Genomic DNA, 114,103 nt, shown 5'->3' with positions numbered 1-114,103 from the left:
GACCACGCGCGAGTCGTTGTCCCGACGTCAGCCGGACATCCGTGTTGGAACTCATGGGCACCTCTTTCGCAGGCGGGCGGGAAACGCGTGTCCAGCCTGCCACCAACCGCGGCGGTGCGGTATGGGATGTCTTGGCGGGGCCCTGAAATGGCGCGGACGCGCGGGTGGCAGACTGCAACTCGTGACGAGCCCCATTCAGACAGCCACCGCGACGCTGCACACCAACCGCGGCGACGTAAAGATTGCCCTGTTCGGTAACCACGCCCCCAAGACGGTCGCCAACTTCGTCGGCCTGGCGCAAGGCACCAAGGACTACAGCACCGAGAACGCCTCCGGCGGCACCTCCGGCCCCTTCTACGACGGCGCCGTGTTCCACCGCGTCATCGACGGATTCATGATCCAGGGCGGCGACCCGACCGGCACCGGTCGTGGCGGACCGGGTTACAAGTTCGCCGACGAGTTCCATCCGGAACTGCAGTTCGACAAGCCCTACCTGCTGGCCATGGCCAATGCGGGCCCCGGCACCAACGGCTCGCAGTTCTTCATCACCGTGGGTCAGACCCCGCACCTCAACCGCAAGCACACCATCTTCGGTGAGGTCGTCGACGAGGAGTCGCAGAAGGTCGTCGACGCCATCGCCACGACGGCCGTGGACCGCAGCGACCGCCCGAACGAGGCCGTCGTCATCGAGTCGATCACCGTTTCCTAACCGCACGCAGCTTTCTTCCTCAGCGCATGCCCGCCACCGCGGGCATGCGCTGAGCTGCGTTACGGGCCCGCGTACCCGGCGTCGGTCAGTGCGTCGAGCACGTCGAGCGGGTTGGTGCCCAGATCCCAGCGGGTGAACACGTAGAGCCGATCGTCGGCGGTGTCGACCTCGAGGAGGCGCACCTTGCGGGCCAGTCGGCGGAACTCGGTGATCCGGATGAGCGCGATGTCCTCGCGCCGCAACACCCGGGTCCGCCACCAACCGCGGACCACGACGCCCTCACCGGAGATTGCCAGCTTCGGCCGTGTGACCCAGGACATAGTTGCAAACATCAGCAAACCCAGCGCGGCAACGCCGCCCAGAACACGCCCCGGACCGTCTGTGACCATGGTCACAACGCCGACTGCCATGACCAATCCGGCAAAACCGATTCCGGCGACACCGACGGGCTTGGGGCCCCAACTTGTTTGCTGCATGGTCTCAATACCCGGTCTCACCGTGGGCTTTGCAGTTATCCACAGGCGCTATCCCCAATGGGGATGAATAACAACGTTGTGATTGGATGACGACGCGGTTGCGAGATGGGTAACACTCCGAAGCCAAAATGAATTCATTCCGGCGCGGGCGAGTCTCAGCGCCACCGCATCGTGAGCAACAACCCTGTGATCATGAAGGCAAAGGCGATCGCGTAGTTCCACGGGCCGAGATCGGCCATCCAATTCAGCCAGGTCGGAGCGTTCAGCCCGGTGGCTCCCAGCTGGAACACCAGCAGCCAGAGCAGACCGACCAGCATCAGGCCGACGAACAGCACCACGAACCACACGCTCGACGGTCCGGCTTTCACCTTGACCGGGGTCCGGCTCACCGGGTTGATGGTGAAGTCGTTCTTCTTGCGAACTTTGGACTTGGGCATGGTTACCTTTGGAGACGATGGAAGACGGCGGCCAAACTTGAACCCCGAGCCTAACGCAGCGCCGGCCCGGGCCGAGAATTCTGCGCGACCACGTTCGGCCTGGCGGTTCGGGGTCCCGGTGGTCTGTCTGCTCGCCGGGCTCTTGCTCGCCACGACGCACGGGGTCTCGGGCGGCAGCGAGATCCGCCGCAGTGACGCCCCCCGGCTGGTCGACCTGGTCCGCGAGGCGCAGAGCGGGGTGGACCGGCTCACCGCACAGCGAGACCAGATGGTGTCGGCGATCGACAACCATCACGGCGGCTCCCCCGGCGCCGACGCCGCATTACGCGCCATCACCCACCGATCCGACCAGCTCGCCGAACAGGCCGGCTTGAACCCCGAGCGCGGGCCCGGCCTGGTCATCACCCTCAACGATGCGCAGCGCGACGCGCAGGGCCGCTTCCCGCGCGACGCCGCCCCCGACGATCTGGTCGTGCACCAGCAGGACATCGTCGCGGTGCTCAACGCGCTGTGGAGTGCGGGTGCCGAAGGAATCCAGGTGCAGGACCAGCGCATCATCGGCACGTCGTCACCCCGCTGCGTCGGCAACACCCTGCTGCTGGGCGGCCGCACCTACAGCCCGCCGTACGTGATCTCGGCGATCGGCAACGTTCCCGCCATGCAGGCCGCGCTGGGTGCGGCACCCAACGTGGCGCTCTACAAGCAATACGCCGTGCGGTTCGGGCTCACCTACACCGAGGTCCCGCGCGGGTCCGTCGAACTCGCCGGGTACACCGCGCCCGTGCGGATGAAGTACGCCAAGCCCGCCGGGCCGCTCGGGTATTAACCCTTTTGCATGCCCAAGTAGCCTGACCGCATGAAGGTTCTGGTCGTCGACAACTACGACAGCTTCGTGTTCAACCTGGTCCAGTATCTCGGCCAGCTCGGCGTGCGGGCCCAGGTCTGGCGCAACGACGATGACCGCCTCGCCGACCCCCGCAGCGTCGCCGAGCAGTTCGACGGCATCCTGCTCTCCCCCGGCCCGGGCACCCCGGAACGGGCCGGCGCGTCCATCCCGCTGGTGCACGCCAGTGCGGCAACCGGCACACCACTACTCGGGGTGTGTCTGGGCCACCAGGCCATCGGGGTGGCCTTCGGCGGCACGGTGGATCGTGCGCCCGAACTGCTGCACGGCAAGACCAGCCTGGTGCATCACGCCGATGTCGGTGTGCTGCAAGGACTTCCGGATCCGTTCACGGCCACCCGGTACCACTCGCTGACCATCCTGCCGGAGACCAAGCCAGACGTCCTGGAGGCCACGGGGCACACCGACTCCGGCGTCATCATGGCGGTACGGCACACCGAGTTGCCGATCCACGGGGTGCAGTTCCACCCCGAGTCGATCCTCACCGAGGGCGGGCACCGGATGCTCGCCAACTGGCTGGGCTTCTGCGGCGAAGCGCCCGACGAGAGCCTGGTGCGCAAGCTCGAGCAGGAAGTCGCGGATACGGTCCAGGCGGCTACGACGCGAAGTTGAGCGTGATCGAGTCGCCGTAACCGAGGCCGCTGCCCGGTGCCGGGCTCTGCGTCACCACCGCGTTGGACCGCTGGCCGCTGTTGTCGACGTTGGCGCCCTTGATCAGCACACCCGTCCACCCCAGCGCCCGCAGATTCGGCTCGGCGTCCACCCAGAACTGGCCCGCCAGGTTCGGCATCAGGAACTGATTGCCCAGCGAGACCTTCAGGGTCACCGGCGCATCGAGCGGCACCACGGTGCCCGCGATCGGGTCGGTGGCCACCACCTCCCCAGCCGGGCGCGGGCTGGACAGCGGCGCGGTCAGGATCGTGGTGAAGCCGAGGATCCGGAGATTGTTCGTCGCCCCGTCGGCGGTCTGATTGGTGACATCGGGGACGGCCTTGGTCTGCGGTCCGGTACCGACGACGACGGTGATCTCGTTGGTGATCGCCGACGTCGAGTTGGCCGGCGGCACCGTGCTGACCACCCGGTCCTTCAGCTCCGGCACCGAGGAGGACGGCGCCTGTTTGAACTTGCCGAAGCCGGAGTCGGTGAGCTTGCGCACGGCGTCGGCGTAACTCAGCCCGGACACGTCGGGCACCTCACGCTGTTCGGGCCCGGTCGAGACGTTGATGGTGATCTCGTCGCCGGCGCTCACGGAGGTGGCGGCGTTCGGGTCGGTGCCGATGACGTGGTCCGGCGGCACCTTCGAGTCGGGGTTGCGCTGGATGTTCGTCTTGAACCCGCGGTTCTGCAGGGTCGCGATGGCATCGGCCGAGGCCTGGCCGGCGACATCGGGAATCTGCACATCGCGGGGCTTGCCACCGATCGCGTTGATCGCGATGGTGACGACCACGGTGAGCACCGCCAGCACCGCGACCGCGATAAGCCACCGTCCCACCGATCCCCCACCGGAGGACTGGTTGTACCCACCGGCCGCCGGAATGTGTTCGGTCGGCAGCGCGCGGGCATGTGGCTGGCTGACGGTCAGGAAGTTCGTGCGCTCGGCGTCGGTGAGCAACTTGGGTGCCTCGGGAGCTTCGCCGCTGTGCACCCGGATCAGGTCGGTGCGCATCTCCGCGGCCGTCTGGTAGCGGTTCTCCGGGTTCTTGGTCAGCGCCTTGAGCACCACGGCGTCGAGTTCCGGGGAGATCGCGGGGTTGCGCTTGGACGGCGGATCGGCGTCCTCACGGACATGCTGGTAGGCCACCGCCACCGGCGAGTCGCCGACGAAAGGTGGCTCCCCCGTGAGGATTTCGTACAGCACGCAGCCCAGCGAGTACACGTCGGAGCGGGCGTCGACCGGTTCGCCGCGGGCCTGCTCGGGAGACAGGTACTGCGCCGTGCCGATCACCGCGGCGGTCTGGGTGACACTGTTGCCGGTGTCGGCCAGCGCGCGGGCGATGCCGAAGTCCATCACCTTCACCGCGCCGCTGTTGCTGATCATGATGTTCGCGGGCTTGACGTCGCGGTGGATGATGCCGTGCTGATGGCTGAAGTTCAGGGCCTGGCAGGCGTCGGCGATGATCTCGAGCGCACGCTTGGGCTCGATCGGCCCGTCGGTGTGCACGATGTCGCGCAGCGTCACGCCGTCGACGTACTCCATGACGATGTAGGGCAGCGGCCCGGTGGGCGTCTCGGCCTCGCCGGTGTCGTAGACGGCGACGATCGCGGGGTGGTTCAGCGCCGCGGCATTCTGTGCCTCACGACGGAAACGCAGATAGAAACTGGGGTCGCGGGCCAGGTCGGCACGCAGCACCTTCACCGCCACATCCCGGTGCAACCGGACGTCCCGGGCGATGTGAACCTCGGACATCCCGCCGAACCCGAGGATCTCCCCCAGCTCGTAGCGGTCCGAAAGGTGCTGTGGCGTGGTCACGGGGTCTCACTGGGAGGTGCACCGGAGGGGGGCACGCCGATGACGGTGGTGCTCGTGGACGTCTCCTGCTGCACCGGACGGTCCTTCTTGTCCTGTGCGTTCAGCACGATCAGCACCGCGATGATGATGGCCAGCGCGCCGAGCACGCCCGCGGCCCACAGCAGCGCCCGCTGACCGGGCGAGAAGGTGCGCCGCGGCGGCGGGGTGCGGTGGCTGCCCGTGGCAGGCCGGGGCCGTGCCGCCGTCGGCGGGGGCCGGTATTCGGCTGCCGCGGCGGCCCGGACCTGGGTGGTCGACGGAATCGCGGCGGGGGTGGCCCGGCCGATGGTGGGTGCGTGGTTGGGGCGCGGGGGCCGGCGACCGGCACGCACCGCGGCCACCGCGTCGGCGAACGGGCCGCCCGAGCGGTACCGGTGGTTGGGCTCCTTGGCCAGCGTGATCTCGATCAGCTCGCGCACATTGGGCGGCAGATCGGCGGGCAGCGGCGCCGGCTGCTCCTTGATGTGCTTCATCGCCACGGTCAGTGCGCCGTCGCCGGTGAACGGCCGCTTGCCCGAAAGTGATTCGTAGCCAACGACACCGAGGGAGTACACGTCGCTGGCGGCGGTCGCGTCGCGGCCCAGCGCCTGCTCGGGGGCGATGTACTGCGCGGTGCCCATCACCATGCCGGTCTGGGTGACCGGGGCGGCGTCGACGGCCTTGGCGATGCCGAAGTCGGTCAGCTTCACCTGCCCGGTGGGGGTGATCAGGATGTTGCCGGGTTTGACGTCGCGGTGTACCAGCCCGGCGGTGTGGGCGACCTGCAGCGCCCGGCCGGTCTGCTCGAGCATGTCCAGCGCGTGCCGCAACGACAGGCGCCCGGTGCGCTTGATGACGGAGTTCAGCGGCTCGCCGTTGACCAGTTCCATCACCAGGTACGCGGTACGGCCCTCGCCGGCCTCGATCTCGGTCTCGCCGTAGTCGTAGACGCTGGCGATGCCGGGGTGGTTGAGCATCGCGACGGTGCGGGCCTCGCCGCGGAACCGGTCGACGAACTCGGAGTCCTCGGAGAACTCCGCCTTGAGCACTTTGATGGCCACCTGGCGGCCGAGCCTGGTGTCCAGTCCCTCCCACACCTGGCCCATGCCGCCGGTCGCGATCAGACGCTGCAGCCGGTAGCGGCCGGACAGCGTCACACCCACCCGGGCCGTCATGATGCCTCCCGCAGAGCAGCGGCGATGGTGGCCCGCCCGATCGGGGCGGCCACCGCACCGCCGGTGGCGGACAATCGGTCGCCCCCATTCTCCACGAGGACGGCGACGGCCACCTTGGGGGCCTGTGCCGGGGCGAATGCGATGTACCACGCATGCGGCGGGGTGTTGCGGGGATCGGTTCCGTGTTCAGCGGTGCCCGTCTTCGATGCGATCTGCACGCCGGCGATGGCTCCCTTCTGCTGCGTCACCTGCTCGGCGCCGACCATCAGATCAGTAAGTGTAGCCGCGACCTGCGGTGACACCGCTCGGCTGCGCTCTTGCGGTGCGGTGGTGGCGATGTTGGAAAGGTCCGGGCCCTTGAGGCCGTCGACGAGATACGGGGTCATGGTGACGCCGTCGTTGGCGATGGTGGCCGCCACCATGGCGTTCTGCAGCGGTGTCACCGCGACGTCCTTCTGTCCGATGCTGGACATACCCAGCGCGGCCCTGTCGTCAATCGGGCCGATGGTCGAGTTGGCCACCTGCAGCGGGATCGGTGACGGCGCCTCGTCCAGCCCGAAGGCCCGCGCGGCGGCCCGTAGCTTGTCCGCGCCGGTGTCGAGACCCAGCTGGACGAAGGCGGTGTTGCAGGATCGGGCGAACGCCTCGCGCAGCGTGGCCGTCGGGCCGTTGCCGCAGGTCGATCCGCCGTAGTTCTCCAGCGTCGCGGTGCTGTCCGGCAACGGGATCCGGGCGGCGGAGGTCAGCGCCGTGTTGGGGGTGGAACCGGCCTGCAGGGCCGCTGCGGTGGTGATCACCTTGAACGTGGATCCCGGCGGATAGGTCTCCGAGATGGCCCGGTTGACCAGGGGGGTGTCCGGGTTGTCGCGCAACCGCTGCCAGGCTGCGGACTGCTCGGTGCCGTCGTGGCTGGCCAGCTCGTTGGGATCGTAGGACGGTGCGGACACCATCGCCAGGATCTTGCCGGTGGTGGGCTCCAGCGCCACCACGGACCCCTTGCAGGGGCCGTCGCAGCCACGCTCCATGGCGTCCCAGGCGGCCTGCTGCACCTGTGGGTTGATCGTGGTAGACACGTTGCCGCCGCGCGGGTCGCGGCCGGTGAAGAAGTCGGCGAGACGCCGGCCGAACAGCCGCTCGTCGGAGCCGTTGAGGATGGTGTCCTCGGCGCGTTCGAGGCCGCTGCTGGAGTACTGCAGCGAGTAGAAGCCGGTGACCGGCGCGTAGGTGAACGGGTTGGGGTACACCCGCAGGAACCGGAACCGGCCGTTGGTGGACACCGAGTAGGCCAGCAGCTGTCCGCCCGCGGAGATCTGGCCACGCTGGCGGGAGTACTCGTCGAGCAGCACGCGCTGGTTGCGCGGGTCGGCGCGGTAGCCGTCGGCGGCGAACACCTGGGTGAAGGTGGCGTTGCCGAGCAGCAGCACGATCAGCACCATGATGCTGACGGAGAGACGGCGCAGGGCGGTGTTCATGCTTTCGCGATCACCTCCGTGCTGGCGGAGGCGATCGGCGTCGGGTTGGGGCCGCGGCTGGCCGTGATCGGCCGCCGGGCCGCATGCGAGATCCGCATCAGGATCGCCAGCAGGATGTAGTTGGCCACCAAAGATGAACCGCCGTAAGACATCCAGGGTGTGGTGAGCCCGGTCAACGGGATCAGCTTGGTCACCCCGCCGACGACGATGAACAGCTGGATACCCAGGGCCGAGGCGAGCCCGGCGGCCAGCAGCTTGCCGAAGCTGTCGCGGACGGCGATCGCGGTGCGCAGTCCGCGGATGATGACGATGGTGTAGAGCATCAGCACGCCGGCCAGGCCGACCAGTCCGAGTTCCTCACCGATGGCCGCGATGATGAAATCCGTTGAGGCAGCGGGGACGGTGCCCGGCTGGCCGTTACCCAGCCCGGTCCCGAAGATGCCGCCGGTGGCGAAACTGAACAGCGACTGCACCATCTGGAAGCCGGCGCCGTCCGGATCGGCGAACGGGTCGATCCAGTTCTGCACCCGGACCCGGACGTGGCCGAAAAGTTGGTATGCCACAACGCTTCCCACGGCGAACAGGGCCAGTCCGATGAGCACCCAGGTCAGCCGGCCGGTGGCCACGTACACGAGCACCAGGAAGGAGGTGTACAGCAGCAGGGAGGTGCCCAGGTCCTTCTCGAAGACCATCACCCCGACCGACGCCGCCCAGGCCACCAGCAGCGGCGCCAGGTCGCGGGGGCGGGGCAGATCCATGCCCAGGACGTGCTTTCCGGCGCTGACGAACAGTTCGCGCTTGTCGACCAGCACGGCGGAGAAGAAGATCAGCAGCAGGATCTTGGAGAACTCCGCGGGCTGGATGGAGAAGCCGGGGAACTGGATCCAGATCTTGGCGCCGTTCTGCTCGGAGTACTTCGACGGCAGCAGCGCCGGAATCAGAAGCAGCACAAGGCCGGTCAGCCCGCACAGGTAGCCGTAGCGGGCCAGCACCCGGTGGTCGGGCACCGCGATGACGATCGCTGAGAAGGCGATGACACCCACCAGCGTCCACAGCATCTGCTGGTTGGCCGTCGGGCTGTCCGGGTTCATGGGCGCGGCGGCCAGGTCGAGGCGGTGAATCATGATCAGCCCCAAGCCATTCAGCAGTGCCACCACCGGTAGCAGCAGCGGATCGGCATAGGGGGCGAAACGCCGCACGGCCAAATGCGCGCCGGCGAACAGGGCCAGGTAGGCCACGGTGTACTGCAGCAGATCCCAGCTCAGGCCCTGCTCCTGGTTGGCCTCCACGATGAGCAGGGCCACGGTGGTGATCACCGCGGCGAAGCCCAGCAGTCCCAGTTCGGCGTTGCGCCGGTTGGGCAGCGGCGGCGTGACGGCGACGGGTGACTGGGGAGCTGTGGTCATGACGCCGTCCGGCACGTGGTGCCCGGCTCCGGCGGTGAGGGGGGGAGTGCCGTGACGGTCGGTGCCTGAGTGGTGGTGGGTGCAGGTGCAGGTGTAGGTGCCGGAGCGGGCGGCAGGGAACCGGTGGTGGTCGGTGTGGGTGCCGGCGCCGCGGTGCTGCTGGTGGTGGGCGCCGGCGCTCCGGAGGTCGCGGGTGCGGGGGCCGGCGGGGTCGCCGGGGCCGGGCTGGGAGCGGGACTCGGCTTCGGGGTGGGCTTGGGCGTCGTGGCCGGCGGGGCGCAGATGGGCAGCACCGAACTGTGCGCGAGTTCGTTGATCTGACTGATCGCGTCGTCGAGGGTGCCCGCGGGCAGCCCCGCGGCGACCTGGGCGCGCTCGGACTCCCGGATGTCGTCGACGCCCAGCAGCTCACAGTCCAGATTGGTCTTGGACTGTCCGAAACTGATCAGCGACAACTCATTTCGCGCATTGAGGCATCCGACCAGGAACGGTTCCTGCAGCGCCAGGCCCAGGAACGAGCCCTGTACGCCGCGCATGATGGAGACGGTGCGGTCCTGCTCACCGACGTAATAGTTGTTGCGGATGATCTCCCGTGCGACCGCCAAGCCGGCCAACACGACCAACAACACCACGACTCCCGCGATCACCAGACGCCGCTTGGAGCGGTGCGCTTTTGGGAGTTCCTCCGGAGGGGTGACGACCCGTTTCGGAGCGGTCCTGCGTGGGTTGAACGCCGATGCCCGTCCCGCTGCGGTGTTCGGGGGAGCGGTGTTGTCGTCTTCCCCGGAGACCGCGCCGGCCAGGATCGGCTGGGTTTGGCCGTAGTCGTAGTCGACCACGTCGGCCACCACCACGGTCACGTTGTCGGGTCCGCCGCCGCGCAGGGCCAACTCGATGAGTCGGTCCGCGCTGTCCACCACGTCGGGTATCTGCAGGGCCTCTTGGATGGTGTCGTGGCTGACCGGGTCGGACAGACCGTCCGAACAGAGCAGGTACCGGTCCCCGACGCGGGCCTCCCGCACGATCAGCGTGGGCTCGACCTCGTGGCCGGTGAGGGCTCGCATGATGAGTGACCGCTGCGGGTGGCTGTGCGCCTCCTCTGCGGTGATGCGGCCCTCGTCCACCAGTGTCTGGACGAAGGTGTCGTCCTTGGTGATCTGGTTCAGCTCGCCGTCGCGCATCAGATAGCCGCGCGAGTCGCCGATGTGCACCAGGCCCAGCCGGCCGCCCGCGAACAGGATGGCGGTGAGCGTGGTGCCCATGCCCTCCAGTTCTGGGTCGGCCTCGACGTGTGCGGCGATGGCCGAGTTGCCTTCGTGCACCGCGTCGTTCAGCTTCTTGAGCAGATCGCCGCCGGGCTCGTCGTCGTCGAGATGAGCCAGCGCCGCGATCACCAGCTGTGAGGCGACCTCGCCCGCGGCGTGACCGCCCATGCCGTCGGCGAGCGCCAGCAGGCGTGCACCGGCGTACACCGAGTCTTCGTTGTTGGCGCGGACGAGTCCGCGGTCGCTGCGCGCTGCATAACGCAATACCAAGGTCATGGCCGCAACTCGATTACCGTCTTGCCGATTCGTACCGGCGTTCCCATCGGAACCCTTACCGCCGTCGTCACCTTCGCCCTGTCAAGGTATGTACCGTTGGTCGATCCTAGGTCCTCGACATACCATTCCGAGCCCCGTGGGGACAGCCTGGCGTGCCGTGTCGACGCGTAATCGTCGGTGAGCACCAGCGTCGAGTCGTCGGCCCGGCCGATCAGTACCGGCTGGCTGCTCAGGGTGATGCGGGTCCCCGCGAGGGCACCCTCGGTGACGATCATGTGCTTGGCGATGTGGCGCCGTTCCCGGTTGGGCAGCAGCGAGCCCCGCAGAGCCAGCCCGCGCCGCACCATCACGGCCCCCGTCGGGGCATAGATATCGGTACGCAGGATGCGTAGCACCGACCAGATGAACAGCCACAGCAACAGCAGGAAACCGACCCTCGTCAGCTGCAGAACTAGCCCCTGCATCCGACGTCCTTCCCCCCACACCTGTCGACCTTCGGCACCGTCACGATACCGGGGCGCTTGCCGGGGCGAGGGCGAAGCGGTGCGCCTCTCCCCAGCTCAGGGCGTTCAGTGGACGCGGACGATGATCTCGGAGTGGCCCAGCCGGATCACGTCACCGTCGGCGAGCTGCCACTCCTGCACCGGGGCGTTGTTCACCGTGGTGCCGTTGGTGGAGTTCAGGTCCGACAGCAGCGCGACCTGGCCGTCCCAGCGGATCTCCAGGTGCCGGCGCGACACGCCGGTGTCCGGCAACCGGAACTGGGCGTCCTGGCCGCGGCCGATGACGTTGGCACCTTCGCGCAGCTGATAGGTGCGGCCACTGCCGTCGTCGAGCTGCAGCGTCACCGTCGCGGCGCCGGCGTACCCGCCGTAGGCACCACCGGCCGGAGCGGCCTGCTCGGCGGCATAACCCTGGCCGTAGTCCTGACCGCTCTGGGCGCCCTGGCCGTAACCCTGCCCGTAGCTGTAGGCCTCGGGCTCGCCGTAACCGCCGTCGGGGTAGCCCGGGGCGGCCGGCTGCTCGTAGCGGCCGTAGTCGGGCGCCTGCGGGGCGGCGGGCGCGGCCGGTGCGGCGTAGTCCTGGCGGCCGTAATCGGCACGACCGTAGCCACCCTGGTCCGGGTAGCCACCCTGATCGGGGTAGGACGGCTGTTCGTAGGACGGTGCCGGGGGCCGTCCGTAGCCCTCATCCGGGCGCGGCGGCGCCGGCGGGCGGCCGTAGTCGTATTCGCCGTAGCCCGGCGGAGGAGAGGCAGGCGGCTGCGGGTAGCCGGCGGGCGGCTGCTGCCGGTAGGCCTGATCGGGGTAGCCCGGGGGAGGAGAGGCGGGCGGCTGGCCGTAACCGGCCGGGGGACGCTGCTCATAGGACGGCGGGGCCGGCGGGGGCGGGTAGCCCTGGTCCGGGTAGCCACCCTGGCGCGGCGGGTAGCCACCCTGGTCGGCGTAGGCGCCCTGCTCGGGACGATCTGACGCATGGCCTCCGCGCGGGTCTTCCTGCTGGCGGTAGCGGTCGTCGTACTGGTCGTCGCCGGGCCGCCCCTGTCCCTGGCCGCGGTAGCTCGGGTTGTCGGTCATCGCTGGTACTCCTGGTTGTGCGGTGGACGGGCGGTCGTGCTGTGGTGGGACGGGCGTGCCGGTGGTCGAGTCGGGGTTGACCGCTCCACGGGCACGAAACTGTCCGGTGTGCAGCGTCGATGCGGCCTCGAACCTGATGACCACATCACCATACGTTTGCCAACCCTGGTCATGAATAAAACCTTGCAGGTGCCGGGCAAATGTCGTCGACGTCCGTTCCGGATCGGCGCTCACCTTCTGATAATCAGTGTCACTGAGCGTAATGATGTAGTCGTTGGGGGCCAAAATGCGGCCTCCACCGGCCTTCACGGTGTGGGCTTCGGCTTCGCGCCGCAACAGTGCTTCGACTTCCTGCGGAACGATCGATCCGCCGAACACCCGGGCGAAAGCGTCGCCGACGGTCGATTCGAGGCGACGTTCGATACGGTCCGCGAGACCCATATCACCGCCCATCTGTCGTCGTCGTGCTGTGCCCTCGCGCGTTGCGTGTCGCTCTGGCCACACTGCTCACACGCATGTTATCGGCCAAGTGCCTCGATGCGTGACCAACAGAACTCTGAGAATCGGGTTGGGGCAGGTCAGCGTGGGTGATCTTGATTCGGATCAAACGGTTTGGGTCCAGAACCGTAGTGGTGATACGGTTTCTCCCGTCATTCGGGCGAGTGGCGGAATGGCAGACGCGCTGGCTTCAGGTGCCAGTGTCCTTCGGGACGTGGGGGTTCAAGTCCCCCTTCGCCCACAAAAGCGGTTCTACGAGCTGCAGGCATCAAGGCCGCGAACTCGAAAGAGTTCGTGGCCTTTTTGTTTCGCGACCCGAACTGAACTCTTTGTAAACCTTCCCACCGGTATCACCGCTACCGCGCATTTCGCCTTACGCACCCGTTAATATCCACGACGCCGCTCTCTGTGTGATCCGTGGCAGTGGCGGCTTCATCCGATCACGTAATGGGGGGTATTCGATGGCTGGTGGACACAGGTTGCCCAAGGGCGCCAAGAGCAAACGGACGGACAAGCGCGGGGGACGGGGTGCACACCGCGCCGCTCCCCGCCATCCCGAGCCGTACGCCTGGCTCGGTGCCGGGGCGGTGGCGCTGGGCATGGGGGCCGCGCTCGCGAGCGGAACGGGCGTCGCCTACGCCGACGACGGAACATCGGGTACATCGCCGGGTACCGCCCAGTCCACGACATCTACGAGCGCCACCGCGGGCCAGGCATCGACCGCGCCCAAGAAGAAAAAGAAGAAGCCCGCCGCGACCACCCAGGCCACCGAGCCGACCAAGGATGACACCAAGGACGACCCCAAGGACACCGCCAGCGCGGATCCTGAACCGGCCAAGGACGCGGCCACGGAAACCACGAACACCGCCGCACCCGCCCGCACTCACGGGGCGAAATCGCCCGTGGCCAAGAAGAATTCGGTCAAGAAGGCCACGGCTGACACCACCGCGAGCATGGATGACGACGCCACCACGGCGACGCCGGCCGCCACCTCGAAGGTCACCGCGGCCGCCGCCACCACCGCCTCGGCAGTGGCGCTGACCACCGCGGCCACGCCGACCGCGGCCGCAACGCCCACCGCCACGACAGCCCCGCCGAGGGCGATCGCGGTGCCCGTCCTCAAAGTCATGAGCGCGGTGCTGAAACTGATGGGGCTCAACACGAATACGCCGTTGCCCCCGCTGGACCTCCAGCAGGCCGCGACGTGGATCTGGTTCCGTCAACTGCAAACCGACTGGCACGTAGCCCCGCCCGTGGCCGGCACCCCCACCGCATCCGGCGCAGCGCCCGGCGACGGCACCGTGACCGGAAACCTCAACGCCAGCAACGAAGCCAAGCTGCCGATGACCTACACGGTGGCGGTGAAACCGCTGCTGGGCACGCTCACCGTCGACGCCAAGACGGGCAATTACACCTACACGCCGTCAGAAGCCGCCCGGATCGGCGCCGTCCTGGTACCCGTCAACGACGTCTTCACCGTCACCATCTCCAATGGTCTGTCGGCCATCTATTCGCTCGTCGCCGTCAAGGTCGACCCCGCCACCAACGGCATGCCGAGTTCGCCGATCTCGATATCGCGGACCGTCGACCCGGTGACCGGCAAGGTGACCGGCACCTTCGGGTCGAGCACCCCGGCCGATACGCCCCTGAAGTACACCGTCCTCACCCCGCCGGTGAGCGGTTCACTGACCTACGACAAGACCACCGGGGCCTATACCTACAAACCGTCCGCGGCCGCTCAGGTGCTGGCCAGCCTGGGCGTGGTGACCTCAGATGTGTTCACGGTGGTGGCCACCAACGGTGGGCTGATCGGCGCACCCGGGCTCATCACGGTGCCCATCACCCCGATGACCGATGTCCCGACCACGCCGGCGAAGACGGCGCAGACGACGGACGCGTACAGCGGTCTGGTGACGGGCACGATCAGCTCGACCGACCCGGCCGACCTGCCGATCACCTACAGGGTGCTGACTCCGACAGTCTTCGGCACGCTGAACTTCGACACGGCCACCGGTGCGTTCACCTACAAGCCGTCGGCGGCGGCCCGGCTCAGTTCCGGGCTCGGGGTGACGACGGCCGATGGCTTCACCGTCGTAGCCACCAACGGCACCTTCGTCAGCTCGATCGCGAGCATCAGCGTGCCGATCGCCATACCGGATACCCCGAGTGCCCCGGTGAAGGCAGGCCAGACGGTCGACCCGGATTCCGGGATCGTCACCGGCACGTTGACCTCGACCGATCCGGCCGGTCACGCGGTGACGTACTCGCTCACCACGCAGGCCGTGGGCGGCAGGGCGACCGTCGGCGCGGACGGGACTTTCAGCTATGACCCGACGGACGGCTCCCGCACGGCGTCGTATCTGGCCGGCGGCTTGTCTGACTTCTTCACGGTGACGGTGTCCAACGGTCTCTACAACGCCATGAACGTCATCACGGTGCCGATCAGCCCGAAGTCGCCGTTCTGACGGTTCGACCGCTGACGGCCAAGGCCGTCAGCGGTCGAACTTGCCGTCCAAATATGCTGCGCGGCAGGCATTTCGGGCCAGCTTGCCGGACGTGGTGCGGGGGATGACCCCGGCGGCGACCATCCGTACGTCGGCCACCCGCACCTGGTGCAGCCGGGACACCGCCGCGCGGATCGCATCCAGGATGGGGCCCGGCTCGGCCTTGCCCCATCGAGCAGCGCGCTCGGCGACGATCACCAGTTCCTCACTGGCGGCGCCGGGAACCGAGAACGCGGCCACGTAGCCGGAGCGCACCGCAGGCGAGGACGCGCTGACGGTGGTCTCGATGTCGGTGGGGTAGTGGTTGCGGCCGTCGACGATGATCATGTCCTTGATCCGGCCGGTGAGGTACAACTCCCCGTCCAGGTAGACACCGAGATCGCCGGTGGCGAGCCACAGCGCGTTCTCGGCCACTTCCTCGGCATGGCTGTCCGCCGGGAGCCGGGTCTGGAGCTTGTTGCCGAACACCCGCAGGGTCTCTTCGGCGCGGCCGAAGTAGCCGCGGCCGACATTGTTGCCGTGCAGCCAGATCTCTCCGATGGAACCGTCGGGAAGCTCGTTGCCGTCGCTGCCGGTGATCACGACCCACTGGTTGGGGATCGGCTGACCGCAGGACACGTGCGCCACCGCGTCCTCGGTGTCGGCTTCCACGACGACGGCGCGCCCGGCGTTGAGCTCGGCGCGGTCCAGATAGATGGCCGTGGCCGATGCGGACGGCGCGATGCTGGCCACAGACAGGGTCGCCTCGGCCATGCCGTAGGACGGTTTGATTGCGCTGAGCGGCAGTCCGTAGGGCGCGAACGCCGCGGTGAACTTCTCGACGGACGACAGCGTCACCGGCTCCGAGCCGTTGAGCAGCGTGACGACATTGGTCAGGTCCAGCGTGTCGCCGCTGGGCGGCAGGCCGCGCTCGGAGGCCAGCTCGAAGGCGAAGTTGGGTGCGGCGGCGAAAGTGCGGCCGTGCGCCGATTCGATGCCGAGTTGCTTGATCCAGCGATACGGGCGGCGCACGAACGCCATGGGGTCCATCAACGTGATCTGGGCACCGCAGAGGGCGGGGAACATGATCATGATCAGGCCCATGTCGTGGTAGAGCGGCAGCCAGCTGACGCTGCGCACGCCCGTGTCCAGATCACCGGCGAGGACCATCTGCAGCACATTGGTACAGACGTTGCGGTGGGTGATCTCGACGCCGGCAGGGGAGCGCGTCGATCCCGAGGTGTACTGCAGGTAGGCGATGTCGTCGGTCTCGAGGGCGACCGGGGTGAAGGTCTGGCCGACCGCGTCGGGGACGGCGTCCACGGCGATCATCCGGGGACGTTCGGCGGCGGGCAGGGTGCGTAGGAAATTACGCACTGCCTCGGAGCCGGCGGTGGTGGTCAGCACGACCGTGGGCTTGGCGTCGGCGAGCACCGCGGCCAACCGCTCGGTGTGCCCGGCCAGTGCAGGCGCGAACAACGGCACCGCGATATTGCCTGCGTGGATCGCCGCGAAGAACGCCGCGACGTACTCCACTCCCTGCGGAGCAAGGATGGCCACCCGATCACCACGCTTGGTGACCTGCTGCAGCCGGGCGCCGACCGCACCCACCTTCGCCCACATTCCGTTCCAGCTCAGCACGATGGCCCTGCCGTCGGAATCCTGCGAGAAGTCCAGGAACCGGTACGCGGGCGCATCGCCCAGGGCGGCCCGGTTCTGGTCGAGGAACGAGGTGAGGGTTATGCCATCAGGTATGACGATGCTGCCGTCGGGGCGAAGGTACTCTTCGATGCCCGGCACGGCAGTTTCAACTCTACTGTCACTCAAAGCTTCCCGACCCATAGCACAAATATACTAGCAGCGCTAACTATTCAGGGAATCGTAGCGCGATGGGAGTTATCACTCCGGAGCCGGTCTGTGACGTGCGCTGCATATCGAGAAATCGTACCGCCGGGACGCGCCGGCGCTGGGCCGGACCTCTTCGTTTGGTGTACATCGCGGCACCGCGCGTCAAGGGCCGGGCACTCGCGGCAAAGCGCATCGCCGCGGGGATACCTGCTCAACGTCGCCGGCGCGGACTCATCCGCAAACCGAAGACCTTTTGGTATGGATCGCATTGTGTGCGATAGGTCACTATCCTGATTGAAAGTTGAAACAACAGCTTGCTCGAAAGCACCCGCGTGCGGACGGCCGGCTGCTCGACGGCGGGCGCGTCCCCGGAGTTAGGAAGTCGCCGATGACGCAGAGCCCGAACCGGCCAGGAACCCCACAGCGGCGTGCCCCCCGCCGCGCGGACACGGTCCTGTCCGTCACCACCCGGTGGTACGACCCCGCGGTCACGGTGGTGGTCATCGACGGTGTCATCGACGCCGCGAACGTCGACGACCTGATCGACGTCGTGTTGGACCGGGCGATGCTCAGTTGCTCGCTGATCGTCGACCTCGGCGGCGTCCGGTACATGTCGGTGTCCGGGTTCGAGGCGCTGCGGCTCCTGAACGTTCGCTGTGCGCTTGCCGACACCCGGTGGACCGTCATTCCCTCGGCTGCGGTCCGGCGGCTGCTGCGACGGTTCGACGCGGACGGAGAGGTACCTACGACCGCATCCCTCGAGGAGGCGTTCGCCGCCGCGGCCACCCATCTGCCGATCGTGCAGATCGCGCACCCCGGGGACAAGGGCCAGATCGCCTAGGGCCGCGGGCTTGCCCGAGTCTTGTTCGCTGCGTACAGATTCCGGTGAGCAGCTACAGCTCGTTCTCCGGACCCATGACGGCCCACACGGTCTTTCCCGACGCCATCGGCGTCGACCCCCAGGCCCGGCTCAGCGCGGCCACCACGGCCAGCCCGGACACCGGGCTGGCACCACGGCCGGCGTGTTCGGTGCGCTGCGCGGGCACGCGGCTGCCGTCCTCGACCGCCACGGTGATCTTGTCCCCGTCGCATTCGAGGATCAGTGACGGTGCTGATTCGGTATGCAGGAGAGCGTTTTCGACGAGTTCGGACGCGACGGTGGTGGCCAGCGGGATCATGACCGGTCGACACCAGGCCGTCAGCCAGGTGCCGACCAGCTCGCGGGCGAGGGCCGCGCTGGACACCACGAAGGGTAGCCGGGCACACCTGCGGCTTCGACGTCGTTGCGTGCCGCTCTCGCAGGCCGCCCGGGCTTCCGGGACCGCTCGATATACGGGCACGTGGTGGGTGATGCCGTTGCGGCAGAGCATTTTCCGCACATCGTCGTCAGCCGATGCGAGCACCACCGGAACGTCGGGCCAGACGCTGACGTGCCAGCGGGCGCTGGTGAACACCGACCATGCCGATACGGCGGGGACCCGCAACGCGTTGACATCGACGATGACGACGGGCGGCTGCTTGAGAGCCGCGTCGATCACGATGTCGCGCAGAGTGCGGTAGGTCGTCGCATCCAGCGTCCCGGCGCAACGCAGCGTGGAATCGCCCGACGTACCGCGCACGGGTCCGTCGACCGTGATGCTCACGCGCTTCTCCCGTCCGACTCGCGGCCCGTGCCCCCCGTGGTGGGCCGTGTGGCGGTAGGGGCGTACCCGGTGCAGCCCCAGCAAAACAAGGTCCACGGCGGCGGACGGTATGCTGACTGTGGTCCGGCTGAGCAAATGCCGTCCCGGCCCTGTTCGCCTTTGGGGTGAACGGGCCGCTGTCACTGGCCACATTTGTCAGAGCGGACCGTCCGTGAATCTGCATATCCCCATGTACCCCGTCGCTGAGACGCCCCCGTCGGCTGGGCTCAACGGCGCGTTCGTCGCCGCCGATGCCACCGCGGAACAGGTGCCTGCCGATAACCACTACGCCGAGTCGCTGCACGTCGAAGGAATCGGTCCCGGCAATGAAGTGACGCACCGGCGCAGCGTCGCCGCCGGCTTCGCCGTGGACGAGATCGGCATCCGAGCGCGGGGCCGGGTCGCTGCGCGGCCGGAGTCCGGGCTGTTGATCGTCACGGTCCTCGACGGCACGGTGCGCACCAACGGCGGCGACGAGATCCGGCGCGGCGACTCCGTACTCGCCGATGAGCGACGGGCCTGGTCGGCCGTCGTCGAGACGGGAACCATCGCGGTCGTCACCGTCGACACCTGGCTGCTCCGCAGGGCCGCGGACGAGCGCCTGAGTGCCTCCGCCGATCCGCTACGAGCGCTGGATTCCCAGCCGGCCACACCCGAACTGGCCGCGGCCTGGAAGCGCACCGTCGAGTACGCCACGGCAGCGCTGGTCACGGGGGCGCCGCGCGCCCTGATCGAGGCGTGTGGACAGTTGCTCGCGGTGGCGGCGCTGTCCTGTTTCACCGCGGTGGGCGCTGATTCGGTGCCGGCCCGATACGACGCCGACATTCCCGTATCGCTGCGCCGGGCCATCGCGTTCATCGCCGCGCGGGCGCGCGAGGAGATCGGCGTGCAGGAGATCGCATCAGCCGTACACCTGTCGCCGCGGGCGGTGCAGTACCTCTTCCGCAAGCACCTCGACGAGACGCCCACCGAACATCTCCGGCGGGTGCGGCTGCAGCGCGCCCACCTGGACCTGGTGGCGGCCCATCAGAGCAGCACCACGGTGGCCGAGGTGGCGCGGCGCTGGGGATTCGGCCATACCGGACGCTTTGCGGTGCTCTATCGCCAGACTTATGGTGTCAGCCCGCATATGGCATTGCGAAGTTAGTGAGAGGGTGTGCTGATGACGCGGAGAAAGACGGCGCGGTGACGCATAGCTACGACGACGCCCTCGCGGCGGCGATGGAGGACCTGGCCAGCACCGCCGTGGACGGGCGGCAGCCGATCGAGCGCACCCTGTCCGAGCTCACCGAGGCCGCGGTGGCACTCATCGACGGCGTCGACTGCGCCGGTGTGCTGCTGATCAAGGACGGTGACTTCACCTCTCTCGCAGGGACATCGGAGGTGGCCAGGACGCTCGACCATGCGCAGCGGGACACCGGGGAGGGTCCTTGCGTGGACGCCGCGGAGCGCGACGTCATCGTGCGGTGCAACGACCTGCGCACCGACAGCCGCTGGCCGCGGTTCAGCAAGGTCGCCATCTCTGAAGGCGTGCTCAGCGTGATGTCCTTTCGGCTCTACACCAAGGGAGTCGACAGCGGCGCGCTGAACCTGTTCGGCTTCGGAACAGGGTCCTTCACTGCCGAACCGGAGGCGCTGGGGGCCATGCTGGCCACCCACGCGGCCATCTCGCTGGTGACCGCCAACCGGCAGTTGCAGTTCGAGTCCGCGCTGGCCAGCCGCGACCTGATCGGGCAGGCCAAGGGCATCATCATGGAGCGCTTCAACGTGGACTCGGTCCGGGCCTTCGAGCTGTTGCGGCGGGTGTCGCAGGAGTCCAACACCCCGGTGAAGGTCATCGCCGCCCGGCTCGCCGACCGCGCAGCGACGAACACGGACGGTTCGGTCGTCGATTTGGTTTGAACGCCGTCCGCAGCGGGCATTTCCGTTGTGCGCGTCACTGGGGCGCACGTCTACGGACAGGAGTACGACCATGATCGGGACCATCATCAGCGCCCTCGTCGTCGGGTTGATCATCGGTGTGCTGGCTCGGCTGGTCATGCCGGGCAAGCAGGACATCGGCGTCCTCATGACGATCGTGCTCGGCGCCCTCGGCTCGCTGATCGGCAGTTGGGCGACCTATCAACTCGGCTACCAGAACGCCAACGGCGGCTGGCAGATCATCCCGTTCGTCGTCGGCATCGCCGTCGCGGCCGGACTGATCGCCATCTACGTCGCCGTCCGGGGCGGCTCGTCGCACCGTATGACGCACTGACCTCGTTTGCCCGAGAGCCCCGGCCGATGGTCGGGGCTTTCGCATGTCCGGATGTCACCTGAAGCTCGCCAACCTTTTTCTTGACTAATTCCAGTTAAGGGGTGAGACTCGTCTGCGTGGGTACGGCAGAGGAGTTCGCGCAGATGCTGCGGGATGCCTCTCTGCGCGTCACCCGTCCCCGGGTCGCGGTGCTGGGCGCCGTGCACGGTCATCCGCATTCCGACACCGACACGGTCATCCGTTCGGTGCGGGCGGAACTGCCGGAAGTCTCGCACCAGACGGTGTACGACGCGCTCAACGCGCTGACTGCGGCCGGCCTGGTGCGGCGAATCCAGCCTTCGGGCTCGGTGGCTCGTTACGAGTCCCGGGTCGGGGACAACCACCACCATGTGGTGTGCCGAAAGTGCGGTGTGATCGCCGACGTCGACTGTGCGGTCGGCGAGGCACCGTGTCTGACGGCATCCGACGATCTCGGTTTCGCGATCGATGAGGCCGAGGTCATCTATTGGGGTGTATGCCCCGATTGTGCTCTGGCACAAAGTGTTTGATCACCTGTAATCCGTCAGCCCCGGAAAGGTTTCCCATGCCCGAAACGTCCCCGCCCATCGGTGAAGCCCAGACAGAGCCCGCCGAGAGCGCTTGCCCGATGCGGATCAAGCCGCCCGTCGAGGGTGGCAGCAACCGCGACTGGTGGCCCAACGCGGTCAACCTGAAGATCCTGCAGAAGGATCCCGACGTCATCAATCCGCTGGACCCCGGCTTCGACTACAGCGCGGCCGTGCAGACGCTGGACTTCGATCAGCTGGCCGCCGATGTCGACGCCGTGATGACCGACTCGCAGGACTGGTGGCCTGCCGACTTCGGGCACTACGGCCCGTTCTTCATCCGGATGTCGTGGCACGCCGCGGGCACCTACCGCGTCGAGGACGGCCGCGGTGGTGGCGGTAAGGGCATGCAGCGCTTCGCGCCGCTGAACAGCTGGCCCGACAACGTCAGCCTGGACAAGGCCCGCCGCCTGCTGTGGCCGGTCAAGAAGAAGTACGGCCAGAAGCTGTCCTGGTCGGATCTGCTGGTCTACGCAGGCAACCGCGCCCTGGAGAACATGGGCTTCAAGACTGCGGGCTTCGCGTTCGGCCGCCCGGATTACTGGGAGCCCGAAGAGGACATCTACTGGGGCGCCGAGCACGAGTGGCTGGGCAGCCAGGAGCGCTACGCCGGCTCCGGCACCGACCGGACCAAGTTGGAGAACCCGCTGGGCGCCAGCCACATGGGGCTGATCTACGTGAATCCCGAAGGCCCCGAGGGTAATCCGGATCCGGTGGCCGCGGCCATCGACATCCGCGAGACCTTCGGCCGGATGGCGATGAACGACGAGGAGACCGCGGCGCTGATCGTCGGCGGCCACACGTTCGGCAAGACGCACGGCGCCACCGAGGTGGAGAACGGCGTCGAGCCCGAAGCGGCACCGCTCGAGTTGCAGGGCCTGGGCTGGGACAACTCGGGCCTCGGCAACGAGACCGTCAGCAGTGGCCTCGAGGTGACTTGGACCCACACCCCGACCAAGTGGGACAACTCCTTCCTGGAGATCCTCTACGGCAACGAGTGGGAACTGTTCAAGAGCCCCGCGGGCGCCAACCAGTGGAAGCCCAAGGACGGCGGCTGGGCCAACTCGGTGCCGATGGCGCAGGGCGACGGCAAGACGCACCCGGCGATGCTGACCACCGACCTGTCGATGCGGCTGGACCCCATCTACGGCGCGATCACCCGGCGCTGGCTGGATCACCCGGAGGAGTTGGCCGAGGCCTTCGCCAACGCGTGGTTCAAGCTGCTGCACCGTGACCTGGGCCCCGTCTCGCGCTACCTCGGGCCGCTGGTTCCCCAGCAGACCTGGCTCTGGCAGGACATCACCCCCGCCGGCACGAAGCTCAGTGACGCCGACGTCGCGACCCTGAAGACGGCCATCGCGGGCTCGGGCCTGACTGTGCCGCAGCTGGTTTCGACCGCATGGAAGGCCGCTGCGTCCTACCGGCACAGCGACATGCGCGGCGGCGCCAACGGCGGGCGGCTGCGGCTGCAGCCCCAGCTGGGCTGGGAAGCCAACGAGACCGACGAGCTGGTCCCGATCATCGCCAAGCTGGAGGACATCGCGGCCTCGGCCGGGGTCACGGTGTCGTTCGCCGATCTGGTCGTGCTGGCCGGCAATGTCGGTGTCGAAACCGCCGCCAAGGCAGCCGGATTCGACATCACGGTGCCGTTCACCTCGGGCCGCGGCGATGCCACCCAGGAGCAGACCGACGTCGAGTCGTTCGCCTACCTGGAGCCCAAGGCCGACGGCTTCCGCAACTATGCGGGCAAGGGCCTGCCGCTGCCGTCGGAGTACGTGCTCATCGACCGGGCCAACCAGCTGAACCTGTCCGGTCCCGAGCTGACCGTGCTGGTCGGTGGCCTGCGTGTGCTGGGTGCCAACTACCAGGGCAGCGACCTCGGTGTGCTCACCGACAAGCCGGGCCAGCTGACGACGGACTTCTTCGTCAACCTGCTGGACATGAGCACCAAGTGGGCGCCGTCACCGGCTGATGACGGCACGTACGTCGGCACCGACCGCAGCAGCGGTGCACCGAAGTGGACCGCCAGCCGCGTCGACCTGCTGTTCGGGTCGAACTCGCAGCTGCGCGCGCTCGTCGAGGTGTACGCCGAGGACGGTGCGAAGGAGAAGTTCGTCAAGGACTTCGTCGCGGCGTGGACCAAGGTCACCGACGCGGATCTGTTCTAACTGCAGCCCCCGATCCAGGCCGGTCCCCGATGGGGACCGGCCTGGACTTTTTCCCCCTAGAAGTAGTGACCCTGCGCCAGGTCGTCCAGCAGGCCGATCTCGATGGGGTTCCAGCCCAACGCTTTACGGGTCTGCTCGCTGGACGCGGCCATGTCCAGGGCGAAGAACGCGCCCAGCCAGCCGAGGTGTTCGGGCTCGGCCGCGCGCACCGGCAGCCCCAGTCCGGAGCCGATGGCCGCGGCGATGTCGCGGGTGGCGATGCCCTCCTCGGCGACCGCGTGCACGATGCTGCCGGCCGGGATGTCGCCCTCGATCACCAGCCGGAATGCGCGTGCCGCGTCCAGGCGGTGGACGGCGGGCCAGCGATGGGACCCGTCGCCCGGATAGCCCGCAACGCCGGTCTCGCGGGCGATCTCGATGAGCCGCGGAACGAAGCCGTGGTCACCGACACCGTGCACGGACGGCGGCAGCCGCAGCCCGACGACCCGGACCCCGCGTTCGGCGAAGGGCAGGCCCGCGGCCTCGGAGGTCCGGGGCACGCCGGGTGACGCGGCATCCGATTCGGTGATCAGTCCACCGGATCCGAGCGCGGCCATCCCGGATGTGACCACCAGCGCACGGTCCGAGCCGGCGAGCGCCTCGCCCAGGGCGGTGATGGCGCTGCGGTCCAGGTCGTTGGCATTCGCGTAGTCGGTGAAGTCGTGGTGGAACGCCAGATGCGCGACGGCGTCGGCCTTTTCGGCCGCCGCACGCAGGCTGTCCAGATCGGCGAGGTCGCCGTGCTGTGGGGTGGCGCCGGCGGCCTCGATCGCCCGGGCCGATTCGGGTGAGCGGGCCAGCCCGGTGACCTGATGGCCGGCGCCGGCCAGTTCGGCGACGACTGCCGATCCGATGAAGCCGGACGCTCCGGTGACGAAGATGCGCATGAGAACCTCCCAGTGATGTCAGTACCTGTCATCGGAGACAACACCGATGACAGTCGCTGTCATTCCCGACGGCTAGGATTTCCGTATGAGCAGGTGGCAGCCCAACGCCCGTGGCCGCCTCGAGGAGGCGGCCCTCGAGCTCTATGCGGTGCAGGGTTTCGACGCGACGACGGTCGCGCAGATCGCCGAGCGCGCCGGGCTCACCGAACGCACCTTCTTCCGGCACTTCGCCGACAAGCGCGAGGTTCTGTTCTCGGGGCAGACCGCGCTGACCGACTCGATGGTCGCGGCGGTGGCCGGTATGCCCGCGGGCACCGCACCGCTGGATGCGGTCGGCGCCGGATTGCGGGCAGCGGGGGAGATTATCGGTGGCCGCCTGGGCAGTGCCCGGCGCCGCCAGGCGGTGATCGACGCCGACCCCGGGCTGCAGGAACGGGAGCTGAGCAAGCTGGCGACCCTCGGTGCCGCGCTGACCGAGGCGTTGCGCGGACGCGGTGTCCCGGAGCTGACGGCGCGGGTCACCGCCGAGGCCGGCATCGCGATCTTCAAGGTGGGCTTCGAACGATGGATCGGTGCCGGTGACGGTGCGCTGACCGCGGTGCTCGACGAGTCACTCCAGGAGCTCAAAGCGCTGGGCGGCGGCGGCTAAAACCGTTCCCTTACAGCAGGAATGGGCCTACCATCAGAGGGTGTCATTCCCGGTATGGGCCGGCGAATGGGGTGCCGCTCCGCGCCACGCGGGCGGGCGCCCGCAGACGCTGAGCAGGCGGCAGGCACGACACTGGAGTCGACGCTTCTCCGGTGTCGGCGTCATCATCACCGCGCCCCGGCTACGGGATCTGGTCGGGGGGACCCGCGCCACCGATGCCGAGGTGACCGACGTCCGCTTTGCGCTCACGGTTCTGGACATCGAGGAGCAGCGGCACCACGCCGCCATGCGGCACGCGCGGAGCAACGCGTGGCAGTTGCTGATCTTCGTCGGCGTGACATTGGTGGCGCTGAACGCGCTGCTGTGCCTGGCCTACCTGATGCTCAGTGCGGTACCGCACTGAGCAGCGCCGCGCGGATCACCTCGAAATCGGGTGCCTCGATGGGGAACAGCCCGAAGCGGAACCGGTAACCCCAGCGCGCGTTGTCCACGATGAACTCCAGCTGGTCGACCAGCGGGCGGATGGGCGTCTCGGTACACGGCACGAACTCGACCCGGCGCCGCCAGAACTCGTTCTCGGCCTGATACGGCTGGTCGTCGGTGACCCGGCCCAGCGCGGTGAACGCTTGCAGCGGAGCACCTTCCGGGTAGTCGGTCTTGGGTGAATAGAAGGCGATCCAGTCATCACGGGACATCTTGCGGAGCCCGTGCGGCTTGCCGTGGTTGGCCTGGGTGAAGCCGCCTGCGACGCCGCGTTCGACATGACCGCGGCTCACGGTGTTGATCCAGTACGTCATGCCCGCACGTTACGGCCGGGGTGTGACAGGTTCAGTCGTGTTTCTTGCCGAACGGCAGGATGTGGATGACGCCGACCACGATGGAGCCGACGACCAGGCCGATGACCGCGGAGGCGGCGGTGTTCGTCAGCCAGGCCAGCAGCCCGCCCACGCCCTGGGCGGCGTGGTGCACGAACTCCTCGGCGTGGTGCACCAATCCGTAGGGGGCATGCCAGCCCAGCGTGTCGGTCCCGGTGAGCAGAATGTGCCCGCCCACCCAGAGCATCGCGACGGTGCCGATGGTGGACAGCGCTGCCAGCACCTTCGGCATACCGGCCACCAGGCCGCGGCCGATCTTCTGCACGAAGCTGGACTGCCGCTGCGCCAGGCTGAGCCCGACGTCGTCCATCTTGACCAGCACGCCGACGACGCCGTACACGGCGGCGGTGATCACCAGCGCCACGATCACCAGGATGATCAACCGGGGCACGAACGGCTGGTGGGCCACCTCGTTGAGGGCGATCACCATGATCTCGGCGGACAGGATGAAGTCCGTGCGGATGGCCCCGGCGGTCATCGACTTCTCGTCGACAGCGCCGACCGGCTTTCCGTGCGCTTCGGCGGAGTCGTGATGCAGGAACCGGCCCAGCACCTTCTCGGCGCCCTCGAAGCACAGGTAGGTCGCGCCGATCATCAGAATCGGCGTCAGCAGCCACGGCGCGAACTGGCTCAGCAGCAGGGCCGCCGGAAGGATGAACACCAGCTTGTTGCGCAGCGATCCGATGGCGATGCGCTTGATCATCGGCAGTTCACGGTCGGCGGTGATGCCGTGTACGTACTGCGGGGTCACGGCGGTGTCGTCGATGACGACGCCCGCGGCCTTGGCCGTCGCCTTACCGGTGGCGGCCCCGATGTCGTCGATCGATGCGGCAGCCAGTCGCGCCAGTGCGGCGACGTCGTCGAAAAGTCCGAACAGCCCGGCGCTCATGCCCGAAGGGTACCCGGTGAAAGTTGCTGCTGTGAGTTCGGTGTGAATAACAGAGCAAGCGCTCTGTTATGGTGACGTCATGCCCCGCCCGCGTGTGCACGACCCGGACGCCGTGCTGGACGCCGTCGAGGCACTGGCCGTCGAGCACGGCCCGGCCGCCGTCACCGTGCGCGCCGTCGCCGGGGCCGCCGGCATCTCGAACGGGGCGCTGTACCACAACTTTTCGTCGAGGTCGGAGCTGCTGGGCAGGGCCTGGTTGCGGGCCGGGAACCGGTTCCTGCAGGTGCAGGACGTCCTCATCGAGCAGGCCCCGGATGCCGCGGCGGCCGTAGTGGCCGCGGCCGGGGCGCCGGGCGTGCTGTCGGACCGGTACCCGACTTCGTGCCGGCTGGTGCTCACCGTGCGCAGGGAGGACATCCTCGATGCCGAGATGCCCGACGCGCTGGCGCGCGAACTGCACGACCTGCAGGCCCGGCTGATCGCGACGATGGTCCGGTTGGCCGACGGACTGTGGCATCGCCGCGACCGGGCCGCCGCGGACACCGTCACCACCTGCATCGTGGACCTGCCGACGGCGATCCTGCTGGCCCGGGACCGACTGGACAACCCCACCGCACGCGTACACCTGAGCGCGGCCGTGCGGGCCGTGCTCGACATCGGACCACCGCCACGAAAAGGAGACCAGAAATGACCGTTAGCCTCACCTACACCGACAACATCGCCGTGCTGAACCTCGGCGATGACGAGAACCGGTTCACCCCAGACTTTCTCGACGTGGTGAACGGGTACCTGGACACCGTGCTCGCCGACGGCGCGGCCGGATTGCTGACCACCGCGACCGGGAAGTTCTACACCAACGGGCTCGACCTGGACTGGCTGATGGCCAACGGGGACCGCACCGCGTGGTACGTCGGGCAGGTGCAGGGCCTGCTGGCGCGGGTGCTGACGCTGCAGATCCCGACCGCGGCCGCCATCGTCGGGCACGCCTTCGGTGCCGGCGCCATGCTCGCGATGGCGCACGACTTCCGGGTGATGCGCGCCGACCGCGGCTACTTCTGTTTCCCCGAGGCCGACATCCGCATCCCGTTCACCGACGGGATGGCGGCCCTGATCCAGGCCAAGCTCACCCCGCAGGCCGCGGTCGCGTCGATGACCACCGGGCGGCGGTTCGGCGGCGCCGACGCGCAGGCTTACGCGATCGTCGATGCCACCGCGGGCGACGGCGCGGTCGACGGCACCGCACTGGACATCCTGCGGCCACTGGCAGGCAAGGATCCCGGCACGCTCGGCGCGATCAAACAGACCATGTTCGGTGCCGCCGCCGAAACCCTGCGGGCGGAAACTCACCACTGAGTTACGTCAAAATCATTTGCCAGAACTAGCCACAGCCGTCGGCGAGGATTCTTTCGAACGCAACAATCGGTGGTTTGCCAGCGGGTTAGCCGCGAACGGACGACGTTCCGGAGATAAAAGTCGTTGACGTTAATTCTTGCTTACTTTGGCGTTCGCAAAGCAAATTGCCAGGGAGCTGTGTAGGAAGATCTGCGCTATGGGCGGAGATCACAAGGGGGACGTCACCCCTCCCCAAGGGCGGGGTGGCATCGCCGACGAGTTGGCGGCGGCGGGATTCCTGCACGCCACCGAAGTCGGCAGGGGCGGTGCAGGCGTCGTTTACCGTTGCCACCAAACCACACTGGCGAGAAACGTGGCCGTCAAGGTGATGGCCTCAGATCTCGACGGCGACAGCCGGGAACGTTTCCTGCGCGAGGGTTTCGCCATGGGCAGGCTGTCCGGCCATCCGAACATCGTGAACATCCTGCAGGTCGGGGTGACGGAGAGCAGTCGCCCGTTCATCGTCATGCCGTACTACGCGGCCAGTTCGCTGCAGGACCGATTGCGCCAGGCCGGACCCGTTCCGTGGCCGGAGGTTCTGAAGATCGGCGTCAAGTTGTGCGGCGCACTGGAAACCGCGCACCGGTCCGGCACCCAGCATCGGGACATCAAGCCGGCCAACGTCCTCCTCAACGATTACGGCGAACCGCAGCTCAGCGATTTCGGCATCGCCCGGTTTGCCGGCGGATTCGAAACCAGGACAGGCTTTTTCACGGGCACCATCGCCTTCACCGCACCCGAGGTACTGGCCGGGAGCCCGCCGACGTTCACCTCCGATGTGTACTCGCTCGGCGCGTCGCTGTACGCGCTCATCGCCGGGGCGGCGGCACACGAGCGAAAGTCCGGCGAGGAACTCGTCGCGCACTACCTGCGTATCGGTTCGACGCACGTGCCGGATCTGCGGCCCGCAGGAATACCGACCGACGTGTGCGCGGTGATCGAGAAGGCCATGTCTATCGACCCGGCGCAGCGACAGGCCTCGGCGGTCGAACTCGGCCGCGACCTGCAAGCAGCGCAACGGCGCAATGGGTTGACCCCGGATTCGATGGCGCTCAATGAGACCACCACCGGCGAACAGGAACACACTCTCGCCGCTGACCGGCCGCGATTGCCGGGGGTCGGCAGCAACTCCGGCGAGCATCCGCCGAAAGTTAGTGGGCCCCTGCCGTTCGTGAGTCCCCAGCTGCCCATGTCCGATGCGCCGACGTCGCACGCCATGAGCCCGTTGAGCGGACCGTGGCCGACTCCGCAGCCCGCCGGGCCCGCCGTGAACCCGGCGAAGAAGTCGGGCAACCGGAAGACATTGCTCATCGCCGGCGCGGCGGCCCTCGTGGCATTGCTGGTGACCGGTGGGGTGTTCGTCATCTCGAAGAAAGGCGACGACGGCGGCGGTCAGGCCGTCACCGCCGGTGCGGGCCAGCCGACCACAGCGCAAGCCCAGGCGGGCTGGTCCCCGATCACGAACGCACGGGTTGCCCGTCAGGCCGCGACCACCACGGAGGCCGACGGCACCATCTGGATCTTCGGCGGGGCCGGGGCGGACGGTCAGGTCAGCGGGCGTCACGAGGGCTACGACCCGGCCATCGACAACTGGAAGGGCGGCGACGACCTTCCGGTACCGGTGCAGCACGCCATGTCGGTGACGTGGAAAGGCAACCCGGTCGTGCTCGGCGGCTGGCGAACCGAGGGCAGCGACGCCAAGGTCGCGACCGACCAGGTGTGGCGGGTGGTGAACGGGCGGTGGGTGCAACTGCCACCGCTGCTGCAGCCCCGCGCGGCGGGGGCCGCGGCGGTGGTCGGAGATCGCCTGGTCGTCACCGGTGGGGCGGGGGCCAACGGCAAACTGCTCGACACCACCGAAGTCTTCGACGGGACCTCGTGGACGCTCGGCGCGGAGATGCCGACGCACCGATACATGTTGGGCGCCGCGTCGGACGACAAGCGGGTCTACGCGGTCGGCGGAAACGACGGAGCGGTCGACGTCGCCGCCGTCGAGGCCTACGACCCGGCTGCGGACACCTGGACCTCGTTGCCCTCCCTTCCCCAGCCGCGCAGCGACCTCGGCGTGGCCATGGCCGATGGGCGTCTGGTCGCGGTGGGGGGACTGTCCGCCGGACAGGTGCTCAAAACCGTTGCCGTGCTGGACATCACGGCCAATACGTGGGCCGACCTGCCCGAGATGAGCACCCCGCGGCACGGCATGTCCGTCGCTGCGGTGGACAGGTCGGTGTACGTGATCGGTGGCACCACCGGCACCGACGCCGAGGTGACCTCGACGGCGGAGTCTCTGAAGCTGCTGCCGCGCACGTTGCAGCCGGCAGCTGCCTGGCGAGCGTTGCCGGACGCGCCGAGCGCCAGGCTGATGATGGCGTGGACGGTGCTCGACGACAAGATCTGGGTGGCCGGGGGCATGACCCACGGAGACACGCTTCAGATAGTGCAGAGCTTCGATCCGCAGACGGGGTCATGGCAGCCGCAGCCCCCGCTGCCCGTTCCCCTGCACCACGCGACGGCGGCCACCTACCGCGGTGAGGTGGTCGTCATCGGAGGCTCCAGCGATCAACTCGCGCACGGGTCGAACAAGGTGTACGCACTGCGCGGGAACAGCTGGGTGGAATTGCCCAGCCTCACGCATGCCCGTACGGCGGCGGCCGCAACGGTGGTGGGCGACAAACTCATCGTCGTCGGCGGCCAGAACGAGAAGCAGGTCGTGCCACAGACCGAGGTCTTCGACGGCCAGTCCTGGACGGATGCGGCCGACATCCCGACTCCCCGTGAGCACCTGGCCGCGGTATCGGATGGACAGTATCTGTACGCCGTCGGTGGACGGTTCCTGTCCGCCGACAAGAACTCTGCGGCGTTCGAGCGGTTCGACCCGGCGTCCGGGGAGTGGACAAAGCTGGTGGACATGCCGACGCCCCGCGGCAGCTACGGTGCGACGTTCATCGACGGCCGGATCGTCGCGGTCGGCGGCGAGGAACCCACCCGGGTGCTCACCGCGGTGGAGATGTACGACATCGCCCAGAAGAAGTGGATTCCCTTGTCGCCCATCGCCACTGCGCGACACGGCGAGGTGGTCGCCGCCGTCGCCAAAACCGTGTATGCCATCGGCGGTGCGGACCGCCCGACGCACGAAGGCGCCGTCGGGGCGGTGGAGGCGTTGGACTTCAACTAGGCGACCACGGGTCGCCGGTATCGATCGAAGGGAGTGAATACGGTTTTATACCAACGGAATTCGACGTCCCCGGACGCCCGGCGCCACCCACCCCGTCCACTCATCCGCCCCAGCTGGAGATTCTCATGACCCTTCCACGCCGATCCCGGCGAGTCCTTTCGGCCTGCACCGTGGCGATCATGGCCACGGCGACCTTCTTCGGTGTCGCCGCGCCGACGGCCCACGCGTTCTACGTGCTGAATCACGAGGCGATCACGCGTGCCGCGCTACCTCCTGACCAGGTCGCCCAGGATGCCCTGATCGAGATCCTCGTCGGCCCACCCCCCGGTAGCGGCGCTGCGGGAAGTGATGCGTTCGCCAACGACGACTGGCGCCACCTCGACAATGCGGTCACCCCGGTGGACATCTGCGCGCGGGCGCGCACCGCGTGGGACGCCTTCTCGCCGGTCCTGTTGAGCGGATCTGTCATGGCCGGCGACGTTCTGGTGGACGGGCCTGGCGCGCGCGCCGCATTCGGCGCTCTGCTGCACACCCAACAGGACTTCTATTCGCATACCAACTGGGTGGAATCCGCGGTCGCCGCGAATGACCCGTACCGGATCGCTCCGCCGATCTTCCCCGCCTGCAATCCGGCCGATTTCCCGGTCGATCTGCACACCGGATTCTTCAGCATGGACTTCTCCCAGGAGTTCCCGTTGCAGGGATGTCCGGCGGCCGGTCCACCGCCGCCGTTCCAGGAGTGCCACTTGACCCTGAGCAAGGACGGCCCTGGCGACATTCGCGGTAGCCAACCGGCAGCAGGCACGAACCTCAACCTCTACGACGTCGCGACCCGCTCCGCCACTGCGGCCAGCACGAATCTGTACCACCAGATCCGTGGCCTCGTCGCCGGCACCAATGGCGAACCGGCGGCCAACATGCTGTTCACCACCGGTGGCGGCGATTGGATTTCCCCGCAACTACGCGACGTGTATCAGGGGATCGCGGGGCGGGTCCGGTGATCGGTGGCGCGGTGGCTGGGCCGCAGCACCTCATCGCCTATCGGCCGAGCCGAGGGGCATGCGGGCTGTGGGTGAGCCCGGCAGACACCGACGCGGTGAGATCCGCGAACGCCTGCCGGGTTTTGCGGTTCAGCAGTTCCATCGAGATCTCGGCACCCTCGGCGAGGTGATCGTCGAACGGGATGACCACCACGTCACGCACCCGGGCCTTGAAATGTTGTGTCAGCCTGTTGATGTCAACGGGTACACCGCCGGGTCGGGCGGAGCTCAACACCACGGTGGCCTCCGGCACCAGGTGGGCGTGACCGTGGTGCTGCAGCCAGTCCAAGGTGGCAAGGGCGCTGCGGGCTGAATCGATCGCCGGGGACGCCACCAGCACCAGCGCGTCGGCCATGTCCAGCACTCCGGTCATGGCCGAATGCGTCAAGCCGGTGCCGCAGTCGGTCAGGACGATGTTGTAGTAACGGTCCAGGATGTCGTGCACAGCCCGATAGTCGGCCTCCGAAAAGGCCTCGGACACAGCGGGATCCCGCTCCGAGGCGAGAATCTCCAGCCGGCTGGCGCTCTGTGAGGTATGCCGTCGTACGTCCGAGTAGCGGAAGATCTCTTGATCTGCCAACAGGTCTCGCACGGTGGAGCGGGTGGTGTTGGGGCCGCGTTGGGCCAAGGTACCGAAATCTGGGTTGGCGTCCACCGCTATCACCCGGTCACCACGGGTGGTGGCGAACATCGATCCCATGCACACCGTGGTGGTGGTCTTACCGACGCCACCCTTCAAGGACAGCACTGCGATGCTGTAGGCGCCTCGCGCGGGTTGCGCGGGCCGCAGCGAAACTCCCGAACCCGGTTGTGAACCAGTGGGGTTGACGGTTCCGCCCGTCATCCGGTTCATGGCCTTGCGCCAGCTATTCTGCTGGGCCGGCTTGCGGCGCAACAATCCGAGATCTTCGGCCGTGGTCCGGGCGGCATGCTCGGGGGCGGGGGCGTCAGGGACCGCGTTGGTGAAATTGGTGGCGATCGGGGCGACCCCAGGGGACTGCGGAGCGACGGGAATGAGGATGGGCCCGGTGGGGTCTTCGGAATTCTGCGGATCGCCCGGATGCCGAGGTGTGGTCACGGCGTCACGAACTCAGATTGAGGGTCTGCAGGATGGCGCCCAGAGCGGCCTTCATGTCGACCGCCTCGATGCGCATCAGGGCCTCCTCGTCGAGTTCGGACAGGTCGGTTCCGTGGCTTTCGCTCAGCCGGTACTCGCGCTCCTCTTCGGCGGACTCGATGACGTTACGCACGAACCGGCCGTTGCCGGCGAGGTCGATCACCCTCCGCGGCTTGCCCTCTTGATCTGCCGAGTCCTGGTTGTACAACCGCGTGCACGTGTCGACCAACTCGTTGTAGGCATCCGAGCTGAGCTCGGAATCGCGGGCCCGCGCGGTCAGTCGGCCGATGTCGCCGAGCTCGGCCGGTGTGTAGGAATGGAATCGGATCCGCTTCGTGAAGCGCGACGACAGGCCTTCGTTGGCGGCAAGGAAACGATCGATCTCGGTGTCGTACCCGGCGATGATGACCACCAACCGGTCCCGGTCGTTCTCCATCCGGGCCAGCAGGGTGTCGACTGCCTCCCGCCCGAAGGCGTCGCCGCCGGAAAGGCCGGTCTGGATCAGCGTGTAAGCCTCGTCGATGAACAGCACACCGTCCATCGCGCTGTCGATCAACGCCGAGGTCTTGATCGCGGTGCTGCCCAGATGTTGCCCGACGAAGTCCTGACGCTTGGCCTCGATGACCGCGGGGGTCTTCAGCAAGCCCAGGCCACAGTACGTTTGGGCGACGATCCGGGCGATGGTGGTCTTACCCGTGCCGGGCGGCCCGGTGAATGCCAGGTGCAGGCTGCGCGCCGCGGTGGTCAGGCCCTTGTCCTCGCGGACCTTCGCCAGCCGCGCTGCCGACCTCAACTTCGCCACCTGAAGCTTCACGTCGGCCAACCCGACTTGGCGGTCCAGTTCCTCCTGGGCAGCGCGCAGGTATTCGTTGCCACGTTCGGTGAGGCTCTCGGCGTCGACGTCGGCGGCCGTTCGTGCTGTTGCCGGGTCCCATTTGTCGGTGCGGGAGTCGATGGTTTCCTTCGTCGTCACGATCAACCGGTACTTGGGGTCGTGCAGGGCGGCGTAGTTCGCCTCGAATCCCGGTTCCTCGCTGTAGATCCTTTCGAAGATCTGCCGGGCCTCGGCTTCGTTGCCCATCTCGCGCAGGGTGAGACCTTTGCAGAACTCGGCCGCGCGCTGGGCGGCCGGGATGGGGCCTTCGACAGCCTGGTCCAGCCGGCGCAGTCCCTCACCGAACAGGCCCATCTGCGCACAGGCAGATCCGACCATCAGATGCGCGCCCGCCGAGACGTACTCGTCCCGGAACGAACCCGACGCGGCCAAGGCCGTGAGCACATCGGGCCAGCGCTGGGTGGTGAAGTGCAGGACGCCGCGGACATAAGCGCAGATCTCGTCCGATGCCGAATCGTCGGGCATCTGCGCCCTCAGAGCGCCGAGGCTGTCGAGGGCCTTCTCGGCCTCTGCGTAGTCCTGGCCCTGAATCATGCTGGCCGCGTATGCGAGCCAGACCTCGGTCAGCGAGCTCAGCGTGTAGTCGAGGTAGAGGCCGGTCTGGAATCGACCGCTGAGGACCCGCGGGGCCAACCCGAGGCGGCGTTGCTCACGGCCCAGATTCTTGCTGGTGCGATGCAGGTGGTGGATGACCTCAGGCGTGGACTCGCCGGTGGCGGCCCGGCCCAGCCAGGCATCGCACATGTCCGGGTCGTATTCGGTGGCCCGCCTGAAGGCCAGCGCGGCGTACTGGACATCGCGCTCAGTCTCCAACCCGTCGATCGGGATGCCGAGTGAAAGCACGCCGGCGTCGAAGACCCGCTGCGCGTCCCTGGTGCCACCACTCATGCGTGGAATACCTGTCCTTGACTTCGTTCAGCGGGCGGGTTTCGCGGAATGCCGGCATAGGTTCTCAGCGCCCCGGCGCAGAGATTGCTGCCGTCCGGCCGATCGCCAGTGTACTAAGTTCGAGGTTGGACAGCGCCGGAGGTGGGGAGGTGCATCGCATGGTCGACCGTATCGATCGCCCTGTTCGATCGCCGGGGGGCGGCATCCAGGTACTGACGACGGATCGCGGCCTGCCGATTCGTCTGAAGCTCGAGCAGCGCGAACTCAACCGCGCGCCACAGGACCTCGCGAGCGAGATCTTGGCGCTTTGCCAGCTGTCGGCGAAAAGATCGCAGGTTCAGATCCGGCAGGAGATGGCCGCGCGCGGGACGAGCCCACACATTTTGCGTGAGATGAATCTGGCGACCGAGGACGAATTCAATGCGGCAAAGGCGGCACTGTTCGGTGACCAGGGCGACGACGAGCCGCCCGCCACGTGGATGAGGTCGGTATGACCAGCCTGGCGGAATCGCTCATCGCCCGGGTCATCAAACAGCGTGATCTGCTGCAGGCCATGAACGAGCACCTCAAGTCCATCTCGGTGCGGGTGACCAGCAAGGACCAATCCGTCAGCGTCGAGGTCGACGGAATGGGTGCCATGACCGGGTTGTGGCTGACCGACGGGGCGTACCGGCACGGGGCAGACGGATTGTCCAAGCTGATCGTCGACACCGCCCAGGCGGCAGCGAAACTTGCGATGGACCGGCAAAGTTTCCTAGTCAAAGAATTCAACGAACGAATGGCTGGGTTGCAGAAATCCCCCCTGACCAGGTGGGACGGCAATACGGTCCTACCGTCGTGAGTGGCGAATTTGCTGAACGGAAAATTCTTTTCGGCCCACAGCGCTCCTGCAGGATATGATCGATCTCAATGTGAGGTTGCGACGACGTCGCACTTAGGGGGAGGGGTCCCTTATGACAGGCCAAGATCTCGGAGCCGATTTTCCTGGTATGGAGACGGTGAACACCGTCCAGCAGACGGCCGCGTCCATGATCTCTGCAGCCGGAACCGTCGATTCGGAGGCGATGATGATGGCGGTCGCGCAGGCGATCGGTCCCATCGGTGCAGCTCCGTACTTCGCGCCCTACGGCATGGCGCAGTCCAGCAATCTCGCGGCGACTCTGCTGACCGCGATGGTGCACGCCGGTATCGGCGCTGCCACCGAGGGATCGAAGCTGGGTTACATCGCTGCCGACAGCGTGTAGCAACGGGTCGTCATGCCGATCACTCCGTCTCCGGCTCCGATCAATCCGGGCACGGCCAGCGGGCCAGCGTTCGTGCCGTCGAACCCGACGGGACAGCTCGCCCAGGTCATGCCGGGGTTTGATCCGACTCCGATCATCAACGCGCAGGAACAGGTTCTCTCGGACTATCTGAACCAGCCGGTGCAGGACATCCTGGCCAAGCTCGGTCTGCCCGCGCTTCCCGATGGTGCGCCCCCACCGGGTGCAGCGTCGCCCGAGGGCACGCCCACAGGCGCCAACCCGATGGATCCGAGCTCGCTCATCCAGCCCGTCACCGATGCGCTCGGCACGCTGGGCGACGGCCTCTTCAAGAATCTCGATCCGACCAAGATGTTCGAGGGTATTTCCAAGGCCTTCGAGTCCGCAGGCAGCTCGGTCCAGCAGGCGCTCGGTTCGCTGTCGGACGTCTGGTCGGGGGCGGGTGGTCCGGCTTCTGCCGCCAAGACCGGTGAAGCCCTGGCAAACGGCGCTGAGGTCGGCGCACAGTCGGCAGGCATCGGCGGCAACGTGGCGACGTCGGCGGCCAATGTGCAGCAGGGCCAGGCACGGTTGATCGAGATTATCAACGAGTTCCAAGCCAAGATCGATGCGATAGGCCCGAACATTGTCTTCCCGTGGGGCCAGGCGCAGGCGGTTGAGGCTGCTACGCAAGCCATCTCGATGACCACCGAGGTGATCACCGAACTGCAGAGCACGTTGGGTGCCCAAGGTGCTGCGGTCGCCGCCACCGGCGCACCGGTCGCGGTCACCGCGGCGCCTGAGATGGGCGCCCAGATGATCGGCCCGATGATTCAGGTGGCCACGGGCATGGCGTCCCCGCTGATGCAGATGGCGACTCAGGGTCTGTCTCAGGGCATGCAGGCCGTCACCGGGGCGGTCCAGACCGGTGTCGAGACCGCGACCGGGCTGGCTTCCAGTCTCGGCGGAGCGGCCGGTGGCGCTGCCGGGGGGCCCGCGAGCGGTGCTGGCGGTGCCGCGGCGGCCCTGAGCAAGATGGGCGGCGCTGCGGGTGGTGGTGGCGCCCACGTCGGTGGCGGCGGCGGAGGGGGCGGCATTGCCGCGATGGCGCCGTCGCGGGCGATGACGCCGATGTCGGTACCCGCCTCGGAGGGTGCGGCGGTGCAGAGCGTCGCCAAGGCCGGCGGTGCGAGTGTCGCCGGTGGCGGGATGATGGGCGGCGGTGGCGCCATGGGCGCCGGCGCCGGTCACGGTGGGAAGGCCGGTGTGGACGGTAGTGGTCACAACGCCGCGAGCTTCTTGCACACCTCCGACCAGGGCGGTGAAATCGTCGGCGATCTCGGCAATGTGGCTCCGCCGGTGATCGGCGAGGTCGACCCCAATGACAGCCCAGATATCGAACTGCGAATTTAGGACAGGAGATTCGACATGGCGAACACCAATGATTTCGCGATGGCGCCGGCAGAGGTCGCCGATGCCACCAAGCAACTCGACGAGCTGGCGAGTCGGGTGGAGAAGGTTTTGCAGACCGAGGCGCCGAACCTGACGGTGACGGCGTCCGGTCGCGACGAGGTGTCCCAGCAGGTCGCCACGACGCTCAACCAGGTGCACGACGCGTTCGGCAAATCCTCCGAGCAGGGCATCAACGAGATCCGCGAGATCTCGGCCACCCTGCGGCAGCACTCTGACAATGTCGTGGCAGCCGACCAGGATTTCGTCGTCTGAGAACGCATGGATCATGACGCCGTTCGCGGCATCTGATTTTCGAGGGGGGGTTGGAGCATGGGGTTCACCAACGTGAACTGGGAGTCGCGCAGCACGGAGCAGCTTGCCCGTGATCTGACCGACGGTCCCGGACCGAATTCCGTGGGTCAGGCGGGGGCCGCGTGGGTTCGGGTTGCCAACGAGTTGGCTTCTGTATCAAGTGATTTCGACAAGGTCATCGAGCGGATCAAATCGTCCTTCGCCAGCCAGGGCTCAGACGCGGCCACGCGCAAACTCGAAGAGTTCGGGCAGTGGTTGCAGGCGGTCAGCCTCAGCGCCGCAGCCAACGGCCAGCGTGCCGAGCAGGCCGCCGTGGCCAACACCGTGGCGATCCTCGCGATGCCCAGTGTCTCAGAAGCCATCGAGGCCAAGGCATCTCAGGACATGATGGCCTCGCTGGCGGCGTACAACGGTGCCGTCCTCACGGGCACCTTCGCCGAGTTCGACGAGGCCGCGACGGCCGACCAGGCGAACGCGGCGGCGGTCATGGCGCAGTACGAGGATGCGTGTACCGAACTCGCACAACCGTGGGACCAGCCCCTGCCGCCCGATGTGGCCAAAGGGGACGCGCTCAAGGCGGAACAGGACGCCAAGGCCGGTGAAGGCTCCGGCGGTGGTGGCGGGGGCGGTGGAGCCGGCGTCGCCCCGCCGCCGTTGACCCCGTTTCAGGTCAACAGCGCCGGATCCAGCAGCGAACCGAAGAACCTGCAGAAGGTCGCCGCAACCGGTGCCGGCGGGGCAGGCATGGGCGGTGGCGGATACGGTCCGATGTCGGGTGCCCACGGCCGTGGCGACAACAACCGCGAGCACGAATCATCCATCCCGGCGGCGTCTTTGGATGGTGGCGGTGAGCCTGGTGCCGGGCTGTCCGACAACGGCGGCGCATGGCTGCCCGCGGCGGCGCAGAGCGACGCCCCCTTCTCGGTGGCCAACGTCAGCTGGGGCCCCAACACCTCCGTGTTCGACGAACTCGTGGTGCCCGACGGGCCGGAGGCGCCGAGCTTCGCCGAGGAGCCCGACCGCGCGCTGGAGCAGGTCTCTGACCGCTGGGTGGCGCCGCCGGTGCTCGGTGTGGACAAGGAGCTGTCGATATGACGGCGCCGGTGGCGCCGCAGTTCGCGCTCACCGACGACGAACTGCAGGTCGCTGCGGCGCGAGTCGGGGTGCAGAGCTTCCCGACCGTGCTGGCTGTACGGCCGAGGCACAGCACTCTCGACAAGCTGGATTCCGCGTTCGATCGTGCCACCCAGGCGTTGGCGGCGCGCGAGTTGATCGTCGACGGCGTCGTGGATCGGGACCTGGTTCCCGTGCTGCAGGTGCTGCAACGCCCCGACCGCGAACTGGCCATGCGGTTGGTGACGCCCGAAGGGACCGCACGCATATGTGTGGCCCGCCGCGGAGCCCTGTGCGTACTGGCTCGCCGGATCGGGCACGACCTGGTGCTGAGAGTGGTGGGTCATGGAGTCGAACTGCGTGACGCCGCGGCTGCCCTGATGGCGGAGTTGCCGCGATCCGCGGCGGCGGAGGTCACGCCGGTGGGCGCACCGCTGCGGTCTGTAGCCGAAAAGCTCTCTGGCACACACGATCCGGCCGGTCTGGCGGACCGCATCAGAGCGCTCGGAGCCGAGCCCCGGGCGGCCATGTTGCTTGGGTCAGCGCTCGCGTCCCGGCAGGCGTTCGCCGAGATCGTCTATCACGCGCTGATCGACGACGAAGGCCGCATCGCCCGCTCTCCGGCCGCGGTCGGGGTGTTCTACACCAAGCGTGGTCGCATCGTGGCCGCCCCGAGCGCTTCCCCGGCAGGACAGCTGTGGACGACCCTGAAGGCCGGCTCCGGTCACGCGCTGGGTCAGGCGATCGGCCAGCTGGTGGAGCTTTCCGACGAGGGATGGGGGGACCTTTAACGGGAATGCGTGACGGCCCAGAGGCTCAAAGACCATGGAACACAAAACATTGCGATCACAGAAAGAGAAGTGACACATGACAGTTTCACTCACCCCGGCCGAAGCCGAGGCGAAGATCGAGCAGATCACCGCCGCGCGTGACCAAGCCGTGCAGAAGCTGAACCAGATCGAGGACGCCCAGCAGCAGATGCTGTCGGCCTCCTGGCACGGCGATTCGGCCGGTAGCTACGGCCGCGTGTCGCAGGGACAGCGCGAAGAGTACGACCAGATCATCTCGACTCTGAACAACATCGTCGAAAAGGGCTCCGAGCACATGCGCTCGGTCGCCAACCTGGACCAGGGCTAAGAGAGGGAGACAATCATGGCTGACGGAATTCTCTACAACTTCGGCGCCAACGCCGGACACCTCGAAGACATCACCGGGATGACCAACGCCATCCAGGATGTGCGCGAAGACATCCAGACCATCTTCCAGACGCTGGCCGAGGTGTACGAAGGTGAAGGCGCACTCGCGCTGAACCAGGCGCACCAGCAGGTCAACAACATGCTGGAAGAGGCGCTGAACACCACGGTGAACACGCAGAAGCAGGCGCAGGAGCAGCAGGACGCCATGCAGGCGATGGACCGGGCCAACGCCGCCGCGTTCTGACCGATGACCGTGGAGTCCGGGCCCGGCGTTCGGCTGGGCCCGGACCTCACGGCGCATGACCATCAGTTCGATGCCGTGTGGAGGGCTGGGGAATGGCTGACGACAATCAACTCGGAACGCTCACCGACCAGATGAAGGGTTGGCAGGCGGGCTCCGGCGATGCGGACCTGAAGATCTCGGTGGCCGGCCGGGACCAGTACGTGAAGGCGATCGACGCTTTGCACTCGGATCTGGTGTCCGCGAAGACGCAACTCGCCCAATTGAAGGCCATCGGGAACCCTGGAACCTACGACTCGGCCACCGACACCAAGGCCGGCCTAGAGGGCGACGCCCACACTCTTGAGGAAACGCTGACCGGATACATCGCCTATCTGGAGGCCTACAAACAGACCGTGATCGACGCGTGCAACCGCATGATCCAATCTGGGTAGACAGTTCGGTGACATTGCGGCATCGGGACGGAGGCCATCGTGTGCTGGAGTGATATCGGCGACGGTATCGAGAGCGGCGCCGAGTGGCTCGACAATTGGGGCGAGGAAACGCTGGGCCTGCCGGGCATGTTCACCGACTGGACCAGCTACGACGGTGAATACGACCCGTTGAAGGGCAAGATCGACCTTTCCGACATGCCGGGTGGAAATCCGCTCAAACCGCTTGACGTGGCTCCCGGTTCGTACACGACCGTGAGCTTCGACGATGTGTACAACCACATGAAGGACGCGGGCGAGGACATCACCAACGGGCACGGCGCCATCTGGGAGACCATCGCCAACAAGATGTCGCAATCCGTGCGTGACTACCGGACGTTCCTGGAAGGAATGAAGGGCTCGGAGCACAACTGGGTCGGTTCGGCCGCGGACGCGGCAAAGCAGAACATCGACGCGTCCTTCACTCAACTGAACGGCGCCTCACAAGCCGCGACGGGCATGGTGCATCTCTCGCCGGCGTTTGCCACGACCATCGGCAACGTGGTGCGCGAAGTCGTCCACCGCAAGAGCGACTACGACGACGACATGAATTCGTGGCCGGAGCACCGGAACGAGATCAAGCAGGAGTACGACACCCTCGCGCAGCAGGTGATGACCAACTACGCGTTCAACATCGGCCAGATCGCCTCTCGCAACCCGGATCTGACCGGCGGTGTGCCCACCCCGCAGAATCCGGGACCGGCTGCCCCCACGAACCGGCCGAACATCGGTGGCGGCAGCGGTGGCGGCGGCGGTGGTGGCGGAGGTGTCGGCGCGGGCGGCGCGGGCAAGCCGGATTTCAAGATTCCGGACAAGCTGACTGCCTCGCCGCTCGACCTCGGCAAGTCTGATCAGTCTCAGCCGACCACCCCACAGGGGGGGATGCCCGAATTGCCGACGGACGCGCTGTCGGATGCCGCCGGTGCCGCCCAGGACGCGGTCGGGCAGGCCGGCGACGCCGCCAAGCAGGCCCTCGACCAAGCCCTCGGTGCCATGAATGGCCCGCAGTCCCAAGGTCTTCCGGAGGGAATGCTCGGCCTGGGCCCGAACGGCCTCAAAGGTGAGGCCGCGAAGGGGCTGGGTTCCGGCGGCGGCGCCAAGGGCGGCGGTGGCGGTTCAGGTGTGCGTAGTGCACCGTTGGCGCGCAACATGGGCATGTCCGCCTCGCCGGCGAGTGCAGCAGGTAGCCCCGTGCAGGCATCCAGAGCCGGTCTCTCGGCGGGATCCGGGTCCGGCTCGGCAGGTGGTGCGGGTGCTCCGGCCGCAGGACATCGCGGGGCCGGTTCGGACGGATCGGTCCATAAGGCGAACAAAGCGTTGCGGCGCAGGAAGAACGGCGAAGAGGTGGCCGGTACTGCCGAGGCGGTGGTGGCGGTTGTCGGTGACGATGCGCAGCAACCGGCCGCCGGTCCCGCGGCGGCGTCCGCCGACAAGTGACGGCACTGTCGGCGCTGGCCCTGTTGTTGCCGGCCCCGGTGCCGATTCCGGCCGCGGTGCGCAACACGAGCGGCTGGCACGGGGTCTGCGAGTTGCCGGACCGGTCGCCGGCCGAGATGGCCATCCACGCCGGGCGGGCGGCCGTGCTGGCGTCGGGAGTGGATGCAGGGGACGTCGGGTGGGCGCTACACGCGGGCTCGGGCTACCAGGGTCCGATGGGATGGCCTGCACACCACCACATCAAGCAGGGTGTGCTGGGGCATTCCGGTAACGCCATGGAACTCAAGCAGTATTGCGCGGCAGGCTTGACCTCGTGGTTGGTCGCTGCGGGACTACAAGCCGGCACTGCGGCCGGGGCCGTCGTCTGTACCGGTGCCGACAACTGGTCCTGGGGTGATCGGTTCGCGGCACTTCGTTCGGTCGGAGGCGAACCCTTCTCCGATGTCGCCCACGCCGCGTTGCTCACCACGACGGGAGGTTTCGCCGATATTCTCGGCACGGGAACGGCGAGCCAGCCTGGCACCGTCGATCTGTGGCGAACCAGAGACGGCTTCGCCGAGCACGCGTCCATGGACGACTACCAGGCGTCCTACCGCCGGGCGGTGTCCGCAGTGGACGCGGATTCCGCCCGCAACTGGGTCCGCGTGCTGGCCACCGCTGCGCGCGCCGCGCTGGTCAACGCGGGTGTGAGCCCGCAATACGTCACGCACTTCGTTCCGCATGGCTCCGGAAGCGGTGAACCGTACCGGATGCTGGCGAGGAAGATGGCATTACCGTGGTCGGAGTCGCTGCATGAATATCAGCTCCAACAGGGCTACCTGGCCGCCAGCACCCAGGCGGCCGGATTGGTCCGTTGTTGTGAAACGGGATTGGCGGCAGACTCGATCGTGCTGTTGCTCGCGGCGGAGTACCAGGTGAGCGCGACAGCCGTTGTCCTGCGTATGCGGAGAGCACCGTCGGTACAGACCGATGGCGATCTGAAGGTGGTGGCGTGAGGCGTATTTCGATGAAGCAGGTCGGCTCGATCTCGGTGGTTGACCTCACCGCTGTGAGCACCCACTACGGTCGTGACTTCATCCCTTTTCCTTTCATGCAGACCCGGGCCCCGGCCTTCTCGCCGGAAGCCTTCGCGCTGCACGAGCGGGATGTGGTCGACCGCTTCCAGCGTGGCGACCTGCAGGTGCTGCAGAACTGGGCGGGCACGTACACCCGCGCCGACATCAGGGTGGAGGCACATGTCCAGTTCGTCGCCCGGGACGCCACGAGTATTCGTGTCGTCGCGCATCGCAAGGGCGAACTGGGCTACCTGGCCTGCCAGGACGATGCCGACGTCATCGAGATGTTCTCGCTGTCGCCGTACGATTTGGGTGGGGCGGTGGCCGACGCGATGGGTGACATCGCGCCCGGCTCCCAGTCGGCCATCACGGTCCCTGAATACCAGGGCCGGAGAACAGATGTCGATGCCGAGTTCGAGTTGGCAGTGCGCGCACACAGCGACGTCGCGGGCGCCGTGCGCGTTCCACGGAGTTCTGTCGCGGCGGTCGCCACCGTGCAGAGCCATTGGCGGCCTACGCGGCGGTGGGGAGTGGACCGGGGCAAGAATGCGCTGGTGTGGCTACGTGTGCGTGATGATGGGGACTATCTGTACGCACCGGACTTCGATGTGGCGCAGCCGATATCGAAAGATCGGCTGGCCGATCGCATCGATCGGCTGATCGCCGACGATGTGGCGGTGCTACGCCAATTCCGAAGTGGCGCATAGGTTCTCATCCGGCCGTCAGCGCGGTGACCTCATCCCGGGTTGCCTGGATGAGTCCGGTGCCGACCTGCCAGAGATGCATCGAACCGTCCGGCTGCTCCGGGTCGATCTGCCAGACCGTCTGGCAGGTGCTGGGATCGACCGCGGTCACGGTGCTGGAGGTGAGTCCGCCACCGGTGATGATGATCGAGCCGTCGGACCCGATGTAGTCGTAGCCGAGGTTCAGCGCGCATACCGGACCAGCCGTTCCGCTTGTGAGATCCCACTGCTGCCAGCGGTCCTCGGTGCCTGGCTGGCTGATGAACAGGCGGGTGCCCACGATCTTGAACGTCACGTCGGCGTCGGGTGCGGCTAGGGACTGCACCAGGGCGCCGGACGCGGAGAGGACCAGCCACTTCGCCGGGTCCGAACGAAGCCGTGCCATCGGCATCACGGCGTTGTCCACAGCTGTCAGATCATCCGATTCGTCCTGGTAGCGGCCCACGGGATGGCCGTCGGTGTCGTAGAAGAGCAGCCCGTCGTGGTGACCTGCCTCCTGGAAGCTGTAGGCGAAGCCGCCGTTGTAGACCAACGACTTTCGTATGGCGGTGCCCTCCGGCGGGCTGGGTGTCAGGTCTTTGCCGTCGATGACGGAAAACACCCGATACGGTGCGTCCGGAGTGTCCGGCGACGCGTTCTGGGAAGCGATCGTCGGTGCCGGCACGCCGGTCGGTTCGCGGTAGCCCGGGTCGAAGATCTCACCGCCACCGGGGACGAACCACGTTCGTTCGGCCTTGGGCCCGATCCCGTAGACGCCCTCGCCCTCGCGGGCTGCGACCAACCGCGTTTCGCCCGGGTGGCTGCCGATGGCGAACACCGAGTACTTGTCGGCGCCGCTGTCGCCTTGCAGGTGCAGGTCCGTCTCGCCGGTGAAGGTCACCCGGCCCTGGGCCAGATCCACCACCCACACCGTCTGGGGTGTCCCGCCAGTGGGGTTGGCGTCGGTCAGGCACACCGCAACCCCGGGTCCGTTGCCGTAGCACTCGCCCAGTGGATAGCCGCGAAATCCCGGCAGTTCAACCGGTGGGAACAGGGGTTTGCCGGACTTGGTGTCCACGCCGTAGACCCAACCCGACGACGATGCGCCTGCCGGGTCGGTCCGGTCGGAGAGGAAGTACGCCTTGTCCTCGATACCTGCGAACAGGGTGCCCACCCCGACCCCGTCGGGCAGGCCGATCTCGGCGGCGCTGAGCCGCCAACCGGGTACCGGCTTGCGGCTCAACGGAAACGATACGAGGCTGTCCTGCGGGGATCCGATGACGGCGTCAATGTGCTTGTCCGTCCCGTGAAGTGCTCGCCAGGTCAGCACGCCGCCGGCCACCAGCACCGCGATGAGTGCGAATGCGAGCGCCGCGAACAGGATTCGCCGCCGCCGGCGGTTGGCCGGCGAGGGCGCGGTGTGTGGCGCCTCGACCCATCGAAACCCGTTCTGTGGTGGCCGATTCGGCCCGGGAGTGGTCACGTTCTATTCCTAACTGGTAGCCACGGGCACCGGGCCCATTTCACACACCCGCAGCCGGCCGCCGTCGATGCGCAGGGTGAACATGCCTCCGTGGTCCGGACTCAATCCGTTGATCGTCCAGGACTGACCACCTCGACTGAATCCGGTCAACGCGGTGATGTTCCACGGTTCGAGAGGCACACCGTCTCGGGCGTGGTCCAGCTGGCGGGAAACCCACGACTGCGGGGCGTCGGGACAGGTGAGCTCTCGGAGATTCTCGATGTCGCCGGCGTTGCGTTCCCGCAGCCACGCGAGAACTGTTGTCTCGGCGACGGTGCGTGCCTGGTCGTCGGTCATCGAATCATCTGCCGGGATGGCACTCAGTGTCGGGCCGTCGTCGCGACCTGACATGGCGACGACGAGCAGGACCACCGAGGCCGCGACGAACAGCCACAGCCACAACGGGACTCGCCTGCCGTTACGCACCGTCGCACATCTTCCACGTCCCGGATTCCTCGATCAAAGTGATGGTGCGGTTGGCGAGTCCCGATCCGGTGCGCTGATTCTCGGCGACGGCTTGCTTCTGGAGATCGCTGATGGGTTTCACGCGCAACAACACCTTGGCGACCAAGGTCGGCCCGGCGTCGCGGAAATCGACGATCGCCTCCAGGTGGTCCAAGCTGCCCAGGTAGTCGCCGCGCAACGCGTCGATGTCGTTGCGCACCGAGCCGGCAGGGTTGCGGCAGCTCAGTTGTTGCACTGCGGCCGTATCGCGGGTGTTCAGCGCCTGCAGCCAGTGGTCGATGACATCGAAGGCCTGCTGTTGGTTCGCCGACGGTGTCGGCAGAGGATCGGCATTCGCAGCCGGTGGTGCAGACCAGCGCCATCCGAATGCGAACACGATGGCGGCCGCGGCGCTGCACACCACCGAGACTCCGAGCAGTGAGCGTTTGAGCCAGGCCCCAGACCGAGCCGGGGGCGCCGCTGCTGTCCGGACGGAGAGCCCGCCATCTGCGTGAACATCGACGATGAGCTGCTGGAGGCCGGAACCTGTGACCGCTCGGGTGAGATAGGCGTACAGGTCTGCGGCCGCTTGCGGCGGCACGGGTACCGGTTGCACCGCTGACGGGTCGGCTCCGATCCAGAACGCCTGAACCTCTCCGGACGGTGCGCACTCGACGTGCAGATGCGTCCAGCCGGGCGGTAAAGCGGCCTGTATGAGGGTTGCAGCGCGTTCGACGAGTTCGCGGTCACCGTAGCCGGCTGGATTCAGCGACATGAGAACAGCCTAGGTGGCGGCCGGCGGGCACCCGTAACCCTCCTGGCAAGCACACAGCTCATCTGCCAGAATCGAAAGAGCGTCGTACCTATGGGGGGTGACGACGCCTATTCCGGGGAGGGGTACCTGGTGAGCAACGACGCAGCTCGGCATGAGCTCGCCGACGTGCTGGCCCTTGCCCAGGAACAGATGGACGACCTGGTCGCCATCCAGCGCAAGCGCGCAGCGCTGACCGGAAGTGCGACGGTAGCGGACGGCACCGTCGAGGTGCATGTCAACGCGCAGGGTCTCATTACGCGAACGGTCATCGACGAGTCGTATCTGACGGAATTCGACTTCGCCGATCTCGGCGACCACATCACCCAGGCGGCCCAGGCCGCGGCGCAGGACGTGGGCCGGCGGTCGGCAGCGATGCTGGAGCCGATGAGGGAACGGCGCAAGAAGTTTCCGTCGCTGTCCAGCATCGTCGACGGTGCACCTGATTTTCGTGACTTCCTGCCCGACCTGACGATCAAACCGCCCGCCCCCGATGTGCCAACCGCACCATCGAGACCGGACGAAGGCTGGGACGACGGCCCGTCGTCCTACAGTCCGACTGTGAGGAGATAGCGATGAGCCAGCCACTCGGCGTCACCCCGGATGGCCTACGGTCCACGTCGGACCATTTGGCTGACGTCAGTTCGCGGATGAAGGGCGTGCTCTCGTCGTTGCATGGCAAGCTCTCGGCCGAGGGTGCGGCGTGGGGGGACGACAAGATCGGCACCCAGTTCGCCTCCGGCGGCAGCGGGTACCTCGCCCAACTGGATTGGGTGGACGGCTCGGTGGACGCGAAGACCGACTTGCTCGACGACTATTCGCAGGGTCTTCGTACCGCCGCCGACACGCTCGAAGCGCAGGATCAGGCGTAGCAGCCCGTCGATGTGATCGTTGACCGGCGCGGGTATCGCGCATGACCATCAACATCCCCGGATACCTGCAATGGGTTTCTTACCTTGCCGGATCGGAATGGCCGCAGGGTGACGAGGACGCCATGCGCCGCATGGGTGACTACTGGCGCGACGCCGCGGGTGACCTCGGCGATCTCATTCCCGACCTGAATCGCGTTCGCTCCGAGACGCTTTCGGTACTGATGGGCGAAACTGCGGATGCCGCCGACGAGCAGTTCGCCATGCTCTTCGACGGCGACTATTCGGTGGACAAGCTCGCCGAGGCGATGGCGGCACTCGGCGATCTGTGCGACAACGCCGGCACCGAGACCGAGTACACCAAGCTGCAGGTCATCACCACGTTGGCGATCGCGGCGGCCGAAATCCTCTGGGCACTTGCCGCCGCACCGGAAACGTTCGGCGGCTCGCTGAGCGCCATTCCGATCACCGAGGCCATCACCACGATGACGGTGCGGCAGTTGGTCTCGTATCTGCTGAAACAGTTGGTGGAAAAGCTCGGCGAAGCCCTGACCAAGACCGCCGTGCGCAGGTTGCTCAAAGAGGTCGGCCGGGAGACCGCGATCAGCCTGGTCCAAGAGCTCGGCATCCAGGGCTACCAAGCTGCCGCAGGCCACCGTGACGGCATCGACTGGAACCAGGTCAAGAACACCGGTGTCTCCGCTGCGGTCGGCTCGGCCGCGGCCATGCCGGTGCACTCAGGTGCGTCCCGCGCCCTGGGCAACGCCGAGACTGCCGCGGGCAGTGCGGTGAAGGGTGCGGTCAGCGGGTACACCGCGGGCGTCGCCGGCAATGTGGCCGGCACGCTGGCCACCGGTGGGGAGCTGGACGCCACCGCGATCTTCGGCGGTGCTGCCAGCAGCGCGGCGACCGGCGGCATCAGCGGCGGCCGTGCGCACGGCGGTGACACCGCCACCCCGGCCCGTCCGAACMCCGGCGGTGCCGCCCAGGAGGGCGGCACCGCCCAACACAGCAACGGCGATCAGTCGTCGCACAGCGCCGACGGGCACCAGTCGTCGAATGGCCCCGCCACATCGAACTCCGCTCCCAGCCACCATGACGCACCGGCATCCTCGAACACGCCCGGCAGCACAGGTGCGCATGATGCGAACCACACCGCCGCCTCTGCGGCGCCTCCGGCCAACGGTGAATCGGCACATCAGAGTTCGACGCCTGCGGACCCGAGTGGCCAGAGCGGCCCGACCTCAGAACAGGGCCACCCGGCCGGCCTGCCGGAGAACGGTGCGCACCCGAACGGGTCAGAACCCGTAGGACATGCTGAGGGACAAGACGTTTCCGGTCGTCAGGCGACCGACCACCCGGATGGCGCGGCACCTCACGACAATTCGTCCAGTGAAAGCGGTACTGCCAGGGAACCGGCAGGGCCTGCTTCCGGCCCGGCGCCGAATTCTGATGTGCCGCAGCACACGCCGCCGGCAACCGATCATCCTGCGAGCCCCAACCAGCCCGCCCAGCCGGCCACGGCAGCGCCCGCCGCAGCGGCGACGGCGCCGACGACGCCGACGGCGCCGTCCGCCACGGCAGCCGCGTCTACGGCGCCTGGTACACCTACTTCGCCCCCGCAGCACTCCGGTGCGCCCGCGCCCGCCGCTCGCCCTTCGCTATCCGAACCCCCGGCCGCCAAGCCGTCGGCGACGCCCGCCGGCATCCCGGCCACGCGCACGGCGAAAGCTGCTGTGGCGAAAGAGCATGCACCGCTTGAGGCGAATGCCGCCCCTGCCGCGGCCGCGTCCGGGCCGGACACCGGTGCCCAGCGCAGCGCCCCGCAGCAGTCGTCTGACCACCGAGCCCCAACGGACCGCTCGACCACCACCGATCGGAACTCCCCGACCAGTCGCGGTGGCGATGAGCGTGCCGGCGAGTCGGCCGACCGCACCCACACGCCGGCCGACCATGCAGAGCTGGCGGCCCCGCGGCCGGATCCTGTCGACGCCGTCATGCCGGTGCTCGAGCGGCACGGCGTCACCCTCGACGAGTTCATGGCCATGCAGGATCGCGCGGCGCAGGTCGGCCGTGACGATCTGGTCAACCACTTCAGCACCGCCGAACTGCAGATGATGTACGAGGCCCGGACGGCGCACCCGCATCCGGATGCCGATGCAGTCATCCAGAAGATCGTCAGCGAGCCCGCGGTGCGATCGATCCTGGACCAGGTCAACAATCCCGGCGCGCCCTACGATGCTGCGGGCCGCTTTCATGCCGACGATGTCGGCGGCTGCGTGTCGGTCGCGTCCGACGCGGCACATCTGCGCACCCCGCAGGATCTGCTGCATGCCATGCGGCTCGACTACGGGAATGGTTCGCCCTACGAGACTTTCACCACCACCGATCACGCCTACGTCGTAGAGGGACGGATTGGGGCAGGCGACCATTTCGTGCCCAACGGGCGCGTCACCGATCACCTCGGGATCTCCGACCCCCATGTCCAGGACCTTCCCAGCGGCGCTCCGCCGCATACGGGCACGGGCTATACCGGAGACCGGCACGGGTTGAATCCCGAATACCAACTGGTGGACGGAAAATGGGCGCCGGGAGCGACCCTCTTCCGGGTTGACCCGAATGGGTCACGCCATCCGGTCGCGATGCTGGACGACAGCGGCACGGCGTGGGTCGCAGCCAAGGCTCCCGGCGACACCGTCGCCGATGGCTGGCCGCAGCACAAGGGCGGGGAGTGGATCTTTCCGAATTCGCCTGAGCACGGGCCGCATCCCGACCCTTCGGATCCGGCACATCGTGGTTCGGGGTTCGATCATGCCGACACCGGGCCACCGGATCCAGCCGCCCGGCGGGTCTTCGAAGACTCGGCGATCGACACCGAACCGGGCGCGGCGTTCTTCGATCCGGCGGATTCGGAGATGCGCGATGCGGTCGGAGGTGTCCCGGAGTTCCCGGGTGAGTTCACCGTCGACGTGCACGGTGACGAACACGGCGTCTCCGTATGGGACAGCGCGGGCAACGAGCACCGGATGTCGGCGCGCGATTTCGCGGACGTGCTCCGCAACCACACGCAGTGGGACGGGCATTCGCCGATCCGCTTGCTGTCGTGTGACACCGGTGCCGACCGGCACGGCTTCGCCTCGGAGCTGGCTCGTGAGCTCGGCGTACCGGTCACCGCTCCGGACAGGCCGGTGTGGACCTTCCCCGACGGCCGGCAGCCGGTGGTCGCCAGCGTCGAACTCCGCCCGAACGGTGAAGAGCGGCCCCGTATTCCGCCCGACGGGGGGTGGAACAGGTTCGAGCCGGACGGGTCGATGCACCGCAGCACCGAGCACCCGGCGGCGCAGCACACCGAGGCCGACTCCGAGGCGAGGGCTCGCGGTCGCGACGGCGAGTTGCCTACTCAGCTGCCCGAGGCTCCGGTGCAGCGAGCCCAGGCGCTCGACGAGGCGGCACGCCGCGCCCAGGAGTCGCACGCCGCCCGCGTCGAGGAGGTCAACAGTCGCCGGGCGGATCTCAAGGCCCTGGAATCTGAGCGGCGTGGCGCGGATGAGGCGGCCAAAGCCGTGCTGAAGGCGAAGATCGAGGCCGCCACTGAGGAACTCAGGGATGCGCAGAACCGGGCCGCCGAGTCTCGCGAGCTGCTGCGCGCGGTCAGCAACGCCGAGCACTCGGCGGAAACTGCCCACCATGAAGCCGACCGTGCGGTACCGATCGACGCCGCCGAAGTGGCGGCACAGCGTCATCGGGTCGACGAGATCCGTGCGGAGATCGACGAACAGCAGGACCGACTCCGGCAGCTCGCCCGGGAGGAAGCCGACGTTCGAGCTCGCCTGCAGCAGAACGACGATCCGGCGGTCGCCGACCAGCTGCGCGCCGAGCGACGCGAGCTCCTGTCCGCACTCCGCGAGGCTCGCGACACCCTGCGGGACTCGGACGCGACGCTGCGCGAAGCGGGTGACGCGCTCCGCGACTCCGAGTGGGACCGCCGATCGCCACAGGATCGGCACGAACAATTGTCGAGGGAAGCCGCGGTGGCGCGGCGGCAACTGGCCGACCGGTATGCGGAGTTCGTCTCGGGAGACAATGCCCGGGCCGCCGCGGAGGCCGCCCGCGGAGGCAGCGCCGAGGCGGCCGCGCTCGCCCACGTCCGCGAGGTGCAGCAAGCGTCGGCTCAAGCACGACGCATCGACCTGGATGTCGAGATAAGAGCCCAGATCGACCGCGCCGTCGCGCAATACATGGAGTCCCGAATCCGCACAGACGGGCGGGAACATCCCTGGGTGGCAAGAGAATTGATGAGCAATACAGATCGCCAGGCACATTGGCCCGTGCTCGATCTCCAGCACCTGCGCCAACAGATCGCCATGGAGATGGGCGATGCAGTCGCGTGGCAGTTCGACCGGCAGATGCGCGGCCTGACGCGCTGCACCGCAACTGAGGTGGCACAGGCCCTCGGCATATTCCACGACGACGGGATCCATCCGTCGCGAGGTGGGAACACGCCCGCCCGGGAATCCTTCGAACGCGCCCTGGCGGGCCAACTCCATGACGAGGCGAATCGACTTGTGGCAGAAGGACGTTTTGCGGACGCCGATGCCTTCATCGCAGAACGTGTCGCACATGTCGTCTCACACCTCGCGGCTCTGCACGAACAGGACTGTGCCGGAGCGGGTGCCGATCACATCCAAACCTACATGGGCTGGCCCGTTTTGGCGGACGGCAACATCAATTCGTCGCTGGGGTCGATCTGGAAGCAGATGGTGCTTGATCCCGACGGCAATCCGGCCAGGTTCTACGAGGCGATACGGGCCGTCGCGCAGCGGCAGATCGCCGCGGGACGGGGTGGCGAGCCCCTCGACATCTGGTATCGCAATCTGGATTGAGCGGCGGGACCGCCGTCAGATGGTGCCGACGCGCGGGGTCTGGAGTGCGCGCAGACCACGCAGCTCGTCGCTCGCGTCGGCGAGTGCGGCGAACTCCGCGCGGATGAGGCCGCCGTCCTGGATGCGGGGGGCAAAGGTGTAGACGGTGTGCCGGCCGGTGCTGCCAAGCTGCTCGACGATGCGCGGGAACATGTCCTCTTGGAGATCGTCTCCCTCCTCCGGCGGATCGGCGTCCAGAAGGAAGGAATGGGGAGGTAGCTCCAGGATGGACTGCAGTTGCGTGTCGATCCACTTTTGGCCCGCGACCGGATTGGGCCGGACCGTCGAGATTTTCGACAACACCGGATTGATGATGAGCTTCTGGCCGAGTTCGCGCTTGAAGCAGTAAATTTTTCCATACGCGGTGCGCAGGATCGGGATCTGACCGCCGCGGTACTCCGCGGGCAGTTCCACGCCCTCCAGCCATGCGTCGACGATCGGCTGCCAATAGTGCGGATCGCAGACCCAGAGCAGGCCGTCGCCGAAACCGGCGAAACCGATCTCGCGCCACAGGTCGTGCAGGATTACGGGCAGTTGCTCGCCGTATTCGTCGAAGTAGCTGTCCGGCACGTGAACTGGATCGATGGGTTCGCCCCACCGGGAGACGAAGTTGAGGAACTCCGGTCGCACGGTCGTCCTCCCCGCGAAGTGGTGTTGAGACGCCCTCAGCCTAGCGGTGCCGTCCGACGGGCAAGTAGATTGATGTTGCCGGTGGGGGCGGTTGTGGTCAGGTGCTCGGCAAGGTAAGGGTGGGGTGGTGACGACAGCACTGACGGTGTGGCGGCCGGACCCGGGGAGTCCGTCCGGGATCGCCCCGGATGAGGCGCTGCCGCGATTGTCGGCCGAGGAGGCCGGCCGGGTGGCCGATTATCTGGACGCCGGTGCCGTTGTTGCACGCACGACGGCCCGCAAGTCAGATCCGTGGTCGGGAAGCGATGCGGCTCAGGTTCCGTTGACACAGCGCACCGACGGGGTGTGGCGCTGGGACGACGCGGTGACCTACTACGTGCGGCGGTACGGCCTGAGCCCAGGCGCGGAGTTCGTTGCGTACGTGCGGGACCGCCGGTTCGACGTTCCGGTACTCACCGGCGCTCAGGTCAGCGCGGTGATCGACGAGGTCTTCGGTGTGCCCGGCGAGGCGTTGACCCGTGTGGTGCGGGCGGACGGATCGCAACTGCTGCCGAGCGAATACTTCTGCACCTATCGGGGCCAGAACTTTCGCTTCACGCTGCTCGGGTCGGGCGACAACAAGCAGGTCCGCCTCTCAGTTCGTTCTGGTGAAGCTGTTCCTGACGACTTCGAGCATGCGCCGAGTACTGCGCAGGAGATCGCGTTCAAGCCGGTGCCCCCAGCCGAGACCGAAGGTTTTCTCCGCGTGATCACTTCCTGCCTCTACAAGGGCGCCTGGTTCTCCGTGCGGAGCATCAACGGCCCTGGTCTCGGCGTTCATCTGGGCGGCGGGCGGCAACTGAAAAATGCCGCGCCTCAACAGCCAACTCCGTCGTTCGGTGAATGGCACCTGTTCCCCAACGTCGAAGTGCTTGGGCAGGGGGACATCTGGGCGGACATCGACGTCGTGGAGGCTGCCCGGGTCACGATGGCGGTGATTCCCTACCACCTGGTGGCGGGCCGGCTTGCGCCGGTGCGGGACGTCACCGGGGCCGGCTATGCGGTTCCGGCTGCGGATGAGATCTTCTACTTTCCTTCGCCGTTGGACAGTCCTTATCTGCCACCGGGTGATGCGTTGGCCGTGGTGCGAGCGGCCGACCCGGCCTATCGGGCCGGTGAACCGGAGCGACTGCGGGACGGTTGGCGAGTGCCGTCGGAGGCGGACGCGAATCTCTACTACGTCGCCGATGACGGCGAAATCGTTGCCGCCCCGGCCGAGATGCCAGCTGAACTTGTCAGCAGCAGGCTGTCGGCGGAATTCCGCGGCCGACATCCCGTTGTCGACCCGCCTCCTGCAAACGACAGCGGCACCGATATCTTCGCGTAGGCCTCAGCGCCCGTCGTAGGACACCCGCAGGCGCGAGAACTTCTCCGAGACCGCACCGGCAAGCTCGATGTAGGCCTGCATGGTGGCGGGCTTGAGCAGGCTGAAGTCGATGTCGGCGCCTTCGGCGAGGTGCTGGTCGAAGGGGATCAAATGGATTGACTGGCAACGTGCTTCGAAATGCTCGTACACCTTGTCCATCTTGAGTGCCGCCGAACCGGGGCGCGACGCACTGAGCACCACGTGAGCTTCGCGCACCAGCCCGCCGTGGCCGTGCTGCATCAACCAGTCGAGCGTCGCCGAGGCGCTGCGGGCGGCGTCGATGGCTGGGGAACTCACCAGCACGATCGCGTGCGCCAGGTCGAGCACCCCGGACATCGCCGAGTGCATGATGCCGGTGCCGCAGTCGGTGAGGATGACGTTGTAGTGGTGCCGCAGGATATCCATGGTGTGCCGGTAATCGGTCTCGCCGAATACCTCGGCTACCGCCGGATCTTGCTCGCTGGCAAGCACTTCCAGTCGGCTGGAGGCCATCCGGGTGTGTGCCCTGACGTCGGCATACCGGCGGATGTTCGGATCGCGCAAGAGATCTCGCACCGTAGACTGGGTGGAGTAGTCGCGCACGCGTTCGGCCAACGTGCCACGGTCGGGGTTGGCGTCCACCGCGATCACGCGGTCGGTGCGCACCATGGCCAGGGCCGAGCCCAATCCCAAGGTGGTCGTGGTCTTTCCGACTCCGCCCTTGATGGACAGCACCGCGATGCGGAAATCGCCGGCGATCGGCTGGCGGATCTGCGCGAGCAATTCCTCCATCTCGCGGTTCTTGCGTGAGTCCCCGGGATTGACGCGACCACCGGTCGCCTTATGCAGGGTGCGGCGCCAACCGGACTGGGGTGCGTGCCGTGCCCGGTTGAACACCTCGGCCTCGTCCAGCGACGTCGGGATCCGAAACGCCTGCGGTGGGCGGTAATCCGGCGGCGCGGCATGTCGTGCCGGGCGAACCTCATCGGACTCGTATCCGCCGTTGAACTCGGGTTCGTTGCCGCTGGCATGGGCAGCGGCAGGACGCCAGCCCGGCGGTGGCGGCGGCGCGACCGGCCACGGCGGTGCGCCGACCGGCCAGCCCGGAGGTGGAGGTGGCGGCGGCATCGCTCCCCAGCCGGGCGGGGGCGGTCCCGGCGGTGCCGGCGGCGGCGCCGGATGCCACTCGGCCGGTGGGCGTTCCTGCACCGGCGGTGCCGGCGGAACGAACGGCTCGGGCTCGGGTTCCGGAAGAGGGTCGGGCTGGTCGGCCGGGATGTGCACCGGTGGTTCCTCGACGACCTCGGCCACGATCTCCGGAGCGGGGCTGTCCACCGACTCGGGCACCGGCGTTTCCTGTCGTGTCCGACGGGACTCCATGAGTGCCGCTAACTGTGCGGCCCGGGCATCCACGTCATCCAGATCGGGTGGTCGCTCGGGCTCGGGCTGTGAGACGTCCGGCTCGGGTTCGGGGGTCAAGACCTCGATCGCGGGCGGGAATTCGAACTGCCGCACCGACGGAACCGGCGGCTCGGGCTCGGGCTCGAACTCGGGCGCGGCGGCCGCCTGCACGACCGGCTCAGGCGCCGCCTCAACGGGCGGCTCCGGTTCCTGCTCCTCCGGCGCACGCGACTCCAGCGCCGGAGCGTGATGGTCGCGGGCCACCTCGTTGAACAACGGTGAATCCGTCATCGCGAGCGAGGGAGTCCACGGCGGGGGCGGTGGCGGCTCCCAGCGCGGAACCGGCGGCGGGGGTGTCGCGGTGGACGGCCGAGGGGCCTGCCCGGGCTCGGGTTCGGCGGACTGCCTGCCGCGGCGCGAGCGGCGGCGCTCCTCCCGCGGCTCTTCCGGCGTGGGCATGTGGGTCAGCCAGGGAGGACGCGCGGGCCCGCTACGTTCCGCCTGGGGCGGTTCGTCATCGGCCACAGTTCCTCAATTCCCTCAGGTCAGGACACTCAACCAGCCAATCCTACGGGGATTCCCGGGAAGCGTCCGGGCTGGCTGGCAGGATGGCCGGGAGGGGGATCATGACAACCGCGGACGACTTCACCAGGCCTGTCGAGCTCAGATGTGTCCTGAATGCCGACACCACCATGCCCAGACTGATACCGGTGCTGATCGTGCAGGCTTTTGCCATCTGGCTGGTGGTGGCGCTGGCCCTGGGCCTGCTGTTTCCCGACGTGGCGGCGGTATCGCTGGTCGGGGGCCTGGCAGCGGCCGGGGGGTTCTGCATTCCGCGTTACTTCCGCAAACGGGATGAACTGCGTCACACCTTCGGCGAGCTGCAGCGGCTGGTGCTGGGGCCGGACGGTATGCACAAGGTCGACGGCACCGTCGCCGTCGACATGCCGTGGGCGGCGCTGACCGGATTCCAGCACCGCAACACCGCGCTGCCCGCAGGCCGCACACCGAACTTTCCGGGCAACGCCATGGCGCCCGCGGCGCAGGCGGCCCTTGCCCACGCCAACACCGTCGCGGGGTGGGGAATCGTCGGCGGCGGCACCATCTCGCCGGTGCCCGGCGCGTCCCGCACGCGATTGAAGGTCCACGACCGGCTGAACCATTCGGATCTGCGCCAGGGCCGCCCACACCGGTCACCACGGTGCGTGATCTTCCCGGCCGAGTTCGAACCGGACTGGCAACGCGGCATCGTCGGCGCATGGCTGCGCCACCACCGGCCCGATCTTCCGTTGCCGGGCTAGTCCTTTGCCTTCTTGACGACGGCCAGTGCGATGGCCGCTGCAGCCGCGCACAGTCCCAGCACCGCCAGCACGACATTGCGGGCCAGTACGCGCACCGGGTCCGGTTGAGGAGGGCCCGCGATGGGATGTCCCTGATCGGGGTTCGGCAGGTCGGCGGCGGGCGGCAGCTGGTAGGTCAGCGCCGCGACAGGGTCCACCACGCCATAGCCGGTGGCCAGGTTGGGCCCGGCCTCCGGGGTGTGCGCGGTGCGTTTGATCCGGTCCATCACCTCGCCGGCGGACATCTGCGGGAAGCGCGCCCGCACCAGGGCCACCACGCCGGAGACGAAGGGCGTCGCGAAACTGGTTCCGTTGATCGGGACGAGCCCGCCGTTCGGATCGACGAACGCGTTGATCAACCCGGGTCCGTTCGGGCTCAGCGAGGTGATCTTCTCGCCCGGAGCGGCGAGATCCACCCAGGGCCCGTGCAGGCTGAAGTCGGCGGGTTCGCCCTCAGGGGTCAGTGCGCCGACGGTCAACACGTAATCCTGGAACCATGCGGGACTTGCGATGGTGCGCACCGACTTCCACGCATCGGCCAACGGCAGGTTCGGATCGCTGATCTCGTTCTGCACGCTGCACAAGCCCTGCTTGTTGAAATTGCCCGCGGCAGCCACCACCACGACGTTGCGCTCGAAGGCGAACCGCACGGCCTGGCCCAGTTCGGCGTCGTCCATGCCGGCGCCGACCGGCGCGCAGGCCACCTCCGACAGGTTGATCACCGTCGCGCCCATGTCGACAGCGCGCACGATGGCCCGGGCGAGAGTCTGGGTGCTGCCGTACCCGACGGACACCGCGTTCGGGTCGTTCTGGGCCGAACTCGACCCCTTCATCGAGTACACGCTGCTGTTCTGCCGGATCGACAGGATCGCCGCGTCGGGCGCGACACCGGCGAACGCGTCCTCGGGCACCGGCGATGCCGCAATCAGTCCGGCCACCAACGTGCCGTGAGCGTCGCAGTCGACGAGCCCGTCCGAGGACGAGACGAAATCCCCGCCGCCCTCGAGGACTCGCAGACGGGGATTCGGCGCGACGCCGGTGTCGATGACAGCCACCTTCTGTCCCGCGCCGGTGGAGAACTTCCAGGCATCGGGGAAGTTCAGCATCGCCTCGGCATTGGGGACCAGGCTGAAATCGCTGTCCGGGAACACGCCGCCGGTACCGCAGACGGACTTCTGCTCCGTCGTGTCCGGTGCACCGCCGCCACCGTTCGGGGGCGGGCCGGGCGGCACCACCGGCGGACTGATCGCCTGCGCAGCGGGGGCGGCCTCGAACGCGGCCACCATCAGCGCGGCGGCCACTGCCGCGGCCCAGCGCCGCATCAGAAACCCAGCCGGCTGTATACGCCTGCCACCCACAGCGTCAGCGGGAGCAGGGCCGCCGAAGCGAGGTAATCGAGGTAGGTCAACGCCGTCACCAGGCGCCCGGGGATCGGCCCGGCGGGCACGCGCATACCGATGACCGCAGCCCCGACCGCGGCCACCAACAGCACGGCGAACGCCACCAGCGGCAGCGGCTGCTCTCCCTGCTGCGCGGCCCAGCACGCGTAGCCGGCCAGCGCGACGGCGGGGACCACCAGCGCGGCCCGTTCCAGCACCGCGCTGACCCGGCGTGTGTAGAGCGCGAGGGTGCCGACACAGGTGAGCGCGAAGACCAGGCCCGACCAATGCGGCGGATGCTGGGCGATCAGCACGACGGACGCGCCGACCGCAGCGGCCGATGCGAAGCCGCCGTACAGCGCCGACCGGGTCAACAGCGCTGTGCGAACCCGGTCCCACACGCCTTCGGCGGTCGGTGTCGCAGCGGCGGTGCTCTCGCCCACGGGGGTGGGAGCGGGTGTCGCCGGGCCGGCGAACGGATTCTCGAACATCGACGTTTCGGGTTCGGCTTCGGTGCGGGAGCGCGGCGGCTTGAACCGTCCCATGGGTGCGGTCAGTCGTGGCACCGTCAGGCACGCCAGAGTCGAGATCACGGCCAGCCCTGCGCCGACCAGATCGGCGCGCACCCCGACCTGATGGACCACGAGGGCGAGCCCACCGAGGGCGAAGAAGGTGCCCGCCGTCAGATACCCCCACCGTCCGGTCCCGACAGCCCGGTACAGGACGTAGAACACCACGACGAGCACGGCGCACCCGGCGGCCAGCCCATAGCCGCCGAAGCGGTTCAGCACCGCCCACACCGCACCCGCGGTGACCGGCAGGGCGGCCCAGCCGAGCGTGGCGCCCGCCGCGGCCTGCCCGTAGGACCGGTGCGCCAGCGCACCGACCCCCGTCAACGCCAGGGCCACCACGACCGAGATCCCCACCAGCGCCGCGCGGTGCGATGCAAATGCCTGTCCGACAAGGAAATACAATAACGTGAACGCCGACAGGTGAATTCCGGCAAACGCCATCCAGCGGGCCGCCGCGGCGTCCCAGCCGGCGTGGGCGGCTTTGTTCAGCCGCGCGGCCGCGTCCACGACGTCGTCGTACAGGGTGGGTGCCGACAACGCCCGTTCGGCGGTCAAGCGCAACAGCGACCCGTTGACGACGCCCGCTTCCCGCAGGGTCGAGTCCGGCGTCAGCGGGTCGCCACCGTCGGGGACGAGCACCCAGAAGTTTCGTTTGGTGTCCTTGGAGGTCGACTCCTCGGGTGGCGCGCCGGTCAGCCCGTCGCGCGAACGGACGAGTTTCACCAGCTCCGGAAGCAGGGCCGCGACCGGGGAGTCCAACGGAAGGGACACGTCCAGCTGGGTGCCTGCGGCGACGACGGACAACCGGACATGTTCGGGCGCAGCCGGAATGACCCGGACCTGCACCAGCTCGCGGGCCCCCGTCACAGGTCGGGCATCTTCGACAATTGGACGACGTCACTGCGGACGGTTCTGGACACCAACATGCCGCGGCCGGGCGGCATCTGCTGGGGCTTGTAGCCGAACAGCGCACCCTCGTCCTTGGTGCCGTTCATCACCAGACCGTTGCAGGACAGGTCGCGCATCCGGCCGATGATCGGGTCCATGATGGCGCGCCCGGCGCCGCCGATGCGGCGGGAGATGATGACGCGCAGGCCGATATCGCGGGCCTGCGGCAGATATTCGACCAGTGGTGCCAGCGGGTGGTTGAGCGAACCGCCAGGGATCAGGTCGTAGTCGTCGATCACGACGTACAGGTCGGGTCCGGTCCACCAGGAGCGGTCCTTGAGCTGTTGCTGGGTGACGTCGCTGGGCGGCATCCGGTCCTTGAGGGAGTCGGCCAGCGCCTTCATCAGGTCCGCACACGACTGCGCGGCGGTGGCGTACCCGCCCAGGTAGTCGTTGTCGACCACACCCAGCATGGTGCGCCGGAAGTCGACCAGGATGAGTTTGGCCTCGCTCGGGGTGGCGTTCTCCATGATGCCCGCGGCGATGTTGCGCAGCAGGTTGGTCTTCCCGCATTCGGTGTCACCGAAGATGACCAGGTGCGGCTGGGCGTCGAAATCCAGGACGACGGGCGCGAGTTCGGATTCGCCGATACCGATGACGATCCTGGCCGGGCCCAGGCTGCCTGCGCGGCGGGCGGCTTCGGTGACCTGGTTCCGGTCCAACTCGTGTGGCAGCATCCGCAGCCGCGGCGCCTGCCGTTCGCCGTAGAACTGGCGCAGGGCGTCACATGATCCCGCGACACCGGCGGGCAGCGATTCGACGTCGGAACTGGAGTCCAGCCGGGGCAGGCCGATCAGGATGTGCAGGCGGTCGGCGCTCATGCCGCGTCCCGGCCGGCCCAGCGGGACCAGTTCGGCGAACTTGCGGCCCACGTCGCTGTCGATGGGATCGCCCATCCGCAGCTCGATCCGCGTGCCGAGCATGTCCTTCACCGCAGGACGGATCTCCATCCAGCGAGTTGCGGTGACGGCCAGGTGAATTCCGTAGGAGAGGCCCTGGATCGCGATGGCCTGCAGCGCCGGCTCCAGGATGTCGAAGTCGGCCTTGATGGTGGCCCAGCCGTCCACCACCAGAACCACGTCGCCGAATCGGTCCCGGCTCAGCGGATCCTGTGCGGCCACCTCGGGAGGGAGTTTGGCGAGTTCGGCCTTGCGCTGCCGGAAGTCGCGCATCGATTCGATACCCAGATCGCGGAAGCGCAGTTCGCGTTCCCTCAGCAGGCCGGTCACCTCGGCGACGGTGCGCCGGATGCGGTCGGAATCCATCCGGCCCGCCACGCTGCCGACGTGCGGCAGATTGGTCAGGCTGCCCAGCGTGCCGCCGCCGAAGTCGAGGCAGAAGAACTGCAACTGCTCTGGGGTGTGGGTGGCCGCCGCCGACATGATCATCGTGCGCATCGCGGTCGACTTGCCCGACTGTGGTCCGCCGACGACGGCGATGTTGCCCTGGGCGCCCGACAGGTCGATGGTCAGCACATCACGGCGCTGATCGTAGGGGCGATCCACCACGCCGATCGGAAGAAGCAAGCGGCCGTTGATGTTCCGGGGATCGTTCCACGTGGAATCGGGGAGCAGATCGTTGACCGCGGGGCTTTCCTCCAGCGGCGGCAGCCACACCTCGTGCGCCGGGCGCCCGTGTCCGCGAAGCCTGCTGACCACCATGTCGAGCAAGGTGACCTTGGTGGGTGAGGCCGCAGTCTCGACGGCGTGGTCGGGTTCGAGTGTCTCCACCGGGGCGGCGGGTACCGGATCCTTCTTGACCGGGGTGGCGGTGAACAGTTTCGGCGCCAGCACGCCCAGTTGCGAGGACCGGCCCGACCGCGCCGACACCCGCGGCTTGACATACTCGCCGGACACGTAGCAGGTGTTGAAGCGCAGCGGCTCGTCGGCATCGCATTTGAGGAACGCCGAACCCGGGACGCTGGGCAGGTGATAGGCGTCCGGCACCCCCAGCACGCTGCGGGACTCGCCGGCCGAGAAGGTCTTCAGGCCGATCCGGTAGGACAGGTGCGAGTCCAGGCCGCGCAGCTTGCCCTCTTCCAGGCGCTGCGACGCGAGCAGCAGGTGGATGTGCAGGGACCGGCCCAGTCGGCCGATCATGACGAAGAGCTCGGCGAAATCCGGCTTCTGGGAAAGCAGTTCGGAGAACTCGTCGACCACGATGAACAACGCCGGCAGCGGATCCAGGTCGGCGCCGTTGGCCCGCGCACGCTCGTACTCGGTGACGTTGGGGAAGTTGCCCGCCGAGCGCAGCAACTCCTGGCGGCGGTTCATCTCACCGGCCAGGGCGTCACGCATGCGGTCGACCATCGTCAGCTCGTCTTCGAGGTTGGTGATGATCGCCGCGATGTGTGGCGCGCCGTCCAGTCCGAGGAAGGTGGCGCCACCCTTGAAGTCGACCAGCACCAGGTTCAGTGCCTCCGGCGAATGCGAGGTGATCATGGCCAGTACCAGGGTCCGCAGAAACTCCGACTTACCGGAACCCGTTGCGCCGATGCACAATCCGTGCGGGCCCATGCCGTTCTCGGCCGATTCCTTGATGTCGAGTTCCAGTGGCTGCCCGGACGGGGTATAGCCGATGGGCACCCGCAGACGTTCGCGCGGGGAGCGTTGCCGCCAGACGTCCTCGGGCACGATGTCGGCGGCGTCCGGGATCTTCAGCAGGGCCATCAAGCCGGGATCGGTGGCCCTGCTCTCGGCCTCCAGGCTGACGATGTGGGCGGCGTTGCCGGGGCGGTACCGGCCGAATCGGCGGGCGGTGGCTTGGGCCTCGGCGACGGTCAAACGGTCAGGGGTGGCGAATCTTTCGGTACCTGCCGCGGTCTTGGCGCCGATGTCGTCGTTCTCGACGACCAGCTGCAGACCGCGTCGTGCGGCGGCACCGTCGGGCGGACCGTTGAGGTCCAACACGGTCACGCTGTCCAGGCCGGCGTCGGTGACCAGACGCTCGTCACCGGTGACGTACCCGTCGTCGATAACGATCACCAGTTGCTTCATGCCTTGTGCCAGTTGGGAATTGCGGTTGAACCTACCGCGCTCGGAGAGGTCCGCCGACAGCGAGGTCTCCAGCAGTTCCAGCGAGGGGTACAGCATCCGCATGGTGCCGCAGCCGTCATGAGCGCTGGCGTGCTGAGCCTGAGGCAGCCACTTGACCCAGCTCCAGTTCTCGTTGTCGGGGTTGGCGGTGACAATGGCGACCTGCAGGTGGTCGGGTCCGTGGAAAGCGCAGAGCTCCAGGATCATCGATCGGACGAGTTGTTGGGCGAGCTTGCGGTCGCCCTCGAAGGTGACGGTCGGGAAGGCGCGCAGCGACACCGCCGTCGGCAGCGCATGGACCACCGAATGCGTCTTGACGAACCGGCGCAGCGCCACCGTGGACACCGGCTCCAGATCCTCGGGCGGCCCGGTCTCCGGGGCGAGTAGTCGGGTGGCCAACCGGTGGGTGCCGACGCCGACGCGGACGTGGCAGAAATCCTGGTCATTGGGCCGGCGCTCCCACATCCGGCGGGTTCCCGCGACGTCGATCAGGGTGCGGGGATCGGGATGGCTCCACTCCAGCGCGGTGCGTTGCGAATCACCGGTGTCATCGGCGTCGTCGCGCAGGTTCGCCAGATAGCTGAAGTAGTCCTTGCGCTCCTCGTTCAACTCGGCGGCTGCCTTACCGGTCCGACCGCCGCCACCCATGAACATGCCGGCCATCGACATGATCATCATCATCGGGAAGATCAGGAACATCGGATTGCGGGTCAGGTCGCGGCCGCCGACGGTGACCATCAGGGCCAGCATCCCGACGACGGCGACGATCATCACGAACGGCATCAGCTTCATCAGCAGGTTGCCGGGGATGACGCGAGGCACTTCGGGTGGCGACTGCAGGTTCACCTCACCGCCCGGCATCCGGGGCGGTGACACCCGTAGACGACGGACAAATCCCTGCGTGGCCACGCTGCCTCCCCCCGAACGCTCGCTTTGTCAGGCTAACGAGCGATCGTCGGTATTGTCACACCATCGCGAAGACGAGGTGGGAGGCCCTATCCGATGACGTTGCCACCGTCGCTGTCGGAACTGGATTCGCAGTCGGAGTCAGAGCAGGAGCTCAGCCGGGTGTCGGTGCTCGTCGGTGGGCTGGTGCTCGACATCGGGCTGCCCACCCACGTCAGCATCGGTGCGGTCATCAACGACGTGATCGACCTCGCGGATGATCAGATGCCCGCGGTCAGCGACCTCGAGGACACCCGGTTCGACAACGCCGAGGGCAAGTGGACATTCGCACGACTCGGCGGCACGGCGATCGATCCCAGTAGGTCGCTGGCCGAGGCCGGAATCTACGACGGCGACTTCCTGGTGGTGCAGCAGGTGGGCGTACCGGCAGCGCCACTGCTGTTCGACGACGTCGAAGCGACGATCGCCGACACCGGCACCCCAGGCGCCTGGCTGGCCGAGAATGCCCGACCGGCAGCATGGTTCGGGCTGAGCATCCTGCTGGGCGTGCTGGTGGCGGTTCTGTTGCCCCGCCAGACCCTGGTGTCGCTGGTGCCCTCGGTACCCATCGCGGCCCTCGCCACGCTGAGCGTCGGACTGATGTGCGCGGTCGCCGCGTGCGTGTTGCCCTACCGGTCGCGGGACGCGGGGCGCTCGGCCTGGCTTGCCGGCGCCGCGCTGCCGCTGATCTTCGGCGGGGCCCTGTTCGTGGTTCCGGGTGCGCACGGCGTCAAGGCGCTGCCCATGGCGTTCGCTCTGACCGCATTGGTGGGCCTGCTGATGCTGTTGATCACCGGGCGCGGCAGGTCGCTGTACACGGCGGTGGTCGCGCTGGCGGTGCTGTGCATCCCGGCCGCGGTGGCCGAACTCGTCCTCGACCCTGCGCCGCGGTCCATCGGCGCGATCCTCACGACGGTCGCGGTGATCATCGTCTACCTCGCACCCAGGACCACCATCATGCTGTCCAAGCTGCCGGTGCCCCGCGTTCCCACCGCGGGTGAGCCCTTGGATGACATCGAAACCCAGGGCGGCACAACTGTTGAGGGCGTGAACGCCATCGGAAAGCAGGTCATCCCCACCGAGGAGGGTATGGCCGAGCGGGTGCAGCGGGCCAACGAATACCTCACCGGGATCATCGCCGCGGCGGGGATGGCGGCGGTCATCGGCTGCTATCTGGCCGTGGACGTCAGCAATGGATTCTTCTGGCAGGGGACGGCCTTTTCGATCGCGGTGGCGACCGTGTTGTGCCTGCGCGGACGCAGCCACCACGACCTGGTGCAGTCCGCAACGCTGATCGGTGCCGGTCTGCTGATCGTGCTGGCGATGATCGTCAAGACCGCTGTCAATCTCGATGGTTGGCAGGTGAATTCGGCCCTGATGCTGGTGTCGCTCGGTGTCCTGGTGGTGTGTACCGGTCTGGTGGCGCCGCGCCTGGAGTTCTCGCCGGTGATGCGGCGGCGGGTGGAACTGCTCGAATACCTGGCCATCGCGCTGGTCTTCCCGCTGGCCTGCTGGATCATCCGGCTTTACGCGTTCTTCCGGGAACTGCGAATCTAGCCGACTTACTTCGGCGGAACCACCTTGAAACCGTCGGGATCGGCGGCCATTCCGTCGTGGGCGATCAGTGCGGCCTGCTGGGACAGCTCCGGTCCGGGAGGCAACAGCGAGATGATGGGCCAGGGTGCGTACTGGGGCGTCTCTTTCGGGCTTTCGGGGTCCTTGACACCGAACACGCCGAGCGCGGTCGCGGTGGGCAGATCCTTGATGTGGTACCGCACACCGGTGTCGGCGATGTAGAACAATTGGCCCATCGCCTTGCTGTTCGGCTCGCCACCGGTGGACTGGACGTATTCCCCGGTACCGGGTTTGAGGTAGGCGTAATCCAGGCCCGGACCGTTGCCGTCCGCCGTCGCCAACCGGACGGGCTGCGCGTCCTTGGGCACCGGCAACCGGTGACCGACCAGTAGCCGGTTGGTGGCCTCGGCGGCGGTGTTGGTGCGTTGCCAGGCCAGGCAGATCACGCGATCGGGTTCGACGTTGATGAACTCCGGTGACGCGGTGGGGTAGTGGTCGACGTGCAGGGCATGCACGATGGGGGCGTTGCTGATGACGGCAGGAGAGATGGTGTCCGGGTCCGACACGGTCGGTGACCCGGCGTCGCCGTACCGGATGATGTCGGCGGTGGCTTCCGAAATGGGTTGCAGCCCTTGGCGAAGCACGACGTAGAGCTGGGTGCCGCGCGAGTCGACCGTCTTCACCAGCGAGCCGATCCGGTATTGCGCGTCGAGGTAGTCGGTCGGCTGGCCGACACCGTCGATGGTGACGGGCAGGATGGGGTCGACCAAGGGGAAGGCGTTGAGCAGTCCGGGCGAGACTTCGCGCACCTCTGCGTCACCGAGACGTAAAGCACTGTGCAGCACAGGATCCGTCGGATCGATCGGCGCGCGCACACCGTTGTAGAGCAGAAACGTGGTGTTGCCGCTCTGGGTGAGCAGCATCTGCGCGGGCGAGGCGGCGCGAATGTCGTCGGTGAGTACCGGGTTGTTGCCCAGCACGGTGGTCTCGACGGAGAAACTGCCGACGTTCACGGTGACGTCCGGGGTCTTGGTGGTGTCGCACACCGTCCACGACGACATGTTCATGTCATCGCCTTGGTGAATGGCGGTGGGCCCGCCCACGACTCCGACCATCGGGCCCAGCGGAACGGTGTTGAGGAATTTGTCGTCGACCTGTTTCGGCGGGTCGTTCTTGCCGGCGATCATGCGTGCGGACGCAACGTTCAGCACGGGGTGCAGCTTGTCGCCGATCCGCACGAAGATGGCGCCGTTGGACTTGCTCAGCATGATGGTGGAGTTGCCGAAGTTGGGCATCGGCTTGAAGAAGGCCAGCACGCCGCCTGCACCGGCGATCAGGATCGCGACCACCATGCCGACCAGCAGAGCACGCATCTGGCCACGCATCGGGTCGTGGATCATCCGCGAATCGCCGCGAATCAGTGCATGTTCGAGGCGCCGGATGAGAAAGCGATACCCATTGACCTGAGCACGCGTGGTAACTTGCGCTGGCATGGCTGCTCCCCCAATCAGCGATCAGGGTACAGCCGTTCAACGGATGAGGGACCGGGGGTGTGACAGTTCGTCGTAGGTCCGAGCGAGGCCGGGGGGACACGGCTGCGCCGGGAGATTTCGCGTCGACCGTCGACATCATCCCGCAGCGTGCCGTTCCGCTACGCGATCTGCTCCTGATCGAGTTGTTCATCGCGATCGGTGTCGCCACCGCGTTGCTGCTGCACCAACCCGGTTGGTACGGCGCCGCGGCCGGGCTCGCCGTGGCGCTGCTGTTCGTCGTCCGGGTACGCGGACTCACCCTGCCCCGATGGGTCGGTATGCGGGCGGGATTCGCCCGCGACCGACGCCGGCGGGCCACCCGCGGCGCGCGCCACGAACCATTCGATGCGGAACTGCCGGACGGGGCGCAGATCGGCTTCCACTGGGACGGCAAGACATTGCTGTCGTTGGTGCGGATACAGGAGAACCCGCAGGCGCTGACGGTGCTGGAGCCCGGCGTGACGGTGTCCGGTGAGACGGTATCGGTGCAGATGGTCGCCGACTGCCTGGAGCAGTTCGACATCACGCTGGATTCGATCGACGTGATCAGCCAAGGCGCGCGGTCCCAGGGCCACGGTCAGATCGCGGCGATCTATGACGCGGTGCTGGGGCCGCTGCCCGCCATCGCGCAGCGCACGGTCTGGGTCGCCGTGCGGTTCGACCCCACGCGCTGCCCGGACGCCGTGCGACACCGCGGCGGCGGGCGCGAGGGAATCATCCGGACCGCGGGCACCGCGACCCGTCGGGTGGCCAACCGGCTGGCCGAAGCGGGGCTGCGCCCGCACATCATGACCGCGAGCGAGATCGCACAGGCCACCAACCAGCTGTCCGACGGGGTGGCGCTGAGCAGTGTCGAGGAGACCTGGTTCACCTGCCAGGAGGGGCTCTTCCAGCTGCGCAGTTTCTCGGTGCAGCCGTCGATGCTCGACACCGCGGGTCTCGGGTTGTTGTGGACGGTGCCGAGTTATTCGACCACCGTGTGTGTTTCGTTGCGCCGCGACGAGGCCGGGGGGCCGGTGAAGATTCGGGGATTGGTGCGGTTCAACAGCCACGGCCGGATCCGTGCCGGCCTGCGCGGTCTCAGTCACCTGCGCGGCTACCAGTTCGCGGCGCTGGCCACCAGCCTGCCGATGCCGCCGCCGCGACGGTCGGTCGAACGGTGGGCCTTCGCCACGGGTGACGATGCGCTCAAAGATCTTGCCCTGCCCGCTTCCGGGTGTGGGCAGGTGATCGGCGCCGACGCCCACGGCCGCGCGGTCGCGTTGCCGCTGTTCGGCCCGCAGATCGAGCGGGTGGAGGTGTGCGGGACCCTGCATCTGGCTCAGCAGGCCGTGTTGCGCTCGCTCGCGCTGGGCGCGCGGGTTCGGGTGCACACCCGCAGGCCCGCGGCGTGGCGCGACATGGTCGAGGCGGTGGCCGACCAGAACGTCCTGCGGGTCACCGACTTCAACCGTGGATCGATGCAGGCCGGCGCGGAGCGCAATTACTCGGTGGAGATGTTCGACGGGGTGGCCGAGCAAGGGGTGCGGGTCGGTGTGACGGCGATGGTGGTGAAGCCCCCGCAGGCGGCGCCGTCGCGGGATGTCGATGTGAGTCTGCGGCTGATCGATCCGAAGAACGACGTGGTGGCGGTGCGTACCCGGTCGGGGTCGGCCGAGGTGACCATGGTGGCCACCGACGATGAGATGCGCTACATCAAATCGTCGTTCAGTTCCGCTGACTGACGTAATAGGTTGGATTCCAGGAGGGGGCAGCCATGACGAGTTCACCGGACTACTACGGCGGATACGGGGGTGGCTACGGCGGGTATCAGTTCGCGGCTCCCGAACCGGAGGGCAACACCCAACGTGCGGCGGCGCTGTGGATCGCGACCGCGGTGCTGGGTCTGATCACCTTCGCCGTCAGTTTCGGTTCACCGGTCGCGCTAGGTTGGATCACGTGGTTCAGCGTGCTGGCGGCGGTGATCGCCGGTGTCGGTCTGCTACCACGCCAAGCTGAACATGGTTGGCTGGCAGCGACATTCGCCGTAACAGGATTCCTGGTTGCACTGAGCACCTGGGTCGAGGCCGACGACGCCGGCTGGGCTCTGGTGGTGATCGTGGTGCTCAACCTGCTGCAAGGGGCGGTGGCGGTGGCGGCGCTGCTGCTCGGGGGGGATGAGAGGTCCGCGCAGGCCGGTCCCGACTATGGCGCGTACGCGCAGTACATGCAGGCTTACCAGGCGTACGCGCAGTACCAGCAGGCGCCGCCGGCGCAACAGCGGGCAGCAGGGCAGGGGCAGGCCGACGCGCAGGCGCACAGCACGGCGACCGCGCAGGCGCGTGGTCGGGCCGGTGCCCGGGCCGACTCGGCTCAGGAGTCCTACGAGGCTCTGCAGCAGCGGTATGAGCAGCAGGCGGGGTATCCGCCCGCTCCACCGCAGCGGGGCGCGGCAGCGGCGCCGTCGGCGACCGCCGGCCCGGACCCCGGGATTCCGAGTTATGGCCGCGGCGGACCGACGGCGGCGCAGCAACCGGGCACACGGGCAGAGGAGCCGGGCGAGGCGTCGTCGAACTGAGCGGTTCCCCGGCATCAGAATTCGCATTCAGCTGGTTCACAGGTCGCGGTAGCCTGGTAGCACCGTCCGGCGAGCAAAGGGGGACGAGGTGCCCGAGTTCGGAATCAGTCCCATCGAACTGTCCGATATCAGCCACCAGTGGCGCGAAGGTGGTCGCAGCACCGCCGACCTGAAGTGGGACGCTTTCGGGCACGTGCAAGGCTCAGGCAGCGATGTGCTGGCCGCCATCCGCGATTGTGCAGACCCGGCTGCGGAGGCGACATCGTCGATCGGCGAACGGCTGAAAACCATGGCGGACAAGGTCACGCGGTTCGCCGCGAACACCGTGGAGTTGGACCAGAGCATGGGGGCGGCGATCAACGAGTTGCCTGCGCGCTGATGCGGCCGTCGATCAGCCAACTGCGAGGCTGGAATCTCGATGGGCTGGCTGCGGCGGGGACGCAGGCGCGGGACAACGTGCGGTCACTGGACGAGGCGCTCGACAAGGCGGAGAGAGCGATAGCGAACGCCCCGAACTGGTACGGCCAGACTCATGACGCGGCGACGGCGCGCATCGAGCAGGAGGTCGATCACGGGCGCGAACTGTCGAACGTGTTCGATCAGATTTCCGACAACGCCGAGGATGCCGCCCGCGACCTCGGTAGCCTTCGGTCTTTCATCCTGGGAAAGGTCGACGAAGCCGCATCCCGAGGTTTCACCGTCTCCGATACCGGGGCGGTGACCCATCCCGACGCCGACCGTGCCGACGACGCCGAGCAGTACCAGAGCGCTATCCAGTCCGGGCTCGACGAAGTAGACCGTCTGGACACCAGCTATGGCCAAACGCTGCGGACATCGGCCAAGGATCTGGCGGCCATGGTGCATGGTCAGCCCGACGTGACGTTGCCGTCAGGCGAGCGCATCGACCCGGACGCGCTGGTGGATCGGCTGGCCGGGATGACGCCCGACGAGCGCGCCGCCCTGCTGGCAACGCTCGATCCAGAAACGTTGCACGCGTTGGTGATAGCTGATCCCCTGGAGTTGGGCAACATGGACGGGGTGCCCTTCGACACCCGTATCGCGTCCAACGAGATCAACATCCGTAACGCCCTGACTGATGAACTCCAGAAGATGCCGCCGGACCAGACCCGGGTGGACCAACTCAACGCGATGCTCGGCACCATCGACGACCCGATCACCTCGGAGACCGACCAGGTCGACCGGCAGTTCGTGGGGTTCTCCCCCGAAGGCAACGGCCGGATGATCGAGCTGATCGGCTCGATCCAACCCGGCATCAACGGCGTCGGCGTGGTGGTACCGGGCACGAACACCAACCTCAACGGAAGTTCGTCGAACCATAAATCGGCACTCGCCCTGGCCGATCAGAGCAATTCGCCGATCTTGCTGTATGTCGGCGGCGACTTCCCGCAAGGTCTGGATAAGGCCGCCGACGAAACCTACGCCCGCGACATGGCGCCCAAGCTGGTCGGTTTCGGGCACGAGATCGACCGGGAGGTGGCAGGTTCGGCGGCCGGAACCCCGGTGACCTATATCGGGCATTCCTACGGCGGCGCGATCGTCGGCACTGCCGAACAACTCGGGCTGCGGGCCGACCGGATCGTGCATGCGTCGTCGGCCGGGACGGGCATCTACACCGCACCCTACGAGAACCCCAATCCCGATGTGCAGCGGTTCTCGTTGACCGCGCCGGGGGATCCCATCGGCGCCATCCAGTCGCTGCCCAGAGACACCGGGATCGCCCCGATGGGGCTACCGGAGAACACCGATGGCCAGGTCGGCAACCCACTCGGCGGTCTGCCCGGCGTCACCGATCCGGACAACATCCCCGGCGTCGTCCGCCTCGACACCGGTTACTACGGCAGCGAATTCAACGACCACCGGCCCGGTGAGATCATCGTAGGTACCGACGGGCACGGCCAGTACTGGGACGACCCCAACTCGACGGCATTCCAGAACATGGCAGGTGTGATCGCCGGCGGCGATGTCAGCCTCTATGTCGACCGCGGCATCGAGACCAACGCCGTCGACATCAACGTGGGCGATGCGGGCAATTTCGACGAGGAAGTCTGGGACCAGGCGGACGCCGCCGCGTCGCAGAAGGCTGCCGAGTACATCCCTTTCACGCCCGACGAGTGGGAAGACCCGTGGGGTGGTGCGCGGGTCACCGACAACCCGCAGATCGGCGAACGGTACGACGTGCAATGAAGTTTCTGACGGCGGGTTTCACTCTCGCAGTGCTCTTTTCAGTGGTCACGGGATGCGGGGCCGGTAGTGGCGACAGCGCGGCAACAACGACGGAGGAAACGAGTATGTCAACGCCACCCACAATCACGATCGCTCAGGCCACCGACGAGAACAGCCGGCTCGTCGCGCTCATCGTCGGCGACGAGTTCGACCGGTCCGCGTTCCAGGATGTTGCGCAGATCGGTTGCCGTACCGATCCGGAGTCATTGATGAGCGTGGGCCCGCCGTTCTCGGTGCGCACCACGTGGGTGAAGCACGATCCGTCACCGGAGTTCGTCGCCGCCGCATTGCGTCGGGTGGATTCCCTGCAGGCCGAAGGTTTCCAGCGCACTCCGTGGACCCGGCCGGAACCTGAACCGCCCAACACGCGCGCCTACAAAGACGACCGCGGGTACGGCATCACGGCGTCGGACAAAGTGCGTCCGAGCGGCAAGGCGGTGTTCGAGATCTACGTCAACTCGCCGTGCGCGAATCCATGAACGGCCACTCCCGTCGACAGGGCCGTGCAGATTCGCGTTCGGGTGATCGTGGGTGTTGATATGCGCGCAGAGCTGCCTCCCCCGAAGGGAACCGACGAATGGGACGCGTTGATCGAACAGGCCTACGAGCGTCTCGAAGCGGGTGAATCGCCGGCCCTGATCGCCGAAACACTGAGTGTGGCAGCCGGTTACGCCGTGGACGCAGAATGGCTCGATGGCGTGTTCGGGTCGGCCTCTACGGTAGAGGCGGCATGGCAGTTGCGGGTAGACGCGGATCCACAGCTGGTGCGAAAAGTAGAACCGACGCGGCAGGAAATGGTCGAGATTGTGCAGCGGATCATGCCGACTTCGTCTGCGTGGGACGCGGAGCGCAGTCCCTGGTGGACCGCCCTGCTCAGTGCACATGTCCCGCACCCGGCTCCGACGGACCTCATCTTCTATCCGCCAAGCGGGGTGGATCTGGCGACGTGGGATGCCGCAGCGGTCGTTGCCCATGCGTTGGCGCATCGTCCGATCGCCCTGTAGGCAGCGGTGGTTGCACGTGAAGACGTGCGCGGCGCTGACTCCGAAGTTGTGGAGTACGCCAAACCGGAGCGGACACTGCGTTGCCGCCGTTGCCCGTCACGAAATTGCCACGCAAAGGCGGTTCCGCGAGTACAACCTACGTCGATGCGATAGATCTCTCGTGAACGGTTCGTCGGCCCACTTCTCTGGATTGACGTAAATCCATTCGTAATCGGGGCCGATTGAGTTGATGGCGTCAATGACCTGACCTAAACCGTGGAACACCCGCATCACTGCATTAGGACTCTCTATGGCGATGGGAAGTCGTCGAATATCGCGTAGTGCGTGATGCGGTCGAGCACATCTTGATCGATCCCGCCGAAACCCTCTAGTAATTCCTTGATTACTGATAATTCAAGGTAGTAAGTCCAATCGCCGGCGTCCCCAACGTAATCTGCCGATTCGAGTAGGGGTCTTTGGGTACAAAGATGGATCCATCTGGAATTTCGGCGTACGGGCTGTCGAATATTTGCTCAAGTAGCGTCCGTATTGGTTTCGGGTACTCAGCCCCAAATTGCCATTCCACCGCGTCCTCCCGGATGCATTAATCGCCAGGTGTTCGGTTTGCCACCAGCGCCGACTGGATGATGTATCTCGGGGACAAGTTGTATTCTTCCTGGATCGACATGATGGTGCCATACCCGCCCTAGCTCTGCCGGCGAACGAGGACGCGCCGCACCGCACCGCTAGGGCCTTGGATCGAGTCGCGGATGCCCGGGATTAGGCATTCATCGCTTCGGCGAACTGGGGGCCTCCTGGGTCCACGGACCATCGGTCCACGTCGGCCTGGGGCGCGGTGGAGGCCGGGGTTGTCCAGGGACAGCTCACCGGCGCGCAGCGCCGAAGTGCCTGCAGTGCTGTGAGTTTGGGTTCGCGGGGTGACTGGCCGGGCAGATACGACCAGGAGGGACCTCACCGGCGGTGGTGGTTTGTTCGACCAGTCGGGTGCCGTGCCAGGCGAACAGCACCGATTCGCGGTCGCTGGTCCTGGTGAGTCGGCGTCCGGAGGGGTCGTAGGTGTAGCGGTACGTCTGTCCGTCGGGGGTGACGACGGTGCGCAGCCGATCCCAGGCATCCAACTGGTAGTGCCACACATCGGGTTTGCGGCTCAGGCGTTTGGGGACGGTCTGGAATCGAAAATACTTGGGGCGTGGAACTACGCTGGCGGGGGTGGGAATGGATCGAAGGGGAGCGGCGCGCAGATGGCGAAGCTCGTTCCTGCGAGCACACCGGCGTAGGAAAGTTGAGCGACCAGGTGGTCGCTGAGGTACAGCGTTCCACGGGGGTCATCGACATGGCGGAATGCACCGAGTTCGCGGATTGTGTTGGGTTCTGCGGGGCTGAGGAAGTGATAGGTGCCCAGCCCGGGGTCCTCGAGTCGCTCACGTGAGTCGCCGCGACTGATGACCGCAGAGCTCAGGAAGATGGCGAGATCGGTTCGGCCTGAGACCGTGTCGACGGCTGCCACCCAAACTCCGTAGTCGTCGAGCACGCGCGCGGCCGCAGTGATGTGCTCGGCCCCGGCGACGAGCAACGCGCCGGGGTCCAGGTACGGCATTCGCGCCTCTGTCAGCAGAGGTTGCGCGTCACGTCCTGAGACCATCGAAACTCTGATGGCAGTCTCGTGTGCCCGCCAACTCCCCTCCACGCCGCCTCGGGCGATTACCTGCCCTGACTCCCAATCAGCGACCTGCGCATACTGATAACGCGCCGATGCGGCATCCCGCACAGGCCGGAATGAAACCGGGGGCCACCCACACTGATCACACATGATCGGTCACGGACCGCACGGAGCCAGAGGTGCTTCACTCGCGGCAGTCGACTGAGGGTGCGATCGATGCAGGCCTCTAGGAGCTGGTGGCATCAGTCAATCACTTCGATCGCAGAGGGTCGACGAAACTCAATGGTGTCGAACAACCCCGTCGCGAGCAGCGAATCCCTGGCGCGCTCACTGAAGAAGGTGCCCAATAAGGGCATCGCGGTGAAAACGTAGACCTGCGCATCGACCAATCGACTTGCAACCACAATCATCCGGTCGCCTCGTCGGAAACGAGTTTCTGACTTCATGTGAGACCGCGAGAGATCTATCGCATCGACGTAGGTTGTACTCCGATAGATCCAGACACCACGGCCGTCGAGGTCTGCGGGCAAGAACTCACCGTCACTGCCGATAAAAGGCTCCAAGCGTGTGCGGCAGTCGTCTAGAAGTACGAGAAAATCGGATCCGATCGAATTGACCGCGCTGCGGCGCAGCGGTCGGTTGTACTCGTCGGTCGAGGTGAGGCCCCAGGCGAGCTGCACAGATTCCCAACGGTTCCCGGCCGGACCAGGGCCTAGCGCGCGCAACCGGAAGTACTGATCGCGATCAACAAAGTCCACGGACTGTACAGTCACATCATCCAGTGCTAGGTACACAGCACATACCTTCTCATCACGAGCCGTACCGGTACAGTTCGCCACCCAGCAGTGCTTCTCGTACATCGTGGAGCACGTCGATCACGCCCTCTCGCGTAGATTCACGTCGCAACGCCCTCAACATGTCCTCGAGATGCGCTTTCGAATGCACTCCTCCCCCGTGATGCGGAACTCGCACGTCATCAGGCCCCATCATTCCGCGGTGGTCTGGCAACCACACGCCGTTCGCAGCATCGTTGATACCGATCTCAAAGTGTTTCAAGATCGCTCGCATCTCTGGTGCACCGCCGTAGTTGATGCCGCCCGGAACCATGTGGTGTGCTTGGTCGCCGCGTGCCGGTATTTGTCCGTCCGCGACTAGATTGCGACCCAGTCTAGTCGAGTCGGGTAGTTCTCGGTTGTGATAGTTGTCCGGACACGGGCTCAGCCCGTACGGATCCGCGAACGCCGTCGGGTTCCCCGGGTATCCGTAGGGATTCGGGGCGGGCGCTAACCCGAGTGGGTCGGATGACAGATACCGCCCGGTGTGGGGTTGGTAGTAGCGGTGGTGGTTGTAGTGCAGGCCGGTTTCGGGGTCGTGGTATTGGCCGGGGTAACGCCAGGGGGTGTCGATACCGGTCCAGGTGGTCTGTCCCCACATGCTGGCGTGGGCGTGACCGGCCAGGGTGCCGGTGGCCGGATCCAGCAGGCCGACCGGGGTGTCGATCTGGTCGGTGACCAAGGCGTAGAAGCGGCGGTCGATATCGGCCTGGGGCGCGGTGGAAGCCGGGGTGTCCAGGGACAGCTCACCGACACGCGGCGCCGAAGAGGTTGTGGCGGTGTGGGTTTGGGTGCGTGGGGTGAACTGCCCGGGTAAATAGGACCAGGAGGTGACCTCACCGGCAGTGGTGGTTTGTTCGACCAGTCGGGTGCCGTGCCAGGCGAACACCACCGACTCACGGTCGCTGGTCTTGGTGAGTCGCCGCCCCGACGGGTCGTAGGTGTAGCGGAAGGTCTGCCCGGCGGGGGTGACGACGGTGCGCAGCCGATCCCAGCCATCCCACTGGTAGTGCCACACATCGGGTTTGCGGCTCAACCGTTTGGTGACGGTCTGGATCAGGCGACCAGCGGCGTCATAGTGATAGCGTGACCGGCCATCATCGATCAGGCGGGTGCCCTCATACCGCCAACCCGGGCCGTCAGCGGATCCGTCGATGATGGTGGGGTTCTGCGCGGCGTCGAACACCGTGGTCTCGGCCACTGCGCCGGCAGTCTGCCGGGACGTCAGCCGGCCCAGGATGTCGGTACCGTACGTGGCGGCCGTCCCGAGCGCGGGTGCGGTGGGGTCGGCCACACTGACCTCGGCGAGCGTGTCATCAGCCCGGTAGCTATACGTGGCAGCAGCCAGAAGCTCTGCAGCACTGCCTGATCCGGACCCCAGATTCAGCACCGAAAGATCCCGTAACCCGCCCAGCACCCGGCGTTCGGTCAAGCGTCCGGCGGCATCGAAGGCCGAGTCGATCGCGGTGGTGCCGTACTGCAGACGCGTCGCACGGCCCAGGGCATCAGTGGTGATCTCACACCGTTGCCCCGCGGTGGACAGCATGTCGACCAAGCCGCGCCGGTCATAGGACAACGACGTCCGCACGCCCGACGGGGTGAACGTCTCTATCTCATCGCCAGCGGCGTTGAACACCGACTGCACCGCCCGGCCGTCGGTGGTCTCCGAGATCATCCGCCCGGCCGCGTCGTACCCGTATTCGGTACGCGCCCAGGGCATCACCACGGCCAGCAGCTTCCCGGCGCCGTCGTAGCTGTAGTCGATGCGTTCGCCGCCGAAATCGCCGCCGCTGCTGGCCTCGGAGATCAGGCGACCGGCCGCGTCATACCGGTAGGTCAGCGTCTGCCCCGCCGCATTGGTGCGCGATGCCAACCGCCCGGCGGCGTCGTAGCCATAGCTGATGGTGGCGCCGTTGAAATCGGTTTGCGCGGAGAGCATCCCGTCAGCCGAGTACTGGTAGCTCCACGTCTGCCCGGCTGGGTTGGTGACCGCGATGAGTCTGCGGGCCTTGTCGTAACTGAAGTGGGTGCGCGAACCGTCCGCGTCGATGCGTGTCACGGGCAGGTCGTAGAACCCGTACTCCCAGCGCGTCGTCGCGCCCACCGCGTTGGTGTGCGAGGTGCGGTTACCCTCACCGTCATAGGTCCAGGTCTCCGAGGATCCGTCCGGGCCGACACGCGCGCTCACGCGACCGGCGCGGTCGTAGGTCAGCCGGGTCACCGCGCCGTCAGGACCGACGACTTCGGTGAGATTACCGAAACCATCGTAGGAACAGTGGGTTTCGAATCCAGCAGCGTCGGTGATGGTGATCGGGAGTCCGGCCGGGTTGGTGCGGTAGTGCGTCCGCCGGTCCATCGGGTCGATCCGCTCGGCCACCGCACCCGCGGTGTCGTACACCCATCGCCACACACCGCCGGTGGCATCACGCATCTGTACGCGGTTACCGGCTTCGTCATACCCGAAGACGGTGACCGCCCCGTCGGGCGCGGTGACCTGTACGGGCCGCGGGCCGGCAGCGGTGTCGAGGTAGTTGATGGTGGTGACGTTGCCGAGGGGATCGGTGATCTGCGCGGGCATCCCGTCGGGGGTGTAGCGCAGAGTGGTGGTCGCGCCCGCGGGGTCGGTGATGGCCAGCGGAGCCCGTTCGGCGTTGAAGTCGGTGCGGGTCACCCGACCCAGTGGGTCGGCGATGGCGCGGGGCCGCAGGTCGCTGTCAAACCCGTAGACGGTGGTGTCGCCGACGGCGTCGGTGTGCACCGTGGTGGATCCGCTGCCGTCGGGGTTGGCCTGATACGAGAAGCTGCTGGCCCACACCCCATTGTGGCCGCCCTGGTAGGCGACCCGGCCCAGCGTGTCGTATTCGTTGTCGTAGTGCGCGCCGGTGGAATCGGTCCACCCCGTCATCCGGTGCCGCTCGTCGTACTCGAAAGTCGTGGTGGCTCCGGTGGCGTCGGTCACCGACGTCAGGTCACCGCGGGTGTAGCCGAACCGGCGCAGCACCGTGGACTCGGTGTCGGTGGCCAGCGTGTAACCCCGGATGCGTGACCCGGCGCAGTCGACGCCGATGCGGTACCCGCCGGAATGCACCGCTCCCGACGGCGCGCCGGAATCGTTGTAGGTGAACAGGATTCGATTGTTGTGTGCGTCGGTGATCGCCGAGATGAAGATGATGCCGTCGGCGAGGTCCGCGCCGGCGAGGTGCGGTTTCGGGGCGAAGTGGTAACTCAGACCCGAGTTGGGTGGCTGTAACCGGTAACCGCCGTTGGGTGCATTCCACAGCTGCCAGGCCCGTCCGATGCGGGCCACGCTCGGCTCGTCGGCAACCGGTGGATCGAAGGACAGCATGGTGCCGTCGGCGTCGATTGTGGTGACCGAATCCGCGGTGATGACGACCCTGGTGTCGAAGGTGCACGACCACGAAGGTCCCAGCCACACACCGGCGCGGTAGCTCGACTTGTGGGTGCGGGTCAGGCGCAGCCCGAGCACCGCCGGCAGATCGACATCGACTGCGGGCAGGTAGTACTCGCCGGTGGCGAGATCGACCGGATCGGTTCCGTCGCTGCACTTCTGGTTCGGTTCATGTGAAGCCGACGGATCAGTCTTCGACTGGTCGGCGATGTCGTGCTTGTCAGGTACGCCGCCGTCATCGGGGCCGTCCGGATGGTGATCGTCGGGTTTGTGGCCGTTGCCCGGGCCGTTGCCGTCGTGCCCGCCGGATTTCGTCGGCATGGTCTTGTCGCCCGCGGCCGGGTGCCCCGGTCCGCGGTCCATGACCGCGACCGGGTCGGCGGAGCGGGCAGCCTCGGCCGCGTTCACCGCATCCTTGGCCGTCGCGGCCGCGGGCCGTGGCGCAGTATCGGTTGCCGCGGCCGGGCTGGGTTTGGCTGCCGGCGCATCAGGGGGGCGAGCCACCGGCGCCTCTCGGGCGGCGGGCACCTCACGGGCAGCCTGGGTGGGAGTGTCACGCAGGGGGCTCGGCGCGTCGGCGCGTGCCGGGTTCACCGGGGACTGCGGCGCGGGAGACGTGTTGTGCGGTGTCGTCGACGATGTCGTAGCCGGGGAATCCGAGCGGGGCGGCGGGGGTGACTCGTCGCGGACGGTCGGGGCATCCTGCTTCGGTGCCGGGGTGTCGTGCGGAGCCCGAGCCGGCTCGGTCTTGTCGGTGTGTGGGGTGTCGGCAGGCTTGTCGCCGTCGAGCTTGGGGTTCTCGGTGGGACGTTCGGTCGGGGTGCCGTCGTGCTCGCGCGGGGTGGGCCTTTCGTCGGGAACCCGTTCCTGGCGGGGTTCGGGATCGCGGCCCTCAGGGCCACGCGGGGGCGGTTCGGGATCGTCACCGTGGCGGCCGTTGGGCTCGGAAGACCGTTCGTGCGGCGCCGGGGAGTCGGTGTGCGCATCGGGAGTGCGGTCCGTGCTGGGTGTTTCGTGGCGCGGCTCCGGGTCGGGACCTCGATCATGCACGCCTGCCGAATCCGGGTCGTGGCGTTCCGGCGTCGACGGTGAATGGTCTGCTGGTGGCCGCTCGGCCGGCGGATCGGCGGAGCGGGGCGCGTCCCCGCTAGGTTCGTGCGGTGATTCCGCCCGGGGTTGCGGTGCTTCGCCGTGCGGATGCTGCGCCTGGGGTGCTGGTGCTTCGTGTGTGGTGGCCGCCGGTGTCGCGTCGTGCCCACCGGGGTGCGTCGATACCGAGGCCTCGGGCGGGTTGTGCGGCGTGCTGTGCGACGCCAGACCTTCGGCCGGCCGCGAATGCGAAGCCGCGCCGGCGGCGGTGCGGCCGACGTCGCGGGCTCCGCCTTCGGCCGCGTCCTTGAGTACCGACTTCATGACGCCGCTACCCTTCGGGCCGAATGGGATGAAGTTCGAGGCGAATGTGCCGAATGCCTGGCCTGGATCCGCACCCCAGCCGTCACCGATGAATCCCTTGACCAGCTGATCGGGGTGGGCGGCCATGTTGGTCAGCCCAGCACCGACCGCGGTGGCGTTGCGGGCGTATTCGGCCGGGTGGGCGATGTTGTAGGGATTCGTCGGATCGACGGTGCGGACCATTTTGCCCAGATCGGTGACCGCACCGACCAATCCGACCACCGCGTGGCTGTCGAACATGCCGGCGGTATCAGCGAAGTCCTTGAAATCGGCGGCGACACGCTGTGAGGGCGGCGGTTCGGGTGGTGCTTCGTTGGCTGCGTTGTTGAATGCCGACGCTGCGGAAGACGCACCCTCGTTGCGGGCCTTACGGGCGTCGTTGAGGATCTGGACGGCCTCTGCGCACAGCTTCTCGCCGGGATCCTCGTCGGGCGGTTTGGGCGGAAGGGTGTCCGCGTCGCTGTTCACCGCGGCGTTGTAGTCGTTGCATGCTTGCACCCACTGCGCGTGCTGACGCTTGCCTTCCTTCCACTTCTCGATGGCCTCGGCGGCGCGCTGCTGGGCGGCTTCGACGATGGGGGCGAAGGTGTTCAGTGCCGCGGCAGCGCTCTTGCAGGCGCCGGCGGCGTCGCGCCACTTGGGGATCTCCTGGCTGATCTTCTGGTGGTAGGCGTCGGCGGCCTCGCCCTGGAATTCGCCGACATTGATGCCAGCCAAGCCGTCGGCGGCATTGCCGAAATTGGTGGCCAGCCCGTCGAGCTTGCCGGCACGGTCCCGCATCACCGCGGGTTCGCCGTGGATCAGTTCCTTGGGATCGTCGCTTTCGTTGAGGTTCTTCTCGCCGGGGGTGGCGCCGAGTTCGTCGGCGATGTGATCGCCCCAGTCGCGGATGTTGTCGGCCACCCCGTGCGCACCCACGTCGTCGGCGATGTCGGCCACCGCGTCGGAGCCGACGTCGACAACTTTGCCGACGACCTTCTTGGTGTCATCCCAGAGGTCCTCGGCGTCGCCGATCAGGTCGTCGAGACCCCAGCCCATTCGTCAGAGCCTCGGGTCGGGGGCCTGTTCAACCGGGGCTGCGGGCGCGGGCGCCGGATCACCGCTCATGAAGCCGTCGACGGTGACCCGAGCGGCCTCGCCCGGTACGACGGCATTCAGCCCGGCCTGCAGCGAGTTGTCCTTCATCGCCTGCAGGTTCTGATTGATCTGGTCGTTGACATTGTCGAACGACTGGGCCGACCAGTCCGGGTGGGCCAACCGGTTCACGTTGTAGTCGACCATGTTGCCCCAGGACATGTCGTCGGTGCCGCGGACGACGATGTTGCCGTTGGCGTCTCGAACGGACTCCTTCTGCAGCGACGGATCGCCGGCCAGGTCGTTGACCATGTCCTTGGCTGCGTCGTTGAAGTACTTTTCCTGCAGTTCGTAGCGGCCGGCACCCAGATCGAGGGCCGAGCCGATATCGCTCGCGACCGTGATCAAGGCGCGGGTGCCCCACTCCCACCGGTTGGTGAAGTTGGCGAACCCGGACTGCACGTCGGGGTGGCTGGCTTCCAGGCCGGTCATGGCGAGGTCGCCGAACCCACGGCCGAGTTGGCCCTGGTAGCTGCCCATCATGCCGCTGGAGATGCCTTCGATGACCCCATTGATTCCGGTCGCGGCCTGCTTGAGGGTGTCGGGGTTGACGCCGAGAACCTTTACGCCGCCCATGTGCGGACCGCCTTCCCTGTCGACTCATCGATATAGCAGTGCGGGGTGATCGTCTTGACCGGCGGAAACGCCATGGCGTCCGGATGGGCGGCATCCACCACGAGGCCGGTGGGCTCGGCCGCCCGGTCCAAACCGTCGAGCACCGCTGCTCCCCGCACCTGGCAGATCTCGACGGCGGCGATATCGCGTCCGGCCGCCTCGGCGAACGCGGCGCAGCGGTCCACGCCGGTGAAGGCCACCAGCCAGGGCAGGCCGCCCCACCTTTGGGTGAAGACCGACCCCTCGGCATCCAGCGGCACCACCAGATCCGCTGTGCGGAGGCCGGCGAGCAGAGCGACGGGGTCGCCGAAGCCACCGAAGAACGCCGAACGTTCCACCTCGAACGGAAACACAGTCACCCCCCGGCAAATGTCCTGGCTAGCATCCTACTGATCCGAGCGGCGGTTGCCAGTGGCCGATGGTCGGCGTGCGATATTGGGTTACGTGAGTGCACCGCAGCCACCGTGGGGACCGCAGGGTCCGGACCCGCGCGATTGGCGGGCCGCGCCACCGCCCCCCGGCGGCCCGGCATGGGACCAGCTGTTCGAACTCGACGATGTCCGCCGGCCGCTGCCCGGGCAGCGTGACGGTGGGGGCCGCCCGAAAGCGGTGCTCGGTGCGATTGCGTTGATTATGGTCGTTGTCATCGCTGCGGTGGTCGGCTGGCTGGCCACCCGGGATGGAACCGAAACCGCTTCCACACCAACGTCTTCGGTCGATCCGACTGATGCCGCGGCGCAGTCTCGCTTGTTGAGCCAGTTGCCGACCGGATACCCGCAGGGCGTGTGCGAGTCGAAAGGACCCGCGGACGGCGGTTTGGCGGTCGTGTCCTGCAAGCAGAACGCCGATCCCGGCGGTCCGGCCTCGGCGACGTTCACCCTGGTGAGGGACAAAGCGGCCCTGGAGGTCGCGATGAATACGGTGATCACCGGTTCGACCACCGTCGAGTGTCCCGGGCGTATCCAGTCGCCGGGCCCATGGCGCCGCAATGCGACGCCGCAGCAGGTGAGCGGCACATTGTTCTGTGGCTATGTGGGCGCCCGTCCCGTCGTGGCCTGGACGGACGAGGCCAAATTGCAGCTGAGCGAGGTCCGTGGCGGAATGGACGGCCCGGCGCTGACCGAGCTGTACACGTGGTGGTCGTCACACTCCTGATCGCGCCTGGTAAGGATTGACCATGGGAACCAATCAGCGCGCCAAGATCGTGATGGCCGATGACGAGATCACCGAATTCATCGAGCGCAGCCGCACAGCCACCATGGCGACCGTGCTGCCCAACGGCCGACCGCACCTGGTGGCCATGTGGTACGCCGTCCTCGACGGGGAGATCTGGTTCGAGACCAAGGCCAAATCACAGAAGGCGGTGAACCTACGCCGCGATCCGACCATCACCGTGATGATCGAGGACGGCCTGACCTACGGCACCCTGCGCGGGGTATCGATCGACGGCACCGCGGAGATCATCGACGACCCCGAGACCAACCTGCGGGTGGGCATCAGCGTGTGGGAGCGCTACACCGGTCCCTACACCGACGAGATGAAACCCTTCGTGGACCAGATGATGAACAACCGGGTTTGCATCCGCGTGCGGGAAACGCGGCGGCGCAGTTGGGATCACCGCAAGCTGGGCATGCCGGACATGCCCGTCGGCGGCAGCACCGCGCAGTATCTGACTAACGACCCGGTGGCGGGCTGAATCCCCCGCTGAGCATCGCGGTCGCCATGCCGCTGCCGATCGGTCCGTCGCGGTCGAACAAGGTCGCTGTTCCGGTGGCGACGCCGTCGACGCTGTAGTGGGTCAGCGCCGTCAGGCCGATGTCGGGGCCGACGGGAAGCCGGCTCAGGGTCACGGTGTAGTCGGCGTTGATGTAGCGCAGCCCGTCCGGGCCGAAATTGGTCAGCGAGCTGACCACGTCACCGGCCATGGCGGCGCGGGTGAACGGCGTCATCGGCGCACCGTCGACGACGGGTGCGGTGTTGCACACCCACGCGTGTTTGGGCCCGGTGTGCTGCCAGGCGGACAGATCGAACGTCGGCCCGGATGGGGCTCCGTGCGCCACGATGTGCATGGGCCGGCGCTCTCGTAGGTCGGGTGGCGGCGGGGCCGGAATGGTGATCTCGGAGGTCCAGATGTCCGTCGGGGAGGGCTCGCCGCGCCGCAGGAACACGGTGCTGGCGCGGGCCACCAACGTGTCGCGCTGAAATGCTTGTGCATCAACCACTTTGATGCGCTTGCCGGCGCGGATCACCGCGGTGCGTACCGTCACCGGCTCGAGCGCCGCGGGTCGGAACAGGTCGACGGTCAGCCGCGCCGGTTGCAGCTGCGGGTCGCCCGCGTCGCGGTCGATGACGAATCCGAGCAGACCGCCCATCACGTTGCCGCTGATGGTCTGGCCCCACGGTCCCTGTGCCAGGCTGGTGGGAACGAACGCGTCCCCGTCGGGCTCGAAATACGCCGCGGGCAGGCGCATTCAAGGATGTTTCGCGACGTACTGGGTGACCATCGAGCAGTGCGACTCGATGGCCAGCCCGGCCGCGCGGGTGGCCGCTATGGCCTCGGCGACCAGCTGCGTACCCAGCCCACGGCCGCCCACGGCGGGGTCGATCTCGGTGTGGGTGAACACCCGCACACCGTCGCGGTCGTGGAAGTCGACGAGCCCGACCTGCCGCTCGCCCAGCGAGATGGTGAACTGGTTGTCTCCTGGTGTCACCACAGCAGTGTCGTCAGCGCTCACGAGGTTTGAGCCTAACCGCGGGAAGCACCGGGGCGGGCAGGCGGGGCACGGCGCCGCGGTAGCCCTCGACGGCACCGAAGCGGTCCGCGCCGGCCTGCCATGCCTCGCGGTACGCGACGATGTCGTCGTGGCTGCGGCCGACGAAGTTCCACCACATGACCAGCCGTTCCGGAAACGGCGGACCGCCCAGCAGGATGAGCCGGGCGGGTTTGTCGCCGCGGTTGACGATCTCGAGGTGATCGCAGCCCGGCGATTGGTAGGCGAGGTCCGCGACCGCCAGTGCGTCGCCGCCCACCTCGACGCTGCCCCGATCGAGCAGCACACCGTGTTCGAAGCTGGGGTCGACGTCCAACGCGATCTTCGTTCGCGGTGCCATATCGAGCTGGGCGCCGAGCAGCGCCGTGAAGGTACGCACGGGTGAGCGGTGGCCGGCGAGTTCGCCGAGGAAAACGCGCAGCGTCGCCCCGCCGATGGCCACCGCGGGTGGCGTGTGATGCGCGAAGTCGCGGGCGCCGTCGCGGGCGGAGTCCGGAAGTGCCACCCACAGCTGGACGCCGTGCAGCACGGTGCTCGCTGTGGTGGATACCTCGGAGTGGCAGATCCCGGCGCCGGCGGTCATCAGGTTGAGTTCGCCGGGCCGGACCATGGCGTGCACTCCGGCGCTGTCGCGGTGTTCTATCTCGCCGCTGAAAAGCCAACTGACCGTTTGTAATCCGGTGTGCGGGTGGGGCGGCACATCCATGCCCGGACCGTCGAGCACATCCTGGGGGCCGTAGTGGTCGGCGAAGCACCACGCACCCACCATGGAGCGTTCCTTGGCGGGCAGGGTGCGGCGCACCAGCATGGCGCGCGGACCGCCCAGTGGAACCTCGCGGGCTCGCAGAACGCCGGTGAATCGTGATGCGCCACAGTCGACTTCGGGTGGGGCGGCATCGGTGTTGCTCACGCGTACCAGGGTAGACCCGGTGTCAGCGGATGGCCTGGAGGTTTGGGGACGGTGCCGGCATGGCGCCTCTCGGCAAGTGGTCGCACGAAGCGACGGTTCTGATGTGGTACCCGGGGCATGACCGGCACCGTCGGTGAATGTAACCGGTTCCGCACCGCTGCTATTCCGGCGGGCGGCCGGTGAGGAGCATCACCTCACCTGGGCTTCCCGCGGTAGTGACGGCCCCGTAAAATTACCGCCAAGTAACTTGAGAAGGTCAGGACATATGCGTCGTCGGGTAAATGTGGCTGCGGCCGGACTGGGCGCTGCCCTGGTGCTGTTCTCGGCGGGTACGGCCTCAGCCGAAACCGTCGTCATGCCGTTCACGAGCACGGTGCGGGCCTGCGATTTCACCCCCGCGGAGCGGACCTGGGCGACGGGTTACGCCCGGCCGTTGGCCCACCTCCGGACCGAGGGCGACACGTTGGCCGTCGACGTCGAGATGTTCACCGGCCGGCCCGACACCGCGTACTTCGTCCGGGTGTTCCAGATGCCCAGGGCCTCCAATGACTGCGCCGTCGCACCCGTGCTGCTGCAGACCGACGGTGTCGGCACGGCGCACGCGACCATCCGGACCGCCGTCAAGCCCGGTGCCACGGGGGTCTGGGTCTCGATCGAACGGCCGAGCGCGTATTCGCAGCAGCCTGCCGAGGCGTACACCTCGGACTTCATCGCCAAGATCTGAGTGAGCCGAGAAGGCCGCCCCCGCTACCGGCCCCTCGAATGCGGTAGCGGGAGCAGCCGGTCTCAGGCCGACTCGAGATAGAGCCGGCGGGCCCGGACGGGATAACCGTTGCGTTCGGCCAGTGACCGCAGTTGGCGCAACGCGAAGGTGCGGCCGCGTCCGCCTTCGGGGATGACGATGCCCGCCCACAGCCCTTCGGCGCGCGGCAGTTCGCAGGCCTCGCGGGCGCAGGCCCAGCGGCGCGGGCACATCCGGCAGATGGTCTTGGCGTCCTCGTCGGCCACCGATGTCCAGCGCTCCGGGTCCCGCGTGCAGTCGCCGACGGGCAGTCCGTCCGCACCCAATGCGTTCATGGCGTTTCTCCTGTCGGCGGCGCGTCTGCCGCAATGGAGACGAATGTAGAACACAAACCGTAGCATTGCAACAGTTAGTGCTGCGGATTTGAGGTCCCTAGCGGAGCTGGGCTCGCGGCTCTCGGCCCAGAGTGACTATGAACTGCTGAAATGACCCGACCCACGCCGGCAGATGCAACGGGAACAATCATCGCGACGCAATGGTTTGTGGAGACAAAACGACGCATTGTGGCCGACTAAGCCATAGCGATAGTGATGTTTCGCTACTATGTCGACACCGAGTGTCAGGGTTCAGGGAGGTCATACGCGTGGTCGAGCCCGACCCCGGCGACGACCCCGGCATGGTGCGCGCCGGCTCCGCGGCGGCCGCCCGACGCCGCGAACTCAACGTCAGCCAGCGCAGTCTCGCCGCCGACGGCGTCATCAACGCAGGCGCCCTGATCGCGTTCGAGAAGGGCCGCAGCTGGCCCAGGGCCGGCACCCGGGCGAAGCTGGAGGCGGTGCTGCAATGGCCACCCGGCACCATCGAGCGGTTGCGCCGGGGCGAAGCGATCGGCCCCGAGCGCCGAACCACAGCCGGAGCCGATGAGATTCCGCTGATCGCCCAGGCGGTCGTGGCAGCGGCCAACACCTTCGGTTCGACCATCGACGCCCTACCGGAGACCGGACACCCGGACTTCATCCCCCGCGCGACCGGCATCCTCTCCGATCTGCGCCAGCTCGAAGCGGTCGCCGCCAGGGCCGCCCGAATCCAGGTGACCCCGGCGCTGATCCGGGCGCTCGGCACGGTCCGCAATCTGGTGGACGAGCTCACCCTGCGCGCCGCGACCGCACCGGGCGCGACGCTGGGGCAGCGGCTCTACGCGACGCGTCGGCGGGCGAACCTGACCATCGCCGAGACCGCCCAAGCCGCCGGCGTGCCCGAGGACGTCGTCACCCGCGTCGAAGCCGAGGAACCGGTTGCGGCCGATGCGGTGGCCGCCGTGGACGAACTGATCGCTGCGATCGACTGGCGCTAGCGTTCCCGGTTCCGGTCGTCGGTGCGGGGGAAGTGCGCGGCCAGCGCGGCGGCGATCTCGATGAACTTGCGCCGGGTCTGCGGTGACATCTCCCTGGTGCCGGGGATCACCCCGCCCGGGCGGATCCGGCCGTCGAACGGCACCTCGACCACGGCTTGGCCCTGGCCGGAGAACTGCTGCGTCAGGATCGAGCGGGTGCGTTTGTCGGAGTGCCCGTCGGAGTCGTTGAGCACCACGACCGTGCGCTGCAGCAGACCGGTCAGCCCGCGGCTGGCGAGCCAGTCCATCGTCTGCCCCGCCGCGGCGGCGCCGTCCACCCACGGCGAGGAGACCACGATCAAGGCGTCGAGATCGCGCAGCACCTCCTGGGTCACCGGAGTGTCCATGGTCGAACTGCAGTCGACGATCGAGATGGAGAAGTACCGGTCCAGCCGCGAGGTGGCCTCCCGGTAGATCGCCGGGTCCAGGATGCGCCGCCGCGCCGGGCTGGCCTCGCCCGCCAGGACGAACAACCCGGCGGCGTTGTTGCCGACCCGGCTGCGGATATCGGCGAAGGTGTCGAGGTGCTGATCGGCGGCCAGCTCCCAGTACGAGCCGACGGCACGGGGATCGACACGCGCGCCCAGCTTGCCGAAGGCGGTGTCCGCGTCGATGGCGACCACGCGATCATCGGGTCTCAATTCGGCGAAAACCGAACCGACACTTGCAGATACGGTCGTCTTGCCGACGCCGCCCTTGCCCATGACGCCGATCTTGTAGTGGCCGCGCAACACGCCCCGGATGCCGGCTTCGAGCTCGGCTTCCCGGATCTCGTCGGGGGAGGGTCCCAGATTCACCAGTCCGAACGTGAGCGTGTGCAGCGCGCGGCGCCAGCCGCGGGTCGGCGGGGCGGGCCGCGGCGGTACCAGATCGCGCACCGGGATCCGATCTGCGTAGGACTGCGGGCCCGGGGGCACCTGCGCTGCCGGGGGCGGCCACGGATGGCCGGGCTGCGGGTATCCGGGAGCCGGCGGTGCCGGGCGCGGTGGCGGTGGCGGTGGCGGAGGAGCCGGCTGAAGCGGCCACTCGGGGCGCTGCGCGGTGATCGGACCGGTGTCGCCCTGCACATCGGCCCGATGGTGCGGCGTGGGCGGCCGGGGTGGGGCCACGAAATCAACCGGCGGCCGCGGCGGTACCGGTGCGGGCGGCGTCGGCGGGGGAACCGCCTTCGCCGGTGGTTCGTAGTCGGATTCTTCCGGCCCGGTCCAGCCGAGCTCGTGACGCAGCGCGTCATCGCGGTCGCTCACCGCGGTCCTCCTCCTGAGCTGTCCCCGACACGACCGTCAGGTCCCACCAGTATCAACCACCACCCCGGGCGGCGAGATGCGGTCGCCGCGCGCAGCAAAGGCGACGATCGCGCGAGAGTCGGCCGAATATGGCTCGCTTCCTGCGGAAATGCAGCACGCTGCCGCCGCGAAATTGGTGCATCCGGGGGTCCGGAGCCGCTGTTAGGGTCGATTCCGGCGGCAGATCGAGCTGCCGATCCACGAGGGCCGGAATGGGGTTGGCAAAGTGAGATTCGGGCGCGCCGGACACCTGGCGGAGGCACGGTGAGCACGCGACCCCAGCCCCCCAGCCCGCCGAAGAAGAACTCCTCGCCGGTCGTCGACGCCGCGGTGGAAGCCGTCGGTTCGCAGATTCTCACGGTGGGACAGGCCCTGCTCACCCAGATGAAGGAGACCCTGGGCGAGGGTGACCCTGAGGACGGCCAGGCGTTCGGCGCGGCGGCCGACCGCCTGCGCAGCGCGGACGCCGGACTCGGCGCGGCAGCGCCCGCCGAGCGGTGGACGGGTGCGGGCTTCGATGCCTACGCGGACCAGAACTCCCGTCAGCGGCTCCGGGCGGAATCGGTCGCCGACACCGACCACGAGGTGCACCGGGTATTGGCCGGCGAGGCCTTCCAGGTGGGGTATCACCGCAGGCAGATCGATGAGCTCTACAACTGGCTCGGCGAGTTGTCGGAGTACACCCAGTGGCTCGATCTGGTGCCGCGGTACGGCGACGCGGCGAAACTCGTAGTCGAGACCGCGGCGGTGAACACGGCGGTGACGTCGGCCGGATTCGAGCTGGCCAACATGCATCACGAAGCGTCGGAGAACGCAGGCAGGCTGAAGGATCTCGTCGGCCGCTATCAGGCGATCGCCGCCACGGCGGAGCTGTCCGACACCGGATTCGGGGGACCGGCTCCGGGCGGTGCGGTAGCCGATCCCGGGCATCTCCCGGCGCCGCCCGACGAACCAGGTGCTCCCACCCGCGGCGGATCAGCGGCTCCGGACCCGGATTTCGGGCCGATGGGTGGGGCGATCGGGGTGCCTGAGGACTCGGCCCCCGGCGATGCCGGGCAGCAGGGTTCGCCGGCCGCTCTGGCCGGTCTGGTCGGGATCGCGGGGATGGTGCCCGCGCTGGCGGCGGCACTCACCACACCCCTGGGTGCCGTGCTGGCGCCGGCCGGCGGGCTCGTCGCCGCCGCGGTCCAGGCTGCCGTGCAAGCCGCCCGCGAGCAACAACGGGACACCGAAGCCGACGGCGGCGCGGCGCCGGGCGACGGCCACGACGCCGCGGTGCCGGACGGGTTGATCCAGACGAGCGCGCAGGACAGTGGAACCGACGGCTCCGGCACCGCTACGGTGAGCAGTACAGGCGTATCGGAAGCTGCCACGCAACCATCGGGGAGGTAGGGCGACGTGTCCGACGATCTGCGCGTCACCACCGCGTGTCTACGCGAGTTGGCCGCCGTCCAGGAGCGCACCGCGGGGGAACTCGCCGCCGCGACCGCGTTGACGGCCGCGACCCCACCCGCCGTGCACGCCACCCACGGAGTCGTCGCCTCGGCGACCTCGGCCGCCCTTGCTCAGGTGCAGGCCGCCCGTTCCGACGCCGGCACCCGGATGGCGGCGGTGTCCCAGGGGCTCGGCGTGCGGCTCACCGATTCGGCCGGCCGGTATGACCGCACGGATGAGGCGCAGCGGTCGGTTCTGGACCGGCAGATCGCCGGAGGCCGGTGATGACCAGTTCCTATCCCACGCACGGCGAACCCACGCACTATGACGACGTGGTCGCGGTCGAGGTCACCATCGACGGCATGCTGGTGATCGCCGACCGGCTCAATCTGATGGAGTTCCCGACCTCGCTGGGCATCCGGCCGAACATCCCCCAGCCCGACCTCCGGGATCTGGTGTGGGAGCAGGTCGCCCGTGATCTCACGGCGCAGGGTGTGCTCGATGTCTTCGGGGCGCCGCACCCGGAGGTGGCCGCGATGACCGACACCCTGGCCCGGCCCGATCGCACGTTGGAGGGCCGATGGTGGCGCCGCGACGTCGGTGGGAAAATGGTGCGATTCGTGGTGTGTCGCAAGGGGGAGCGTCATGTCGTTGCCGCCAGGGACGGGGAGATGCTGGTCCTGCAGCGGGTGGCGCCGCAGGTCGGGCTGGCGGGAATGGTGACGGCGGTGCTCGGCACCGCCGAGCCGGCCGACGTGGAACCGATGACCGCCGTCTCGGCGCAGCTCGCCGATGCACGGTCGCCGAATCAGCTGGCCCAGTTCGGCATCTCGGCGGCATCCGCGCGGGTATACGCCCAGGCGACCGGGGAACCGGACAGCTGGGTCGAGATCACGGCGAACGAGCGGCACTCCGGTGGCACCTACACCCAGGCCGCCGTCGCCGCGGGCGTGCTGGATTCCAAGGCCGGCCGCATCGTCTCGATTCCGCGCCGGGTGAACGGTGAGCTGTTCGGCAGTTTCCTGCCCGGCACCCAGGAGAACCTGCAACGCGCGCTGGACGGCCTGGTCGAATTCCTGCCGTCGGGCCGCTGGTTCGAGCCCAAAGTGGACATCGATTATTTCGACGGGGACTGAAGAGGCATTCGATGGTGGGGACTCCGTCGTTCGACGACGATGACTATCCGCATCCCGGGGGGACCGAGGATGATTTCGCCGAAGACTCTGTCTTCGACGCCTTCGATGCGTTTCTGGTCGCGCCCGCCGTCGCCGGCTCGGACGCCGCCGGTTCGAAAGACATTGAGGGCGAGCTGTTCTCGGTGACCAATCCGCCCGGCACGGTGACGGTGACGGCGCTGCTGGACGGCCGCGTGCACCGGATCGAGCTGGCCCCGACTGCCGCCTCGTCGACCGAGGAGCAGCTCGCCGACGAGATCGTGGTGATCGCCGGACTGGCCACCGCGCAGGCCCGCTCGGCACAGTTCACCTCCATGCTGGAGGGGATGCGTCGCGAGGGGCAGGACGACGTGGTCACCCGGGATTTCCTCAAGCGTGACCTGGACCTGCCGTCGCCCGAGGAGGCCGATGCCGCGCAGGCTCGTGTCTTCGCGACCAGGTATGCAGGTGAGCATGACTGAACATCTGGCGAGTCTGTTCGGCACCGCGGTCGGCATGCTTCCCAGCGCACCCGCCCGGTCCCTGGAGCTGTTCACCGAGATCACCGCGGTCGACGAGACCGCATGTGATGCCTGGGTCGGCCGGATCCGGTGCGGGGACCCCGACCGCGCCACCCTGTTCCGCGCCTGGTTCTCCCGCGGCAACTTCGGTCAGCTCGCGGGCCGGGCCGAAGTCTCGATGAACAGTGTCGGCGCCCGCATCCCCATCGGCGGGCTCTACGGCGACATCACCTATCCGGTGAACTCGCCGCTGGCCATCACGATGGCCTTCGCGGTGCGCGAAGCCGCCGAGGGCAACTTCGCGGATGCGATAGAGGCACTCGACGACGCCCACGCCGCCGGGGCCGAGTACCTGGTGTCCTGGATCAAGGCCGTCATCTACGGCGCCGCCGAACGCTGGACCGACGTCATCGATCAGGTCCGTGCGGCGGCCAACTGGCCGGACAAGTTCCTCGGGGCGGCGGCGAGCGTGGCACACGGTGTCGCGGTGGCCAACCTGGGTTTGTTCAACGAGGCCGAACGCCGACTGACGGAGGCCAATTCGGCGCCGGCAGGTGAGGCGTGCGCACCGGCGATCGCGTGGTTCCTGGCGATGACCCGGCGCAGCCAGGGCAACGAGGATGCGGCCATCGCGCTGCTGGAATGGTTGCAGGCCACCCACCCGTCCCCCAGAGTGACAGCGGCACTGCGTGATCCGTCGTACCGGATGGAAACCACCACGGCGGAGAAGATCGCCACCCGTAAGGACCCGTGGGATCCGGCCAGCGTCAACACCGACAACTCGGGCCGCGAACTGCTGCTCGCCGAGGCGCAGGCCGAACTGGATCGCCAGATCGGGTTGAGCCGCGTCAAGGAGCAGATCGAGAAGTACCGGGCCGCAACGCAGATGGCCAGGGTCCGGGCGGCGCGCGGCATGAAGGTGGCGCAGCAGTCCAAGCACATGATCTTCACCGGGCCGCCCGGCACGGGCAAGACGACCATCGCACGCGTGGTGGCCAACATCCTGGCCGGTCTCGGCGTCATCACCGAACCCAAGCTGGTGGAGACCTCCCGCAAGGATTTCGTCGCGGAGTACGAAGGCCAGTCGGCGGTCAAGACGTCGCGGACCATCGACCGCGCCGTCGGCGGCGTCCTGTTCATCGACGAGGCGTACACGCTGGTGCAGGAGCGCGACGGCCGGGCCGACCCGTTCGGCACCGAGGCGCTGGATACGCTGCTGGCCCGGATGGAGAACGACCGCGACCGGCTGGTGGTCATCATCGCCGGGTACAGCGCCGACATCGATCGTCTGCTGGAGACCAACGACGGCCTGCGGTCCCGGTTCTCCACGCGCGTCGAGTTCGACTCCTATGCATCCGAGGAGATCGTCGAGATCGCCAAGGTGATTGCGGTGGCCAATGATTCACGCCTGTCCGATGAGGCCGCCAAGCGGGTGCTGGAAGCCGCGACACTGCTGGGCCAGCGGAATCTGAACGGTAAGCCGGCGCTCGACATCGCGGGCAACGGCCGGTACGCCCGCCAGCTCGTCGAGGCCGGCGAGCAGAGCCGGGACATGCGCTTGGCCCGGTCCCTGGACTTCGAGAACCTCGACGTCGACGCGCTCAGTGAGATCACGGCAGACGACATGGCCACCGCGATCGACGCCGTCCACGCCCGACTGAACATCGGCGAGTAACCCATGGCAGGTTTCAGGCTCACCACCAAGGTTCAGGTCAGCGGATGGCGATTCCTGCTGCGCCGCGTCGAGCATGCGATCGTGCGCCGGGACACCCGGATGTACGACGATCCTCTCCAGTTCTACAGCCGTGCGGTCAGCGCGGGCATCCTCATCGCGGTGCTCGTCTGCCTCGGCGCCGCACTGCTGGCGTACTTCAAACCGCTCGGGAAGCGGGGCGACGACTCACTTCTCGTCGACCGGACCACCAACCAGCTCTACGTCGTGCTCCCGGGCACCGGCGAGCTGCGCCCGGTCTACAACCTGACGTCGGCGCGCCTGGTACTGGGCAACTCGAACAACCCGTCGGCGGTGAAATCCGATGAGCTGAACCGGATGTCGAAGGGCCAGCCGATAGGCATCCCCGGCGCGCCGTATGCGACGCCGCTGGGCGCCCCGGCGTCGACGTGGACGCTGTGTGACACGGTGACCAAACCCGACAGCATCGCGCCGTCGGTGGACACCTCGGTGATCATCATGCCGCCGGCGGTCGACTCCTCCGTCGGACCCATCCGGCCCAGCCAGGGCGTGCTGGTGTCCTACCAGGACCGCAACTGGCTGGTGACCGAGGACGGCCGGCATGCCATCGACCTGGCCAACCGGGCCGTCACCAGTGCGGTGGGCATCCCGGTCACCGCGCGGCCGACGCCGATCTCGGAGGGTCTGTTCAACGCGCTGCCCAATGCCGGACCCTGGGATCTGCCCGAGATCGCCGGCGCCGGAGCCCCCAATACCGTTGGCCTGCCGCCGAATCTGGTGATCGGGTCGGTTTTCAAGACCATCACCGATTCCACCGAACAGCAGTACGTCGTGCTGCCCGACGGTGTGGCAAAGGTCAACGGCACCACGGCCGCCGCCCTGCGGGCGCTGAACTCGTTCGGGTTGATCTCGCCGCCGTCGGTGGAGGCCAGCGATGTCGCCAAGATCGCCGAACAGGTCTTCGTGTCTCCGCTGCCGGACCAGCCGATGGACATCCGATTGCGCCACGACGCCCCGACGTTGTGTTGGTCTTGGCAGCGCGAGCCCGGCGACCAGTCGCCGCGCCAGACCGTGTTCAGCGGGCGCCACCTGCCGATCCCGGCGACCAGGATGAACGCGGGCATCCGCCAGATCGCCGGTGCCGCAACGGTGTACATCGAGGGCGGCCAGTTCGTCCGGTTGCAGTCCCCGGACCCGCGCTACGGCGAGGCGCTCTATTACATCGACCCGCAGGGCATCCGGTACGGCCTGCCGAATCAGGACACCGCAACGGTGCTCGGGCTGGCCTCACCGCAGACCGCGCCGTGGCAGGTGGTCGGCCTGCTCGTCGACGGCCCGGTGCTGTCCAAGGAAGCGGCGCTGCTCGAGCACGACACGCTGCCGGCCGACCCGGACCCGCGCAAGATCGCCCAGGGCACGGCGGCCGGCCAGCAAGCGCCCGGCCAGGGTGCCCCCGCACCGCCGGGTGGCGCCGCACCACTGCCGATGCCCGCGCCGGGCGCGCCGATACGTTAGGGAGGAGCGGACGATGACCACCAAGAAGTTCACTCCGACCATCCGGCGGGGACCGCGGCTGACACCCGGCGAGATCAACGTCACCCCACCCGATGACCTGGGTATCGAGATTCCGCCGTCGGGCCTGCAGAAGGCGCTCCCGTACGTGATGGGCGGCGGGATGCTCGGGATGCTGGCGATCATGATCTTCACCGGCATCCGGCAGCTCTCGCCGTACATGCTGATGATGCCGCTGATGATGGTCATGGGCACCGTCGGTTTCATGGCGGGTGGCGGTCCGGGTGGCAAGAAGGTCCCCGAGATCAACGCCGACCGCAAGGAATATCTGCGGTATCTGGCCGGCCTGCGGTCCCGCGTCACCACCTCGGCCACCGCCCAGGTGGCGTTCTTCGGTTACCACGCACCGCATCCCGGCGATCTGCTCTCACTGGTGGGCACCAACCGGCAGTGGTCACGGCCCGCCAACGGCGACTTCTTCGCCGCCACCCGGATCGGCATCGGCGCGGAGCCGGCCGTCGACCGGCTGCTCAAACCCGCGGTCGGTGGTGAGCTCGCCGGGCCGCAGGGTGCGCCGCAGGCGCATCTGGAGCCCGTCAGCCACATGTGGCTTATAAAGTTCCTGCGCACGCACGGCCTGATCCATGACTGCCCGAAACTGGTTCAGCTGCGCACCTTTTCGACCATCGCCGTCGGTGGTGACGCCGAACGCGCGGCGGGCCTGCTGACGGCGATGCTGTGCCATCTGGCCGTCCTGCACCCGCCGGACCTGCTGCAGATCCGGGTGCTCACCGACACTCCGGAAGATCCGACCTGGGCCTGGCTGAAATGGCTGCCGCACGCGCAGCACCAGACCGACACCGACGTCGCGGGCCCCACCCGGCTGGTGTTCACCCGCCCGGACGGCCTGTCCGATCTGACGGCGCGCGGCCCGCACACCGCCGATGCCGCACCGGCCGGGGCCTACGTCGTGGTCGTGGACCTCACCGGGGGGCGCGCCGGATTCCCGGTCGACGGCCGGGCCGGAGTCACCGTCATCACGCTGGGCAACCATCGCGGGTCGGCGTACAAGATCAAGGTCGACGCCGACGGTTCAGCGGAAGACAAGCTGGCCCAACAGGGTTGGCGCCAGGTGGTCAGGATGGCGGATTCGATGACGCCGGCCCAGGCCAACCGCATCGCCAGGAAGCTGGCCGGCTGGTCGATCACGGGAACGATCATCGACAAGACCACCCGGGTGCAGAAGAAGGTCGCCACCGAGTGGCACCAACTGGTGGGTGCGCAGACGGTGGAAGAAGTCACCCCAGCCCGCTGGCGGATGTTCACCGACCTGGACCGTGACCGGCTGCGGATCCCGTTCGGGCATGAACTCAAGACCGGCGACATCATGCACCTGGACATCAAGGAGGGCGCCGAGTTCGGCGCGGGACCGCACGGAATGCTCATCGGGACAACGGGTTCCGGTAAGTCGGAGTTCCTGCGCACCTTGATCCTGTCACTGGCGGCCACCCACCACCCGGATCAGGTGAACCTGCTGCTCACCGACTTCAAGGGCGGTTCGACGTTCCTGGGCACGGAGAAGCTGCCACACACCGCCGCGGTGGTGACCAACATGGAGGAAGAGGCCGAGTTGGTCAGCCGGATGGGGGAGGTGCTCACCGGCGAGCTGGACCGCAGGCAGTCCATCCTGCGCCAGGCCGGCATCCAGGTCGGCGCCGCCGGTGCGCTGTCCGGTGTCGCGGAGTACGAGAAGCACCGCGAACGCGGCGCCGATCTCGCGCCGCTGCCCACACTTTTCGTAGTGGTCGACGAGTTCGCCGAACTCTTGCAGAACCACCCGGACTTCATCCAGTTGTTCGACCGGATCTGTCGCGTCGGCCGGTCGCTGCGGGTGCACCTGCTGCTGGCCACCCAATCCCTGAACACCGGCGGAGTCCGGATCGACAAGCTCGAACCCAACCTCACCTACCGGATCGCGTTGCGTACCACCAGTTCTGCCGAGTCCAAGGCGGTGATCGGCACGCCGGAGGCGCAGTACATCACCAACAAGGAGAGCGGTGTCGGATTCCTGCGGGTCGGGATGGAGGACCCGGTGAAATTCCACAGCGTCTACACCGGCACCAACTACGTGCCCACCGTGCTCGAGGGAGTGGACGACTCGGCGCCGCGGGTGCAGCCGAAACGTCAGGTGGTGCGCATCCAGCCGTTCACGGCGGCACCGCTTCTCGACGCGGGGGCGTCGTCATGACCAACGGGATGACCGATCTCGGCGACCCGCGTGTGCTGCGCGAGGTGGTCCTCGAACAGCTGACCACCGGTGAGGTCCGGGCTTACAAGATGTGGCTGCCGCCGCTCGCCGATCCCACCCCGGTGAACGAACTCGTCGAGCGGGATCACGGGCAGCCGTTGCGTTTCGGCCTGGGCATCATGGATGAGCCGCGGCGCCACCGGCAAGAGGTCTGGGGCATCGACGTCTCCGGAGCCGGCGGCAACATCGCCATCGGCGGGGCACCGCAGACGGGCAAGTCCACCTTCCTGCAGACCTTGGTGCTGTCCGCCGCGGCCACCCATACCCCGCGGCAGGTGCAGTTCTACTGCGTCGACATGGGTGGTGGCGGCCTGATGTACCTGGAGGGCCTGCCGCACGTCGGCGGCGTCGCCACCCGCGCCGAGCCCGACCGGGTCAACCGGGCCGTCGCGGAGATCAAGGCCGTGCTGCGGCAGCGCGAAGCGACCTTCAAGCAGTACCGCGTCGGGTCGATCGCGGCATACCGCCAGATGCGTGATGACCCGACCCATCCCGCATCGCAGGACCCGTTCGGCGACGTCTTCCTCGTCATCGACGGCTGGCCGGCGTTCGTCGGCGAATTCCCCGAGCTAGAGCCGGTGGTCCAGGACCTGGCGGCCCAGGGGCTGGCCTTCGGGGTGCACACCGTGATCGCCACACCCCGCTGGACGGAGTTGCGGTCCCGGGTGCGGGACTACCTCGGCACCAAGGTGGAGTTCCGCCTCGGCGACGTCAACGAGACGCAGATCGACCGGATGACCCGCGACATCCCCGCCAACCGGCCCGGCCGGGCCATCACGATGGAGAAACACCACCTGATGATCGGGGTGCCCCGTCTGGACGGGGTACACAGCGGCGCGGACCTGGTGCCGGCCATCACCGCGGCCGTGGACCACATCGCTTCCCTGCACACCGACGAAGCGCCGCAGGTCAGGGTGCTGCCCAGCCGGGTCTACCTGAAACAGCTGGACCCGAATCCGCCCGGGCCCGACGCCGACTACCGCACCCGCTGGATGATCCCGCTGGGTGTGCGGGAGTCCGACCTCTCGGTGTCCTACACCGACATGCAGCGCACACCGCACGTGCTGATCTTCGGTGCGCCCAAGTCCGGGAAGACCCGGATCGCCCACGCGATCACCCAAGCTATTTGCTTGCGCAATAATCGAGATCAGGTGCGGTTCATGGTCGGTGACTTCCGATCAGGTTTGCTGGATGCGATTCCGGAGAGTCATCTGCTCGCGGCGGGAGCAATCAACCGCAACGCAGCCGCACTGGACGAATCGGTCAAGGCGCTGGCCGTCCTGCTCCAGCAGCGGCTCCCGCCCGCCGACCTGACGACCACCCAGCTGCGCGCCCGGTCCTGGTGGTCGGGGCCCGACATCGTGCTGCTCGTGGACGACTGGCACATGGTGGTGGCCGCGGCCGGTGGACTGCCCCCGATGGCGCCGCTGTGGCCGCTGCTGCCCGCTGCCGCGGACATCGGTCTGCACCTCGTGGTGACGTGTCAGATGAGCCAGGCGCAGCGGGCCACCATGGACCGCTTTGTCGGCGCCGCGTACGGCGCAGGGACCCCGACCTTGTTCCTCTCCGGCGACAAGACCGAGTTCCCGTCGAGTGCGTTCAAACTCAAGCGCCGACCGCCTGGCCAGGCACTTCTCGTCTCACCGGACGCCAAAGAAGTCATTCAGGCGGCCTACGTCGATCCACCGGAAGAAGAAGTGTCGGCAGCACCCCAAGACCACGGTTAGTATGGATTTCGGGTCGCCTGGCAAAATTGACGGCGACGAGGTAGCAAACGGATCGGGGGGTCCATTCTTGAAGCGACACTGCAGTGACTGCGGTCCCCATCCCGAAGATGTCATCCAGTTCGTTTGGAACCGTTGAGGAGGAACTGCTCATGCAACCGATGGAACATTCGCCCGCAGTGTTGGGTATCGGCGGCGAGGTTGTCGCCAATGGTGGACGTGGTCTGGCCACGGGAACCACCGCGACCGCCGAGGCCATGGCCCTCGTGCCTGCAGGAGCCGAGGAAGTATCAGTCCAGGCGGCCCTCGCATTTGCCAGCGAGGCCGCTCAGGTCGCCGCGCTGAACGCGTTCGCTCAGCAGGAGTTGGCGCGTGCCGGTGCGGCCTATCTGGAGTCGTCGGGCATCTACACCACGGTGGACGCCGAGGGCGCCGCCACACTCATGTGATTCATCCATCGTTCACGCGCAATTGACGAGAGCGAAGCTGGCAAACAATGTCTGCAGTCCCCGCAATGTTGGCGATGTTCTACGAAGCGTTGCCACCAGAGATCAACACCGGCCGATTGATGCTTGGAGCCGGCCCGACGCCGATGTTCCAGGCGGCTGCGGCATGGGAGACCCTGGCGATCTCGTTGGAGACTCAGGCCGAGGAGCTGGCCGCCAGCCTCGCCTCGCTGACGGGTTCGTGGCAGGGCCAGGCGAGTGAACAGGCGGTTACCGCCACCACTCCGATGGTCGTGTGGCTGCGCACCGCCGCCCTGCAGTCGCAGAAACGCGCGATGCAGGCCATCGCACAAGCGAACTCGTACATGCTGGCCATGGCGGTCACCCCGCCGCTGCCCGAGATCGCGATGAATCATGTGACGAACGCGACGCTCAACGCCACCAACTTCCTCGGCGTGAACGCGGTGCCGATCGGTATCAACGAAGCCGATTACGTCCGGATGTGGGAGCAGGCGGCGGCGGTGATGTTCGGCTATCAGGCCGAGACCACCGCGAACACCATCTTCGAACCCATCCTGCCCGCGCAGCCGATCGTCATGCCGGGTATCGGGGAGATGGCGCTGAGCATGGCGTCCGGTCAACTCGCCGCGACGCTTCCCGGCTCGGCCATGCGGGAGGCGGCGTTCGCACACACGACCATGCAGGCCACCCTCGAGTCGGCCGGTTTGACGGTGGGTCGCGGGGCGGCGTTCGCCAACCACGGTGAGCAGCGGGCGCAAGGGGCGGCGCAGAAGGCGGACAAGCAACAAGGGCAGATGACCGAGCAGCTCCTCCAGCAGGGGGCGCAGCAGGGCATGCAGATCGCCTCGCAGCTGGGGCAGACCTTGATGCAGGCGCCGCAACAGATGACGCAGGGCGTCACGCAGACTGCTCAAACGCTGACTTCGCCACTGCAACAAGTGAGTTCGATCTTCGGGCAGATGGGCGGCAGTGGCGGTCGGCAGTTCGGCCTGATCGGCGCCAGCCCGTTCTCCGAACACCCGTTGCTCGGCGGCTCGGGCGCGACCTCGGGAGCTGGGCTGGTGCGCGCCGCGTCGCTGCCGGGTGCGGGCGGCACGTTGGCGCGGACGCCGCTGATGTCGAGTCTCGTCGGCTCGCCGACGCAGTCGACTCCGGTACCCACCGGTGCGGCCGCCGCGGGATCCGGCACCGGTTTGGCGCCGGTCGGCTCCGGCGCGGGCGGCGGCAACGGCAGTCCGATGCACGGTGCGCACCAGCGGGAAAAGGACGGTGGCAAGCGGGAGGCGCTGGCCACCCCGTCACCGCTGGCGCACGGTCTCGATGAAGACGATGACGACTGGTAGGCGGCCGATGGCCGTCTCCGACAACACAAGAACTTCCCGGCCGAGGGGGCTGGAAGACTCGCCAGCACGTGGTGAGGACACAGGAAAAGGAAAGGTAGCTTCACCATGACTTCAGGACAGGGGATGGAAGCAGATCTCTCCGTCATCGCGGGCGAGTCGGCCAACTTCCAGCGGATCGCGGACGAACTCCGGACCGTGATGGCTCACGTCGAGGCCACCGCCTCCGGCCTGCAGCCGGCGTGGGTCGGCGCGTCGGCGACCGCAGCGCAGGCCGCGCTGCTGCGCTTCCACGAGGCCGCCATCCAGCAGAACCGGGAGCTCGACGACATCTCCCAGAACCTGGGAATCGGTGGCACGCAGTACGGCAGCACCGATGACGACCAGGCCAGCGCCCTCGCCAGCCGGATGCTCTAGCACCCAAGCCACCGAAAGAAACGGAGAAAACACATCATGAGCCAGCAGACATGGAACTTCGCCGCCATCATGGCCGGCGCCGCCGACATCCACGGTTCCGTGGGTACCACCCAGAGCCTGCTCGAAGAGGGTGAGGCCTCGCTGGGCCGGCTCGCTTCGACCTGGACGGGTGCCGCGCAGGAGTCCTACCAGGCCCTGCAGGTGCGCTGGAACAGCACCGCCGCCGAGCTGAACTCTGCGCTGCAGAACCTTGCGCAGACCGTCGATGAAGCCGCGCAGACCATGGCGCAGACCGAAACCGGCGTCGCCGGGATGTTCGCCGGTTAGAACCACCGTGCAAGAGAGGTGGGCGGACTAGCCTGAGGCCTGTCCGCCCACCTCGTGCGTGCACAATCGCGTATCACCTATGAGAGGTAATCATGTCGGCCGACTATGACCGGCTCTTCCACTCCGCCGGCCCAGCCGAGGGAGAGGCCAGCAGCGAAAACGACGGTGCGGCACCGGCGCTCACGCCGCCTCCGATGCCGATCCACGCATCGGCACCGCGCACGAACGAGCTCACCCCGCCGTCGATGCCGATCGCTCCCACGCAGAGCCAGGCGTCGGGTGTACCCGCCCCACGCGAGGCGGAGATCACCCAGCAGATCCGTCCGGCCCAGCACACCGGCCCGCAGCGCGCGCAGAGCGGCATGCTGCGCACCCCTGCGCCCGCCCAGACGTCGGGTGCCCGCCACGAGCAACAGCGCCCCGCGCCGGCCCCGCAGGCCCGGCCGGCCCCTGCTCCGGCGCCCAGCCATGTCTTCGCCGAGGCTCATGAACAGCCGGTGTGGTCACAGAGCCAGCCGATCCCGGCCCAGCCGGCGCCGACCTCGGCCGCCAGCATGGGCAATCACCGTGCCATCGACGCACTTTCGCATGTCGGGGTGCGCAGTGCGGTCAAGATGCCGTCCCAGCGCGGCTGGCGGCACTGGCTGTACATGTTCTCCCGGATCAACCTCGGGCTCTCGCCCGACGAGGTCTACGAGATGGACCTGCATGCGCGAATCCGCCGGAACGCCAGGGACTCCTACCAGATCGGTGTCTTCGGGCTCAAGGGCGGCGTCGGCAAGACCGCCGTCACCGTGGCGCTCGGCTCGGCGCTGAGCCGGGTGCGTGGCGACCGCATCCTCGCGATCGACGCCGATCCCGACGGCGGAAATCTCGCCGATCGGGCCGGCCGGCAGTCCGCCGCGACGGTCTCAGATCTGTTGTCGGATCAGGAATTGTCCCGGTACAACGACATTCGTGCCTACACGAGCATGAACGGCGCCAACCTCGAGGTGCTCTCCTCGGAGGAATACAGCGCGGCTCGCCGGGAATTCAACGACGACGACTGGAAGGGCGCGGTCGGCATCGTCTCGCGCTACTACAATCTGGTGCTGGCCGACTGTGGCGCCGGGTTGTTCCAGCCGGCCTCGCGCGGCGTGCTGTCTACCGTGTCGGGTCTGGTGATCGTCGCGAGCGCCTCCATCGACGGGGCCCGCCAGGCCGCGGTCACCATGGACTGGTTGCGGCAGAACGGATATCAGGATCTGCTGGGCCGGTCGTGCGTCGTCATCAACCACGTCACGCCGGGTAAGACCAACATCGACGTGGAAGACCTGGTGCAGCAGTTCGAGCGGCACGTGGCACCCGGCCGGGTCATCGTCCTGCCCTGGGACAAGCACATCGCCGCGGGCACCGAGATTCAGTTGGAGTTGCTCGGCAGCACCTTCCAGCGCCGGATCGTCGAACTCGCCGCGGCGCTGTCCGACGACTTCGACCGCCTCGAACGTCGTTGACCGCCACCTCGGCAGGACACGCCGCGCCCGCGTCCGCGAGCGTGACGCCCGGGCGGCCGTCGACGACCAGGGTGACCATCCTGACCGGCCGGCGCCTGACGGATCTGGTGTTGCCGTCGGCCGCCTCGATCGAGACGTACATCGACGAGACGGTGGCCGTTCTGTCCGACCTGCTCGATGACACCCCGGCCGAAGTGCTCGCCGGGTTCGACTTCAAAGCGCAGGGCGAGTGGGCCTTTGCGCGGCCGGGCGCCCCGCCGCTGAAGGCCACCGAGTCGCTCGACGATGCCGGTGTCGTGGACGGGTCACTGCTGACGCTGGTGTCGGTCAGCCGCACCGAACGGTACCGGCCGCTCGTCGAGGATGTCATCGACGCGATCGCCGTGCTCGACGAGTCGCCGGTTTTCGACCGCACCGCACTGAACCGCTTTGTCGGGCTGGCACTTCCGGTGGTCTCCACCGTCGTCGTCATCACGGCGCTGCTGGCATGGTCTCAGGCCGGGCACGCCTGGTGGTGGGCTGTGGTGCTGGGCGTCCTCGGGTTGGGTCTGCTCGGCGGCGCCCTGCTGTCGAAGAATCGTTTCGGAAATCTCGACATGGCCGAAAGCCTGTTGGTGGCCGCACTTCCCGCGTTGGCCGGAGCCGTCGCGCTGGCGGTGCCCCTGCCCAGGGATGCCGACGGACTCGGCGCACCCCAGATCGCCGGCGCGGCCGGTGTCGTGCTGCTCTACGCGCTGGCCACCCGGGGCGGACCACGCAAACGTGCGGATCTGTCGTCCTTCCTCGCGGTCGGTGCCACCGCCCTCACCGCGGCGGCCGTCGCCTACGGGTACGGCGCCCAGGAGTGGGTACCCGCCGGTGCCATCGCGTTCGGCCTGATCGTGGTGACGAATGCGGCCAAGTTGACCGTCGCCGTCGCACGTATCGCTCTGCCACCCATCCCCGCACCGGGTGAGACGGTGGCCAATGACGAACTGCTGGACCCGGTTTCGCACCCCGACGGCGCCGATGAGGAAAGCCCGACGTGGCAGGCGATCATCGCGTCGGTCCCCGAGTCGGCGGCCCGGCTCAGCGAGCGCAGCCAGCTCTCCAAGCAACTGCTGAACGGTTTCCTCACCGCGGGTGCGGTGGTCCTGGCGGCCGGCGCGATCGCGGTGGTGCAGCAGGGACACTTCTTCATCCACAGCTTGATCGTGGCGGGGCTGGTGGCGGCGGTCAGCGGCTTCCGGTCCCGGCTGTACGCCGAACGGTGGTGCGCCTGGGCACTTTTGGCCGTCGCCGTGGTGGTGCCGACCGGCGTCATGATCCGGCTGTGCCAGTGGTATCCGCACTCGGCGTGGCTGGTGCTGGCCATCTACGCGGCGGTGGCGGGGATCGCCCTGATTCTCGTGGGCGCCACCGACGACGTGCAGCGGGTCTCGCCCGTCACCAAACGCATCCTGGAACTGCTGGACGGCGCGGCCATCGCCGCGGTGATCCCCCTGTTGCTGTGGATCGCGGGCGTGTACGACCTGCTGCGCAACCTGCGCTTCTAGACCGCTTTCACCGGATCGATGCCCAGATCCTTATAGGTGACCAGCGCGACGAACGGGATACCTTTACCACCGAACAGTTCGGCCGCCACGTCGCCGCGGTCCACCATCGGGATCACGCCCGTCACCACGGCGCCGACCTGCAGAACCCGCTCGTAGGCCTTCTCCGTCGACCCACCGGTGCTGATCACGTCGTCGACCAGGAGCACCCGGTCACCCTCCTGCAGCCGGGTGCCCTCGATCCACTGCTCACGCCCGCGCTGCTTCTGCTCCTTGCGCACCGAGAACCAGGCCTTGCCCGTCACCATCGCGATGCCGTGCGCCAGCGGGTCCGCACCCATGGTGAGCCCACCGACGGCGTCGAACTCGATACCGTGCTGCACGGCCAGGTCGGCCACCGCGCGGCTGACGGTGGTGAGCCGCTCACCGTTGTCGATGGCGTACTTGCCGTCGATGTAGTCGTGGCTGAGCTGCCCGCTGACCAACCGGAACGGCTCCTCACGCCGTTCGTGGGCGCGGGTGCGGATCAGATCGAAGGCCGCCTGCCAGGTGTCCGGACGCTGCATACCCGGAATCGTATTGCACCCGATGGCGGCCGCTCAGCCCTGCCGGGCCCGCCGGGTGAGTTCGACCGAAGCCGCCCGCAGGTCACCGATCGCGTTGATCGGCTCGGCGTAGCCGGCCCGGGTGTAGGCCATGCCGCGGGGCGTGACGACCCGCAGATCCAGGCCGTACCGATCGGCCGCCGTGCAGGTGACGGCGGTGGCATCGGGATACCCGCCGAGGGCCTGGGCGATGGCCGTCAGCGCGTCGGCATGGTCGGCGTTGAGATGCGCGATGGCCCCGGCCGCATGGCGGGCCACCGGGTCCGGTTCGGCGGCGGCATATTCGGCACCGCTGGTGGAATCCATCCGGCCGTAACCGCCGACCCAGCGCACCCGCTGCACCTGCAGCACCCACAAGGTGAAATCGCTGTAGTCGATGTAGTACTTGGCGGCGGGCACCGCGTCCAGGTGCGCCTGCCGCGCGGCGTCGAGGGCGGCGCCCTCGGGCCGGGTGGCGACACCGGCCAGCGTGACGCGGCCCGACGCCAGCGGATCCTCCGGAGCATCCGGCGCCACGATCGCGATGCTGGCCCGCTGATCGCCGAACAAGTTGCGGCCATGCTCGGCCATGTTGGACACGCACAGCACCGGCGCGCCGCCGACCAGACCGTAGGTGACGAACGACGCCCACGGGTCGCCGTCGGCGGTCAGCGTCGCCAGGGTGCCGGCGTTGGTGGACGCGGCGATGGTGCGCGCCTCCTCGGCCGCCGACGGCCTGGTCGCATTGACGACGGGCGAAAGGGCCGGCGGGATGGACGGGGCATCGCCCGGATCGCCGTGATCACGCAGGGTAGAGCCGGAATCAGCCACGTCGGCACCATACCCGGGTGTACGAACAAGAGCAGTCGGGTACGAACGAAGCGTGAATCTTCCGTTCGATACCTGGCTGCCCGCGCAACGGTGGTATTCGGGACGTGGCAGGCAACTTTCCGCGGTGCAGCCGCTCCAGACGGTGCCCTTGGCGCCCGACCTGGAGTTGGCCCTGCTCGACGTCCGCTTCACCGACGGGCCGTCCGAGCAGTACCAGGTGCTGGTGCGGTGGGACGTCGGTTCCGAGGACGCCAGGATCGGCTCCGACGGCGACCGCGACGGCTACGACGCCATGGCCGATCCCGCGGCCGCGGGCATCCTGCTGAACCTGCTGGAGGCCGGGGACGACGTCGGGCGGGTGTCCTTCCTGCGCGAACCGGGTGCGCCGCTGCCACAGGACCGGGCAGGCCGTCGGCTGGGCGCCGAGCAGTCCAACACCAGCGTGGTGTTCGGCAACGAGGCGATTCTCAAGGTGTTCCGGCGCGTCATCCCCGGCGTCAACCCCGATATCGAACTGACCCGCGCACTCACCGGCAATCCGTATGTGACCCCACTGCTGGGCTCTTACGAGTTGGGCGACTATGCGCTGGGCATGCTCACCACCTTCGCCGCTGGCTCGACCGACGGCTGGGATCTGGCGCTGGCCGCCGCGGGCGACGACACCGTGGACTTCACCGCCGACTCGTACCGACTCGGCGAAGCGGTCGGTTCGGTGCACTCCGCCCTGGCGAAGGCGCTCGGCACATCCACCACGAACTTCCCCGTCGACACCTGGATTCAGCGGCTGCACGGGGTCGCCGCCGCGGTGCCGCAACTGCACGACCTCGTGCCGCAGATCGAGACGCGCTACCGCGAACTGACCGACGCGTCCAGCACCGTGCAGCGGATCCACGGCGACCTGCACCTCGGCCAGGTGCTGCGCACCCCGACCACCTGGCTGATCATCGACTTCGAGGGCGAGCCCGGCCAGCCACTGGCCGAACGCCGCCGCCCCGACTCGGCACTGCGCGACATCGCCGGGATGCTGCGCTCCTACGACTACGCGGCCCACGGCGCGCGGGACTGGGTGGCCCGCCAGAGCACGGCGTTCTGCGACGGCTACGCGGCGGTCAGCGGCACCGACCCACGCGCAGAAGCCGCGGTGCTCGCCGCCTACGAACTGGACAAGGCGGTCTATGAGGTCGGCTACGAGGCCCGCTACCGACCGGACTGGCTGCCGATCCCGCTCGGCGCCGTCACGAGGGTGCTCGCCGGATAGCCAGCGTCCTCACGGCCCGCTCACAGGTTCGTTCACGGTCGCGATGGCTGACTGTCAGATGTGACCTACCTCCGGGGCAGGGCCGTCCCGGCCGTGTTGCTGCTCGCCACCGCGGCGCTCTACCTGTGGAACATCACCGTCAACGGGATGGGTAACCCGTTCTACGCCGCGGCCGCGCAAGCCGGTTCGGTGAACTGGGAGGCGCTGCTGTTCGGGTCGCTGGACTCGCACAACTTCATCACCGTGGACAAGCCGCCGGTGTCGCAGTGGGTGATGGGCCTGTCAGGTCAGCTGTTCGGGTTCAGCAGCGCCAGCATGCTGGTGCCCGAGGCGCTGATGGCGGTGTTGTCGGTGGCGTTGGTGTACGGCGCGGTCCGCCGGATCAGCGGTCCATGGGCCGGGGTGCTGGCCGGTGCCGCGTTGGCGTTGACGCCCGTGGCGGCGTTGATGTTCCGGTTCAACAACCCCGACGCGGTGATGGTGCTGCTGATGACCATCGCGGCGTACTGCACGGTGCGAGCCTGGCAACGCCCCGATGCCCGCTGGCTGGTACTGGCCGCAGTGGCACTGGGTTTCGCGTTCCTGGCCAAAATGCTGGAGGGGCTGCTGGTGCTGCCGGCCATCGGCGCGGCCTACTGGCTGGCCGCCCCGGTGTCGTGGCGGGCCCGGGCCGCGCACACGGCGGCCGCCTTGGCGGCGTTCGTGGTGTCGGCGGGCTGGTTCGTGGTGCTCACGTTGATCTGGCCGGCCTCGCAGCGGCCGTACCTGGCCGGCTCCTCGGACAACAACTTCATGAATCTGGTATTGGGCTACAACGGTTTTGCGCGTGTGCTGGGCCGGCGTGATACCTCAAGCTTCGCGTCGATCGGCGTCGGGAGCTGGGGCGGCACGTCGCATGGTGTGACACGGTTGTTCACCGGCGAGTACGGCTTCGAGATCGGGTGGCTGCTGCCCGGGGCGCTGCTGGCCGCCGTGCTGGTGCTGGTGGAACGTGGGCGGGCGCCGCGCACCGACCCGGTCCGGGCGGGCGCGGTGCTGTTCGGTGGCTGGATTCTGGTGGACGGGTTGGTGCTCAGCCTGATGCACGGCACCGTGCATGCCTACTACTGCCTGTCTTTGGCGCCCGCGGTGGCCGCGATGTTCGCCATCGGGGTGCACCAGATGTGGGTGCGTCGCGACAGCGTGTTCGGCCGGGTGGGCTTGACCGTACTGTTGGCCGGCACCGCGGGGTGGGGCTGGGGGCTGCTGCACCGAAACCCGCACTGGTTGCCGGTGATCCGGTGGGCCATCGTGGTGCTGGCCGTCGCCGGGTTGGTGGTGTGGATCCGTAGCCCGGTGGTGGCGCTGATGCTCGGCGTGGCTGCCGCCCTGCTCGGGCCGGCAGCCTACGCGGTGGCCACCGTCGCCAACGCGCATCAGGGCAGCGGCCCGACGGTCGGCCCGCACCGCACCGGGAAGGACATCGGCATGTGGGGTCGTGACGTGGACACCCCGGCGCTGCAGCAGTTGTTGACGGCGAGCACCGCGCCGTGGTCGGCGGCGGTCGAACGATCCAACAGTGCTGCGGCCCTGGAACTTTCGACGCACACCGCCGTTATGGCCATCGGTGGTTTCTCGGGCACCGACCCGGCACCGACGCTGGCGCAGTTCGAAGACGACGTGGCGCGCCGTCAGGTCGCCTACTACCTGGTGGAGAAGGCGTCCGGGCACGGTCCGTCGTTGACCACCCGCAATCACGGCGACATCACGCAGTGGGTGGCCGCGCATTTCCCGGCCACGGTCATCGGGTCGACGACGGTGTATGACCTCACGGCGCCGTCACGCTGAGAGCGGCAGGGGATACTGCGTCGGCCGGATGACGGCATCGACCCGGCCGAATCGTGTTCTCGCCCTGGCCAGTACCTGGCCGAATTGGTCGGGGCCTGCCGCCAGGAGCAGCAGGTTGTCCGCCCGCTGGCCGTAGATGATCCGGACCAGGTCGGCGGCGTGCCTGTCGGTGGCCACCACCTTGCAGCCGTCGGCCAGCAAGGCCTGGGCCGCATGGCATCCCCCGATGCTTCCCGCGTCCAGTACGACGACGACTCGTGCAGCGTCTGCGTTCATGGCTCAACTCAACGCCACGAAACTGGGTTTCCGATATGTGGTGGGTGTGTCTCAGCGGACAAGCCGGCGCAGCAGCGCCGAGGCGGTCGCAATGCCGAGCACCGCCGCGACCACCAGCACGGTGATGTCGAGCCAGGCGTTGGTGGGCGTGCCGATCAGCAAGCCGCGCAACGCATTCACCTCGTAGCTCAGCGGATTGACCGCCGAGAGCCAACGCAGCCACTGCGGCATGACGTCCACCGGATACAGCGCATTGGAGGCGAAGAACAGCGGCATGGTGATGGCCTGACCGATGCCCATCAACCGGTCCCGATTGCGGACCAGTCCGGCCAGCGACATGGACAGGCAGGCGAAGAACGCCGACCCCAGCACCACCACCGCCATCGCACCCAGAATGCGCAGCGGATTGACGGTCATGTGCACGCCCAGCAGATAGGCCAGGGCCACCACACCGATGACCTGCACCACCGACCGCACGCCCGCGGCGAAGGCCTTCCCGGTGACCAACGCCGACGGCGGTGCCGGGGTCACCATCAGCTTGGCGAGGATGCCGGCGTCGCGGTCCCAGATGATCTGGATGCCGTAAAAGATGGAGATGAACAGGGCGGACTGGGCGATGATGCCGGGGGCCAGGAACGCCAGATAGTCGACGTGGCCGGTGTCGATGACCCGCAGCTGGCTGAACGTCTGGCCGAAGATGAGAAGCCACAGCGCCGGCTGCACCATCCGGGTGAACAGTTCGGTGCGGTCATGCCGCAGTTTCTGCAGTTCGACCAGCGCGAAGGCGCCGATCCGCTGGATCAGGCCGTGCGCCCGGCGCCAGCCGTGCGGTGCCCGGACCAGGGTGAAGGTTTCAGCTGACACGACGCGCCGTTCTGCGAGCCGCCTGCACCTCACGCAGTCCCGCCTGCGTGGGTTCGTCGAGATCGGAGCCCGCGTAGTGCCGGAAGACGTCTTCCAACGTGGCGGTGTCGCTGACCGTGGCCTTCAGTTCGGCTGGGGTGCCGACGGTTTGGAGGCGGCCGTGGTGCATCAGCGCCACCCGGTCGCACAGCGCGTCGGCTTCGCCCATGTAGTGCGTCGTCAACAGCACGGTCATCCCGAATTCCGCTTTCATCCGGCCGACCTGCTCCCACACGCTGTCACGGGCGATCGGATCCAGGCCCACCGTCGGTTCGTCGAGCAGCAGCAGCGACGGGCGGTTCACCAGCGCCTGGGCCAGTTCAAGGCGGCGCACCATGCCGCCCGAGTAGGTGCCCGCCACGTTGTCGGCGACGTCGGAGAGTTGCATGGCGGCCAGCGCGTCGGCGACGCGGGCGGGACGTTCCCGGCGCGGTACGTCATACAAGCGGGCGAACAGCTCGACGTTCTGCCGGCCGGTCAGCGCCGCCTCGATCGAAAGTTGTTGGGGGACATAGCCAATGTTGAACCGGATATCCATGGTGTCGCGCCGGGAGTCCAGCCCGAAGATCCGGACGTCGCCGTACTGGACCGGCGTCAGCGTGGTGAGCACGCGGATGACGGTGGTCTTGCCCGCGCCGTTGGGGCCGAGCAGTCCCATGGTCTCGCCGCTGCGCACGTCGAGGTCGAGTTCGTGCACGGCGGTGAATTGGCCGTAGCGGTGGGTGAGCCGTCGGCATTCGATGGCGGGTGTCATGGCTGCCTCTCCTGGAGTATCCGGGTCAGTTCGGCGAGGACGTGGAGGCCCCGTGTCAGCTCGTCGAGTTGGGCGGGGTCGAGCTCTTCGAGGGCGTCGGCCAGGGCGGCGCGGCGGGCATGGCGCGAGTCGTCGGCGATGCGCTGCGCCGGCGCCGCCAGATGGAGCCGTCCGACCCTGCGGTCGACGTCGTCGACGGTCCGGATGAGCAGTCCGTCGGCGGTGAGTTTGGAGACCAGAGTGGAGGCCGTGTTGGCCGCCAGGCTGAGCTCGGTGGCGGCCTCGCGTACGGAGATGCCGGGATTGCGCCCGACCAGACGGAGCAGCTCCACCTGGGACTGCGTCAGGCCGGAACGGTCGAAACCGCCGCCACCGGTGGATCGGCGCAGCTGCCTCCGGAAGCGACCGACCACGCTGAACAGTTCGGTGCTGAGGTCGGCGGAGGTGTCCACCTGCGCCATATTACCTCTGTTACAGAGTTAATTGCAGCCGACGCGAACGTGCTTGCGGTACAGGGGAGTTCAGCGGTGCCGGTCGCGGCTCTGGCTGACCATCGCGGCAAGCCGGCGTAACGGCTGATTGGAGCTGTTCCAATGGGTACGCACGCACGCGCCCATGCAGACACCGGCGAACACCATGGCGAGCCCGGCAACGGGTGGCCATGATGATGTGGTGGATGAGTATCGGACCGTGCGTCTGGACATGGCCGGCGGCGTCGCGGTCATCACGTTGAACCGCCCGCACCGGCGCAATGCCGTCGGTGACGGGATGCGTGACGAACTTGCCGACGCCTACCGCCGCTGCGACGCCGACGATACGGTCCGTGCCGTGGTGCTCACCGGCGCGCCGCCCGCGKTCTGTGCGGGCGCCGACCTGGGTGAAGGCGACCGGACCTTCGCCGAACCGGCCGAGGGCTTCAGTGCCGCCGGCATCGACGTGCCGGCCTGGAGCCTGGACAAGCCGGTGATCGCGGCGGTCAACGGGCACGCCATCGGTCTCGGTCTGACGCTGGCCCTGCAATGCGACATCCGGATCTTCGCGGCCGATGCCCGCTACGGCGTGGTGCAGGTGCGCCGCGGGGTGGTGGGCGACGCCTACTCCCACTGGGTGTTGCCCCGACTGGTGGGTATCTCGGCTGCCGCGGAAATCCTTTTCACGGGAGTAACTTTCGACGGGCGGCGCGCGGTCGAGCTCGGGCTCGGCAGCCGGGCGCTCGATGCCGCCGAGGTACTGCCCGCCGCACTGGAGGTCGCCCGTGACATCGCCGAGAACACCGCGCCGATGTCGGTGGCCGCGAGCAAGCGACTGCTGTGGGATTCGTTCGGGCTGACCCGGGACCAGGTGGGCGCCAGGGAGACCGATATCCACCTCGAGGTGATGGCCCACGACGATGCCCGCGAGGGGGTGCGGGCCCACCTGGAGAACCGGGCACCGCGGTGGACCGGCCGCCCGGTCGATCCGACGGCTACGCAGCGTCGAAGGTGATGAGGTCGACGCTGAGTCGTCCTTCGGCGATGCTGAGCCGTCTTCGGGTGGGCGGCCCGGGTAGGGGTGGGGCAGTCGATCGGTAGGTGGCCCCGGTGGGGGTGGTGAAGTCGGCGGTGTGGCGGCCGTGTCGTTC

At 67.8% G+C, this 114,103-nt stretch carries 103 protein-coding genes, 1 tRNA gene and 3 pseudogenes (1 of these 107 cut by a window edge); 63 read left to right on the top strand and 44 right to left on the bottom strand.

The genetic code is table 11. The features are described 5' to 3' along the window. Positions 1 to 55, bottom strand: partial view of a cell wall synthesis protein CwsA gene (gene cwsA / locus AC1DY7_RS03790; protein WP_477492328.1) — the 5' end (the start) only. Its footprint begins 272 nt before the window's first position; the window shows 55 of its 327 coding nt (coding positions 1-55); it begins with the start codon at positions 53 to 55; its stop codon lies off the left edge, out of view. 66 nt (positions 56 to 121) lie between these two features. On the opposite strand from cwsA, the gene AC1DY7_RS03785 reads away from it, so the two are divergent. Then, positions 122 to 709, top strand: coding sequence for a peptidylprolyl isomerase (locus tag AC1DY7_RS03785; RefSeq protein WP_477492327.1), 588 nt, complete (start codon positions 122 to 124; stop codon positions 707 to 709). 59 nt (positions 710 to 768) lie between these two features. Here AC1DY7_RS03785 and AC1DY7_RS03780 read toward each other — a convergent pair whose 3' ends face one another. Both AC1DY7_RS03780 and crgA read right to left on the bottom strand, forming a co-directional pair. Then, complete coding sequence (locus tag AC1DY7_RS03780) at positions 769 to 1,185, bottom strand: PH domain-containing protein (protein ID WP_477492326.1); 417 nt, start codon at positions 1,183 to 1,185, stop codon at positions 769 to 771. A 155-nt stretch (positions 1,186 to 1,340) separates the two neighbouring features. Next, positions 1,341 to 1,622 carry a cell division protein CrgA gene (crgA, locus tag AC1DY7_RS03775; RefSeq protein WP_477492325.1) on the bottom strand — a complete coding sequence of 94 codons (282 nt, stop codon included), beginning with the start codon at positions 1,620 to 1,622 and terminating at the stop codon, positions 1,341 to 1,343. A 37-nt stretch (positions 1,623 to 1,659) separates the two neighbouring features. Here crgA and AC1DY7_RS03770 point away from each other — a divergent pair, with 37 nt between their 5' ends. Then, positions 1,660 to 2,448, top strand: coding sequence for a DUF881 domain-containing protein (locus AC1DY7_RS03770; protein ID WP_477492324.1), 789 nt, complete (start codon positions 1,660 to 1,662; stop codon positions 2,446 to 2,448). A 30-nt stretch (positions 2,449 to 2,478) separates the two neighbouring features. Then, the gene (locus tag AC1DY7_RS03765; protein ID WP_477492323.1) at positions 2,479 to 3,138 is read left to right on the top strand and encodes an aminodeoxychorismate/anthranilate synthase component II; all 660 of its coding nucleotides are present in this window, start codon (positions 2,479 to 2,481) and stop codon (positions 3,136 to 3,138) included. Here the strand turns inward: AC1DY7_RS03765 and pknB are convergent. The 7 genes from pknB to AC1DY7_RS03730 form a co-directional block, all read right to left on the bottom strand. Further along, positions 3,122 to 4,996, bottom strand: coding sequence for a Stk1 family PASTA domain-containing Ser/Thr kinase (gene pknB / locus AC1DY7_RS03760; protein ID WP_477492322.1), 1,875 nt, complete (start codon positions 4,994 to 4,996; stop codon positions 3,122 to 3,124). The genes AC1DY7_RS03765 and pknB overlap by 17 nt on opposite strands. Beyond that, positions 4,993 to 6,189, bottom strand: coding sequence for a protein kinase domain-containing protein (locus tag AC1DY7_RS03755; RefSeq protein WP_477492321.1), 1,197 nt, complete (start codon positions 6,187 to 6,189; stop codon positions 4,993 to 4,995). The genes pknB and AC1DY7_RS03755 overlap by 4 nt, the downstream gene beginning before the upstream one ends. Then, entirely contained in the window at positions 6,186 to 7,661 is a 1,476-nt protein-coding gene (pbpA, locus tag AC1DY7_RS03750; RefSeq protein ID WP_477492320.1) for a D,D-transpeptidase PbpA, read from the bottom strand. The genes AC1DY7_RS03755 and pbpA overlap by 4 nt, the downstream gene beginning before the upstream one ends. After that, the gene (locus AC1DY7_RS03745; RefSeq protein WP_477492319.1) at positions 7,658 to 9,067 is read right to left on the bottom strand and encodes an FtsW/RodA/SpoVE family cell cycle protein; all 1,410 of its coding nucleotides are present in this window, start codon (positions 9,065 to 9,067) and stop codon (positions 7,658 to 7,660) included. Before AC1DY7_RS03745 ends, pbpA begins: the two co-directional genes overlap by 4 nt. Next, positions 9,064 to 10,608: a PP2C family protein-serine/threonine phosphatase gene (locus AC1DY7_RS03740; RefSeq protein ID WP_477492318.1), complete on the bottom strand. Its 1,545-nt coding sequence runs from the start codon at positions 10,606 to 10,608 to the stop codon at positions 9,064 to 9,066. The genes AC1DY7_RS03745 and AC1DY7_RS03740 overlap by 4 nt, the downstream gene beginning before the upstream one ends. Beyond that, positions 10,605 to 11,072: an FHA domain-containing protein FhaB/FipA gene (locus AC1DY7_RS03735; protein WP_477492317.1), complete on the bottom strand. Its 468-nt coding sequence runs from the start codon at positions 11,070 to 11,072 to the stop codon at positions 10,605 to 10,607. Before AC1DY7_RS03735 ends, AC1DY7_RS03740 begins: the two co-directional genes overlap by 4 nt. A 105-nt stretch (positions 11,073 to 11,177) precedes the next feature. Beyond that, positions 11,178 to 12,626: a DUF3662 and FHA domain-containing protein gene (locus tag AC1DY7_RS03730; RefSeq protein ID WP_477492316.1), complete on the bottom strand. Its 1,449-nt coding sequence runs from the start codon at positions 12,624 to 12,626 to the stop codon at positions 11,178 to 11,180. Between the two features lie 215 nt (positions 12,627 to 12,841). Between AC1DY7_RS03730 and AC1DY7_RS03725 the strand changes: the two genes are divergently transcribed. Next, positions 12,842 to 12,924: transfer RNA gene (locus AC1DY7_RS03725), tRNA-Leu, on the top strand. A 220-nt stretch (positions 12,925 to 13,144) separates the two neighbouring features. After that, the gene (locus AC1DY7_RS03720; RefSeq protein ID WP_477492315.1) at positions 13,145 to 15,148 is read left to right on the top strand and encodes a VCBS domain-containing protein; all 2,004 of its coding nucleotides are present in this window, start codon (positions 13,145 to 13,147) and stop codon (positions 15,146 to 15,148) included. A gap of 27 nt (positions 15,149 to 15,175) precedes the next feature. Here the strand turns inward: AC1DY7_RS03720 and AC1DY7_RS03715 are convergent, their stop codons facing one another. Further along, a complete protein-coding gene (locus tag AC1DY7_RS03715) occupies positions 15,176 to 17,008 on the bottom strand; it encodes a fatty acyl-AMP ligase (RefSeq protein ID WP_477492314.1) in 1,833 nt (610 codons plus the stop codon). 394 nt (positions 17,009 to 17,402) lie between these two features. On the opposite strand from AC1DY7_RS03715, the gene AC1DY7_RS03710 reads away from it, so the two are divergent. Then, positions 17,403 to 17,855, top strand: a complete 453-nt coding sequence (locus tag AC1DY7_RS03710) for an STAS domain-containing protein (protein ID WP_477492313.1) — start codon at positions 17,403 to 17,405, stop codon at positions 17,853 to 17,855. Positions 17,856 to 17,907: 52 nt separating this feature from the next. Here the strand turns inward: AC1DY7_RS03710 and AC1DY7_RS03705 are convergent, their stop codons facing one another. Continuing rightward, entirely contained in the window at positions 17,908 to 18,657 is a 750-nt protein-coding gene (locus AC1DY7_RS03705) for an STAS domain-containing protein (protein WP_477492312.1), read from the bottom strand. A 211-nt stretch (positions 18,658 to 18,868) separates the two neighbouring features. Between AC1DY7_RS03705 and AC1DY7_RS03700 the strand changes: the two genes are divergently transcribed. The 5 genes from AC1DY7_RS03700 (at position 18,869) to katG (ending at position 23,723) form a co-directional block, all read left to right on the top strand. Continuing rightward, positions 18,869 to 19,843, top strand: coding sequence for a helix-turn-helix transcriptional regulator (locus tag AC1DY7_RS03700; RefSeq protein WP_477492311.1), 975 nt, complete (start codon positions 18,869 to 18,871; stop codon positions 19,841 to 19,843). 38 nt (positions 19,844 to 19,881) lie between these two features. Then, entirely contained in the window at positions 19,882 to 20,598 is a 717-nt protein-coding gene (locus tag AC1DY7_RS03695; RefSeq protein ID WP_477492310.1) for a GAF and ANTAR domain-containing protein, read from the top strand. 70 nt (positions 20,599 to 20,668) lie between these two features. Then, positions 20,669 to 20,950: a GlsB/YeaQ/YmgE family stress response membrane protein gene (locus AC1DY7_RS03690; protein ID WP_477492309.1), complete on the top strand. Its 282-nt coding sequence runs from the start codon at positions 20,669 to 20,671 to the stop codon at positions 20,948 to 20,950. 143 nt (positions 20,951 to 21,093) lie between these two features. Next, the gene (locus tag AC1DY7_RS03685; RefSeq protein WP_477492421.1) at positions 21,094 to 21,498 is read left to right on the top strand and encodes a Fur family transcriptional regulator; all 405 of its coding nucleotides are present in this window, start codon (positions 21,094 to 21,096) and stop codon (positions 21,496 to 21,498) included. 35 nt (positions 21,499 to 21,533) lie between these two features. Then, on the top strand, positions 21,534 to 23,723 hold the full coding sequence (katG, locus tag AC1DY7_RS03680; protein ID WP_477492308.1) for a catalase/peroxidase HPI: 2,190 nt from the start codon (positions 21,534 to 21,536) through the stop codon (positions 23,721 to 23,723). 56 nt (positions 23,724 to 23,779) lie between these two features. On the opposite strand, the gene AC1DY7_RS03675 is transcribed toward katG, so the two are convergent. After that, positions 23,780 to 24,649, bottom strand: coding sequence for an SDR family oxidoreductase (locus tag AC1DY7_RS03675; RefSeq protein WP_477492307.1), 870 nt, complete (start codon positions 24,647 to 24,649; stop codon positions 23,780 to 23,782). Between the two features lie 85 nt (positions 24,650 to 24,734). On the opposite strand from AC1DY7_RS03675, the gene AC1DY7_RS03670 reads away from it, so the two are divergent. Next, positions 24,735 to 25,298 (top strand): TetR family transcriptional regulator, encoded by a 564-nt coding sequence (locus AC1DY7_RS03670; protein WP_477492306.1) that lies wholly within the window; start codon positions 24,735 to 24,737, stop codon positions 25,296 to 25,298. A 40-nt stretch (positions 25,299 to 25,338) separates the two neighbouring features. After that, on the top strand, positions 25,339 to 25,701 hold the full coding sequence (locus tag AC1DY7_RS03665; RefSeq protein WP_477492305.1) for a hypothetical protein: 363 nt from the start codon (positions 25,339 to 25,341) through the stop codon (positions 25,699 to 25,701). On the opposite strand, the gene AC1DY7_RS03660 is transcribed toward AC1DY7_RS03665, so the two are convergent. Both AC1DY7_RS03660 and AC1DY7_RS03655 read right to left on the bottom strand, forming a co-directional pair. Continuing rightward, a complete protein-coding gene (locus AC1DY7_RS03660) occupies positions 25,682 to 26,095 on the bottom strand; it encodes an EVE domain-containing protein (RefSeq protein WP_477492304.1) in 414 nt (137 codons plus the stop codon). The two genes, AC1DY7_RS03665 and AC1DY7_RS03660, sit on opposite strands and share 20 nt — an antisense overlap. Before the next feature lie 31 nt (positions 26,096 to 26,126). Beyond that, the gene (locus tag AC1DY7_RS03655) at positions 26,127 to 27,062 is read right to left on the bottom strand and encodes a DUF808 domain-containing protein (protein ID WP_477492303.1); all 936 of its coding nucleotides are present in this window, start codon (positions 27,060 to 27,062) and stop codon (positions 26,127 to 26,129) included. A 79-nt stretch (positions 27,063 to 27,141) separates the two neighbouring features. Here AC1DY7_RS03655 and AC1DY7_RS03650 point away from each other — a divergent pair, with 79 nt between their 5' ends. The 4 genes from AC1DY7_RS03650 to AC1DY7_RS03635 all read left to right on the top strand — a co-directional run bounded on the left by AC1DY7_RS03650 (position 27,142) and on the right by AC1DY7_RS03635 (position 32,630). Continuing rightward, positions 27,142 to 27,753: a TetR family transcriptional regulator gene (locus AC1DY7_RS03650; protein ID WP_477492302.1), complete on the top strand. Its 612-nt coding sequence runs from the start codon at positions 27,142 to 27,144 to the stop codon at positions 27,751 to 27,753. Then, complete coding sequence (locus AC1DY7_RS03645) at positions 27,750 to 28,415, top strand: enoyl-CoA hydratase-related protein (protein ID WP_477492301.1); 666 nt, start codon at positions 27,750 to 27,752, stop codon at positions 28,413 to 28,415. Before AC1DY7_RS03650 ends, AC1DY7_RS03645 begins: the two co-directional genes overlap by 4 nt. 196 nt (positions 28,416 to 28,611) lie before the next feature. Beyond that, on the top strand, positions 28,612 to 31,629 hold the full coding sequence (locus tag AC1DY7_RS03640) for a Kelch repeat-containing protein (RefSeq protein ID WP_477492300.1): 3,018 nt from the start codon (positions 28,612 to 28,614) through the stop codon (positions 31,627 to 31,629). Between the two features lie 179 nt (positions 31,630 to 31,808). Further along, positions 31,809 to 32,630, top strand: coding sequence for a hypothetical protein (locus AC1DY7_RS03635; RefSeq protein WP_477492299.1), 822 nt, complete (start codon positions 31,809 to 31,811; stop codon positions 32,628 to 32,630). Between the two features lie 37 nt (positions 32,631 to 32,667). On the opposite strand, the pseudogene AC1DY7_RS03630 reads toward AC1DY7_RS03635, so the two are convergent. Together AC1DY7_RS03630 and eccA (AC1DY7_RS03625) are read right to left on the bottom strand one after the other, a co-directional pair. Beyond that, positions 32,668 to 33,684 (bottom strand): annotated as a pseudogene (locus AC1DY7_RS03630) (MinD/ParA family ATP-binding protein); the annotation flags it as partial. Positions 33,685 to 33,751: 67 nt separating this feature from the next. Continuing rightward, positions 33,752 to 35,569: a type VII secretion AAA-ATPase EccA gene (gene eccA, locus AC1DY7_RS03625; RefSeq protein ID WP_477492298.1), complete on the bottom strand. Its 1,818-nt coding sequence runs from the start codon at positions 35,567 to 35,569 to the stop codon at positions 33,752 to 33,754. A 158-nt stretch (positions 35,570 to 35,727) separates the two neighbouring features. On the opposite strand from eccA (AC1DY7_RS03625), the gene AC1DY7_RS03620 reads away from it, so the two are divergent. From AC1DY7_RS03620 to AC1DY7_RS03560, 13 genes are all read left to right on the top strand, one after another. Next, positions 35,728 to 36,063 carry a hypothetical protein gene (locus tag AC1DY7_RS03620; protein WP_477492297.1) on the top strand — a complete coding sequence of 112 codons (336 nt, stop codon included), beginning with the start codon at positions 35,728 to 35,730 and terminating at the stop codon, positions 36,061 to 36,063. Then, positions 36,060 to 36,410 (top strand): YbaB/EbfC family nucleoid-associated protein, encoded by a 351-nt coding sequence (locus AC1DY7_RS03615; RefSeq protein WP_477492296.1) that lies wholly within the window; start codon positions 36,060 to 36,062, stop codon positions 36,408 to 36,410. The genes AC1DY7_RS03620 and AC1DY7_RS03615 overlap by 4 nt, the downstream gene beginning before the upstream one ends. Positions 36,411 to 36,558: 148 nt before the next feature. After that, positions 36,559 to 36,813, top strand: coding sequence for a hypothetical protein (locus AC1DY7_RS03610; protein ID WP_477492295.1), 255 nt, complete (start codon positions 36,559 to 36,561; stop codon positions 36,811 to 36,813). A 12-nt stretch (positions 36,814 to 36,825) separates the two neighbouring features. After that, positions 36,826 to 38,223 carry a hypothetical protein gene (locus AC1DY7_RS03605; RefSeq protein ID WP_477492294.1) on the top strand — a complete coding sequence of 466 codons (1,398 nt, stop codon included), beginning with the start codon at positions 36,826 to 36,828 and terminating at the stop codon, positions 38,221 to 38,223. 15 nt (positions 38,224 to 38,238) lie between these two features. Further along, a complete protein-coding gene (locus tag AC1DY7_RS03600) occupies positions 38,239 to 38,535 on the top strand; it encodes a PE family protein (RefSeq protein ID WP_477492293.1) in 297 nt (98 codons plus the stop codon). Between the two features lie 57 nt (positions 38,536 to 38,592). Then, complete coding sequence (locus AC1DY7_RS03595; RefSeq protein WP_477492292.1) at positions 38,593 to 39,669, top strand: PPE domain-containing protein; 1,077 nt, start codon at positions 38,593 to 38,595, stop codon at positions 39,667 to 39,669. Next, the gene (locus tag AC1DY7_RS03590) at positions 39,666 to 40,478 is read left to right on the top strand and encodes an ESX secretion-associated protein EspG (RefSeq protein ID WP_477492291.1); all 813 of its coding nucleotides are present in this window, start codon (positions 39,666 to 39,668) and stop codon (positions 40,476 to 40,478) included. The genes AC1DY7_RS03595 and AC1DY7_RS03590 overlap by 4 nt, the downstream gene beginning before the upstream one ends. Before the next feature lie 76 nt (positions 40,479 to 40,554). Then, positions 40,555 to 40,824 carry a hypothetical protein gene (locus tag AC1DY7_RS03585; protein WP_477492290.1) on the top strand — a complete coding sequence of 90 codons (270 nt, stop codon included), beginning with the start codon at positions 40,555 to 40,557 and terminating at the stop codon, positions 40,822 to 40,824. A gap of 15 nt (positions 40,825 to 40,839) precedes the next feature. After that, positions 40,840 to 41,127, top strand: coding sequence for a hypothetical protein (locus tag AC1DY7_RS03580; RefSeq protein ID WP_477492289.1), 288 nt, complete (start codon positions 40,840 to 40,842; stop codon positions 41,125 to 41,127). 92 nt (positions 41,128 to 41,219) lie between these two features. After that, positions 41,220 to 41,558, top strand: coding sequence for a hypothetical protein (locus tag AC1DY7_RS03575; protein WP_477492288.1), 339 nt, complete (start codon positions 41,220 to 41,222; stop codon positions 41,556 to 41,558). A 39-nt stretch (positions 41,559 to 41,597) separates the two neighbouring features. Then, entirely contained in the window at positions 41,598 to 43,031 is a 1,434-nt protein-coding gene (locus AC1DY7_RS03570; protein ID WP_477492287.1) for a hypothetical protein, read from the top strand. Next, positions 43,028 to 44,026, top strand: coding sequence for a beta-ketoacyl-[acyl-carrier-protein] synthase family protein (locus AC1DY7_RS03565; RefSeq protein WP_477492286.1), 999 nt, complete (start codon positions 43,028 to 43,030; stop codon positions 44,024 to 44,026). The genes AC1DY7_RS03570 and AC1DY7_RS03565 overlap by 4 nt, the downstream gene beginning before the upstream one ends. Then, positions 44,023 to 44,793 (top strand): ESX secretion-associated protein EspG, encoded by a 771-nt coding sequence (locus AC1DY7_RS03560; protein ID WP_477492285.1) that lies wholly within the window; start codon positions 44,023 to 44,025, stop codon positions 44,791 to 44,793. The genes AC1DY7_RS03565 and AC1DY7_RS03560 overlap by 4 nt, the downstream gene beginning before the upstream one ends. Positions 44,794 to 44,797: 4 nt before the next feature. Here the strand turns inward: AC1DY7_RS03560 and AC1DY7_RS03555 are convergent, their stop codons facing one another. The 3 genes from AC1DY7_RS03555 to AC1DY7_RS03545 are packed head-to-tail and all read right to left on the bottom strand — an operon-like array spanning position 44,798 to position 47,549. Beyond that, on the bottom strand, positions 44,798 to 46,291 hold the full coding sequence (locus AC1DY7_RS03555; RefSeq protein ID WP_477492284.1) for a hypothetical protein: 1,494 nt from the start codon (positions 46,289 to 46,291) through the stop codon (positions 44,798 to 44,800). Positions 46,292 to 46,300: 9 nt separating this feature from the next. Next, on the bottom strand, positions 46,301 to 46,756 hold the full coding sequence (locus tag AC1DY7_RS03550) for a hypothetical protein (RefSeq protein WP_477492283.1): 456 nt from the start codon (positions 46,754 to 46,756) through the stop codon (positions 46,301 to 46,303). After that, positions 46,749 to 47,549, bottom strand: coding sequence for a hypothetical protein (locus AC1DY7_RS03545; protein ID WP_477492282.1), 801 nt, complete (start codon positions 47,547 to 47,549; stop codon positions 46,749 to 46,751). The genes AC1DY7_RS03550 and AC1DY7_RS03545 overlap by 8 nt, the downstream gene beginning before the upstream one ends. A 90-nt stretch (positions 47,550 to 47,639) precedes the next feature. Here AC1DY7_RS03545 and AC1DY7_RS03540 point away from each other — a divergent pair, with 90 nt between their 5' ends. From AC1DY7_RS03540 to AC1DY7_RS03530, 3 genes are read left to right on the top strand one after another with little or no spacing between them, the layout of a single operon-like run. Beyond that, on the top strand, positions 47,640 to 48,158 hold the full coding sequence (locus AC1DY7_RS03540) for a YbaB/EbfC family nucleoid-associated protein (RefSeq protein WP_477492281.1): 519 nt from the start codon (positions 47,640 to 47,642) through the stop codon (positions 48,156 to 48,158). A gap of 2 nt (positions 48,159 to 48,160) precedes the next feature. After that, on the top strand, positions 48,161 to 48,457 hold the full coding sequence (locus AC1DY7_RS03535) for a WXG100 family type VII secretion target (RefSeq protein ID WP_477492280.1): 297 nt from the start codon (positions 48,161 to 48,163) through the stop codon (positions 48,455 to 48,457). Positions 48,458 to 48,498: 41 nt separating this feature from the next. Beyond that, complete coding sequence (locus AC1DY7_RS03530; RefSeq protein ID WP_477492279.1) at positions 48,499 to 53,337, top strand: WXG100-like domain-containing protein; 4,839 nt, start codon at positions 48,499 to 48,501, stop codon at positions 53,335 to 53,337. 15 nt (positions 53,338 to 53,352) lie between these two features. On the opposite strand, the gene AC1DY7_RS03525 is transcribed toward AC1DY7_RS03530, so the two are convergent. After that, positions 53,353 to 54,006 (bottom strand): GAD-like domain-containing protein, encoded by a 654-nt coding sequence (locus AC1DY7_RS03525; protein WP_477492278.1) that lies wholly within the window; start codon positions 54,004 to 54,006, stop codon positions 53,353 to 53,355. Between the two features lie 127 nt (positions 54,007 to 54,133). On the opposite strand from AC1DY7_RS03525, the gene AC1DY7_RS03520 reads away from it, so the two are divergent. Continuing rightward, positions 54,134 to 55,372 carry a hypothetical protein gene (locus AC1DY7_RS03520; RefSeq protein ID WP_477492277.1) on the top strand — a complete coding sequence of 413 codons (1,239 nt, stop codon included), beginning with the start codon at positions 54,134 to 54,136 and terminating at the stop codon, positions 55,370 to 55,372. Positions 55,373 to 55,375: 3 nt separating this feature from the next. Here the strand turns inward: AC1DY7_RS03520 and AC1DY7_RS03515 are convergent. After that, positions 55,376 to 56,809, bottom strand: a pseudogene (locus AC1DY7_RS03515) (MinD/ParA family ATP-binding protein); the annotation flags it as partial. Between the two features lie 608 nt (positions 56,810 to 57,417). Between AC1DY7_RS03515 and AC1DY7_RS03510 the strand changes: the two are divergent. After that, entirely contained in the window at positions 57,418 to 58,092 is a 675-nt protein-coding gene (locus tag AC1DY7_RS03510; protein WP_477492276.1) for a hypothetical protein, read from the top strand. Here AC1DY7_RS03510 and mycP read toward each other — a convergent pair. From mycP to eccCa (AC1DY7_RS03495), 3 genes are read right to left on the bottom strand one after another with little or no spacing between them, the layout of a single operon-like run. Further along, positions 58,089 to 59,453, bottom strand: coding sequence for a type VII secretion-associated serine protease mycosin (mycP, locus tag AC1DY7_RS03505; protein ID WP_477492275.1), 1,365 nt, complete (start codon positions 59,451 to 59,453; stop codon positions 58,089 to 58,091). The two genes, AC1DY7_RS03510 and mycP, sit on opposite strands and share 4 nt — an antisense overlap. Then, positions 59,453 to 60,949 (bottom strand): type VII secretion integral membrane protein EccD, encoded by a 1,497-nt coding sequence (eccD, locus tag AC1DY7_RS03500; RefSeq protein WP_477492274.1) that lies wholly within the window; start codon positions 60,947 to 60,949, stop codon positions 59,453 to 59,455. The genes mycP and eccD (AC1DY7_RS03500) overlap by 1 nt, the downstream gene beginning before the upstream one ends. Continuing rightward, positions 60,946 to 64,974, bottom strand: a complete 4,029-nt coding sequence (eccCa, locus tag AC1DY7_RS03495) for a type VII secretion protein EccCa (RefSeq protein ID WP_477492273.1) — start codon at positions 64,972 to 64,974, stop codon at positions 60,946 to 60,948. Before eccCa (AC1DY7_RS03495) ends, eccD (AC1DY7_RS03500) begins: the two co-directional genes overlap by 4 nt. Before the next feature lie 93 nt (positions 64,975 to 65,067). On the opposite strand from eccCa (AC1DY7_RS03495), the gene eccD (AC1DY7_RS03490) reads away from it, so the two are divergent. Further along, on the top strand, positions 65,068 to 66,567 hold the full coding sequence (gene eccD / locus AC1DY7_RS03490) for a type VII secretion integral membrane protein EccD (RefSeq protein WP_477492272.1): 1,500 nt from the start codon (positions 65,068 to 65,070) through the stop codon (positions 66,565 to 66,567). A gap of 5 nt (positions 66,568 to 66,572) precedes the next feature. Here eccD (AC1DY7_RS03490) and eccB (AC1DY7_RS03485) read toward each other — a convergent pair whose 3' ends face one another. Beyond that, the gene (gene eccB, locus AC1DY7_RS03485; protein WP_477492271.1) at positions 66,573 to 68,078 is read right to left on the bottom strand and encodes a type VII secretion protein EccB; all 1,506 of its coding nucleotides are present in this window, start codon (positions 68,076 to 68,078) and stop codon (positions 66,573 to 66,575) included. A gap of 59 nt (positions 68,079 to 68,137) precedes the next feature. On the opposite strand from eccB (AC1DY7_RS03485), the gene eccE reads away from it, so the two are divergent. The 6 genes from eccE to AC1DY7_RS03455 all read left to right on the top strand — a co-directional run bounded on the left by eccE (position 68,138) and on the right by AC1DY7_RS03455 (position 73,922). After that, on the top strand, positions 68,138 to 69,841 hold the full coding sequence (gene eccE, locus AC1DY7_RS03480) for a type VII secretion protein EccE (RefSeq protein ID WP_477492270.1): 1,704 nt from the start codon (positions 68,138 to 68,140) through the stop codon (positions 69,839 to 69,841). Between the two features lie 32 nt (positions 69,842 to 69,873). Beyond that, positions 69,874 to 70,674, top strand: a complete 801-nt coding sequence (locus AC1DY7_RS03475; RefSeq protein WP_477492269.1) for a DUF5336 domain-containing protein — start codon at positions 69,874 to 69,876, stop codon at positions 70,672 to 70,674. Positions 70,675 to 70,762: 88 nt separating this feature from the next. After that, positions 70,763 to 71,053 carry a hypothetical protein gene (locus tag AC1DY7_RS03470; protein ID WP_477492268.1) on the top strand — a complete coding sequence of 97 codons (291 nt, stop codon included), beginning with the start codon at positions 70,763 to 70,765 and terminating at the stop codon, positions 71,051 to 71,053. After that, complete coding sequence (locus tag AC1DY7_RS03465) at positions 71,053 to 72,879, top strand: alpha/beta hydrolase (protein ID WP_477492267.1); 1,827 nt, start codon at positions 71,053 to 71,055, stop codon at positions 72,877 to 72,879. The genes AC1DY7_RS03470 and AC1DY7_RS03465 overlap by 1 nt, the downstream gene beginning before the upstream one ends. Before the next feature lie 104 nt (positions 72,880 to 72,983). Then, on the top strand, positions 72,984 to 73,397 hold the full coding sequence (locus tag AC1DY7_RS03460) for a hypothetical protein (RefSeq protein ID WP_477492266.1): 414 nt from the start codon (positions 72,984 to 72,986) through the stop codon (positions 73,395 to 73,397). Positions 73,398 to 73,457: 60 nt separating this feature from the next. Further along, on the top strand, positions 73,458 to 73,922 hold the full coding sequence (locus tag AC1DY7_RS03455; protein ID WP_477492265.1) for a hypothetical protein: 465 nt from the start codon (positions 73,458 to 73,460) through the stop codon (positions 73,920 to 73,922). Between the two features lie 863 nt (positions 73,923 to 74,785). Here AC1DY7_RS03455 and AC1DY7_RS03450 read toward each other — a convergent pair. The 6 genes from AC1DY7_RS03450 to AC1DY7_RS03425 all read right to left on the bottom strand — a co-directional run bounded on the left by AC1DY7_RS03450 (position 74,786) and on the right by AC1DY7_RS03425 (position 83,384). Then, the gene (locus AC1DY7_RS03450) at positions 74,786 to 75,055 is read right to left on the bottom strand and encodes an RHS repeat domain-containing protein (protein WP_477492264.1); all 270 of its coding nucleotides are present in this window, start codon (positions 75,053 to 75,055) and stop codon (positions 74,786 to 74,788) included. 62 nt (positions 75,056 to 75,117) lie between these two features. Continuing rightward, complete coding sequence (locus tag AC1DY7_RS03445) at positions 75,118 to 75,564, bottom strand: hypothetical protein (RefSeq protein WP_477492263.1); 447 nt, start codon at positions 75,562 to 75,564, stop codon at positions 75,118 to 75,120. A gap of 260 nt (positions 75,565 to 75,824) precedes the next feature. Beyond that, complete coding sequence (locus tag AC1DY7_RS03440) at positions 75,825 to 76,340, bottom strand: hypothetical protein (protein ID WP_477492262.1); 516 nt, start codon at positions 76,338 to 76,340, stop codon at positions 75,825 to 75,827. A gap of 52 nt (positions 76,341 to 76,392) precedes the next feature. Next, entirely contained in the window at positions 76,393 to 82,314 is a 5,922-nt protein-coding gene (locus AC1DY7_RS03435) for a putative T7SS-secreted protein (protein ID WP_477492261.1), read from the bottom strand. A gap of 3 nt (positions 82,315 to 82,317) precedes the next feature. Next, the gene (locus AC1DY7_RS03430) at positions 82,318 to 82,986 is read right to left on the bottom strand and encodes a hypothetical protein (protein WP_477492260.1); all 669 of its coding nucleotides are present in this window, start codon (positions 82,984 to 82,986) and stop codon (positions 82,318 to 82,320) included. Beyond that, positions 82,974 to 83,384: an SseB family protein gene (locus AC1DY7_RS03425; protein WP_477492259.1), complete on the bottom strand. Its 411-nt coding sequence runs from the start codon at positions 83,382 to 83,384 to the stop codon at positions 82,974 to 82,976. Before AC1DY7_RS03425 ends, AC1DY7_RS03430 begins: the two co-directional genes overlap by 13 nt. An 85-nt stretch (positions 83,385 to 83,469) precedes the next feature. Here AC1DY7_RS03425 and AC1DY7_RS03420 point away from each other — a divergent pair, with 85 nt between their 5' ends. After that, positions 83,470 to 84,180: a hypothetical protein gene (locus AC1DY7_RS03420; RefSeq protein WP_477492258.1), complete on the top strand. Its 711-nt coding sequence runs from the start codon at positions 83,470 to 83,472 to the stop codon at positions 84,178 to 84,180. A gap of 22 nt (positions 84,181 to 84,202) precedes the next feature. Beyond that, complete coding sequence (locus AC1DY7_RS03415; RefSeq protein ID WP_477492257.1) at positions 84,203 to 84,721, top strand: pyridoxamine 5'-phosphate oxidase family protein; 519 nt, start codon at positions 84,203 to 84,205, stop codon at positions 84,719 to 84,721. Here the strand turns inward: AC1DY7_RS03415 and AC1DY7_RS03410 are convergent. Genes AC1DY7_RS03410 through AC1DY7_RS03400 form a run of 3 tightly spaced genes read right to left on the bottom strand, consistent with a single transcriptional unit; the run spans position 84,699 to position 86,706 of the window. Then, complete coding sequence (locus AC1DY7_RS03410) at positions 84,699 to 85,496, bottom strand: acyl-CoA thioesterase domain-containing protein (RefSeq protein WP_477492256.1); 798 nt, start codon at positions 85,494 to 85,496, stop codon at positions 84,699 to 84,701. The genes AC1DY7_RS03415 and AC1DY7_RS03410 overlap by 23 nt on opposite strands. Continuing rightward, the gene (locus tag AC1DY7_RS03405; RefSeq protein WP_477492255.1) at positions 85,497 to 85,760 is read right to left on the bottom strand and encodes a GNAT family N-acetyltransferase; all 264 of its coding nucleotides are present in this window, start codon (positions 85,758 to 85,760) and stop codon (positions 85,497 to 85,499) included. Beyond that, complete coding sequence (locus tag AC1DY7_RS03400; protein WP_477492254.1) at positions 85,750 to 86,706, bottom strand: pirin family protein; 957 nt, start codon at positions 86,704 to 86,706, stop codon at positions 85,750 to 85,752. The genes AC1DY7_RS03405 and AC1DY7_RS03400 overlap by 11 nt, the downstream gene beginning before the upstream one ends. A gap of 265 nt (positions 86,707 to 86,971) precedes the next feature. On the opposite strand from AC1DY7_RS03400, the gene AC1DY7_RS03395 reads away from it, so the two are divergent. Beyond that, complete coding sequence (locus AC1DY7_RS03395; protein ID WP_477492253.1) at positions 86,972 to 87,430, top strand: hypothetical protein; 459 nt, start codon at positions 86,972 to 86,974, stop codon at positions 87,428 to 87,430. 62 nt (positions 87,431 to 87,492) lie between these two features. On the opposite strand, the gene AC1DY7_RS03390 is transcribed toward AC1DY7_RS03395, so the two are convergent. Next, positions 87,493 to 87,783, bottom strand: a complete 291-nt coding sequence (locus tag AC1DY7_RS03390) for a WhiB family transcriptional regulator (RefSeq protein WP_477492252.1) — start codon at positions 87,781 to 87,783, stop codon at positions 87,493 to 87,495. A 341-nt stretch (positions 87,784 to 88,124) separates the two neighbouring features. On the opposite strand from AC1DY7_RS03390, the gene AC1DY7_RS03385 reads away from it, so the two are divergent. Further along, positions 88,125 to 88,802, top strand: coding sequence for a transcriptional regulator (locus tag AC1DY7_RS03385; protein ID WP_477492420.1), 678 nt, complete (start codon positions 88,125 to 88,127; stop codon positions 88,800 to 88,802). On the opposite strand, the gene AC1DY7_RS03380 is transcribed toward AC1DY7_RS03385, so the two are convergent. Then, a complete protein-coding gene (locus tag AC1DY7_RS03380) occupies positions 88,799 to 90,088 on the bottom strand; it encodes a MinD/ParA family ATP-binding protein (RefSeq protein ID WP_477492251.1) in 1,290 nt (429 codons plus the stop codon). The genes AC1DY7_RS03385 and AC1DY7_RS03380 overlap by 4 nt on opposite strands. A gap of 303 nt (positions 90,089 to 90,391) precedes the next feature. Here AC1DY7_RS03380 and AC1DY7_RS03375 point away from each other — a divergent pair, with 303 nt between their 5' ends. From AC1DY7_RS03375 to eccD (AC1DY7_RS03310), 14 genes are all read left to right on the top strand, one after another. Further along, entirely contained in the window at positions 90,392 to 91,519 is a 1,128-nt protein-coding gene (locus AC1DY7_RS03375; protein ID WP_477492250.1) for an EspA/EspE family type VII secretion system effector, read from the top strand. A gap of 6 nt (positions 91,520 to 91,525) precedes the next feature. Then, positions 91,526 to 91,846: a type VII secretion target gene (locus AC1DY7_RS03370; protein ID WP_477492249.1), complete on the top strand. Its 321-nt coding sequence runs from the start codon at positions 91,526 to 91,528 to the stop codon at positions 91,844 to 91,846. Next, a complete protein-coding gene (locus tag AC1DY7_RS03365; protein ID WP_477492248.1) occupies positions 91,846 to 92,697 on the top strand; it encodes an ESX secretion-associated protein EspG in 852 nt (283 codons plus the stop codon). The genes AC1DY7_RS03370 and AC1DY7_RS03365 overlap by 1 nt, the downstream gene beginning before the upstream one ends. A gap of 11 nt (positions 92,698 to 92,708) precedes the next feature. After that, positions 92,709 to 93,197: a hypothetical protein gene (locus AC1DY7_RS03360; RefSeq protein ID WP_477492247.1), complete on the top strand. Its 489-nt coding sequence runs from the start codon at positions 92,709 to 92,711 to the stop codon at positions 93,195 to 93,197. Further along, positions 93,190 to 94,911 (top strand): type VII secretion AAA-ATPase EccA, encoded by a 1,722-nt coding sequence (eccA, locus tag AC1DY7_RS03355; RefSeq protein WP_477492246.1) that lies wholly within the window; start codon positions 93,190 to 93,192, stop codon positions 94,909 to 94,911. Before AC1DY7_RS03360 ends, eccA (AC1DY7_RS03355) begins: the two co-directional genes overlap by 8 nt. A gap of 3 nt (positions 94,912 to 94,914) precedes the next feature. Next, the gene (gene eccB, locus AC1DY7_RS03350; RefSeq protein ID WP_477492245.1) at positions 94,915 to 96,444 is read left to right on the top strand and encodes a type VII secretion protein EccB; all 1,530 of its coding nucleotides are present in this window, start codon (positions 94,915 to 94,917) and stop codon (positions 96,442 to 96,444) included. Between the two features lie 13 nt (positions 96,445 to 96,457). After that, positions 96,458 to 98,689 (top strand): type VII secretion protein EccCa, encoded by a 2,232-nt coding sequence (gene eccCa / locus AC1DY7_RS03345; RefSeq protein WP_477492244.1) that lies wholly within the window; start codon positions 96,458 to 96,460, stop codon positions 98,687 to 98,689. After that, a complete protein-coding gene (eccCb, locus tag AC1DY7_RS03340) occupies positions 98,686 to 100,476 on the top strand; it encodes a type VII secretion protein EccCb (protein ID WP_477492243.1) in 1,791 nt (596 codons plus the stop codon). Before eccCa (AC1DY7_RS03345) ends, eccCb begins: the two co-directional genes overlap by 4 nt. Before the next feature lie 149 nt (positions 100,477 to 100,625). Continuing rightward, the gene (locus AC1DY7_RS03335; protein WP_477492242.1) at positions 100,626 to 100,922 is read left to right on the top strand and encodes a PE domain-containing protein; all 297 of its coding nucleotides are present in this window, start codon (positions 100,626 to 100,628) and stop codon (positions 100,920 to 100,922) included. 47 nt (positions 100,923 to 100,969) lie between these two features. Further along, on the top strand, positions 100,970 to 102,283 hold the full coding sequence (locus tag AC1DY7_RS03330; protein WP_477492241.1) for a PPE family protein: 1,314 nt from the start codon (positions 100,970 to 100,972) through the stop codon (positions 102,281 to 102,283). Positions 102,284 to 102,388: 105 nt separating this feature from the next. Further along, complete coding sequence (locus AC1DY7_RS03325) at positions 102,389 to 102,697, top strand: WXG100 family type VII secretion target (protein ID WP_477492240.1); 309 nt, start codon at positions 102,389 to 102,391, stop codon at positions 102,695 to 102,697. 36 nt (positions 102,698 to 102,733) lie between these two features. Further along, the gene (locus AC1DY7_RS03320; RefSeq protein ID WP_477492239.1) at positions 102,734 to 103,024 is read left to right on the top strand and encodes a WXG100 family type VII secretion target; all 291 of its coding nucleotides are present in this window, start codon (positions 102,734 to 102,736) and stop codon (positions 103,022 to 103,024) included. A gap of 92 nt (positions 103,025 to 103,116) precedes the next feature. Then, entirely contained in the window at positions 103,117 to 104,517 is a 1,401-nt protein-coding gene (locus tag AC1DY7_RS03315; RefSeq protein WP_477492238.1) for a MinD/ParA family ATP-binding protein, read from the top strand. After that, complete coding sequence (gene eccD, locus AC1DY7_RS03310; protein ID WP_477492237.1) at positions 104,514 to 106,052, top strand: type VII secretion integral membrane protein EccD; 1,539 nt, start codon at positions 104,514 to 104,516, stop codon at positions 106,050 to 106,052. Before AC1DY7_RS03315 ends, eccD (AC1DY7_RS03310) begins: the two co-directional genes overlap by 4 nt. Here eccD (AC1DY7_RS03310) and pyrE read toward each other — a convergent pair. After that, on the bottom strand, positions 106,049 to 106,615 hold the full coding sequence (gene pyrE, locus AC1DY7_RS03305) for an orotate phosphoribosyltransferase (protein ID WP_477492236.1): 567 nt from the start codon (positions 106,613 to 106,615) through the stop codon (positions 106,049 to 106,051). The genes eccD (AC1DY7_RS03310) and pyrE overlap by 4 nt on opposite strands. A gap of 33 nt (positions 106,616 to 106,648) precedes the next feature. Then, complete coding sequence (locus tag AC1DY7_RS03300) at positions 106,649 to 107,464, bottom strand: HugZ family pyridoxamine 5'-phosphate oxidase (protein WP_477492235.1); 816 nt, start codon at positions 107,462 to 107,464, stop codon at positions 106,649 to 106,651. A gap of 52 nt (positions 107,465 to 107,516) precedes the next feature. Between AC1DY7_RS03300 and AC1DY7_RS03295 the strand changes: the two genes are divergently transcribed. Further along, complete coding sequence (locus tag AC1DY7_RS03295) at positions 107,517 to 108,722, top strand: maltokinase N-terminal cap-like domain-containing protein (RefSeq protein ID WP_477492234.1); 1,206 nt, start codon at positions 107,517 to 107,519, stop codon at positions 108,720 to 108,722. 60 nt (positions 108,723 to 108,782) lie between these two features. Then, complete coding sequence (locus AC1DY7_RS03290) at positions 108,783 to 110,549, top strand: glycosyltransferase family 39 protein (protein ID WP_477492233.1); 1,767 nt, start codon at positions 108,783 to 108,785, stop codon at positions 110,547 to 110,549. Here AC1DY7_RS03290 and AC1DY7_RS03285 read toward each other — a convergent pair. The 4 genes from AC1DY7_RS03285 to AC1DY7_RS03270 are packed head-to-tail and all read right to left on the bottom strand — an operon-like array spanning position 110,541 to position 112,943. Beyond that, positions 110,541 to 110,825 carry a Rossmann-fold NAD(P)-binding domain-containing protein gene (locus AC1DY7_RS03285; protein ID WP_477492232.1) on the bottom strand — a complete coding sequence of 95 codons (285 nt, stop codon included), beginning with the start codon at positions 110,823 to 110,825 and terminating at the stop codon, positions 110,541 to 110,543. The two genes, AC1DY7_RS03290 and AC1DY7_RS03285, sit on opposite strands and share 9 nt — an antisense overlap. Positions 110,826 to 110,876: 51 nt before the next feature. After that, positions 110,877 to 111,689: an ABC transporter permease gene (locus AC1DY7_RS03280; protein WP_477492231.1), complete on the bottom strand. Its 813-nt coding sequence runs from the start codon at positions 111,687 to 111,689 to the stop codon at positions 110,877 to 110,879. After that, on the bottom strand, positions 111,679 to 112,482 hold the full coding sequence (locus AC1DY7_RS03275; protein ID WP_477492230.1) for an ATP-binding cassette domain-containing protein: 804 nt from the start codon (positions 112,480 to 112,482) through the stop codon (positions 111,679 to 111,681). The genes AC1DY7_RS03280 and AC1DY7_RS03275 overlap by 11 nt, the downstream gene beginning before the upstream one ends. After that, entirely contained in the window at positions 112,479 to 112,943 is a 465-nt protein-coding gene (locus AC1DY7_RS03270) for a MarR family winged helix-turn-helix transcriptional regulator (protein WP_477492229.1), read from the bottom strand. Before AC1DY7_RS03270 ends, AC1DY7_RS03275 begins: the two co-directional genes overlap by 4 nt. A gap of 175 nt (positions 112,944 to 113,118) precedes the next feature. Between AC1DY7_RS03270 and AC1DY7_RS03265 the strand changes: the two genes are divergently transcribed. Next, positions 113,119 to 113,967, top strand: coding sequence for an enoyl-CoA hydratase/isomerase family protein (locus tag AC1DY7_RS03265; RefSeq protein ID WP_477492419.1), 849 nt, complete (start codon positions 113,119 to 113,121; stop codon positions 113,965 to 113,967). Here AC1DY7_RS03265 and AC1DY7_RS03260 read toward each other — a convergent pair. Continuing rightward, a pseudogene (locus AC1DY7_RS03260) lies at positions 113,948 to 114,103 on the bottom strand (HNH endonuclease); the annotation flags it as partial. The gene AC1DY7_RS03265 and the pseudogene AC1DY7_RS03260 overlap by 20 nt on opposite strands.

The organism is Mycobacterium sp. P2_H7 (assembly GCF_056403275.1).
Note: the sequence above shows the minus strand (reverse complement) of the source record. Positions and strands in the feature narration are given on the sequence as shown.

Excerpts from the sequence above, each read along its gene's own strand:
- eccCa (WP_477492244.1), top strand. The coding sequence starts at position 96,458 with ATGACCACCAAGAAGTTCACTCCGACCATCCGGCGGGGACCGCGGCTG.
- AC1DY7_RS03740 (WP_477492318.1), bottom strand. The coding sequence starts at position 10,608 with ATGACCTTGGTATTGCGTTATGCAGCGCGCAGCGACCGCGGACTCGTC.
- AC1DY7_RS03580 (WP_477492289.1), top strand. The coding sequence starts at position 40,840 with ATGGCTGACGGAATTCTCTACAACTTCGGCGCCAACGCCGGACACCTC.
- AC1DY7_RS03720 (WP_477492315.1), top strand. The coding sequence starts at position 13,145 with ATGGCTGGTGGACACAGGTTGCCCAAGGGCGCCAAGAGCAAACGGACG.
- AC1DY7_RS03315 (WP_477492238.1), top strand. The coding sequence starts at position 103,117 with ATGTCGGCCGACTATGACCGGCTCTTCCACTCCGCCGGCCCAGCCGAG.
- AC1DY7_RS03395 (WP_477492253.1), top strand. The coding sequence starts at position 86,972 with ATGCGTCGTCGGGTAAATGTGGCTGCGGCCGGACTGGGCGCTGCCCTG.
- katG (WP_477492308.1), top strand. The coding sequence starts at position 21,534 with ATGCCCGAAACGTCCCCGCCCATCGGTGAAGCCCAGACAGAGCCCGCC.
- AC1DY7_RS03715 (WP_477492314.1), bottom strand. The coding sequence starts at position 17,008 with ATGGGTCGGGAAGCTTTGAGTGACAGTAGAGTTGAAACTGCCGTGCCG.
- AC1DY7_RS03435 (WP_477492261.1), bottom strand. The coding sequence starts at position 82,314 with ATGGGCTGGGGTCTCGACGACCTGATCGGCGACGCCGAGGACCTCTGG.
- AC1DY7_RS03595 (WP_477492292.1), top strand. The coding sequence starts at position 38,593 with ATGGGGTTCACCAACGTGAACTGGGAGTCGCGCAGCACGGAGCAGCTT.
- eccA (WP_477492298.1), bottom strand. The coding sequence starts at position 35,569 with ATGAGTGGTGGCACCAGGGACGCGCAGCGGGTCTTCGACGCCGGCGTG.
- AC1DY7_RS03765 (WP_477492323.1), top strand. The coding sequence starts at position 2,479 with ATGAAGGTTCTGGTCGTCGACAACTACGACAGCTTCGTGTTCAACCTG.
- AC1DY7_RS03320 (WP_477492239.1), top strand. The coding sequence starts at position 102,734 with ATGAGCCAGCAGACATGGAACTTCGCCGCCATCATGGCCGGCGCCGCC.
- AC1DY7_RS03540 (WP_477492281.1), top strand. The coding sequence starts at position 47,640 with ATGGGGGGTGACGACGCCTATTCCGGGGAGGGGTACCTGGTGAGCAAC.
- AC1DY7_RS03650 (WP_477492302.1), top strand. The coding sequence starts at position 27,142 with ATGCCCCGCCCGCGTGTGCACGACCCGGACGCCGTGCTGGACGCCGTC.
- AC1DY7_RS03270 (WP_477492229.1), bottom strand. The coding sequence starts at position 112,943 with ATGGCGCAGGTGGACACCTCCGCCGACCTCAGCACCGAACTGTTCAGC.
- AC1DY7_RS03575 (WP_477492288.1), top strand. The coding sequence starts at position 41,220 with ATGGCTGACGACAATCAACTCGGAACGCTCACCGACCAGATGAAGGGT.
- AC1DY7_RS03620 (WP_477492297.1), top strand. The coding sequence starts at position 35,728 with ATGGTCGACCGTATCGATCGCCCTGTTCGATCGCCGGGGGGCGGCATC.
- AC1DY7_RS03735 (WP_477492317.1), bottom strand. The coding sequence starts at position 11,072 with ATGCAGGGGCTAGTTCTGCAGCTGACGAGGGTCGGTTTCCTGCTGTTG.
- AC1DY7_RS03335 (WP_477492242.1), top strand. The coding sequence starts at position 100,626 with ATGCAACCGATGGAACATTCGCCCGCAGTGTTGGGTATCGGCGGCGAG.
- AC1DY7_RS03475 (WP_477492269.1), top strand. The coding sequence starts at position 69,874 with ATGACGAGTTCACCGGACTACTACGGCGGATACGGGGGTGGCTACGGC.
- AC1DY7_RS03365 (WP_477492248.1), top strand. The coding sequence starts at position 91,846 with ATGACCAGTTCCTATCCCACGCACGGCGAACCCACGCACTATGACGAC.
- eccCb (WP_477492243.1), top strand. The coding sequence starts at position 98,686 with ATGACCAACGGGATGACCGATCTCGGCGACCCGCGTGTGCTGCGCGAG.
- AC1DY7_RS03660 (WP_477492304.1), bottom strand. The coding sequence starts at position 26,095 with ATGACGTACTGGATCAACACCGTGAGCCGCGGTCATGTCGAACGCGGC.
- AC1DY7_RS03755 (WP_477492321.1), bottom strand. The coding sequence starts at position 6,189 with ATGACGGCCCGGGTGGGTGTGACGCTGTCCGGCCGCTACCGGCTGCAG.
- eccD (WP_477492272.1), top strand. The coding sequence starts at position 65,068 with ATGACGTTGCCACCGTCGCTGTCGGAACTGGATTCGCAGTCGGAGTCA.
- AC1DY7_RS03285 (WP_477492232.1), bottom strand. The coding sequence starts at position 110,825 with ATGAACGCAGACGCTGCACGAGTCGTCGTCGTACTGGACGCGGGAAGC.
- AC1DY7_RS03675 (WP_477492307.1), bottom strand. The coding sequence starts at position 24,649 with ATGCGCATCTTCGTCACCGGAGCGTCCGGCTTCATCGGATCGGCAGTC.
- AC1DY7_RS03430 (WP_477492260.1), bottom strand. The coding sequence starts at position 82,986 with ATGGGCGGCGTAAAGGTTCTCGGCGTCAACCCCGACACCCTCAAGCAG.
- AC1DY7_RS03590 (WP_477492291.1), top strand. The coding sequence starts at position 39,666 with ATGACGGCGCCGGTGGCGCCGCAGTTCGCGCTCACCGACGACGAACTG.
- crgA (WP_477492325.1), bottom strand. The coding sequence starts at position 1,622 with ATGCCCAAGTCCAAAGTTCGCAAGAAGAACGACTTCACCATCAACCCG.
- AC1DY7_RS03460 (WP_477492266.1), top strand. The coding sequence starts at position 72,984 with ATGTCAACGCCACCCACAATCACGATCGCTCAGGCCACCGACGAGAAC.
- mycP (WP_477492275.1), bottom strand. The coding sequence starts at position 59,453 with ATGCGGCGCTGGGCCGCGGCAGTGGCCGCCGCGCTGATGGTGGCCGCG.
- AC1DY7_RS03655 (WP_477492303.1), bottom strand. The coding sequence starts at position 27,062 with ATGAGCGCCGGGCTGTTCGGACTTTTCGACGACGTCGCCGCACTGGCG.
- AC1DY7_RS03585 (WP_477492290.1), top strand. The coding sequence starts at position 40,555 with ATGACAGTTTCACTCACCCCGGCCGAAGCCGAGGCGAAGATCGAGCAG.
- AC1DY7_RS03275 (WP_477492230.1), bottom strand. The coding sequence starts at position 112,482 with ATGACACCCGCCATCGAATGCCGACGGCTCACCCACCGCTACGGCCAA.
- AC1DY7_RS03610 (WP_477492295.1), top strand. The coding sequence starts at position 36,559 with ATGGAGACGGTGAACACCGTCCAGCAGACGGCCGCGTCCATGATCTCT.
- pyrE (WP_477492236.1), bottom strand. The coding sequence starts at position 106,615 with ATGCAGCGTCCGGACACCTGGCAGGCGGCCTTCGATCTGATCCGCACC.
- eccB (WP_477492271.1), bottom strand. The coding sequence starts at position 68,078 with ATGCCAGCGCAAGTTACCACGCGTGCTCAGGTCAATGGGTATCGCTTT.
- AC1DY7_RS03710 (WP_477492313.1), top strand. The coding sequence starts at position 17,403 with ATGACGCAGAGCCCGAACCGGCCAGGAACCCCACAGCGGCGTGCCCCC.
- AC1DY7_RS03330 (WP_477492241.1), top strand. The coding sequence starts at position 100,970 with ATGTCTGCAGTCCCCGCAATGTTGGCGATGTTCTACGAAGCGTTGCCA.
- pbpA (WP_477492320.1), bottom strand. The coding sequence starts at position 7,661 with ATGAACACCGCCCTGCGCCGTCTCTCCGTCAGCATCATGGTGCTGATC.
- eccB (WP_477492245.1), top strand. The coding sequence starts at position 94,915 with ATGGCAGGTTTCAGGCTCACCACCAAGGTTCAGGTCAGCGGATGGCGA.
- AC1DY7_RS03645 (WP_477492301.1), top strand. The coding sequence starts at position 27,750 with ATGACCGTTAGCCTCACCTACACCGACAACATCGCCGTGCTGAACCTC.
- AC1DY7_RS03745 (WP_477492319.1), bottom strand. The coding sequence starts at position 9,067 with ATGACCACAGCTCCCCAGTCACCCGTCGCCGTCACGCCGCCGCTGCCC.
- AC1DY7_RS03785 (WP_477492327.1), top strand. The coding sequence starts at position 122 with ATGGGATGTCTTGGCGGGGCCCTGAAATGGCGCGGACGCGCGGGTGGC.
- AC1DY7_RS03360 (WP_477492247.1), top strand. The coding sequence starts at position 92,709 with ATGGTGGGGACTCCGTCGTTCGACGACGATGACTATCCGCATCCCGGG.
- AC1DY7_RS03415 (WP_477492257.1), top strand. The coding sequence starts at position 84,203 with ATGGGAACCAATCAGCGCGCCAAGATCGTGATGGCCGATGACGAGATC.
- AC1DY7_RS03730 (WP_477492316.1), bottom strand. The coding sequence starts at position 12,626 with ATGGGTCTCGCGGACCGTATCGAACGTCGCCTCGAATCGACCGTCGGC.
- AC1DY7_RS03635 (WP_477492299.1), top strand. The coding sequence starts at position 31,809 with ATGGCCACGGCGACCTTCTTCGGTGTCGCCGCGCCGACGGCCCACGCG.
- AC1DY7_RS03385 (WP_477492420.1), top strand. The coding sequence starts at position 88,125 with ATGGTGCGCGCCGGCTCCGCGGCGGCCGCCCGACGCCGCGAACTCAAC.
- AC1DY7_RS03535 (WP_477492280.1), top strand. The coding sequence starts at position 48,161 with ATGAGCCAGCCACTCGGCGTCACCCCGGATGGCCTACGGTCCACGTCG.
- AC1DY7_RS03465 (WP_477492267.1), top strand. The coding sequence starts at position 71,053 with ATGCGGCCGTCGATCAGCCAACTGCGAGGCTGGAATCTCGATGGGCTG.
- AC1DY7_RS03545 (WP_477492282.1), bottom strand. The coding sequence starts at position 47,549 with ATGTCGCTGAATCCAGCCGGCTACGGTGACCGCGAACTCGTCGAACGC.
- AC1DY7_RS03445 (WP_477492263.1), bottom strand. The coding sequence starts at position 75,564 with ATGGTCTCAGGACGTGACGCGCAACCTCTGCTGACAGAGGCGCGAATG.
- eccA (WP_477492246.1), top strand. The coding sequence starts at position 93,190 with ATGACTGAACATCTGGCGAGTCTGTTCGGCACCGCGGTCGGCATGCTT.
- AC1DY7_RS03600 (WP_477492293.1), top strand. The coding sequence starts at position 38,239 with ATGGCGAACACCAATGATTTCGCGATGGCGCCGGCAGAGGTCGCCGAT.
- AC1DY7_RS03410 (WP_477492256.1), bottom strand. The coding sequence starts at position 85,496 with ATGCGCCTGCCCGCGGCGTATTTCGAGCCCGACGGGGACGCGTTCGTT.
- AC1DY7_RS03390 (WP_477492252.1), bottom strand. The coding sequence starts at position 87,783 with ATGAACGCATTGGGTGCGGACGGACTGCCCGTCGGCGACTGCACGCGG.
- AC1DY7_RS03780 (WP_477492326.1), bottom strand. The coding sequence starts at position 1,185 with ATGCAGCAAACAAGTTGGGGCCCCAAGCCCGTCGGTGTCGCCGGAATC.
- AC1DY7_RS03605 (WP_477492294.1), top strand. The coding sequence starts at position 36,826 with ATGCCGATCACTCCGTCTCCGGCTCCGATCAATCCGGGCACGGCCAGC.
- AC1DY7_RS03615 (WP_477492296.1), top strand. The coding sequence starts at position 36,060 with ATGACCAGCCTGGCGGAATCGCTCATCGCCCGGGTCATCAAACAGCGT.
- AC1DY7_RS03510 (WP_477492276.1), top strand. The coding sequence starts at position 57,418 with ATGACAACCGCGGACGACTTCACCAGGCCTGTCGAGCTCAGATGTGTC.
- AC1DY7_RS03690 (WP_477492309.1), top strand. The coding sequence starts at position 20,669 with ATGATCGGGACCATCATCAGCGCCCTCGTCGTCGGGTTGATCATCGGT.
- AC1DY7_RS03670 (WP_477492306.1), top strand. The coding sequence starts at position 24,735 with ATGAGCAGGTGGCAGCCCAACGCCCGTGGCCGCCTCGAGGAGGCGGCC.
- AC1DY7_RS03325 (WP_477492240.1), top strand. The coding sequence starts at position 102,389 with ATGACTTCAGGACAGGGGATGGAAGCAGATCTCTCCGTCATCGCGGGC.
- AC1DY7_RS03455 (WP_477492265.1), top strand. The coding sequence starts at position 73,458 with ATGCGCGCAGAGCTGCCTCCCCCGAAGGGAACCGACGAATGGGACGCG.
- AC1DY7_RS03640 (WP_477492300.1), top strand. The coding sequence starts at position 28,612 with ATGGGCGGAGATCACAAGGGGGACGTCACCCCTCCCCAAGGGCGGGGT.
- AC1DY7_RS03685 (WP_477492421.1), top strand. The coding sequence starts at position 21,094 with ATGCTGCGGGATGCCTCTCTGCGCGTCACCCGTCCCCGGGTCGCGGTG.